Here is a 115343-nt window from a genome sequence, read left to right as displayed (position 1 = left end):
TCGGGTTTGGTCGGTAAGACCCGGCAGTGTCCCGAGTGCGGTGTTCACAGCATTGTGGAATACAAGCCCACCGTGTACCACTGCTTCAAATGTGAGTTTGAAAAAGACCTAAGCCTCTCCCCAGAATCTAAGAGTAATGGCTTAGGTTCAGTGATTTTAGGCATGCTCAGCTTTAGCCTGGGGCTGCTCATCCTGCTGTAGAGCTGGCCAATGGCTTGATAGTGCAAATGCACCACAGTATCATGGGGGGGCCGCCCCCTTAGGCTCCCCTATGGCCATTGTTTCTTCTCACACCTCCGACGATTCGGCCAAGCCCAAGCGGGCTAAGCCCAAACCGGCAGCCCAGCCTACCGCAGATGAGGCCCTACAACCGCTGCTCTCCCTCGTCAAAGGTGGGGAAGTACAGCCCGAAGATCTAGGGGATGAGACCGCGACTCAAACACCCGCTGCGATCGCCCCCGAAGACACCCTGCGGCCCCAGCGACTGCAAGACTACATTGGCCAGTCATCCCTTAAAGAAGTGCTGGGTATTGCCATTCAGGCGGCCCAGTCGCGGCAAGAGCCCCTCGACCATCTGCTGCTGTACGGGCCGCCAGGGCTGGGCAAAACCACCATGGCGCTAATTTTGGCCCAGGAAATGGGGGTGACCTGCAAAATCACTACGGCCCCGGCCCTAGAGCGCCCCCGCGACATTGCCGGACTGCTGATCAATCTCAAGCCCGGCGACGTGCTGTTTATTGACGAAATTCACCGGCTGCCGCGAGTCACCGAAGAAATTCTCTACCCGGCCATGGAAGACTCGCGGCTAGATATCACCATCGGCAAAGGGCAGTCGGCCCGCACTCGCAGCATTCCGCTGTGCCCATTTACGCTAGTGGGGGCAACGACAAGGGTGGGGGCACTGAGTTCTCCGTTGCGCGATCGCTTCGGCCTGATTCAGCGACTGCGCTTCTACGAAATCGATGAACTTAAACCCATCGTGCTGCGCACCGCCGACGTCTTAAAAACCCCCATCGAACCCGCCGGAGCCGAAGAAATTGCCCGCCGCGCCCGAGGCACACCCCGCATCGCCAATCGCCTGCTGCGGCGAGTGCGCGACTATGCTGAGGTTAAGAGGGCAGGCCCCATCACCGCCGCCCTAGCCGCCGAAGCGCTAGAACTATTTAACGTTGACCCCTGCGGTCTCGACTGGACCGATCGCCGCCTGCTGTCAGTAATGATCGAAAACTTTGGCGGTGGCCCCGTTGGTCTCGACACCATGGCCGCCTCCACGGGCGAAGACCCCCAAACCATTGAGGAAGTCTACGAACCTTACCTGCTGCAAATTGGCTACTTACAGCGCACTCCTCGGGGCCGGGTGGTCACCCCTGCTGCCCGCCGCCATCTAGGCTACGACGAGACTCCCGGTAACGGCAGCCAGATGGCCTTGTTGTGAATCGGGCAGGGTCAAGGGCGCACGGCTGCCGATTACGCCTACCCCACGACCTTGCAACCAATCCCCACTCCTAGGCTGGCTGGCTATCAAAAGCAATCTTCCCCGCTAAGTCTCCCGGCGTGTCGATAATCGCCTGCATCAGGTTTGTTTGGTTAAGATTAGCCCCGGTCAAGTCAGTTCCTAGCAGGTTCGCTCCCAGCAGGTTTGCTCCGCTGAGGTTAGCGTTGGCTAGACAAGCCCCCCACAGGTCAGCGTGCATAAGGTTAGCCCCAGCTAGATTAGCTCCGCTTAGGTCTACCCCAGTTAGCCTGGCCCCACTGAGGTCAGCTCCCCACAGAGATGCACCGGGGGCGAGGTGGTGGAGAGTTTCAGTCACCTGAAACCCTCGGGGAAACTGAGTGCTATCGGAGTAGAGGGCACCATCTAAGTTGGCGTGGGCTAGCTGACACCCGCGCAGGTTGGCCCCGATCAGATTGGCCTGGCCCAGGTCACTATGGCGCAGGTCTGACCCGCGCAAGTCGGCTAACATCAGCGTGGCCTGACGCAGGTCAGCGTAGCGCAGGTCACTATCGCCAATCAGAGCGCTGAGCAGGTTGCTACGCCTCAGCACTGCCCCAAACAGCTGACTATTCACCAGTAGCGCTCCGCTGAGGTCGGCGGCAGTCAGATCGGTGCCGCCCAGATCGCGCTCTCGCAAATCTTTAGTGGCGAGGGCAGCCCCCGGTGCCAGGCTCCACATCCGGGCAGGCCCAGGGTTAAACCCTTCGGGAAACTGGGTTTGAGCATTGTAGAGAGCACCTTCCAAACGTGCATCGTCGAGGTCGGCTCCGGTCAGCACAGCCTCCCGTAGATCGGCCCAGCGCAGGTCGGCCCCCACCAGTTTGGCATTGCAGAACTGGGTCTGTTTGAGGTTAGCCCGGCGAAAATCAGCCTGGGTGAGGTTTGCTCCGCTAAAGTCTGCACCCCAGAAATCGACCCTGGCTAAACTCCAGTGGTTGAGGTCGGCTCCAGCCAGATTGATGCCGGTAAAGTCTCGCTCCCCCTCCACAAAGGCCGTCCAAAGATTTTCTAGCGTTTTGAGATTCATGCCTGCGTACTGCTCAACATTGCCTAGGAACATCGTTCGTGATCAACCGACTTTTGCCTAATGGGCTGGCACCCTTAACTAGTGGCTAAACGCCCTACCCAAGGAACAGCCTGCTGCGGTCGTTCGGCATGATGCACCCAAACCACATAGCCTTTGTCATCCCAGGTGGCGAGGGCGCGTTTGCCTTGCTGATGAAGCTGCTGTACCAACGATCGCGCTTTGTCTAAGTTGGGGCGGTTGCGGTAGTAGCGGTAGTATTCGCCCTCAATGGCAAGGGCCAAACTGCGGCACTGATCGGCACCTTGAATGTGGTAAAGCGCATGCTCATCCATGGGGCTAGACATCAGCTCCGCCTTAGTCTGGGTATTAGGTACAGTCGATGGCAAGCTAGTCCAGTCAAGGGTTGTGGCCACCTTAACAGTAGGTGCAGCCTGCACCGGATCGTGGCTTGCAGCGAGATCAGTAGCATGCAATTGGTTTATGGAAGCGGTGGTAGTCAGGCGATCGCCCCCAAAGTCAGCTTGCTCGTCATCCAGTACCTGATCGAGTAAATCTTGGTGTCGCTGCCCTCGGTGCTGCCGAACTCGCATGGTTTCAGCAGTACCGATACCGATCGCAAGGCTCGACAGGACAGTAAAGCCAATGTAGCGAATCGAAGCCTGGTGCTGGTTGGTGATCAGAGCCGAGTCAACCCAGCGGCTGAGGGGTTGGGGTAGCCGCTCCGAGACCTGAGCCGCGCGATCGGCGGCCATCGGCCAAGTAAGCGCCGCAAACCCAGCGCTAGACGCCAGCAGCGCCGGCAAAACAATACGGCGAAAGGGAGAGTCATCCATGATAGAGAACACACTGAGGTGAATAAATCACCCCCCGGAGGGTCTCCTTTAGAATACGCAACAGACCAGCAAGGAACTGCGAATTCACTGATGGAACTCTGTGATGCTTTGATGAAATCTTAGAGCTATAACCGTAAAAATACGGACATCTCAACTGTTTGATAGAAAAGCCGGGATCCTTTACACAGAAGGGTTTGCCCGCTAGCACAACTTAATGCGATCGCGCCTGATTGGTGTTTGCGTCTTTGAGTATTGGAACACCAATACTGAGCAACTCGGCCCAATCTACGCAGTAGAACATCCTTATCAGCCTGCACGTACTTTTAACCGCTGTGACCCCTACCGCGTGACGTGTGGCAAGCGAACAACTCAGCCGTGATCAAACCCTAGATGCGGCTGTGGACACCGGCACAGAGACCTATCTACGGCCCAGGCCATAGGCTCTCCGTGCGATCGCTGCTGTCAGCAGTGCGAGTTAACCGCCGCCAATCGCAGCGGCCAAGACCTCAGCCGCGAGCATTTTCGAGAGGTCAATATGACCAGGGCCCATTTGACCGGCACCCAAAGGACACTACTACGCCGTCAACCCCCTCACGCCAACCACCATCCTCTCCGGCGTCGTGGTTAAGCCAAAGGGAAACTTGTAAGCCTCGTTGGCCCCTTGCCAGAAGCTTTACGTTGCTACCGCCAACGTCTACCGCCAGTACATTCATGGCCACCCTTATGAATGCCATAAACCCGCTCACCAAAACAGCTTGTGGGCCAGTGCCGCCCCTGCACCTATCTAGGGTTCGCGCTGCCGGTGCTCTGGTTTTACCAGGACGACTTTAGATAGGCGCTTGGGTTACTGAAAGTTGACAATGCGGGCAAAGCTTTCGGGCTCTAGGCTCGCACCACCCACCAGGGCACCGTCAATCTCGGGCTGCGCCATCAGCTCATCGACGTTGCTGGGTTTGACCGAACCGCCGTACTGAATAGTGACATTGGGGTTTTTCAACAGTTTGCGAATGCCACCAATCACCTGATTAGCCTCGGTAGCTTCGCAGGTGTCGCCGGTGCCGATCGCCCAGACCGGTTCGTAGGCAATCACCAAATTGTTTTGGTCAATATCCACTAGACCCTGCTCAATCTGGGTGGTAATCACCGACTCGGTTTCGCCAGCATCGCGCTGTTTTTTGGTTTCGCCCACGCACAAAATTGGCATAAGGCCGCACTTTTGCGCCGCCCGCAGGCGCAGGTTGACCGTTTCATCCGTGTCGCCAAAGTACTGGCGGCGCTCGCTGTGGCCCACAATTACATAGCGCACCCCTAGCTCCCGAAGCATATCCCCCGAGATTTCGCCAGTAAAGGCACCCTCCGGCATCCAGTGAATATTTTGCGCACCCACCCTAATTCTGGCTCCGTGCAGGCTTTTAGACAGGGCTCCCAAGGCTGTGAAGGGCGCGCACAGAACTATTTCACGCCCGTCGGGGGTGTCGGCGAGTTGTCCGAGAAAATGACGTAGAAAGTCCAGGGTTTCGCCCTGGGTCTTGTACATTTTCCAGTTGCCAGCGATAACGATTTTGCGCACAGTGTTTTGAGGTTAAAGACTAGATATACGAAATTGCATCCCTGCATCGTACTAAGAAAAGAACCCCCGAATCAATTGTTGCAACGCACAACGTTTGATTCAGGGGTAAGGGGGTGGCGAAGGTGAAGGAGAGTGGGGAGATGAGAGACTTTGCGATCGCCTCATCTCCCCCACCTTTCCACGTTCCTAGCGCAGGGCCGCTGCCTCGCGGGCTGCTGCTGCCTCGTCGGGGTGAATGTTGAGACGGGTTAGGTTGACACGACCACGGCCGTCAATTTCACGCACTTTGATAATCACCTCGTCGCCGACGTTGACTTCGTCTTCGACCTTGGCCACCCGATAGTCAGCCAGCTGCGAAATGTGAACCATGCCCTCCTGGCCGGGCATAAATTCCACAAACGCCCCAATTGGGATAACACGGGTGACTGTGCCCACAAACACATCACCGGCGGCAGGCTTAAAGACAATCGATTCGATTAAGGCTTTGGCCTGAAGAGCTTTTTCACCTTCAATCGCCGATACAGTGACAGTGCCGTCGTCGTTGATGTCGACCTTAGCGCCGGTTTGCTCGGTAATCGCCTTGATTTTCTTACCGCCGGGTCCAATCACCATACCGATCATCTCAGGATCGATCTTGAAGCTGATGAGGCGCGGAGCGTAGGGCGATAGCTCTGCTCTCGGGGCGTCAATGGTGGCCAGCATCTTCTCAAGGATATGCAGGCGAGCGGGCTTGGCCTGGTTGATGGCGTCGGCAATCACCGATAGGGGCAGACCGGTGATTTTCATATCCATTTGCAGGGCGGTGATGCCCGTGTCGGTACCGGCGACTTTGAAGTCCATATCGCCCAAAAAGTCTTCGATACCTTGAATATCGGTGAGAATGCGCACCTCGTCGCCTTCTTTGATCAAGCCCATTGCAGCTCCGCTGACGGGCTTAGTGATAGGCACACCAGCATCCATCAGCGACAGAGTAGAGCCACATACCGACCCCATGGAGGTGGAGCCGTTGGAGGACAACACCTCCGATACCACCCGAATCACGTAGGGAAAGTCTTCCTTTGAGGGCAGTACTGGCACCAGGGCACGCTCGGCGAGAGCACCGTGGCCAATTTCGCGGCGACCGGGCGATCGCATCGGCCGAGTCTCGCCCACCGAGTAGGGAGGGAAGTTGTAGTGGTGCAGGTAGCGCTTCTCTTCGTCGGGGTGAAGGTCGTCCATCATTTGGGCATCGCCAGGGGTGCCCAGGGTAGCCACCGACATCACCTGGGTGAGGCCTCGCTGAAATAGCCCGGTGCCGTGCACCCGCTTGGGCAGCAGCCCCACTCGACAGGAGATGGGCCGCACTTCGTCGAGCTGGCGACCATCCACTCGCACCTTGTCAGCGACGATTTGCTGACGCATCAGCTTTTTGGTCACCGATTTGTAGGTGTTACCCAAGGCTTTACCGTTCTCGGCTACCGCCACCTTGATCGGATTTTCGTCCTCTAAGGCGTCAACGGCAGTGACCAGCTCAGCCTTAATGGCGTCGAGCTTTTCGTCGCGCTCGGGCTTGGTGAGGCTAAACTGCTTCAGCACTTCTTTGATGTCGGCGGCAGTTTTTTCTTCGATGAAGGTGGCCAGGGTGGGATCGGTCTCAGGCTCGTGCTCAGTGACGATCTCGATGCCCAGCTCTTTGATCAGCTCTAGCTGAGCCTTGATCAGATCCTGTACAACTTCATAGCCAAAGTCGATGGCCTCAATCACGTCAGCCTCGGGCAGCTGATTAGCGCCTGCCTCTACCATGATCACCCCGTCAGGGGAACCTGCCACGATCAGGTCTAGATCGCCAGTTTCAACTTCTTTGTAGGTGGGGTTGATAATAAAATCGTCGCCCACTAGACCCACACGCACCGTTGCCATGGGGCCATAGAAGGGGATTTTGGCTAGCAGCACTGCGATCGATGCGCCGGTGGCAGCCAGCACATCGGGGGGGACCTGCTCATCCATGGCCAGAGTAGTGGCGACGATTTGAATGTCGTCGCGCAGCCACTGGGGAAACAGGGGTCGCATGGGACGGTCAATCAGGCGACAAATCAAAGTAGCCCGCTCCGGGGGACGACCCTCCCGCCGCAAAAAACCACCAGGAATGCGCCCGGCAGCATAAAGCCGCTCTTCGTAATCAACCAGCAGAGGCAAAAAGTCGATGCCCTGACGTCCTGCTGAGCGGGTTGCGGTCACCAGAACCGCGGTCTCACCCGACTGCACCAACACTGCGCCCCCCGCCTGGGGAGCCAACAGCCCACCCCTCAGGTGAATATCGCGACCACCGAAGGAGATTGTTTTTTCAAATTCTTGCATGTACGACTACGTCCTTTCTCTCTTACCATTCTTCTTGGTTTCTTTCGCCTGATCCTAGCACCGATGATGGCAATGGCTTGTTGCATGGGCGGCTAGAGGCAAAATTAGGCAAAAGACTTAAGATTTTAGAACGCTTTGGGTACCCTATTGGCGTTAGTTGAGTGCAAATTTCCTGCCCTAGGAGGCTACGGTCATCGCTGTACTGGTTACTGGGGTAGCGGGGTTTGTAGGCTCGTTTGTCGCCCGGCGGCTCTTAGACAGCGGTCAGCAGGTCTACGGCATCGATAACCTCAACGACTACTACGACGTGGGTTTGAAGCGCGATCGCTTAGCCCAGCTCGTCCGCGACGATGGCTTTACCTTTGAGCAGCTCGACTTGTTCGATCGCGCGGGTATGCTGGCCCTGTTTCGCAGCCACCGATTTCAATATGTCATTCACCTAGCGGCCCAGGCAGGGGTGCGCTACTCGCTAGAGAACCCCTTTGCTTACTCCGACAGCAACCTGTCAGGGTTTCTCAACCTGCTGGAGGGCTGCCGCATGATGGGGGTTGAACACTTAGTGTTTGCTTCATCCAGCTCGGTGTATGGGGCCAATCGCAAGGTACCGTTTTCGGTGGACGATCGCGTTGACCATCCGGTGTCGCTCTATGCTGCCACCAAAAAGGCCAACGAGCTGATGGCCCACGCCTACAGCAGCCTGTATCAAATTCCGACCACCGGGCTGCGTTTTTTTACGGTGTATGGCCCCTGGGGACGGCCCGATATGGCCTACTTCAAGTTTGTGGAAGCAATTTTAGGCGATCGCCCCATCCAAGTGTTTAATCAGGGCCAGATGAAGCGCGACTTTACCTATATTGATGACGTGGTAGAAGGGGTCGTGCGAGTGATGACCCACGTACCTACAGCTAGTACAGACCCCAGCAGCGATAGCCAGGCTCCCTACAAAATCTACAACATTGGCAACCACCAGCCAGTAGAGCTACTACGCTTTATCCAAGTAATCGAAGCAGCCTTGGGGAAGACAGCTAAAACCGTTCTATGCGGCATGCAGCCTGGAGATGTGCCTGCCACCTATGCCGATGTCAGCGATTTGATGGCCGATGTAGGATTTGCCCCCAACACTCCCATCGAAGTGGGGATTGAGCAATTTTTGGCTTGGTACAAACAGTACTACAAGGCTTAGTAGGCAAGGGTTTCTAAGGTTTCGCGTAGGTAGCGACGCACGAGTTGATCAAGCGGAGTTGCCTCAGCCTCAGCAGTAGGCAGCTCACCCTTCCAGCTTTTAAAGCCAGAGCTGCTGGCGATTGCAGACTTGAGGCTGAACCAAATGCGGGCATGTTCAGAAAGCTGCATGGGGTTGACGGAGCGAGTGGCCATAGCTGCCTCTAAAAAGTTCGGATAACTGTCAAAACCTCAGGTCTGTCTATCGCTCAGGGCCACTCGATCAATCGGCGAGTCAGCAAAAACTCTGATCACTAGAAGACTAACTACAAGATAGCGCAAACGTCCCGCTGCGATTGTGCCAAAGACCACAGTACCAAGAATTGATAAAAATCTATGGTCAGTGCGCCGTAGACCTAGCGGGCCTTGGGGTAGATATCGGCGATCGCAGACAAAGACTGTGAATAGTCGGCGTCGTCCAGATGGGTTATGTCATAGCTAGACTCATCAACTTCTGGGTGACGCAAAGGCCTGTGAGCACCCGCAGCATCAGTGTCTACAACGGGATCTGCTGTAACGGAGTCTTTGCGGTCTTTGGGGTCTTCGGGGTCAACCGCGACTGCGATCGCCTCTGTAGAGTTCGGCACATCTGACGCATTGACATGAGCCGCCAGGACTTCAGTTGCGCCTGCTACAACCGCGTGCTCTAAGGAAACTTCGGTGTCAACCATCGCCTCAGCAACACTACCTTTAGGCTCCGTATCTAATGCCTCAATGGGCAAAACCTTGTGAGGTTCAGGAATTTCTACCATAGCTGGAGCAGCTATCTCGGGCCTCGGCTGGTTGGCTAGGTCGGGCAACATCTTACTGACCGCCAGCCCAATCCAGGTGAAGTCAGTAGCAATGCCTTCAAGAGGGTAGGGGACGACCCTGGCCATGACCCGATTTGGCGTAGCCAACACCTGAAGTACGGCTATGGGTATCTGCACAAAAAGGTTGGCCATGAGGAAACTGAGGACGGCGATCGCCACACCTCCCAGTCGTCCCCAATCGCTAAAGGGCGTCAGGTCACGGGCCAGAAATGCTAGAGGGTAAAGCTTTAGCAAAACCCACACCAGCGGCACCGGCACTAATAGTGCTCCCAAACGCACCCGCCACCGCCGAAACTGACTCAGCAGACAACGCTGATCATCTTGCAGTTTGCCAGGTTTCAGCGCCAGACCTGGCAAACTGAAAATATAAAAGGGCTGCCGCAGCTGCATTACCAGCACCGGCAGCACACCTAACGCAACAATGACACCCAGCTCTAGCTCTGGCAGGGTTGGGTTACCCACCGCTAGCCCAAGCAGACACAGATCGATCCACAAAGGTACAGTAGCCAATCCGGCCAGGTGTACCCACAGATATGGACGCAGCGCCAGGGTGCCATTGTCAACTCCGTTTCTACACTGCTATCTCGCAGGGTTCCTTTATGAGGAACCCTGTCCTTACCTAGGCCATCGCCAGGGTGCGACGCTTCGTGACCATCTTGAAGGCATTGATGATGTCGCCTTCTTTCCAGTCGCTGAAGTTGTCGATGCCGATGCCGCACTCAAATCCGGAGGCCACATCTTTGGCATCTTCTTTCATGCGCTTGAGGGAATCGAGCTTGCCCGTGTAGACTACCTCGCCACCTCGCACCACTCGGAGGTTGCAGTTGCGGGTAACCTTGCCCGAAAGCACGTAACAGCCAGCAACCGCACCCTTGCGTACGGGGAATACCGCCCGCACTTCCACCTGACCCAGAGGCTCTTCGACCATTTCAGGATCGAGAAGACCTTCCATGGCACCTTGGATGTCATCGAGGAGGTTATAAATCACCTCATAGTCGCGCACATCCACACCCAGGCGATCGGCAGACTGCCGCGCCCCAGGAGCTAGGGTAGTGTTGAAGCCAACGATCACCGCGCCACTGGCAGCTGCCAGGTCGACGTCAGTTTCACTGATTTCACCAGGGGCAGCCAGCAACACCCGAATCTGCACCTCGTTCTGGGGCAGCTGCTGAAGCGCCGCCAGAATGGCTTCGATAGAGCCCTGCACGTCGGCCTTGAGCAGCAGATTGAGATCCTTGAGGTCGCCCTCCTGAACCTGGGCAGAGATGGTGTTGAGGGTGACACGACGGGAGGCCATCGACTGCTGTAGGCGCGACTGGCGCTGCTCAAGCATCCGCTTATCGGCCACGGCTCGGGCGGTCTTCTCATCGGAGTAGACCTCAAACTCGTCACCGGCAGCGGGGACATCGTTGAGCCCTAGCACCTCAACCGCAAAGGAGGGGCCAGCAACTTGAACCCGCTTCAGGCGGTCGTCGAGCATAGCCTTGACTTTGCCCAAGATAGGACCAGCCACCAAGGAGTCGCCCACCCGCAGTGTCCCGTTCTGAATTAGCAGGGTAGCAACTGGGCCACGAGCCTTATCGAGGTTGGCCTCAATCACGGTACCGCGAGCCAGACGGTCAGGGTTGGCCTGGAGATCTTCTATCTCAGAGACCAGCACAATCATCTCCAGCAAGTTGTCGAGATTTTCACCAGAGAGAGCACTCACCGGCACCATGATGGTGTCGCCGCCCCATTCCTCAGGCACCAAACCGTGCTCCATCAGCTCTTGCTTAACGCGATCGGGGTTGGCTGTCTCTTTATCGACCTTGTTGATAGCTACAATCAGCGGCACCTCAGCGGCCTTGGCGTGGCTAATGGCCTCAATAGTTTGGGGCCGTACGCCGTCATCCGCTGCCACCACCAGAATGGCGATGTCGGTCACTCGGGTACCCCGCGCCCGCATGGCAGTAAACGCTTCGTGGCCAGGGGTATCTAGGAACACAATCTGATGGGACGTGCCTGCATGATCGACATCCACATGGTAAGCACCAATGTGCTGGGTGATGCCGCCGGCCTCGCCTTGAGCCACCTTGGTCTTGCGGATAGAGTCGAGCAGCGTGGTTTTACCGTGGTCGACGTGACCCATGATGGTAACCACCGGAGGCCGCCGTTTGAGACTCTCAAAGTCGGCTGCGTCGATCATTTCAGTGACCTTTTTGGCCTCTGACTCGACTTCGCTGGTTTCGACCATGACCTCAAACTCTTCGGCCACCATCTTGGCGGTTTCGATATCGAGGGTTTGGTTGATATTAGCAGCAATGCCTTTGAAGAACAGAGACTTGATCAGCTCTGTCTCGGGCACCATAATCTGCTCGGCCAGCTCATGCACGGTCAGCCCTTCGGAGAGCACGATAAACTCGGGACGCTCCTGGGTGGGCTGAGATTCACCCCGGCGACCACGACGGGAGCGACCACCACCACTACTACTGTCACGATGCTGGGGCTTGTGGCTCTTCATCGTCGGCGACGACGGCTTGCCACTACCAGCACCCTTAGGCTTGGGCGGACGCGCTAGGGAGATGCTCAAATTTTGGGCATCGGTAGCTTGCTCTTCGTCTTCATCAAGCTCATCGACCAGCACGTCGAGATCTTCGTCGTCTTCGCCCAGCACGCCTTGGCCCCGCCGCTTGGTCTTGCCGACCTTGCTGGCTTTTTCGCGCATCTTTTGATCGTCGTCCTCGTCTTCGCGCTCTTCGCGCTTATGGCGAGGCGGTGAAGGGCGACGGGGTTGATCGTCAAGACCACCTCCCCCAAGGACGGAGATTGAGTCATTGCCGGGAGGGGTTTCGTTGCGGGCAGCCGTTTCGGCTCTGGCCGTTTCGGCATCAGAATTGGGCCGCCGCAGCTTAGGCTTGGGCTTCAGACGGGTGACATCTTCGCCCGCATCAATTTCGCGGATGGGAATGGTGGGACGCGGTGCGCCAGGGCCATCAGCCGAACGACCTTCTGGGCTGCGGCTTTCGGGGCTACGGCTCTCGGGGCGGCGAATGACAGGGCGGGGCGGACGAGCGCCCTCTGGCACAATCACCTGGCGATCGTCACTGTCGGCACGTACCCGAGATACAGGCCCAACTAGCTCTGGTCTTGGTTTAACTGGCGGTGGAGAGACATCTAGAGTAGGCTCGACCGCAACAGTCTCGACCTCTTCAACAGGAGCCTCAGCAGGAGCATCGGCCTCAGGGCGGTTAAGAGAGACTGTCGGCTTGGGTTTGACCTCCTGAGCGGGTCTAGAAGCTTCCCCAGGGCGACTGGGGGGCTGAGAGAGGCTATCCGTCGCAGGACGTGCTGGACGACTGGCGTTGGGGGCAGGAGCACTAGGAGAGGCAGTGCTGGGAGTGGGAGCGACTGCTTCGGTGTCGGCCCTAGGGGTAACCCGATGGCGACGAATTTCTAAAATCTGCTGCTTGCGTTCGGGGCGATCGCCATTTTTGACCGGGGCTGCTGGTCGAGGTCGACTGGCAGAGCGGTCGGGCGCATTGGGCCGATTGGCACCGCCACTGGCGCGAGACTGACGAGCCGCTGAGCGAATTTGATCAGCTTCTGACTCTGCGATGGTGCTGCTGTGACTCTTCACGGCAATGTCGAGGCGACTTGCGATCGCCAAGATGTCTTTGTTATCCAAATCCAATTCCTTCGATAACTCGTAAATTCTCACTTTGCCGTTCATCCACATCTCCCTACGCTAGTCAAGCTTGTTACTTACATAAACCAACCTGCTTCGTCCAACAAAACGACATCAAACCATTCTGACGAATACGTTAGCCCTAGCATGGCATTGTAAACCAAGGCTAGGTGGACATGGGACCTCAAGCAAGTTTGCTGACGCCCTAGGGGGGCCAGTCAGATACCCATACTATGAGTGTAATCAGTTGCTTCCCCAATGAACAGAATCTCAGAGGGATCGCGTCTAGAGACGATTCGGTTGCAAAAATTTTTGGTTAAGCCTCCTGACGGCACATTTTTTCCTTGACACTCTCGACTTAAGCCTTGTAGCCAGGCAAAAACAGTTAAATAACGGTAGAATTAGCCGTTTTGCTCTCTAGCTGGCTCCAAAGGCTCTGGTAAATGTCTTCTGGCACGTTGGCCTTTAAAGCCCGCCCCAACCGACTTTTTTTCTGAGCCTGGCGTAGGCAGTCGGCCTGGGGGCAGAGATAAGCTGACCGCCCCATCCCATCGCCGAGATGCACCAAGCGGTTGGGGTAAACCCGCACCACTCGCCAAAACTCGGCCTTGGGGGCGGCCCGCCGACAGCTGACACAGCGTCGATAGTTGGGTTGCATAGGGAGCTTTCTCCAGAACTTATTCCTCCTCTGCGATCGCCACTGGGCTTTCGTCTGCCAAGGGTTCTTCCTCTAAGGCCTCATCTTCAAAGTCGGTGGCTAGTTCAGCCCTCTCAGCCATAGGCTCTTCGAACCCAGGCTCTTCAGCAGCGGGTTCTGAAGAGTCAGCGTCATACTCAGCGTCGGGGAGAGGTGCAGCCTCTAACTCTTCATCTCCAGAGGGTGCTTCATCGACCTCTATGCCCGCTGCTCTAGCCTCAGCAGCCGCTCGTTCTGCCGCCGCCTTTGCCTTCCATTCCGCTGCTTCAGCTTCCTCTGCCGCTAGTTCCGCGGCTTCGCGGGCAGCCTCTTCTCGAGCCGCTACTAGCTCGGCCATCTTACGGTCTTCTTCATCGTAGTCGTACTTACCGGAATCTTTGATGTCGATCTTCCAGCCAGTGAGACGGGCGGCTAAGCGCACGTTTTGCCCCTCTTTGCCGATCGCCAAGCTGAGCTGGTCTTCGGGCACCAACACGTGGGCCTGGCGATCGTCGGGGTTGACCAGGCGCACCTCATCCACACGGGCGGGACTTAGAGCGTTAGAGATGTAGGTGGCCGGGTCAGGCGACCAGCGAATGACGTCAATTTTTTCGCCCCGCAGCTCGTTGACCACCACCTGAATGCGCGATCCCCTGGCACCAATGCAGGCACCAACCGGATCCACATCTCGCTCAAGAGTATCCACAGCGATCTTGGTGCGGGGGCCAACGGAGCGTGACGGAGGATTAGCCTCCCGTGCGACGGCCACAATGCGGACGATTTCGTCCTCAATTTCAGGCACTTCGTTGGTAAATAGCTCGACCACCAGCGCTGCGTCGGCCCGCGACACCAGCAGCTGCGGGCCACGGTGAGAGCCTTCGGAGACTTTTTTGAGCGCCACGCGGAAGGTAGCGTTGGCTCGGTAGTTGTCGTTGGGGAGCTGGTCGCGCTTGAGTAGCTCAGCCTCAACCTCGGGCTGGCCCACGCCGCTGACGACCGCCATAATCACTGACTGGCGCTCAAACCGCAGCACCCGCGCTGAGAGAATGCTGCCTTCGAGGTCTTGGAATTCTTCCTGAACTAGCTTGCGCTGCTGGTCGCGCAGCTTTTGGGCCAGCACCTGCTTGGTTTGAATGGCGGCCATGCGGCCAAAGTCGCGCTGGTCAGGGGTAACATCGAGCACCACGGTGTCACCAGCCTGGGCCTCGGGAGCGACTTCGCGCACTTCTGACAAGGAGATTTCGTGGTCTTGGCTAGTGACTTCGTCAACAATGGTTTTGGTAGCCAACACCCGAAAGCCTTGGTCGTCGTAGTCGTCAACATCTAGCTCAATGTCAAAGTTGTCAAAGTATTCTTCGTCGAAGTGGGTGTCGATTTCGCGGGTGCGGCGGTAGCGCTCGTAGCCCTTGAGCAGAGCCTCTCTTAGGGCATTCTCAACCGCGTGCTTGGGCAGGTTGCGCTCGTGGCTAATGACATCGATCATCTCCTGCAGCTTGGGCAAACTTACTAACGACATAACCACTCACCTCTGGACAATAATTCTTCTAAGCAACAAATCTGTGACGATCGCAACACCTTAATGCAGCGAGTGTGACCTCTAATCAGGGCTTTGGTCACTCAACTCCACCGTCTGCACCAGGTTGCGAGGCAGGGAAATGGATTTTCCTTTTTGGCTAAGCACCACGGCCTCATCATCGCGGCGCACTAGCTGGCCCACCCACTGCTTTTTGCCCTTGTGTGACTCAGTCAGGGCGACTTCGACCATAAACCCCTTAAACACCACAAAGTCGCGATCGGTTTCGAGGGCAGCAGAGACACCTGGGCTGGATACCTCCAGCACGTAGGCATCGGGAATGATATCGCTGGTATCGAGTACGGCTTCGAGGGCCTGGCTCATTTTTTCGCAGTCATCCAGGCCAGTGTCTTCGTTTTCTAGACTGCGCACGTCGATGCGCAGCACTGGAGGAGACTGGTTGGTGTGAAAAACCGCTTCCACCACTTCTAGCCCTAGCTCTTGGGCAACAGGGGCCACCAGCTCAAGCACCTGGGGAATAAGGGGATGTACCATTTAACCCGCAAAAGAATGCCAATAAAAAAGTGGGCCTCGACCCACCTCCCAAAACATTGCTGCTAAAGGAGCCCAAACCTGGGGGCTTGAGCTTCCCCATTCTAGCGGATTGTGGCGGCATTGAGAAAGCGCAGGCCGGGATTGGCCCAGGGAAGGGGTTACGGGGGATTTGCCCAAATGTTTTTGACGGACGCAGGGATCAAGATTGGGGGGATAAATTCTGTCTACTCTGGCAGGCACTGCTCCCCATTACTGGTAAACGCTAGGGGATAGTCTGAGGTCAGCGGATAGCCCTCTGGCCCAGCCCGAAAGCCATAGCCTCGAACCATTTCATAGGTTTGCAGCACCTGGCCAAACCGGCGCACTTCTAAGGTTGCTGGCGGGTCTACGCGATCGAACATAGCCAAATGGGTAGGGCAAATAGGGTGCCAGGTTTCGCCTAGCAGCACAGCGTCGCGCCCCTCTAGATCGGGGGCATCGTACCAAAAGTCAAACTGATCGAGCCGGCCTGAGATGGCCAGCACGTCAGAGTTGTTGAGAGCATAGGCCAGGGCCGAGGCCGAGCGGTAGTCGGTGGTGAGCAGCAGGGGATCGTCGAGATCGTCGGCTTGGGTCGCTACAGCTTGGGCAACCTGGGGCCAGCCAAAGAGCGCAGCACCATCGGGATCCACTGAGCCAAAGAACGTACCAAAGGGAATCACGGTGTAGTAGGCGACTAGGGCCGTGGCAGCAAAAAGGCCCACGCCTTGGGCGAGCGCCAGTTGACCAGCCCGTGCTGGCTTCGACCACTGGGGCCGGTAAAACTGATCGCTCAGCAGCGGGAACAGCAGCGGGTAGGCCAAGATATTCCAATAAAACAGCGCGACTGACACTGTGGACAGGGCTGTAAAAGCCGCAGTGGAAAGACTAAAGATCCACAGAGCCAAAGCTGGGTAGCAGGAGGCGCGGGCCATGGCCGTCTGCCCCCGCTGCCTGAGCAGTCGAATAATGCTCCCGGACTGAATGGGGCCGAGGATGAGACCACACAGGGCCAAAAACACCACAGGCTGAAGCAGGTTGAGACTGAGGCCGCCCCCAGCAGTGCGATCGCGGTAAAACCGAAACGAAAAGAAGTCGTGCTGAACATTCCACAGCAGAATCGGTGAAAGCACGAGCAAGAGTAGCCCCAGGACCAGGTAGAGACGGCGATCGCGCAGCACCGGCCAGCGTCGTCTATCCGCCAAAATCATCGCCAGAAACCCCAGCCCGACAAATACCGCGTTGTACTTACATAGCCCAGCCAAGCCGAGAAAAATAGCGGCACCATAGAGATCCCGCCCGCTGCCCTGGCTGGGATTTTCAACAACGCTATCCACGTAGCGGACGAATAGAAAGCTGCTGATTACTGCCAAGGTCACCAGCCAGTGGTCGTGCCAGGCCAGCCCCAAGTACCAAAAAAATAAGGGCGATGACAGCCCCAGCAGGATGACGAGCCAAGTGCGATCTCTGGCTTGGTCGCCGTAGAGGTAGCGGCAGATGTGGTAGACCGTGAATCCTAGAAGTCCGCTGCTGATTAGGTTAGGTAACCGCAGAACAACAGCAGAGCGCCCTAGCCCGGCGGCGAATACCCCCTGCACCCAAGCGTGAAAAGGCGGGTGGTCATAGTACGAAAAACTCGGTCGTTGCCCCCACAGCCAGTAGTAGGCTTCGTCGGGGTTGGGGAAGGCCGTCAGCCAAAACACCACCCGCAGAGCTAAAAACCCCAGCAAAAACCAGCGTCCCCAAGCCCACATTGGAGACTGAAAGAGAGCCCAATGCTTACTCATCAGGCGATTCTAGGGCGCTGGTGTCGATGTCGTCTAGCTCGGGAATATCGCCAATGTCGAGGGTGCTGGGGTCTTCCCCAATGAGTTCAGCTTCAGCGTCGGAGGAGAGTATTACGGTAGGCAAACCGGCTCCCCGCAGACCTTGGAGAATATGCCCCGGCGTCTCAGGAAACACCACAAATAGGGGAAGGGTCTTGTCGGTGCCGTCGCTAAGCAGGTGCTCGTAGCGCTGGGGCAGCAGCCATTCGTAGCCGCGATCGACCAAAATCTGCGTGTGCCTCCAGCGCATCAGCAGATCTGAAAAGTCTTCTTGGGGACGGTGGATATAGACAAAAATTTCAACTCCAGTCTTGATCTTCCACTCGGGGTCGCACATCAGCAGAGCGACATCGCAGGGCAGCGTCACTACGGATCCAGGTGCAATGCTTTGGCTGTGGGGATTGAGGTGCACTCCGTCACGGACGCGCACGTTCGGCAGCGGCAGCGTAATTACACTCTCATCAGGTCGTCGCATGCTGGGCACGGCCTCGAGGTAGGGACGATGGTGCTTGAGCAACTCCAAGGCCCCCTCGTGGTCGGTACAGACCGAGAGCAGCGTTTCGTACTGAATAGGTTTAATCGCCATGCTGCTGCCTACAGAGAACTACGGGTTAGGGTCAGTATGCCCTGCATTTTATCCAAACTGGGCGGACAAGATGGCATAGTACCCGAACGCTATACTCCGGCAGCCGACCTCAAACAGCCGCAACGAACTTCACGATCAGGATATCGACTCTCTGTTGAATTAATTCTGGCCCATTAGCCTCGGGCCGAGCTGTGTTTAGAGTCTAAGGGGCCACGGGTAACCCCGAGCTTGCTTTGCAGGTGGAGAGTACGCCAGAGCTGGCTACCGCTGATGTCTCCCCTCAAAAGCTGGCGGTATTGAGCGATCGCGCTCTCCACCTGCTCCGGGCTTTCATCCAAAAATTCCAGTCGAAAGTGCCCCGCCCCCGCCTGCATTAGCCGCTGGGCGTACTCGGCTCCGGTTTGAGCGACGCCGTTGAACACCGTATTGCGGCAGCCCGCGTCGGCTAGCAGAAGGTGCTCGGTGCCAACTCTGTCGCGCAGCTTGACCTGCTGACTCTCACAGGGGCGGCCACAGTCGCGAAAGTCTTTGCCCTCGGACAGAAAGGCGCAGAAGACACAGTGCTCCATGTGAAACATGGGCATGTGCTGGTGCAGGGTAATCTCAAACCACTGCGAGGGGGCCGACCCCAGCAACTCTACCAGCTGATCGGCATTCAGGTCGTAGGAGGCCGTTACTCGCTCTAGCCCATAGCGGTTCAGCAGATAGTCTGCTGTTAGAGCGTTGGCCACGTTGAGCGAAAAATCTCCCACACAGCGCTGGTCGGCAAAATAGGCCAGGTGGTCGTAGTTGCGCACCAGATAGCCGTCAGCTTCAGATCGCTTTACCTGGTCGAGAATGTAGGTTTCTAGCGGCTTGGTAATGCGAGGCGGGGCAACCCAAACGGTCTGCTCGGCATGGGCGCGGTTGGCCCGAAACCACTGCACAGCATCGCGGTAGGTGGCAGGGTTCTCGAACTCGCAGTAGATGGTCTCGATGCCGGCCTCGGTGGCGGCAGCAAGCTGAGCACGGGTGCGGACAAGGGTAGAGAGATGTGGGTGAGGTGACAGGGAAGAGCCATCGCCCAGCAGCTTTAGGCCATTCGGGAGCAGATTAGAGAGGGAGGTATTGGAGTTGAGGTGCCAAGGGTTAGGGCGTAAACGCAGCTCCTCCAACCCTTCCACCAGCTCTCGCCGCAGCCGATTTAGCTCGCTGACGGGAATCATCACGTTCCCTTGGAGATGATTGCTCAGGGATTCGAGATAGAAGGGGGTATTGCCCAGCCGACCCAACTGCTGCTCTAGGCGATCGCCCGTCAGCGGCTTTGAGTGAGCTTCTACTAGGGCCATAGTCGAAGCCGCCTGGGCAATGTGGCCTTGGGTGTCGCGGGCGATCGCCACCATCTCTTGCCCCACCGCGCCATGCACCTCAATGGTGATGGGTCGCGTGAATTTGGGGCGATCGCCGCTATAGGTCTGCTGAAGCTCTTTGTCCAGAACTGGATCGCTGGTTTTCCACAGCTTGTCGCCGGGGTGAATGCGGCGCAGATTGAGCGCGTCGCGGCCAAACATTAGCCGGGTTTCTTGACCGACCTTATCAACTTGATAAATGCGGCCGCCCTGCTCTTTTTCAGCGGGGTGGCCGTCGTCAAATACCACGCCATCCCCAGCCTTGATTGGAGCTTGGGCATTCAAAAACACAGCATCTTCGGTGACGCGAGTGATTTCTCCCAGATAGACCCCGCGCTTTTTGCCAAAGCGGGCATGGACGAGAGCCTGGTTGTCGATGCCCTCAAACCAGCCGGTGTGGAGGCCGCGGGAGAAGGCCATTTCGAGCTGGTAGCGATCTTCTGATGATGGGGGGGTGAGGAGATGGGGAGATGGGGAGGAGGGATTAAATGCGGAACCAGCCAGGCGATCGAGGGCTTGGCGGTAGACGCGGGTGACGTTGGCAACGTACTCGGGTGCTTTAAGGCGACCTTCAATTTTGAGGCAGCTGACGCCGGTTTGTACCAGCTCGGGCAAGACATCCAGTCCAGAGAGGTCTTGGGGACTGAGCAGGTAGGCGCGATCGCCCAAGTCCACCCGTTCCCCGTCTGCAATCAACTCGTAGGGCATGCGGCAGGCCTGGGCACATTCGCCCCGGTTAGCCGACCTGCCCCCCAGGGCTTCGCTAGTGAGGCACTGACCCGAGTAAGCGACACATAGCGCCCCGTGGACGAAGACCTCTAGGGGAAGGGCGATGTTGCGATCGCCCATCTGAGCCTGAATTTTGGTCAGGTCTTTAATTGAGCACTCCCGCGCCAGCACCACCAGCTGACAGCCGAGATCGTGGGCAAACTCGACCCCAGCGACACTAGTCACCGTCATCTGCGTCGAGCCGTGGATAGGGAAATCGGGCGACAGGTGACGAATCAGCCGACAAATCCCAACATCCTGCACGATGACCGCATCGACTCCAGCCGCAATCATCGTTTTGAGATATTGCGCTGCCTCTGCTAGCTCTGAGGGGAATACCAGCGTATTGAGCGTGACGTAGCCTTTCACTCCGCGCCGATGAAGAAAGGCCATCAGCTCAGGTAAATCGGCTTCAGTAAAGTTCTCGGCTCGCATGCGGGCGTTGAAGCGATCGAGGCCAAAGTAAATGGCATCGGCCCCGTTTTCAACCGCTGCTTTGGCACAGTCCCAGTTACCGGCTGGAGCCAGCAGCTCAGGCACCCTAAGCGACGTAACTGGGGCATTAAAACTGGCGGCGGGGTCGACGGCAGGCATGGGCTTAGGCTCGCAGAGCTAAATAGTGACCTCCCAAAGGTGGCCAGCGGCACCCTTCTATTCTTAACAAATTCCGGACGTTTGAAAGCTTAGTAAGGCTATGGATTGCCCCAAGGGCGATCGCACAATTGTTTTGAGGCCATTACACAGAGCAATAAATATTTGGTGATGATCCCGCTGGTTCCTACAATGGGGGAACTAACTATTGGTTGCAAAACCCTGGAGAAATCTATGAGTCGTCCGATAATCCTCGGCATTGTGGGTGACAGCGCGGCGGGTAAGACCACTCTGTCGCGGGGCATTGCGCAGATTTTAGGCGAAGACGACGTTACCATCATCTGCACAGACGACTACCACCGCTACGATCGCAAACAGCGCAAGGAAATGGGCATTTCCGCCCTGCATCCCGACTGCAACTACATGGATATCATTCAGCAGCACCTGGGTCTGCTGCGCACTGGGCAGCCCATTCTCAAGCCCATCTACAACCACAGCACTGGCGGGTTTGACGCCCCCGAATATATTGAGCCCAAGCGCTTTGTAATTGCCGAAGGGCTGCTGGGCTACTCGACCCGCGCCTGCCGCGATGCTTATGACGTTAAAGTCTATCTGGCCCCACCCGAAGATCTGCGCGCCAATTGGAAGATCAAGCGCGACACCCGCAAGCGCGGCTATACCCCCGAAGAGGTGATTGAGCAGATTAAAGCCCGTGAAGAGGACTCCGAAGCGTTCATTCGTCCCCAGCGCCAGTGGGCTGATGTGGTGGTTACCTTCTACCCCCCGGAGGGCAGCAACAGCGAAGATGAGCTGCTGCTCAACGTGCGGTTGGTAATGCGGCCCACGATTCCCCACCCCGACTTTACCCACCTGCTGGAAGACAAAAATGGCGGCTCTCTAAGCGACGCGGTGCGCATGGGCCTCGATCGCGACATGGGCAAGCCCGTCGACGCGCTCGAAATTGATGGCCACGCCACCGAAAAACCCGTGCAAGAGCTAGAGCGCACTCTGTGCAGCGAAGTTCCCTACCTGGGCAAGTTTTGCAGCATTGAGGGCAACACTGACATTGGCAAAGTGGTGGGCACCACGGGCGAAACGCTGCAAAGCTATCCCCTGGCGCTGACTCAGCTGCTGATTACCTACCACATGCTCAAGGCCGCCAAAATCCCCGAGTAGGGGCACAGGGCAGTTTGCCCTCCCCCAAGATGCCCCATCGCAGCAGCATGGGCGATCGCCCTAATAAATAGCCGACAGCTCTGCCTCTACGCAGCTGTCGGCTATTTATTGGCCTCTGTAGCCTACTGTTGCGACAGCGACTCGCTCTGTGACAGTTCGCTCAGCATCATTTGAATAAAGTTAGCGGCTACCTCCGCCGACTGGTCGTGGGTGGCAAACACGATCGCCAGGCTGTTGGTGTCTCCAGCCCCATAGCAGAGCACCCGAAAGGAGCCGTCCTCGAAGTAGCCAGTGCGATCGATGCCGCCCTGGTCAGACTCGACCCCCAGGCTGTCGATCAGCTGGTCGGCCCGCGTCAGACAGCCCGCCACATCGGTGTCGAGCAGCTGGTCACCGCTGGCAATTTCAGGGCGAGCATTGGCGGGCTGAATTAGAGCGGCCAAACCCAGGCCGGTCAGGGCGATCGCATATAGATGCCGTTTCATAGGAATTAAAACTAGGGTTAAGTACAACTGCCGCCCCAACTGAGGGTTGCCCCGCCGCCTGCACTGGTGGCAAAGGATGGTTTCACGGCCTGATCAGTTAATACAGGTTGTCCTCCGACTTTCCGGATGCCATCACGCAAAAAAGCGCCGGAGCTACTAGCTCCGGCGCTTGGGGTGTTGAGGAGTGAACGATTAATAATTAATGTAGGGGCCCGATATGTCACCGAGGTAGCCGAGGTATGACAACCCTGTGACATTTTTCGCTCCCCTTTTTTAACGGCATGGTCTAGGCTAATCTTTCCAGAGTCTTCTGGCCTTTGCCTATTTACCCTGTTCTTGCTGCCTCCGTGACCCAGCCCGACGCCCTACGCAATCTACTCAACGCCGTTTCTCAAGGGCAGCTCAGCCCCGATGCCGCCTTTGACCGGCTCAAATACCTCGACTTTGAGCCAGTCGACGACTTTGCCAAGGTCGACCACCACCGCACCCTACGCACCGGCTTTCCAGAAGTTATTTGGGGGCCAGGCAAAACCCCCCACCAGATTGTGCAAATCATGCACAGCCTGCATCAGCACAATCCAGTGGTCATGGCCACCCGCATCGAACCCGAGGTTTTCGCCCAAGTGCAGCAGCAGATTCCGGCGGCGCGGTACTACGACATGGCCCGCATTTGTGCCCTGGTGCCCACAGACTGGGCCGCCCAGCACCCTGGTAGCATTGGCGTGCTGACGGCAGGCACCGCCGACCTACCCGTAGCCGAAGAGGCTGCCGTTACCGCCGAACTGAGCGGGTTTACGGTCAAGCGCCTGTGGGATGTTGGGGTAGCCGGGCTGCACCGCCTGCTGCACCACCGCCACTTGATCCGTGATATGGATGTGCTGATTGTGGTAGCGGGTATGGAGGGCGCACTCCCTAGCGTCGTGGCGGGCCTAGCCGATTGCCCGATCATCGCGGTGCCCACCAGTATTGGCTATGGTGCCAGCTTTAATGGCCTCTCGGCCCTCCTCACCATGCTCAACTCCTGCGCAGCGGGCATTGGCGTTGTCAATATCGACAATGGCTTTGGCAGTGCCGTACTGGCCGGACAAATTTTGCGCACCGGAGCACGGTTAGGGAGCAAGGGGGTGGAGGGATGAGGAAGTTTTGAGTTTTGAATTTTAAGTTTTGAGTTTACACCTTCCATCAACTCAAAATTCAAAACTGAGCATTCAAAACTTTCCCTCGCCTACTACCGCAGATCGGAAGGCATAGCAGCGGGTTTGACGTCAATAGTTTGGTCACGGCCATCCCGGTGAATATCAAGCTTGAGGGTACCGCCAATTGCGGTAGCTTCTACCCGAGCCTGCACATCGGGCGGGCTAGCGACAGGGTCGCCCTCAATCGCGCGGATGACATCCCCTATCTTCAGACCTGCGGATTGGGCCGGACTATCGGGCAGCACCCCAACGATGAGAACGCCGGGCTCATCGTCGTTGTCGATTTTAAGGTTTAGCTGCTCTTCCTCGTTGATGCGATCGACCATCTCGGCGGAGAGTTCGACCATCTGAATGCCGAGGAATGGGTGCTGCACTTCACCGTTGGTAAAGAGCTGATCGGCGATGCGTTTGGCGGTTTCGATGGGAATGGCAAACCCTAAACCCTGGGCGTTGGCGCGAATGGCGGTGTTCATGCCGATCACCTCGCCCCGGTCGTTGAGCAGGGGGCCACCGGAGTTGCCGGGGTTAATAGCGGCGTCAGTCTGAATAAACTGCACTCGCTTGTCGGGAATACCTACCTGGTTGCTGCTGCGCCCCAGGGCGCTGATGATGCCGGCGGTGACGGTGTTGTCGAGACCAAGGGGGTTGCCAATGGCGATCGCCCACTGACCTGGGGCCAGGTCTTGGGTACTGCCAATCTGCACGGTGGGCAAGTCAGCGGCTTCAATTTTGACTACCGCCACGTCGGTCACTGAGTCAACTCCAACCACCTTGCCCTCAAAGTCACGTCCATCGCGTAGGGTGACCTGCACCGTTTTGGCCCCCTCGACCACATGGGCATTGGTCAAAATCTGGCCATTGGCGCTGAGAATGAACCCTGACCCTGTCCCCTGCTCTAGGCGATCGGGCAGGCCAGGGGGGGGCATTTCTTGCTCGTCAAAGAAGCGGCGAAAGAACGGGTTGTTGAAGGCCTCGGGGGAAATTTCAGGCACGGTGCGCTCGGCATCAATGCGCACTACCGCTGGCCCCACCTGCTCTACCGCTAGGGCAATGAAGTTTTGATTTTCCCCCATGGGGTCGATCGTTAGGGGGTTGGGGGCAGCCTGGGCCACGGTCGTCAGCGAAGTTTTAACCGCTGGAGGAGGTTCAGCCGCGGCATCCTCTGCGGGGGCTGAACTCGCCTGGCTAACGTAGTAATGACCAGCCCAACCTGCACCGCCGCCTACGGCCAGAGCTACTGCCACCAACACGAGCTGCTGAGAAAACTGCTTTGGTAACGAGTCCATGCTGAAGCCCTCTGCTACTGTGCCTGGTGTGCCGGATTGGCTTGGCGATCGCGACTGCGAGCCACCCAAAATTACCTAACGCTGCCGATAATTTGACTGGTCTGGCTCTACTCTACCGAATATTCTACGGAGCAAATATTTTCCGGATGGGGTTGTCTGCGGCTAGAAAACCTAGCTGTACCCCTGAGCAATTAGGGTTGTCCTGCCTATTATAGAGGCTGTACCCCTCAAGGATTGTTGGGTTCACCTGTAGAGCAAAAAACAACGTTGACCACCTCGCCACATTTTCTTTTCATGGTGTTTTACGATTTGCTGAAGCCTTGGGCCACCTGCCGTTTAGGCGCTGCCAACCAACTGAGGCAATTCAAAGGATTCGCTGTACTGGTGGGGCTGGCCATTGCCCTGCCGTTCGGAGCACTAACAGCACCGGAGGCGATCGCCCAGACCGGCTCTGCGGCTTGCTCCCAACCCGCTCTATCGCGCTTAACCCGCCACCGCGTGGCCCAGGGCGAAACGCTGGCCGCCATTGCCCAGCGCTATAGTCTTTTGCCGGCCACTATCATGGGGCTTAACCCTGCCGTTCAGGGAGGTGCCGTCAGCCCCGGGCAAGAGCTGCTAATTCCGCCCTTCAACGGCATTCGGGTCAGCGTTGCCCGGGGCCAAACCTGGCAGCAGGTTGCCCAGGCCTATAACAGTCGGCCCGATGTGCTATTTGAGGTAAATGGTTGCGTGAGCACCGTACCGGCCACCATTTTTCTGCCGGGGGTGAACTGGTTTCCAGGGGTTTCGACCACAGCGGCCACTGCTGCCGCCCCAGCTACCCCGCTTCAGGGCTATCCGCTACCCCAGCGATCGCAGGTGATTGTCAACTACGGCTGGCAGCCCGACCCAGCCCAGGGCAAGCTCGTGTTTAACACTGGGGTCGCCCTGGCTAGCTCCGCCAGCACCCCAGCGCTGGCGGTAGGGGCCGGCACCGTAGCCTTTGCCGGCACTGACGCCACTTACGGCAATCTGGTAGTTGTCAACCATGCCCAGGGGCTGCAAACCCGCTACGCCAACCTGGCCGCGCTGAACGTGCGGGTTGGGCAGACGGTGCGCCAGGGCGATCGCTTGGGGGCAATCGCCACCTCAGAGGGCGACGACGCGTTCCTATTCTTTGAGGTGCGGCTCAACTCCACTGCGGGCTGGGTCGCCCAAGACCCCCAAGACTACGTGCCCACCATGGTTCTGCGCTAGAAATTTGTTCCCAAGGGGCAGCCTGAGACTATAGCCTTGTTTCGAGCCCGCCGGTAACTCTAGCGCCCATTGGCAAGAGCACCTACAATTGACCTTGACAGGTGAATCGGCAGTGCTGAGGTATGTTCACCGATGGCTCCAGGTAACCCAATGGCACAGCATTTTTCTGGGCAGCCTTCGCCCCGTCCCCCCCAACCCTTTTCTGAAACCCGTGACCCGGCTGTCACGTCGGGTCTGTTTTGGGCCAGGCTGCTGACCTACCGGCCCTTGTTTTTGCTGGGAGGGCTGTGGTTAACCCTGGTGTGCGTGTCTGCGATCGCCTACCACGGCCTCATGTTTAATGAATCCGTAGAAGAGGTGGCTCCCAAAGCGCCCCTCTCGGTGATGGCAGCAACCGCTGACGATGCCGCCTCTGCCCCAGAGACTGCCCCTGGTGAGGCTTCCTCCCCCCGATCAGGGGTCGCCCTGTGGGGTCTTTTGAGCCTGGTGGGACTATGTGCCTTTGGCTCGTTTGTGCTCACCCAGCAGATTAAGACTTCGTCTCGGGCCACCAAGCGTAAAAAAAACCGTCCGCGCCTGGTTGCCAAAGCGTCTGCACCGGTGCAGCCACCTCATCCCAAGCGTTTGGCTCCCTACTCGCCCCAGCGCGATGGGGTCGTAGCACCCGGTGTCAGATTGGTGGAAACACCCATGGTTGAGCTACCACCTAGCCCAGCACCGGTGCCAGCACGGCCGAGAGCCGGCGCTGTGCCCCAGTTTAGACCTGTGCCACAGCCGGGGCGATTGCCCCAGTCTTCGGCTCCCAGAGTTGCGCCTGTGCCAATCGCCACTCCGACCGCCACTCCTGCTGTGGTGCCCTCCGAAGCAGACCTACCCCTCGATTGGTCTGAGGGCAGCGTGGCCCACGCTTTGGATATGCGGCAGCGGCGATCGCTGTCGTCATTGATGTAGGCATTGTTGGCCTTGGGGCTTTGAGTCAGCTTCCGGTTATCTATCACTCCGATTACGTGGCCCCCCTACCCGACGGGCATCGGTTTCCGATGCCCAAGTTTCGGCTGCTGCGCGATCGCCTGCTGCATGACGGTGTGATCGCCCCAGACCAGATTTACCAGCCTGGCGAGCCGCCCCAGACCTGGCTGGAGCTTGTGCACCAGTCTGCCTACATCAACGCCTACTGCCAGGGCACGCTGGACGCCAAGGCCCAACGACGCATCGGGTTGCCCTGGAGCGCCGCCTTAGTCAAGCGCACCTGCACGGCGGTGGGGGGCACCATTCTCACCGCCAAGCTGGCACTGGAGCACGGGCTGGCCTGCAACACGGCGGGGGGCACCCACCACGCCTTTCCCAACTACGGATCGGGGTTTTGCATTTTTAATGATCTGGCGATCGCCACCCGAGTGCTGCAAGCGCAGGGCCGCGTCAATCGCGTGCTGATTCTCGACTTAGATGTGCACCAGGGCGACGGCACCGCCTGGATCTTCCGCAATGATTCCAGCGTTTTTACCTTTTCCATGCACTGTCAGGAGAACTTTCCGGCCCGCAAACAGAGCAGCGATTTGGATGTGCCCTTAGCCTTGGGCATGGAAGATGATGCCTACCTAGACTGCCTGGCGCGGCACGTTCCAGATTTGCTGGCCCAGGTGAAGCCTGATCTGGTGTTTTACGATGCTGGAGCCGACCCGCACAAAGACGACCTGTTGGGCAAGCTGGCGCTGACCAACACCGGAATTTATCGGCGCGATCGCTTCGTTCTCGACAGCTGCGTGAAAGCGGGCTATCCCGTCGCCTGCGTCATCGGCGGCGGCTACGGCCAATCCATGGCGGATCTGATCTTTCGCCACTCGCTGCTGCACAGAGCTGCCGTCGAGGTGTACCAGGCCCACCGCCTATAATTGAAACTTTGTAGCTTTGTCAGACCATGGATTGGGCGATCGCCACCTTCTATAAATTTGTCACCCTGAGTGAACCAGCGGCGCTGCGCCTAGAGCTTTTGAATCTGTGTCAGAACTGGGGGCTACGGGGCACAATTTTGCTGGCTTCAGAAGGGCTGAATGCTACCGTGGCGGGCGATCGCCAGAGTATTGATACCCTATTGGCCTGGCTGCACAACCACCCCGAAATTGGCCCCTTTCCCCACCAAGAATCCATCACCGCTGCACCCCCCTTTGAGCGGATGAAGGTGAAGCTCAAGCAGGAAATTGTCACCCTCGGGCGGCCCGATGTGAACCCCGCCCAGCAGGAGGTGGGCACCTACATTGAGCCGCAGGCCTGGAATCAGCTCATCACCGACCCTGACGTGGTGCTGATCGATGCTCGCAACAACTTTGAAGTAGAGCTAGGCACCTTTAAGGGCGCGGTGAACCCTCAAACCCACTCTTTTAGGGAATTGCCAAATTACGTGGACACCCACCTCGACCCAGCTCAGCACAAAAAAGTGGCGATGTTCTGCACGGGCGGCATTCGCTGCGAAAAAGCCACTGCCTACCTGCTAGACCAGGGCTTTGAGCAGGTTTACCACCTCCAGGGCGGCATTCTCAACTACCTCAAAACAGTACCGACAGCTGACAGCCTATGGCAGGGCGACTGCTTTGTGTTTGACGAACGGGTGGCCGTTGACCACCGCCTGCAACCCAGCGAGTACGAGCTCTGCTTAGGCTGTGGCCACCCGGTAGGCAAGGCGGAAAAAGCCTCACCCTATTATGAGGCGGGCATCAGCTGCCCCCACTGCTATGCTGCTCTTACCCCCGCAAAACGGGCTCGGCTAGAGGCTCGTCAACGCGATCGCTAGCTTTAAGGAAATCTATGCTGCCCACAGACCAACCGCTTCAGGCCCTGACTTATAGCCCCACCGATGACACCGCCGACTGGTGCCTGGTGGCTCTCCACGGCTGGGGGGCTAATGCCGCCGATCTGCTCGGGCTAGCCCCCTATTTAGAGATAGCCAACTTCTCAATGGTCTTTCCCGATGCGCCCTGGCCCCATCCCTATGCCCCAGGGGGCCGCATGTGGTACGACTTCCCTAACGGGTATGATTTTCGCCGTCCCTACGATTTTGAGACCCAGGCCGACCTACAAACCAGTCGAGAACGGCTCAAAATCTGGCTGTCAATGCTGCCCCAAACAACTAAAATTCCCCTGGAGCGCACCATCTTGGCTGGGTTTTCCCAGGGGGGCGCGATGGCGCTAGATGTAGGGTCGCAGCTACCTCTGGCCGGGCAGATCATTCTCAGTGGCTACCTGCACAGCGCTGCCCAGGCTCCGGTGAGCCCCCGCCCGGTAATGATGGTACATGGCACCTTTGATTCGGTGGTGCCGATCGCCAAGGCTCAGCAGGCCAGCGCGGCCCTCACCGCCCTCGGCCAACCCGTGACCTGGCAGGAAATGGCTATGGGGCATGAGATTCCACCCCAGGTAATGGGGCTAATTGCTGGGTTTTGCGAAGATTTGCGGCAGGCCAGAGGGAATCCCTAACCAAACCTTTATCCTAAAGGGAGAGTGAATCGACCCTGGGCTGCACCCGTGCGGCTCTGAGGCAAACGTCACCAAGGGGGAAAAGACTATGCTGAGCCTACATGTTTCGCAGCAGGCCGTCTCAGATATGACACCGGATACGGTGGCTGAGCTGGCCCGTCGCCTTGAGACCGATGCCTACGACAACGCCTTTGAAGGGCTGCAAGACTGGCACTTGCTCCGGGCGATCGCCTTCCAGCGACCCGAGCTGGTGGAGTCCTATGTCCATTTGCTCGACCTCGAACCCTACGATGAGTCATAGACTGTTGGCGGCTAAATCCTGCTTAGATACCCCCGATCTGTAGGAGCCAACGGTTGTTTGGCCCTTACAGGAATGCCGCTTTTGCATCAAGGTGATGGGCTTCGGGTTTGGTATGAGTAGTTCTATAGCCGGGGATGCTTCCCGTCGAGTGCTGGTAGGCATTAGCGGCGGTATTGCAGCCTACAAGATCTGCTCGGTAATTTCGTCGCTGGCCAAAGCGGGCCTAGCGGTGCGCGTTGTGCTGACCCAGCAGGGGGAGGCCTTCATTCCGCCCCTGACGGTGGCAACCCTAGCTCGGCACCCCGCCTACACTGACGAGAATTTTTGGCAGGCGACCCAGGGACGGCCGCTGCACATCGAGCTGGGCGAATGGGCTGAGCTGCTGGTGATTGCCCCCCTGAGTGCCAACACTTTGGGTAAGCTGGCCCATGGTTTGGCAGATAATTTGCTGACGAATACCGTGCTAGCCTCGACCTGCCCGGTGCTGCTGGCCCCAGCGATGAATACCGACATGTGGCAGCAGCAATCAGTGCAGCGCAACTGGCACCAACTCCTTCAAGATCCGCGTTACCACAGCATTGATCCAGGCAGTGGGGTGCTAGCCTGCGATCGCATCGGCACCGGACGCATGGCTGAGCCAGAAGACATTCTCATCCACATTCACTCGCTGCTACACAGCGGCGGGCGGCGCGACTTGAGCGGCAAACATTTGCTGATCAGCACCGGCAGCACCCGCGAGTTCTTAGATCCTGTGCGCTTTATCGGCAACCCCGCCAGCGGCAAAATGGGGGTAGCTTTAGCCCAGGCGGCAATTCACCGTGGTGCTACAGTCACCCTCGTTCATGGACCGATGGAGGAATCCCTCAAAGCCCGCCTAGATAGCATCCAAACCGTGAGCATTACCACGGCTGAAGAGATGCACCGGGCGATGCTGACCAACCTACCCCAGGCTAACTGGATTGTGATGGCGGCGGCGGTGGCCGATGTGAAACCTGCAACCCAGGCATCCACTAAGTTGGCCAAAGCAGATCTACCCACATCCCTACCCTTGGCTCAAGTGCCCGACATTGTGGCTGATTTATCCCAAAAGCGATCGCCCCATCAGCGTCTGATTGGCTTTGCCGCCCAGACCGGCGACATTATTCCCCCAGCGCTGAATAAGCTAAAGCGCAAGGGGTTAGATGCGATTGTGGCGAACCCCATTGATGTGGCCGGAAGCGGGTTCGGGGGCGATCGCAACCAAGCCATCCTGATCACCAAAACGGGCGATCATCTCCCTATCCCCCCCTGCACCAAGCTTGATCTGGCCCACCAGCTCTGGGCTGCCCTGCTCAAAGCCGGATTCTAGCTGGGCTAGATCCTGTGGATTCAGCTACCCCTCACCTTCTAAAATGGGGGCTGTTCTGACACTGCGGCTGCTATGACTGCTACCTCCGCTCCCAACCTACTTTCTAGCGTTGTCAATCGGGTGCTTGCCATTAAGCCCCTGTGGAACTTTGCCAAGGGCCGCGCCCGCCACATGATGATGACGCGGGCCGAAACCATCGGTGTGCCCTGGCGGGAACGGGTTCAGGCCTTGCAGAGCCGTCGTACAGGGGTTGGTCATACCGAGGCTGAACTATCCACAGCTGGAACCAGAGAGTTGTCACCCCTCTGGCAGTCCGATTTGGAAGCGGTGCAAAATCCTCACCTCATCTATCCTGACTATTACACCACCAGCTTTCACGCTTACGACGAAGGCAACCTAGGCTGGCGACCCGCCATGGAGGTCGAGGTAGCAGCCCAGGCGGTGCATGCCAAAATTTGGCCCGAGGCCGGGGCTGCTGGTGACGATCGCCTCCGCCAGAGCTACCACGATGTCCTCATGGCCCAACTACCGCAAACCCCGGAGGCCATTGTGGATATTGGCTGCGGGGTAGGCATGAGCACCGAGGCGTTTCAGACCACCTTTCCCCAGGCCCGCCTGACGGGGGTAGATTTATCGCCTTACTTCCTCGCCGTGGCCCAGTATCGGCAGCAAGAACGGCAATCAACCGGAAAGGTTTCCTCGACCACAACTCCGATCACCTGGCACCATGCGGTTGGCGAAGCGACTGGACTACCCGCTGCCGCCTATGACCTGGTTTCGATCTGCCTGGTCTTCCACGAGCTACCGCAATCGGCGGCGAAAGCCATTCTGAAGGAGGCACGTCGGTTGCTGCGCCCCGGTGGACACCTGGCGATTATGGATATGAACCCCCGCTCTGAGGCCATTCAAAAACTGCCGCCCTTTGTCTTCACCCTACTCAAAAGCACTGAGCCATATTTAGACGAGTACTTCAGCTTAGATATAGTAGCGGCCTTTGAGGCGGCAGGGTTTGATCGGCCTACCGTGACGTTTAACAGCCCACGGCATCGGACATTTATTGGTAAGGCGATTTAGAGAATAGTGGCTGGGAAGAACTCAGCGATCGCGCTAGCCCATGCCGGCTCAAGCTTTCTCAGCGGACAGATACACGTGTGCTGAGCGCTTAGGGCATAATCTGGACAGCCCCTGCAACAACTTCTCCCTTCTGTCCAGGGCTCAGTACCTATGAAAAAAGCCAGTCCTGCCTCGGGGGAAACCCTTGAGCGCCTAAAATTGAGCCTCTACCTAGTGCCTATTTTCGGGGTCGTGCCCGCCCTCTACAGCCTGTGGCAAAAGCAGGGCAGCCGCCAAGAGCTAGCGGTCAGTCGGCTGGTGATTACTCTGGCCTTCACCTGGGTCATCACCTACGGTGTGCTCAGCGCTGGGAGCCATCTCGCACCAGGGCTGTCACTGCGGCTGCTGATCAGCAATACCCTGGTGACTACCGGCTACACCCTGACCAACCTCATCCTCATGGTGCGTCTATTGCAGGGCAAATCGGTTAACCTGCCGGGGTTTAGCCAATGGAGTAAGCGACTGCCCTAGGAGTATGGATATCGACGCGGTCTCCCTGCTCACCAATACTGGATTATGAGAAAGCGCTATGCCTTGCCCTCAGGGCCATCCATGCGCTGACGAAAATTAACCCAATTTGCTGGGTTAATGCGATATTACGTGGGTCGGCTGACTGAATTGCTGTTAACATGCAGCTAAAAATTTCGCAGAGTCATCCCCCTACGGGGCTGTAATCTCTACACCGTTCATTTTTACTGCCCCGAGGTCCCTGGTGTCTCAACGTCATCCCCAACATCTCAAAGCCCGTTCATCCCAGGGGCATCCACAAAAAATGCCAGTTCAACAGCGACGGCGCATGCCTCGCATACTCAGCGTGGGCATTGCCCTGGCATCAGTGGCGGGTATCTCTGGAGTAGCTGGCGCGCTGCTGGCGGTTTCGCTGTCAGCATCCCCACTTATGCAGCAAGAGCTGAGCGCTGAAGAATCGGGAGTCTTTAGCCAAGATGCGGCCATTGCGTCAAGCGGCAACCTGCGGCTGCCCCGCCTGACTCGCCCGGTCAACATTTTGGTATTGGGCGTTAAGGTGCTGACCACAGATGTCAACGAAGTACCGCCCGAGCTGCAAGACGTGGGCTATCACGCCCTGGTCAACTCCTTTGACGGTCTCTCAGACTCGATGCTGCTGCTGCGGTTTAATCCCCAAACCGAGCAGATGGTAGTGCTTTCGCTGCCCCGCGACACCCGCACCTATGTGCGCGGTCGGCTGACCAAGCTCAATGAGGCCAACCGCGATGGCGGCCCAGCCCTAGCCGCAGAGTCGGTCAGCGACCTATTGGGTGGCGTAGCTGTCGATCGCTACGTGCGTATCAACGTGCAGGGGGTTGAAAAACTCATTGACGCCTTAGGCGGGGTCACAGTCAACGTACCCGTCGACATGAAGTACCAAGACGACAGCCAGCACCTCTACATCAATCTCAAGGCGGGCGAACAAAAACTCAATGGCAATCAGTCGCTCCAGTTCCTGCGCTTTCGCTACGATTCCCAAGGCGATATTGGCCGCATTCAGCGTCAGCAGATGTTTATGCGAGCCCTGGCTGAGCAGACGCTCAATCCAGCAACCATTGCCCGGCTGCCCAAAATTTTGTCGGTGGTTCAGGAGAACGTTGACACCAACCTCTCTGTGGAAGAATTGTTGGCCCTGGTGGGCTACGGCGCACAGATCAACCGCTCTAACGTGCAAATGCTGATGCTGCCAGGCAACTTTAGCCGCCCCCAAGACTTTGCGGCGAGTTACTGGCTGCCCAGCTATAACGACATTGACGGCATGGTTGACCAGTACTTTGGGTTTGGCACTCAGCGGGTAGCCACCACTAGCGACCCTAGCCGAGTGCGGGTCGCCATTCAAGACAGCACCAATGACCCAGTGGCGGTGCAAGCCCTGACCCGAGCGCTGCGCGAAAGCGGCTACTCTAATGTATTTGTCGACAAAACTCTCCACGAACCCCTGCCCATCAGTCGCATTGTGGCCCAGCGAGGCGATGGCGCGACCGCCGAAATGGTGCATCGCTTTTTAGGAATTGGCGAAGTGCGGGTCGAGAGCACCGGTGCCCTCGACTCTGATATCACCATTCAGCTGGGCCAAGACTGGAACCAGGGCCTGGGTGAGTCACTCTAGGCGCTCCTAGGCTGGGAAAACGCCACTGGCGGCGTAGACTGGCGGGGTAGCGATCGCATCGGATGAATACCTATGGCGCAGTGGGTTTGGGGCGCAGCCGCGCTAGCCGGTCTTAGCACAGTGGGCATCACCACCGTGGCTCAAGCACAGACAAGCCTTCAGGTGGTCTATCCTCCCGATGGCCACCAGACCACGGCCGAGCAGATCTTTTTCATTGGCACTGGCGCACCTGACCAGCCGGTGTTGCTGAATGGTGAACCGATAGAAGGGCGCAGCGCAGCGGGCCACTTTGCCCCCTCGCGGCCCCTAACTCCTGGCCCCAACACCTTTACCCTCACCCAGGGCGACCAAACCTTATCAATTACGGTTACGCGGGTGGCCAGCGGGCCAGTGCTGCCAGAGACCCTGGGCTTTGCCGAAGACTCGCTGCTGCCGGGGGCAGATATTGCTCGCCAGCCGGGGGACTGGGTGTGTCTGGGGGCCGTGGCTCCTGCCAATGCCACGGTGACGGCAGCCCTGGGAGGGCAGATCTATACCCTGTTGCCCCAGGGCGATCGCGCCGATTTGCCTCCCAACTCAGCCGTCCTCACCGACCAGGCCAGCCCCATTGCCACCGCTGGCCCCAGCCGCTACGAAAGCTGCTTCATGGCTGAAGAACCGGGCGATCTGGGACAGCCCGTCTACCGCCTCGCTCAGGGTGCATCCGTAGCGATGAATGCTGCCCCCGGTTCTGTGAGTATTTTGAATCCTAGCGCGATCGAGGTTGTCGAAGTTACGGCTGCCGCAGGCGTAGCCCGTACCGGCCCCAGCACTGACTACTCACGCCTTACCCCATTGCCCCAAGGCACCCGCGCCAGGGTCACGAGCCGCGAGGGCGATTGGCTACGCCTCGACTACGGCGGCTGGATTCGCACCGCTGAGACTCAGCCAGTGGCCGGGGGAGCGGTGGTGCGATCGCTGATTCGCGGCGTCACCTCCCGCCAGGTGCCGGGCTGGACAGAAATCTATTTCCCCTTACAAGTACCTGTCCCCGTCAGCGTTGAGCAAGGCACAGACACCTTCACCCTCACCCTGCACAACACCGTGCCCCAAACCGACACCATCTACGTCACCGACAACGGGCTGGTTGAACGCCTAGACTGGAACCCCGTCCTGCCTGACCAGGTAGAGTACCAAATTCATTTCAAAACCGATCAGCAGTGGGGCTACAAGCTGCGCTACGAAGGCACCACCCTCGTGCTATCCCTCAAGCAGCCCCCCGCCCTTCAAACCTCTCGCCCCCTAGAGGGCACCACCATTCTGGTCGACCCCGGCCATGGCGGCGACGAACCGGGCTCGCGCGGCCCCAACGGCACCCCCGAAAAAGACGTCAACCTGGAAGTGTCGCTACTCCTACAAGCCGCCCTAGAAGCCCGAGGAGCGCGGGTAATCATGACCCGCACCGATGACAGCACCATCGGCGTCAACGATCGCCCCGCCCAAATCGCCCAAGTCGAACCTACCCTGGCCCTGAGCATTCACTACAATGCCCTACCCGACAGCGGCGACGCCCAAAACACCGCCGGCATCGGTGCCTTCTGGTTCCACACCCAGGCCCACAGCCTGGCCCAGTTCCTCCACGACTACCTGGTAACCGAACTCGATCGCCCCTCCTACGGCGTCTTCTGGAACAACCTCGCCCTCACCCGCCCCCACGTCACCCCCTCCGTGCTGTTAGAGCTGGGCTTCATGATCAACCCCAACGAATTTGAGTGGGCGACGGATCCGCAGGAGCAAGCGAAATTGGCAGAAACCCTGGCCGAGGGAGTGGAGCTGTGGGTGCAACAGACAGGGGCAGGGGAGTGAGTAGGTGAAGAGAGATGAGGAAGGTGAGGAAGATAGGGGAGATTAGGAAGATGGGGAGATGGGAGAGCATGACGGCAAAAAGCAGATAGGGGCTAAGAACCTTAGGATTGAATGTCGCCTACAGGTTCACTAGCAAAACCGAAGTTTAAACCGATGATCAGCCGATCCTTTCCGTGAGGTCAACGACGACGGAACGTCCTTGTCGACGGGGGTCTGGGGCCAGCGAAATGGCCCCAGCGGTAAATCTGGCTTTCGCCCAAAGTTGTGCGCCGCGCCTCACCCATTGCCGAAATTTAGGATCCCATCCTCAATGCGATCGCCCCACCCCCTAAAATAGGAGACTGTCAAGAAACCTTTGTCGAGAGTGCAGGAAACCCCATGACCGTCCGCGTTCGCCTTGCCCCCAGCCCCACGGGAACTCTGCACATTGGTACTGCCCGCACCGCTGTGTTCAACTGGCTATTTGCCCGCCACGAAGGCGGCCAGTTCATTCTCCGCATCGAAGACACCGACGAAGAGCGATCCAAACCAGAATTCACCGACAACATTCTCGCCGGCCTCAAGTGGCTCGGCATGGAGTGGGACGAAGGACCCTTCTTTCAGTCCCAGCGGCTCGACCTCTACCGCCAGGCTATTCAAACTCTGCTCGACAAGGGCCTCGCCTACCGCGCCTACGACACCCCCGACGAGCTAGACGCCATGCGCGAGACGCAAAAGGCTAGGGGCCATGCCCCCCGCTACGACAACCGCCACCGCGATCTCACTCCCGACCAGCAGGCCGCCTTTGAGGCAGAGGGCCGCTCAGCAGTGATTCGCTTTAAAATTGACGATAGCCGCACCATCACCTGGAACGACATGGTGCGCGGCCCTGTAACCTGGCAGGCCAGCGACCTGGGCGGCGACATGGTCGTCGCTCGCGCCTCCTCAGTCACAACCATTGGCCAGCCCCTCTACAACCTGGCCGTCGTGGTTGACGACATTGACATGGCCATCACCCACGTCATTCGTGGCGAAGACCACATTGCCAACACCGCCAAGCAAATTCTGCTCTACGAAGCCCTCGAAGCCGCCGTGCCCGCCTTTGCCCACGCGCCGCTCATTCTCAACCAGACCGGGCAGAAGCTCTCCAAGCGTGACGGCGTTACCTCCATTTCTGATTTCCAAAAAATGGGCTTTGTGGCTCCGGCCCTGGTCAACTACATGACCCTGCTGGGTTGGTCAGCCCCCGACGCCACCGAACAGTTCACCCTGGCCGAAGCCGCCAAACAGTTCAGCTTCGATCGCGTCAACAAAGCCGGGGCCAAGTTCGACTGGGATAAGCTCGACTGGCTCAACAGTCAGTACCTCCACATCATGGAGCCTGCCACCCTGCTAGAGCTAGCGCTACCCTACCTTCAAGAGGCTGGCTATGCCGTTGACGCTGAGGCCGACCAAAGCTGGCTGCTGCCAATGATGGCGATGCTCGGCCCTAGCCTCACTCGGCTAACAGACGTTGTGGAGCAAAGCCGCTTTTTCTTCACCGAAACCGTCGAGTTCGCTGACGACGCCAAGGCCCAGGTGCAGCTCGATGGCGTATCTGCTGTGCTGGAGGGCATTTTGACGGGGCTCACCGAGAAATCTCCAGCCACGATTGACGAACTCAAAGTTTTGGTGGATGAGGTCACCAAGGCCCAGGGCGTGAAGAAAGGGCTGGTGATGAAATCGATGCGGGCCGCTCTCATGGGTGCCCTTCAAGGGCCAGACCTGATGGAATCGTGGCTAATTCTGCGCCAGCGTGGCTTTGATGTACCGCGTCTAAAGGGGGCGCTGGCGCTGAGCTAGCCTTCGCCAGCGGGCCATTACACCCAAGGTAATGGCTCCCAGCAGCAGCATGAGGCCCCCAGCCAGACCATAGGTAGCGGCTAAACCCAGCTGCTGGCTGAGGGGCTGGCTCACCAGCGGCGATACAAACTGACCAAAGAAAAAGCTGGTGGTGAGACCGCCCAAAATCCGTCCTCGCAGGGCCGCTGGGGTCGACGACGTGAGGCAAACGGTCATATTGGGGGTAAAGAGGCCCAGGCCTAGGCCCGCGATCGCCAGCCCCACCAACACTCCTCCATAGCTCGACGCCTGGCTGATCACCAGGTAGCCCACCCCCATCAGCCCAAAGGCCAGCGCGTAGAGCGCGGTAAAGGTGGAACCGCGCCTTGAGTTTTTGGTAGCTGAGCGAGCTGCTAGCAGCGGCTAGGGTGGCCAGGGCAATCGCGAGTCCGCTCTGCGACCCATTGGCACCACTCAGCTGCTGCAAATAGAACGGCAGCTGCACCGGAATCATGTAAAACACGATTTGCGTCAGCAGGGCGATCGCAAAGGTCGTGAACAGCAACACCCACGGGACGGGTTCAGGGTTGGCCGCAGCCAGTGCCTGTGCCTCAGCGCGGCTGACCCGCACCGGCTCGGGCAGCACCAGCAGCACCAGCGGCAGCATCAGCCAGGCTGTCATATAGATCAAGAACGGAAACCGCCAGCTAATATCGGCCAGGTAGCCACCCAAGGTAAGAAACAGAACGCCGCCCAGTGCCATAAACGCGGCCTGCACCCCCAAAAACTGGGCTCGGGCAGCGCCCAGATAATAGTCGGCAACCAGTGTGGTAGCGGTGGTCATAATGCCCGCCACGCTCAGGCCCAGCACCAGCCGCCCGACCAAAATCCACCCAATATCGTTTAGGAAAAAGCCCGAACTTCCGGCCAGACCGTAGGCAAACACCGACAGCGCCAGCCAGCGCTTGCGCCCAAAGCGATCGATAATCGTGCCTGCGATCGGGGCACCCAGAGCGATAAACAGGGCTGGCACCGTCAGTACCAGCCTCACCCAGTAGTCGGCGTTGGGCACCTCGGCAAAGTGCGATCGCATGGCCGGGAGCGAGGGGGCGATCGTAGCCCCCGCCATAACCGTCAGGGTGCTGACCAGCAGGAGGGTAGCTTTCACCCCCAACGTCTCGGGATGACGGGGTTTCATCGCAGGGCTCCTCGGCCGCTAAACATTTCTCAACCGATAACCAGTTAAAGTAACAATAGAGGAGAAGCCTGGCCGACGCTACGCACCTCAAGGTTAGTGGTCCCGGGACAATCAATTTAATTGAGGATTTGCCCGAGTCCCGTGGCTTACGTTACATTAAGTAAAGATTTATCTCATATTTCTTTTCGCGATTCGAGGTTCCGCCCCGCCAACCCCGGTAACACCCGTTCCCAGGCATGATAAACGTAGGGCCAAACTCGGTCACCATCCGTTAACTGGACATCCGTTAACACTGTGCACGTTAGTCAATAGAGGCCATAGGTATGAAATTTTCGTGGCGAGTAGCCTTACTGTGGACCCTGCCCCTGCTGGTAATAGGGTTTTTCTTGTGGCAAGGAGCATTTTCGTCGGCTCCGGCCGATATGGGTCGCAACACGGCCAACACCCGCCTCACCTACGGTCGCTTTCTCGACTATCTCGATGCCGGGCGGGTGACAGCAGTAGATCTCTACGACGGCGGTAGAACAGCCATTGTTGAAGCCGTTGACCCCGACTTAGACAACCGCGTCATGCGCTGGCGGGTCGACCTGCCGGGCAACTCCCCCGACCTGGTGAGCCGTCTGCGCACGGCCAACATCAGCCTCGACTCTCACCCCCCGCGCAACGACGGCGCTCTGGTGGGTGCCCTGGGCAATTTGCTGTTTCCGCTGCTGCTGATTGGCGGTCTGTTCTTTTTGTTCCGCCGCTCCAACGGTGCCATGGGTGGCCCGGGCCAGGCGATGAGCTTTGGTAAGTCTAAGGCCCGCTTCATGATGGAAGCCAAGACCGGCGTCATGTTCGATGACGTGGCCGGTATCGACGAAGCCAAGGAAGAACTGGAGGAGGTCGTTACCTTCTTGAAGAAGCCCGAGCGCTTTACCGCCATTGGGGCGCGCATTCCTAAGGGTGTGCTGCTGGTGGGCCCTCCCGGTACTGGTAAAACTCTGTTGGCTAAGGCGATCGCAGGCGAAGCCGGCGTGCCCTTCTTCAGCATCTCCGGTTCTGAGTTTGTCGAAATGTTCGTCGGCGTGGGGGCCTCCCGCGTGCGCGACCTGTTTAAGAAGGCCAAAGAAAACGCCCCCTGCATCATCTTTATCGATGAGATTGACGCCGTCGGTCGGCAGCGGGGTGCAGGTATCGGCGGCGGTAACGATGAGCGTGAGCAGACCCTCAACCAGTTGCTCACCGAGATGGATGGTTTCGAGGGCAACACCGGCATCATCATCATCGCCGCCACCAACCGGGCAGACGTGCTCGACTCAGCTCTGCTGCGCCCCGGTCGCTTTGACCGTCAGGTGATGGTCGATCCGCCAGACATCAAAGGCCGCATTGAAATCCTCGAAGTTCACGCCCGCAACAAGAAGCTGGCCGAAGACATTTCTCTGGAGCAGATCGCCCGTCGCACCCCCGGCTTTACCGGGGCTGACCTGGCCAACCTGCTCAACGAGGCCGCCATTCTCACCGCTCGCCGCCGCAAAGAGGGCATGACCATGGCCGAGGTAGACGATGCCGTTGACCGCGTCATCGCCGGCATGGAGGGCACCCCCCTAGTCGACAGCAAGAGCAAGCGGCTGATTGCTTACCACGAGATTGGTCATGCGATCGTTGGCACCCTGGTCAAAGACCACGACCCGGTACAAAAAGTCACCCTGATTCCTCGTGGTCAGGCCCAGGGTCTCACCTGGTTTACCCCCAGTGAAGAGCAGATGCTGATTTCTCGGGCTCAGATTCTGGCTCGAATTACAGGGGCACTGGGCGGTCGCGCCGCTGAGGATGTCATCTTTGGCGATGCCGAAGTCACTACAGGGGCCGGCAACGACCTTCAACAGGTGAGCAACATGGCTCGGCAAATGGTCACTCGATTTGGTATGTCCGACCTGGGGCCGCTGTCCCTCGAAAGCTCTCAGGGCGAGGTGTTCCTCGGTCGCGACTGGCTCTCTCGCTCAGAATATTCTGAGGAAGTGTCGTCTCGCATCGACGGCCAGGTGCGCACCATCGTTGACCACTGCTACACCAATGCCAAGCGCATTATGCAAGACCACCGCGCCCTGATCGATCGCCTAGTCGATCTGCTGGTCGAGCGCGAAACCATCGACGGCGAAGAACTGCGTCAGATTGTCTCTGAGTACACGGTGGTGCCCGACAAACAGCAGTTTGTGCCCCAGCTCTAGGGTCTAAGCTGTTGAGATGATTGAGGCTCGTCCCTAGGGACGAGCCTTTTTAGTTGGAGAGGAATTTGTCTATGCCCCGCCCTGTGATCTACGTGGCGATTACTAATCACGGCTTTGGCCATGCCACCCGTGCTGCCTCTATTGCTGCTGCGGTCAAAGCGCTACAGCCCGAGGTGGATTTGGTGCTGGCCACTACCGCTCCCCAATGGCTGCTCGATGAATACCTGCCAATGCCCTATGAGTATCGTCCGGTAGCCTTTGATATTGGCGTGATTCAGCCCGATAGTCTCACCATGGACCTACCGGCTACGCTGGCCAAGCTTCAGGATATCCAGGCTCATCAGCAAGAAACTGTGGCCGATGAGGTCGCCTACCTCAAGCAGCGCGGGGTGAACCTGGTGGTGGCTGATATTCCACCGCTGGCTACGGCGATCGCCCACGCCGCCGACATTCCCTGCTGGATGGTCAGCAACTTTGGCTGGGATTTTATCTACCGAGGCTTTGGCTCCGAGTTTGAGCAGATCGCTAGCTGGATAGGGGGGTGTTTTGGTGAGTGCGATCGCCTCTTCCGCCTGCCCTTCCACGAACCGATGGCCGCCTTCCCCCTGGTAGAAGACACCGGGCTAACCGGAGGCACCCCACGCTACGGGGCTGACGAATTAAGGGCACAGTGGAACCTGTCTCATCCCAAAGAACGCACAGTTTTACTGACCTTCGGCGGGTTAAGCCTCCAGGCCATTCCCTACGATCGCCTCACCCAGTTCCCCGACTGGCAGTTTCTCACCTTTGAACAAGACGCCCCCGCCTTGCCCAATCTGTTTAAGGTGCCTAGGCAGGGCTACCGCCCAGTGGATGTCATGCCCCTGTGCAGCCGGATAGTCTCCAAGCCAGGGTTCAGCACCTTCTCTGAAGCCTGCCGCCTAGATTTGCCCATTATCACTATCACCCGAGAAGACTTTGCAGAAGGCCCCATTCTCGTCAACGGCCTGCAAGACTATAGTTGGCATCGAGTTCTCACCCCCGCCGATTTTTTTGACGGCGACTGGGCCTTTTTAACCCAGCCCTTCGACCCAGCCCGCACTACCAAATCTCTCGCTAAAGACGGCAACCATCAGATCGCCACAGCTATCGTCAATTACCTCAATAGATAAGTCCGACACCCAGGCATCCAACCGACTCCTACTGGGGTCGCCCTTGCCCAGCCGGCAGCGACGACGGGCTCTGGTAGGGCAGCGGAATGTATTGCACCGTTGGTCGGCCCATCATCGGCTGGGGATAGAGATCCATCAGGCTGTAGATCTCTAGGGGTAAGCCCACGGTCACGGGCAGCCCCATGTCGGTTGCCTCTTCCACCGCAATTGGGTAGTCGTGCGTGACCTGGCCGGTGGTGAGGCGATCGATGATTTTGTCAATGTTGGCCGGGTCAACCTTCTGCCGCGGAGTTGAGTCTTCTAGGAGGGCGCGCACAAATCGCTGCACCTGGTTAATTGCTTTGCGGGCTAGATCTGCCGTCACCAGAGTTTGGTCGTCCATTTTCTCAGGTGGTTTCGCCTCTAGCACCGTAAGAATGCTGGCCGCCGCCACATTGCCCAACTGAGGATCCACTGGCCCCAGCACTGCATTTTCATCCATCACAATTTCGTCGGCGGCCATGGCCAGCATCGTGCCACCACTCATGGCGTAGTGGGGAATAAACACCGTTACCTTAGCCCCGTGGCGAAGCAATGCCCGGGCAATTTGCTCGGTGGCCAGCACTAGCCCACCAGGAGTATGCAAAATCAAGTCAATGGGCACGTTGGCGGGGGTAAGGCGAATGGCCCGCAAAATTTGCTCCGAGTCTTCAATATTAATAAACCGCGAGATGGGAATGCCTAGCAGGCTGATCGACTCCTGGCGGTGAATCAACAAAATCACTCGGCTGCCGCGCTGCTGCTCTAAATTGCGAATGGCATTGACCCGACGCGACTCAACAATCCGCCGCTGAATCGCTGGCTGAAGGGAGGAGAGAATTAAAAAAATGAAAAATAGGCTGATGACGTTCATGAGCGGGCGAATAAATACAGCACCGGAGTCAGCGCCCGCCTAGCTTGTCCCAGGGTGACAGGGCCGACAACCCAACAATCAATGACCTCTGGCATCTTAGAAACTAACCGATGCTGGGGATGATCGCCCGGTGCGATTCTAAAAGCTGGTTCCAAGCCCCAGCCCATAGCTATGATGACGAAGGGAACGCTCAAGGATGTGAAACCGTGATTCAACCTTCTGTGGCCGTATTCACCACCGCAATTGTGGCGTTTGCCATCACAGCAGCGCCAGCGGCAGATTTGTCCTTTGCCACCCCCAACGGGCTGTTTCGTCTGGAGCCCGACAGTGGCGATCGCGAAGCCCTACTACCCGAGGGCGATCGCCCCTTCAACGCCCTAGCCTGGTCTCCCAGCGGCGAACAGCTAGCCATCGTTCAAAACTACGGCGAGGTCTATCGGGTTGAGCCGGGTGCAGCCTCCCCCAAACTAGTATTTTCTAGCGACTGTCAACGACCGCCCACGATTGATTTGACCTGGCAGCTCGATAGCGAAACCCTGGTCATTAAGCAGCGCTGCCCCGCTCCTACGGCCGGTGCGCCCGCTGAGCTAGATCTCTTCCTCAGTCGCCCCACTGGAGAGGTGACAGCCTTTAATTCCTTGCCTGACAGTCCAGAGTCAGACGTTTTCTTAGCGCCAGATGGCAGCCAGATCGCCTATGTGACCGGCCAACATATCTTCGTCGTCGGGCTGGATGGTAGCCGCCCTCGCCGCGTCACCCAAACCCCCGGCATCTACGGAGCTGCCGGGAGCCCTTTGGCCTGGTCCCCGGATGGCACCCAGCTAGCCTTTTACGAGGGCAACTATCCCTTTCAGCGGCTCAATGTGGTGAGGGCTGACGGGGGCGATCGCCGCGTGCTGACGCCCGAAGCCAACTTCCAAATCTACCGCAGTGTTGTGCTGTGGTCCCCTGACGGGCGCTACATCGCCCACTATCGGCCCCACAATCCACCCCTCAGCAATCAAGAAATCATTGCTCTAGTCAACGTCAACACCGGGGAAACCCAAGCCCTCACCCGACCTGGTTTCTACGACGCCCTCAGCTGGGCTCCCAACAGTCAGCAACTTGCCTTCGCATCGGGGGCTCAAGCCGGTCGACAAACCTTGTTTCGCATGGATCTAGTTAGCCAAGAATTTACGGCTTTGACAGATCAGCCCCTGCAAAACATCCTCGACAGCCAGTGGTCCCCTGATGGCAATTGGATTGCGTTTACGGCCACCCCGCCAGACGATCCCCTAGGTACCCAGGTGCTGCATCGCGTTCACCCCGATGGCACAGCACTGTCTCCCCTAACCGCCATTGACGAATACGTTTACCCCTTCGCCTGGGTGCCCACCCCGCTTAAAACCAATACCCAAGGCCTAAACGAAACTCCCTAGCTGAGCCTGAATCTCGCTCTGTCGCTGCACCGCCGTCAAAGCCTGCCGAACAACCTCAACCCCGGCTCCAGGTTTAGACGACTCCTCAGTTAGCGTTTGCTTCCACAGGCGGCTGCCAGGCTGCCCCGCAAACAGCATCAGCATGTGGCGAGTAATTTTGTTGAGCTTCAGCCCCTGGCGCACCCAGTGGTCAATGTAGGGCAGCATCGCTTCGGCCACCTGCTGGCGGCTGAGGGGAGCCCTAGGGTCGGCAAAAAAGCCCTGATCAACCTGGCTAAAGAGGTAGGGATTATCGTAGGCAGCCCGGCCAACCATGACTCCATCGACCTGGGCAAGCTGTTCTGTCACCTGCTCAAGCCTGGTCAAACCGCCATTGATCTCAATCCACAGGTAAGGAAAGTCTCGTTTGAGGCGATGCACGTCGCCGTAGCGCAGGGGTGGTACCGTACGGTTGTCTTTGGGGCTAAGCCCCTGAAGCCAGGCCTTACGAGCGTGGACGGTAAAGTGGCGGCAGCCAGTTTGGGCGACGATATCCACGAAAGTGGCCATGTCTTCATAGCGATCGCGATCGTCTATGCCAATCCGGTGTTTGACGCTGACCGGCAACGGGCTAGCAGACATCATAGCTGCAACGCCCTCGGCAACTCGCTCAGGCTGGGCCATCAGGCAGGCCCCAAAGTTGCCGCTACGGACGCGATCGCTGGGGCAACCCACATTCAAGTTGATGGCGTCGTAACCAAAGTCAGTGGCAGCGTGGGCCGAGATTGCCAGCATCCGTGGGTCATCGCCCCCCACTTGCAGCACTAGCGGCGACTCACTGGGGGTAAAACCCAGTAGATGGTCGCGATCGCCGTGCAAAATTGCCTGGGCTGTCACCATCTCGGTATAGAGCAGAGTGTGCCGAGTGATCTGCCGCATGAAATAGCGATAATGGCGATCGGTGCGATCCATCATTGGCGCAATGCTGAGGGGCACCTCAATGGCTGTCGCCATTCCAGCTTGGTTCATCGATCTCGTCTCTACGGTCATAAACCGCGCATTTCTGTCATTGTTGCTTCCGTAGTCTAGCACTCTGACTCTGGCTACCCAGAGTTTGCTTCAGCTAGAACCAAGAAATTTTGGGGGACGGTTCTCCACCGGTTTAGATCAGTTTTCTACACTAGGTGATCGCCTGTTTTTTTGACACCATTTAAGCATCACGTTCAGGTGAATGGCTCAATGAACAACGCGATTGGCTCCTTTTACAACTGGTATAAAGCAACTCTGCGCAATACCAAATATGGCTGGCTCCTAGGTTTAGGAACCATAATTTACTTGGTTTCTCCCATTGATATTGCCCCCGACTTTTTGCCAATTATTGGCTGGATTGACGACGGTTTGTTGGCCACCCTGCTCGTCACTGAGCTGTCTCAAATTGCGCTGGAGCGCCTCAACAAGCGCAAGCAGTCTGGTACTAGCGCAGCCAACGACGCTACCGTTGAACCTATTACCACCATCGATGCGTAGGCCGAGTCAGATCAGCCCCTGCCAGATTCTTTACCCTCAAACCTATCTCCCCGAGATGCCGCTAGCGACATCTCTTTTTTTGGGCTTCGGCAAGGCGGGTTTTGGGGTCTTGCGATAAATTAAAAGCGAATGACGACCTGCCTACCAGCCCTTTAGGTAAAACTCCCATGACCACCGCTACCAACGTCTTGGGGACTCCCCTCGCCCCCTGCTGCACCTCACCTATGACCGGCTTCTATCGTGACGGCTGCTGCAACACCGGCGCCGGCGACATGGGAGTTCACGTGGTGTGCGCCCAGATGACTCCTGAGTTTTTGGCTTTCACCAAAGCCCAGGGCAACGATCTCTCGACGCCGATGCCCGCTTTTCAATTTTCGGGGCTCAATCCGGGCGATCGCTGGTGCCTGTGCGCCCCTCGCTGGCAAGAAGCCCTAGAAGCTGGGGTCGCACCCCCGGTGATCCTAGACGCCACCCACGCGAGTGCCGTTGAGCACGTTTCTTTGGCTGACCTGAAAGATCACGCCCTCTCATGAACTAATCAGGCATCCAGTCCTCAGTGCCGCTCTAGGCTAAACCTAAGGATTGAGTTAGGGACCAAGTGCTTAGGCTAAGAACGTCTCATCCCAAGCGCACCGCTGTACCACTGGCCGCTACCATCAGCATGTTGCCGCCGTTGTTGATCTCCAACGATTCGTAGTCGATATCTACGGCAATAATGGCGTCGGCTCCTAGCTCTTGGGCAGCCTGCATCATTTCTTTGATGGCAGTGTTGCGGGCCTGGCGCAGGGAATGTTCGTAGGCACCCGATCGCCCGCCTACCACATCGCGAATGCCCGCAAAAAAGTCCTTAAAAATATTGGCTCCCAAAATAGCCTCACCATTTACCAGCCCGCAGTATTCAACTACAGGGCGACCGTCAACGTTAGGACCGGTAGTTAGGATCATGGGTTGCCTCGGGTTAGATCACTTCAGAACTGATCACTTGCATACTAATATCTAGCCACGGAGCCCGGGTAACGGGGGCACTGCTGGAAATGAAATCTACCCCTGTCGCCGCGATCGGCCCTAGGGTCTCTAGGGTTACGTTGCCCGAAGCCTCGATTTTAACGGTCGGCTTTTGCTCGCGAATGCGATCGACGGCGGTCTTCATCAGTTCTGGTGGCATGTTGTCAAGCATGATGATGTCTACAGGGCAGGTGAGCGCTTCATCAACCTGCTCCAGATTGCTCGTTTCCACCTCCACCGTCATTGGGTAAGGAATCGCCGCTCGAATCTGGGTCACTGCCGCCCGAATGCCCCCAGCAGCAGCGATATGGTTGTCTTTAATCATCACCGCATCGTCCAGCCCCATACGGTGGTTAATGGCTCCACCAACTCGGCTGGCGTACTTTTCAAACTGGCGTAGACCGGGGCTGGTCTTGCGGGTATCGACAAACTGGGTGGGGCTGTCGGCCAACTGCTCCACGTACTGATGGGTAGCGGTGGCAATGCCGCTTAGGCGCATCACCAGGTTTAAGGCGACCCGTTCTCCGGTGAGCAGCACTGCCAGAGAACCGCTGATTTTGGCAACGGTGGTGTCTTTAGGACAAAGGTCGCCATCGTTCACCAATGGCTCAAAGTTGACATCAACATCCAGCTGCTGAAAGAGGCGGCGGGCAAAGGGAAGTCCGGCAATCACACCTGGGGCACGGGTGACCCAAATGGCCTGCCCAGGCCGCTGGACGAAAGACCCCAGCCCAGCAGTAGTCCAGTCGCCGCGGCCAACATCTTCTTGCAGCCAAGCTTGTAGGTATTGATCTAAGGCGATATCAGGAATCGGAAAGCGAGGATCTATGGACATAGGTAAGGGTTCTGGAAGGGCGTTGAGGGCCAGCGCTATTAGCTTAGACCTCGGCAAAGCTCGCAATTTGTGCCACAGCCAGAAATTATTGTGTTAACTTACGAGTAATGCCGCTGTTACGGCAGCAACTCTACAGATTTTACCGTTAGGATTCCAGGAGGTGATGCCCATGCAAGAAAGTAGTAAACGTGTGGGTCTTCAGGTTGAGATCAGCCGGCTGCGCGCCGGGGCTGTACTCTAGCTTCAGTGTTGGTTGCTTCGGCAACTAGCTAAGCTCTCGAAGCTGGCTGAATAGGGTTCCTCCCGGCAGTCAGGTTCAACCTAAGATCCAACTAGACCGCCCCTGCTTAGGAAGACTTTCTTCCCCTGGCAGGGGCGGATAGCTTTTAAAGGGGCAACGCCTACAGGGCAACGCGCGATCGCCAGACTCAGCCTCCCTTCGCTGAATGCGATCGCACCACTATCTCCTAGGATGATGGGATAGTTCATCTCCCTACCACCATGGCCACTCTCCTCAGCGCTCGCGACATTCAAGCCAAACTGAGCCAGCTTTCTGACTGGACGCTGGTCGGCAAGACCATCACGTTTACCCGCACGTTTAAAGACTTCGTCGCTGCCGTCGACTTTGTGAACCAGCTAGTCGAGCCTGCCGAAGCCGCTGGTCACCACCCCGACCTGCAAATCTCCTACAACCGGGTCGTCGTTAGCCTCTCCACCCACGACATAGGAGGTCTAACCGAAAAAGATTTTGCCATGGCAGAAACTATCTCTGCTTTGAGTTAAACCGACTTACCTTGAACGGCATAGTCAGAAAGCCATGAGCTCTCGACTTAACGTTAATCAGGTTAACCAAGTTCTTCTCAAACCCTCATTCACGCTTAACCCGTTTTTCATCCTGAGCACGCCGATTTACGGTAATCTCCCCTATGAAACTGAGCTGTAGCTTTCGCTACTGCTACACGCTTGGCTCTCTAGAACGGTGTGAGGAGAAAAATACAAATGTCTAAGCTATTTTGGCAATCTCTGCTGGCTATGCCCGCTGCCCTAGGTGCAGCTGTGGCCGTCTCTGGCTCCGCGATCGCAGCTGAAGCCGCTACCCCCCTGGTCAGCGACTTCGACCAAGATTCCGTTCAACTGGCTCAAATCACCAGCGTCTCAGAACTCACCGACGTGCTGCCCTCCGACTGGGCCTTCCAGGCGCTACAAAGCTTGGTTGAGAACTACGGTTGTATTCAGGGTTACCCCGACCGCACCTTCCGCGGTCAGCGCAGCCTCACTCGCTTCGAGTTCGCCGCCGGTCTCAACTCCTGCTTGGACGTGATCGCTACCCTGATCGCCCAGTCCGGCATCAACCCCGAAGACCTCGCCACCATCCGTCGTCTGCAAGAAGAGTTCCAGGCTGAACTGGCCACCCTGCGCGGCCGCGTCGATGCCCTAGAAGCTGAAGTCACTACCCTGCGCGCTCAACAGTTCTCCACCACCACTAAACTGCGGGGGCAAGCTGACTTCCACCTGATTACCCCGTTTGACGGCATTTCCGGTGAAGCAAACACTAGCGTTGCCAATCGTGCTCGGTTGAACTTCGACTCCAGCTTCACTGGTGACGATCGCTTGCGTATTCGTCTGCAGGCTGGTGAGGGTAACGCCATTTCCCCACGTGTGCTCGGTGGCTTGGCCAACGCTCGGGGCAGCGACTACAACGTAACCGTTGACGACTTCTACTACCGAGTCCCCGTTGGTAGCCGCATCACCCTAACCGCCTCTGCCCGTGGTCTTCAGGGCGATGACTGGGTCACCGACACCATCGTTCCTTTTGATGGCCCCTCCGTCGCCCAATATGGAGAACCAGCTTTTTATACCAGCGGCGGCAGTAGCTCCAACGGTGCCGGTGCTGGTATCAGCATCTCCCTGACTGACAGTATCGTTTTTGATGCTGGTTACACGGCTGGTGGTCCTGGTGCCTTCACTCCTAATGTTGGTATCTTTGCTGCTGCCAACCAGAGCTACATTGCTCAGCTTAGCTTCCTAAGCGATGGTTTCCTGGATGCTGGTATTGTCTATATGCACAACGACCGGTCCATCAACTTTCAAGGTGGTCTACCCGGTGGTACTGACACCTATGCTGGTCTATTGAACCTTGACTTTGGTGGATTCTTCATCGCTGGCCATGGTGCGTATCAGACCTTCAACGGCGGCAACGACTTCAGCTGGACCGCTGGTCTTGGCCTCAACGACTTTGGGGTTGAAGGGTCTCAACTGGGCATTTACGGTGGTCAGCTACCTCAGGTAACTGGTACCACCAACAACCCTCTCCTAATTGAAGGTTACTACGAGGTGCCCTTTAACGAGTTCCTAACTATCACTCCTGCAGTCATCTATGGGGATACTAACCTGGGTGGTGGTACGGATGAAACTGGTTTCTGGGGCGTCCTGCGCGCCACCTTCCGGTTCTAGGGGTTATCCCTCTTAACTGGGGACTCTGACTTGGTTGACCACTAGGTTAGAGTCCCCGATCGCCAGAGCCTATCCATCAGCTTCAGAAATCGGAGTCACCCGTCGTCCACTACATGGCCTTTGCAGAGATTTTTCCTTAGTCCTGCTAACCCAGATAAATTTGGGGAACCTTATGCCTATGGTGCTTGTCTAGCCACTAGATAAGGTGATTTTGTAACTACTTAGTTATTAGGTCAAATCTTATCTAGCCGCCGATGAGCAGATCTGCTACTATCGGTCTTGGATGTACATAAGGTTGAGTTACTGTCCCCTATTATTGGGTCAGGTCTGAACTTTATTCATTAGGCGCGGCTTAGGCCACCCTGCTGGTAGGTACACAATAAGCCTTGTATTAAGGTGTGAGGAGAAATTACATGTCTAAGCTATTTTGGCAATCTCTGCTGGCTGTGCCCGCTGCCCTAGGTGCAGCTGTGGCCGTCTCTGGCTCCGCGATCGCAGCTGAAGCCGCTACCCCCCAGGTCAGCAACTTCGATCAAGACTCTATTCAACTGGCTCAAATCACCAGCGTCTCAGAGCTCACCGACGTGCTGCCCTCCGACTGGGCCTTCCAGGCACTACAAAGCTTGGTTGAGAACTACGGTTGTATTCAGGGTTACCCCGACCGCACCTTCCGCGGTCAGCGCAGCCTCACTCGCTTCGAGTTCGCCGCCGGTCTCAACTCCTGCCTGGACGTGATCGCTACCCTGATCGCCCAGTCCGGCATCAACCCTGAAGACCTCGCCACCATCCGTCGTCTGCAAGAAGAGTTCCAGGCTGAATTGGCTACCCTGCGCGGCCGCGTCGATGCCCTGGAAGCTGAAACCGCTACCCTGCGTGCTCAGCAGTTCTCTACCACCACCAAGCTGGTTGGTCAAGCTGACTTCCACCTAGTTACCCCGATTGACATCGTCACCGCTGAGGCGAGCACCAGCGTTGCTGCCCGTGCCCGCTTGAACTTTGACTCCAGCTTTACCGGCAACGACCGTTTGCGTATTCGCTTGCAGGGTGCCAGAGGTAATGCAATCAGCGGCGACGCTATCAGCTCAGGGCTCCTAGGTGGTCTTGCTAATGCCAGCGGCAGTGACGCTGGTAACCCTGACAATACCGACTACAACGTGCAGGTTGATGACTTCTACTACCAGTTCCCCGTTGGCAGCCGCCTGACCGTAACGGCCTCTGCTCGTGGTCTTCAAGGCGATGACTGGGTAACCAGCACCATCGTGCCCTTCGACGGTCCTTCCGTTGCTGATGCTGGTGGGCCTCAGTTCTACGACGCTGGTGGTAGCACTACCGCTGGCCCTGGTGTTGGTCTGAGCTTTGCTCTCACCGACAGCCTTGTGTTCGATGCAGGTTTCACCAGTGGCACTGGTGGTTTTACTCCCTCCATCGGTATCTTTGCTGCTGCTAGCCAGAGCTACATTGGCCAGCTCAGCTACCTGAGCGATGGCTTCCTGGATGCTGGTATTGCCTACATCCACAGCGACAGGTCTCAGAACTACACTGGTGGCGGTGGTGTGCCCGGTGCTACCGACACCTATGCTGGTTTGTTGAACCTTGACTTCGGTAGGTTCTTCGTTGCTGGTCACGGTGCTTACACCACCTACAACGGCGGCAATGACTTTAGCTGGACTGCTGGTCTTGGCATCAACAACTTCCTAGCTGAGGGTGCTCAGCTGGGTGTCTACGGTGGCCAATTGCCCCAGCTGTTTGGTACTACTAACAACCCCACTCTTATTGAAGGCTATTACGAAATTCCCTTCAACCAGTTCTTGACCATCACACCTGCTATCGTCTACGGTGACATCAATACCAACCTTGCTGGTAATGATGATATTGGTCTCTGGGGTGCTCTTCGCGCCACCTTCCGTTTCTAAGTTGCTATAACTTAGTCACAACTTAGCTAGGTTTAACTAGCATTAAGGCTCTGCCATGTTGGCAGAGCCTTTTTTAATTTGGAAAGTTTATAAAGTCGGCCTCCGTCCAATAGCCATGGGGTAACCAGAGACTTCCAGAACTATTTACCTGCTCTAGGCTCATAGTGTAGACCCAGGCTATTTTCAATGGGTGCTGGTTCAGGTCATAAACCGTTTGCAGGCTCCGCTGATACTCACTGCTCTGGGGGCGATCGGGGTAATACTCTTCAAAAGCGTCTATGGCCGTAAGAGCATCTAAATTGGACAGCGTCAGCAAAAACCCTTGTACCCAACCAGGTTCTGTGGTCATGGCTGGGTAGCCTAGGGGTAAATGGTAGAGCTGTCCTGTCGTCTGTGCTGGTTGGGTTGCGATCGCGAATGGTTCGCAAAGGTTGGCAAACGCTCTTTCTCCAGGTTTGAGGGTGCCATAAACAAACAAATGGCAAAGGGCATCGCCGGACATAGGAGTGCTCAAATGGTGCACAGCCCGCTTAGGGCTAGGTTAAAAACAGCCTTCAACAACAAAAACTTTATGAAGTATTAGCAAACTAATCAAAATTGAAGCAATGGGGTTTTGCTATCCGGATACTTTACCCTAGGAAAAGTAAGGTTAGATGCAAGCTACGCCTCCTAGTTTATAAATCTCTCTGGTTAATTGCCCATGAGAATTCTTGTAACCGGCGGAGCCGGATTTATTGGCTCCCACTTAATTGATCGTTTAATGACCGAGGGTCACGAAGTAATCTGTCTAGATAATTTTTATACAGGTCACCGGCACAATCTGCTGCACTGGTTCGATCATCCCTATTTCGAGGTGATTCGCCACGACGTAACGGAGCCAATTCGGCTTGAGGTTGACCAGATCTATCACCTGGCTTGCCCCGCCTCTCCGGTGCATTATCAGTACAACCCGGTCAAAACCATTAAAACCAACGTCATGGGCACCCTAAATATGTTGGGCTTAGCAAAGCGAGTTAAAGCTCGCTTTCTGCTAGCCTCGACCTCCGAGGTGTATGGCGACCCTGAAGTGCATCCCCAAACCGAAGACTACCGAGGTAACGTCAACCCCATTGGCATTCGCAGTTGCTATGACGAGGGCAAGCGCGTCGCTGAAACCCTGTCCTTTGACTACCACCGCCAAAACAACGTCGATATTCGAGTGGCCCGAATTTTCAATACCTACGGGCCTCGCATGCTTGAAAACGATGGCCGTGTAGTTAGCAATTTCGTTGTCCAGGCCCTACAGGGCATTCCGCTAACCGTGTACGGCAACGGTTCTCAAACGCGGAGTTTTTGCTACGTGTCTGATCTGGTGAACGGCCTGATGCGGCTCATGAATGGCGATTATATTGGCCCAGTCAATTTAGGCAACCCCGATGAGTACACCATTTTACAGCTAGCTCAAACCATCCAGGCTATGGTGAATCCGGATACCGATTTGGTTTACAAACCTCTTCCCCAGGATGACCCCCAACGCCGCAAGCCGGATATCACTCGGGCTCAAACGTTCCTCGACTGGAATCCTACTGTGCCTCTACAGGAGGGACTCAAGCTCACCATCGACGATTTTCGCAATCGTCTGAGCGCATCAGGAACAACTGCGGTTGTATCACCGACACTGCACTCTATGAGCAGCTAGCTTTTGCAGGTAGGTCACAGCTAGACTATGGCCTACCTATGGCCTTGAGTTGGTCAAGGTCAAGGGCTTTAAGCTCCCAGATTAATGGTTATCGATAGTCCATAAAGTAAGGGATATTTTCTATGCGGGTATGTGTGATTGGTACTGGTTATGTAGGCCTGGTTACTGGCGTGTGCTTAGCCAACGTTGGCCACGACGTAGTCTGTATTGATGTCAATGAGGAAAAGGTTAAGCTCATGCAGTCGGGGCAGTCGCCCATTTTTGAGCCTGGGCTGGCTGAGATTATGCAGTCGTCGATGGCGGCAGGCCATCTCCAATTTTCCACTGATTTAAAGGCTGGCGTTGAGCACGGCAACGTTCTATTTATTGCGGTGGGCACCCCAGCCCTGCCCACGGGTGAAAGCGATACTCGCTATGTGGAGGCGGTGGCCCGAGGCATTGGCACTCACCTCAACGGCGGTTACAAGGTAATTGTGAACAAATCTACGGTACCTATTGGTTCGGGCGACTGGGTACGCATGATTGTGTTAGATGGCGTGGCCGAGCGCCAGCAGGTACCCGTACCTGCTGGGGGTATTCCTGAGACAACCCACCCTGAGGTCGCCGCCGACTTCGATGTCGTTAGCAACCCAGAGTTTTTGCGAGAAGGCTCGGCGGTATACGATACCTTTAACCCCGATCGCATCGTGCTGGGCAGCAACAGCCCTCGGGCGATCGCCATGATGAAAGAACTCTACACCCCGATCATAGAACGGCGCTTTGCCGAAGATCCCAATGCTGACCTGGTGCCTGTGCTGGTCACTGACATCAGTTCAGCCGAAATGGTTAAGTATGCCTCCAACGCTTTCCTCGCGACCAAAATTAGCTTTATTAATGAAGTCGCCAATATCTGCGATCGCGTGGGGGCCGACGTGACCCAAGTGGCTCATGGCATTGGTCTAGATTCTCGCATCGGCAAAAAGTTTTTGCAGGCAGGCATTGGCTGGGGCGGGTCATGCTTTCCCAAAGACGTATCGGCCCTGATTCACACTGCCGATGACTATGGCTATGAGGCTCAGCTACTCAAAGCCGCCGTGGAGGTTAACAACCGCCAGCGTCAAATTACCCTTGAAAAACTTCAGCAGGTGCTCAAGATTCTTAAGGGAAAAACCGTTGGCCTGTTAGGGCTCACGTTCAAGCCTGATACCGACGACATGCGCGATGCCCCAGCGTTGATTTTGATTGAGCAACTCAATCGCCTAGGAGCCAAAGTTAAAGCCTATGACCCCATTGTTTCCCAGAGCGGGCTGCGCCACGGGTTGACGGGCGTCATCGTTGAGACTGACGCCTCACATTTGGCCGATAACTGCGACGCCCTGGTCTTAGTTACCGACTGGCAACAGTTTAAACAGCTCGACTACACCGCCATGGCCCAGCGGATGAACAGCCCCATCGTCATTGATGGCCGCAACTTCCTCGATCGCGAAGCCATGGTACGGGCTGGGTTCCAGTACTTTGGCATCGGTCGCTAACGCGTAGCTGTCATGCCTATCGCTCTAAGTTTTTAGGGCGATAGGCATGGCTCTAGAAACTTGGAGCTGTTTCACAAGTCAGTGAACCTTGGGGCACAAGACCTGGTTTTTTTTTAGTTTCCAGCAACGGAAGGTTCCCTAGATCGGCTCACTCACAATGGGTTATTAGGTCAAGTCTGCGAGGCTAGCTCGACTGGCCTTAAGATGAACAGATAACCCATTATGCTGCCCCGTTATGACTGCCTACGCGTCTGCTTCAAGCTCTGCCTACGCCTTAGAAGATGAAGCTTGGTGGGTACAGCGCTGGGTAGAGTTATTGAACACCTACCGCTTTAAGAAGCGCCTAGAGCGGGGACGCATCTACGCGCGCGAAGGCCACATTCTCAGCCTAGAGTACAAGGGGTCTAAGGTCACGGCCCTGGTGCAAGGCACCGCTGAAGAACCTTACAAGCTTTCGATCTGGCTCGACGCGTTTAGTGACGAAGATTGGAACTACGTTATTGATTCACTGTCGGAGCAGGCGATTTATTCTGCTCAGCTGTTGGCGGGGGAAATGCCGGCTGAAATCGAGGCTGTTTTTACCGCCAACGGCCTCAGTCTTTACCCATTTAACCTGTCAGAAGTGCATTCTAAATGCAGTTGCCCTGATCCTAAAAACCCCTGCAAGCACATTGCAGCGGTGTATTACCAGCTCGGAGATTTTTTTCGCGAGGATCCGTTTGTGCTGTTTCAACTGCGGGGTCGCAGTCGTGACAGTATTTTAGACGCGCTGCGGCAGCGACGACAGAGTACCGCTACGTCTACCGAAATTCTTACCACTGATACAGAATTGGGCACTCAGCCGGAGTCTGGGAAGGCCACCAGTCAAATTGAACTCAACCATTTTTGGGCCTATACAGACCCCCTAGATTCGGAACTGGTGGTGATTACCCCTGCCGAAACAACGGTTTTAGATGTGCTAGGTAAAATACCGCTTCCCCCTGAGGATGCGCCCGCAGTGATGGGCTACCTCAAGGAGATTTACCAGACCGTAGCTCAGCAGGCGATGATGCAGGCCTTAGGCTAGGCAGCTCGAGTCAGCGATAGCAAGCGTCGTAGCCCCAGCCAGCCAATGATGGAGTAGCCAGCAGCCAGCAGCAGGCTAATCACTGAGATGCGAATACCAGAGCGCCAGGCCTCAACCCTAACACGCTGCTCGGCTTCCGCCCGACGGGTGCCAATTTCGGTCTCAATTCGCTGCTGGGCCTCGTCGGCACGCTGCTGCAAGAACTGGGTGAGCCCCTCTGGATCGTTGCGGTACTGCTCAATATCGGCAGGCAGCTGGCCGCTTTGGATCGCTTGGGATAAAAGTTCGTCGTTTTCGAACAGTGCCCCTAGCTGAGTCTGTTGCTGGCTGAGTTCGGTAGACACCTGTTGTTGCAGCTGGGTTGCGGCTTCGCCAGCTTCGGTGCTGACCTGGGCTAGGGCCGCCTGACTAGAAAGGCGCACGGCGTTGAGGTGCAGCAGCGTGAGTAGCAGGTAGACCAAACCCAGCACGCTGGCAAGAGCACAGACCCAAAACCGTAGATCGGTAGTCAGAGATTTGCGCTGTCCCCCCTTGCCAATAGAACTGTCTAGCCAAAACCCGGTTAGCAGCAGGGCCATGCCCACGAGGGGAACAATGCCGCGATCGACGAGCTGAGTGGTGGTGGCCAACTGCCACTGCACATTGGTGAGATTGGGTGGAATCAGCAGAATCAGAAAGTCGAGCAGAGCTGACAGAATAGCGATCGCACCGGCTACCTTCAGGGCGATCGCGGCTAGGGGAGATATCACCGGACTGGTAACAGCGGGTTCGGAGGTCATAGGAATGGTCGATGGCTACAGATAACCATTCTGCCCTGGCCCGGTCAGAAAACCACATATTCGCTATAAAAGCTTGAGCTTTGCTGGCTTCAACCCACTCTTAGTTTTATCGCCTGGCAGCCAAAGCATGGTGTCAAGAACCGCGATCGCGACCATTCCTAACCCCCACGTCATAGCAGGATGGAAGAACCCGGCTCAGCGATCGCGCCTGCTCTAGGCTATTGCTCTGGCTGCGCGGGCTTGGGGCTCCAGTCTTTGATCGCCCAGGTGCTGGCATCCCATGGCGTGAATTCGACTCCGGTGAGGCGATCGCTGACCGCATTGGTCATCGCCCGGTGCACTACCGGAATGACGGCGACATCCTGGGCCAGCAGCTCATTCATCTGTTGAAACAGCTCAGCACGGCGCGCGGGGTCGAGTTCCTTGCGAGCTTCATCCCAGAGGCGATCGTACTCCGGGTTGCAGTAGCGGGCGTTGTTGGGCTCCTGCCATTGGTTGGCCTGGGAAGCAATTTTGGCGCAGGTCCACCAACCCATATAGATGCTGGGATCAGGACTCTCATTGCCAATGGAGTACACCTGCATGTCGGCATAGAAATGGTTGAGGCTACCGGTGTCCTCCGGGTTGCCTGAGAAAAATTCGTCCATGCGCACCCGCGCAATCTGCACATCTACCCCCAGTTCTTGCAGACTGTCGCTGACAATGGCCTGGGTCTTTTGGCGCACCGGGTTGACCGCCGCCTGAAACAGCACCTCTAAGGGAACGCCATCTTTTTCACGCAGACCGTCACCGTTGCTGTCAACCCAGCCCGCCTCGTCGAGCAGAGCCTTGGCCTGCGCCAGATTGTAGGTATAGCTGATGTCTGTTGATTGATAGTTGGCAGGGGCTACTAACAGCTGGGCGGTTGGTTTACCTGAAGCACCGTAAAGCTCTTTGGCAATGGTGTTGCGATCGACAGCTAGATTGAGCGCCTGGCGCACCCGCACATCGCTGAAGTAGGGGTGCGGCACCTCTGGACTAGAGCGCTCCCCGTCTTCAGTGCGGGCAAAGGGATTGGAAAAATTAAGCATGATGCGCTCTACCTGGGAGCCAAACAGGTGAGTGATATGGCCGCTAGCATCGGTTTCTAGCTCGCTGAGGGCCTCAGCTTCAACTTGGAGGTTGTGGGCAAAGTCGGCAGTGCCAGCTTGCAATACTTCTCGCGCTGCGGCGTAGGGAGCTAGACCACCCGCCAATTCTATTTGCTTAAAGGCAGGTCGTCCGCCCCAGTAGCTAGGGTTGGGCTCGTACACCACAGTACCCGCTTCGAACCCTACTACCTGGTAGGGGCCAGTGCCCACGGGCTGGAGGTTGGCCAGCGCATCTCGGGCGGTAGGGCCGTTAAATTTTTCAAAGATATGGCGGGGCAAAATCAGCCCGGTTTGACCAGTAAACGGAACCGACCAGGCAGGGGTGGGGGTGGCAAAGGTGACTTTTACGGTGTAGTCGTCGATCGCCTCAACGCTTTTCACACCCTCATAATATTGAGCGGTAGCTGCCGCCACCACAGGATTGCGAATGAATTCGAAGGTAAACACCACATCGGCGGCGGTGAAGGGTTCGCCGTCGGCCCAGGTGATATCAGGGCGCAGCGTCCAGGTGACCGAGGTACCATCGGCTGCCACGCCACCATTCTCTGAAGACGGAATTTCGTCAGCCAGGAAGGGCACCAGCTCGCCCGCCTCGTTGTAGCTGGCTAGGGGTTCGTAAACGATGCGGGCCGCCTCAAAGTCTTGGTAGCCAGTGGCTAGGTGAGGGTTAAGGGTAAGCACCGATCGACTGTAGAGCAGGCGCAGAGCTTCTGGGTCACGATCTGGCGCGGCGTCATCCGCCTCGATCGCAGCAGGCGGAGCGGTGGCCAGGTCGGTAGATGGGCTACAGGCGACGGTGGCGGCTAGGGTTATGCCAGCGGCGGCCACCAAAAGTGCAGTGCGAAACCCTGATCTGCTCATTATTTACGTTATAGAACCCCAAAACGACAGTGTTGCCCATTCACCCCGCTCTTCATAGTAGACAATTTGTGTGGTCAAGCTGGGGGCGATCGCAGCAGTAGAAGGCAATTTTTTGCCTCTATCTCTATGTCTATCAAGGGCGGGGGCAGAGTTCCCGGAAACTTTGGCTCGATCTTAAGCAGGGAGTCAAACGGGGAAATCCAGAGCGGAATTGGAGAGCAAATTCGGCTCGTCAGGGCGAGGGGTAGGGGGTTCGCTGCTGTAGCGTTGAAGGTGGTAGTGGTAGCGATCGGGAGCAATCCGTGCCTTGGCCGAAATCATCACGGCAATGTGGTGGGGCTGCATAGCGGCAAAGAACTCGGCCAGCTGATGGTCATCTAGGGGGCAGGGTCGCCAGTATTCGTGACACAGGGGAGACCAGTCGTAGACGTGACCAGCCGCATCGCCCAGCACCTGATCGACAAACACCCCGTAGAGAATGTACTCTGACAGCGTTTTAGCTCGAGCCAAGGTCTCTAGCCAGGGGCGACCTCCCACTTGCTCTAGGCGATCGCACAGGGCGACCACATTAGCCTGCCGCCAGCTAATCAAGTTGCCAATGTAGTTGGGGCGCGTGACCCCGTAGCGATAACCCTCTAACCCCAGCAGCCGGTAGGCCACTTCGTACAGCGGTTCGAAGTCAGGGCTGTAGAACTCAGGCACTCGAAACAGCCGCGTTTGATCTGGCTGAGCAAAGTTTGTCAAATCAAAGGGGCGCACAAACACCACATCAGAGTCAACAAAAACTGTGACGGCCTCAGGGGCGCTGCGGGCAAAAGCCAGCTTGACCAACTGCTGTAACATCCAGTTACGAATCGGCGGGGTTTTCAAGCTCAACCAGGCGCGGCTGAACAGGGGAAAGCGACGAATCCAGCGGGGCAGTAGCGACTCAACCGTTAAAATTTCGGTGTTGGCATTGGCCAACGATTTAAACATTGGATAATCCCGTTGATCGACAATGACGTAGTGGCGCATTGAGATCCGACTGAGCTGGCTAACACTGTCGACTAGCAGCTGGCAACGGCAAAAGTCAGGGCCGTAGCTAAGGGTAGCTAGGGCTAGAGATGGAGACGCAGAGGTCGGCATTAGCAGGTGCTCAAAAGGGCGACGCTAAGAGAGGGGACACAGCCTGAGCGGGGCACCCAGATCGAGCAAAGCAGTATTTTTAACTCAGCTCTCACTATAGGGAGCAAAGAAAAAGCGGAGGTTAAGGATAAACTGAAATCATAAATAAAGATGTGTTGTAATCAAATAGCCAATAAAAAAGTGAATAAATTGGCAGAATTAGCTACTCTTAGGGGTCAACAGCCCCCTTAGTGGTTGAGTGTTGAATGTGAGACGACGCGACCAGGATCAGGCAACCTTATGACTGACACTACGGCTTCAAGCGCTTCCCCAGAGCCCCAGGGTTATCCTCTGCTCTACAACGCCGAGGAGGCTCTAGACCAGCCCTTCCCCCCGGCTGGCAATGAGTGGGAAGCGGTCACCTTTCCTGGTCAACAGCCCTTAGACCATGCCGTTGAGCTGGCTGAGGTCTATGGTTTGTCTTCGCCAACCGCAGCCGATGGCTCGGCGGAGGCCGCTCCACCCGCCGAACCCGCCCCAGAAGATCTGGTTCAGCTGATTCAAGATCTCAACCAGTGCAACGATGCTCTCCTGCTGCGCGTCACTGAACTAGAGGAAGCTCTGGAGCGATCGCAGGTGGCCCTCCAGGCTGAGATCGAGCGTACCCATCTACCGGGCAGTCTGCCGGTAGGGGCCACGCCCGGCCCGGTGCAGCAGCAAATTGCCCAGCTCCTCAGTGAGCTTGACATCGCTAACGATGGCCTGCGCCGCACCACAATTCACAACGAAACCCTTCAGACTGAGCTGGAGTCCAACCAGCAGCGGGTCGCCCAGCTCGAGCGAGAGTGCACCCTTTTGCAACAGCGCTTTGGTGAAAAAAATACCGCCCTGCACCAAGCTGAAGAAACCTGCCGCGATCTCAAGGCACGCCTGCATCGACAGCAGCGCTACACCCTCCAGTTTAAAGCGGCTCTAGAAAAGTGTTTGAATATGGCTCCGGCCGCTGGCTCGGTCACCCCTAACTCGACCGTGATGCAGGGGCAGCTGCTAAGCCCTACCGCCCCTGAAGAAACCAGCCAGCCAGTGGCCATGCCGCGATCGCAGCAGATTCAGCCCTGGTCAGCCAGTCAGGGCAGCGTTACCGATAATCCTAGCCTCACCCACCTGCTGCGGGGGCTGCGCAGCGCTGGACCCAGCTCAGTACCAGCTCCCACCGCAGTCCAACCCGAGCGTTTGCCGTTGCCCGAGCTGCGTGCAGCAATCCCCCCCGAGCCCCTACCGACGGTTTCTGCGGCCCCATCACCTCTAGCTGAGCCTAAACCCGCACCTGTGGCCCTTGACCCCTGGCTGGAGGCGGCTGACCCACCCGCAACAACCTCTGCGCCAGAGGCACCGTCTCTATTTACCGAGCCATCGCCTTGGGGAGAGCCCCTGACCCCGGCACCGCAGCCCACCGTGCCTAGCCCCGCTGCGACCTCTGTATCTACAGAGCCAGTGCGGACGCCGCCGGCCGCACCAGCACCCGCACCAAGTTCTAGCCAGCCAGCCGCTCCCAGCCTGCCTAGCTACAGCTATGCAGTGACCGCCCCCAAGGCCTCACCGTCGCCCTTGGTCTATCCGCTGCGATCGCAGAAAAAGATAACCTCTATTGCCGCCGTCGAGCTACCTAGCTTTGGCCGTGCGGTCCGGCGACGTACGGTATAACCAATGACACCAGCTACAAAGCGACCTAGTTCTAAGGACTAGGTCGCTTTGTGTTTACACCTTGTGTTTAGAGGCCTTGCGATCGCCGAGCAGCCTACTTAATGTGGTGGCCAATTACCATTTGCAAGAGAGTAGGTTCGCCGCCCGGCTGGTGATATTTGTCAGCCCAGGTGCGAATCACTTCGTCTAGTTCTTGGAGCGCGGTATCGCGAGCGGCGGCAGGAATATCTAGCTCTTCTAAAACCCGCATCGTGCCAGGAATGCAGTTGGCCCACTCGCGCATCATGCGAAAATACTGGGCTGTGTCTTCGACCATGGCGTACATGCGCTCTTGGTCATCGACCGGGGCGTAGGAAGAGCGAGCTAGCCCATAGTACGAGGCTCCCCAAGAGGCATCAATGCGCGCCACAGTACCCGAGTAGATCAGCCGCCGCCGAATGTGCTCGGCCAGCGCCTCGCTCAGGGGTACACGATGCTCTACGGGCAGGTCATCCTGCGACTTTTCGTGGAGAATTTCAATCAGCTCTAAAAACTGAAACGAGTTGATAATCCGGGCCTCGGGGCAGGGATTGGGCAGTCGGCTCTCCAACAGCGCTTTTTCGTCGCTGGTTAGAGAGGTGCCCGCAACCCGCGACTGCCCTGGCTGCCAGGGATAGCGCCGCAGCCACATGTAGGGAAACTGAATTAGATACCGGGGTTCTTGGGAACCCAGCATTTTAAGCAGCTTGCCCTCAGTGAGGGCCTGGCGCATTTCTTCGACAATGGCCTTGACTCGTTTAGGCTCAATGTGGTGCAGGTGGCCTGTCATGCGCAGGTTTTCGCCCTGCTCTAGATAGGTCATATAGATAGCGCATTTAGCCGCCGTGGCCGCCGCATCTAAAAAGGCTCCGTGGCGGTGCCCACCGGTGCGCATGGCACTAAAAGCGATGTATAGCAATATCTGATCGATGGCGCTGGGGCTGAGGCGGCGAATCAGGGCTTCGTCTTCTACCGCTAGGGCAGACAGAGACATTGAGACAAGAGGTTCGGCCATCGGACTTGGGGAAACTCAAAACGACAGGCGGTATCACGACCCACGCTGCTAAGGGGGCAAAACCGCTAAAAATTGTCAGAAATAGCAGATACAGCTTAAGTTAAATGCTCTGCAAGACGATGCACCATGGAGAAGGCAATATAAATACGTTTATTTTTTAAATCTTTGACGAGGGTCGACAGCTCAGCCGTCAGCCAGAAAAATTACACCTGATTACGTTTAAGTGTGACTCAAAATCTGCCAAATTGACCCTTATTGCAGGTTAAATTCATTTAGTCAATGGAGCAGGGTCAACAGAAACCCAGCCCATCACCTAGCCGCCCCCAGGCCGGCAAAAGTCGGGGGAAGCTAGGTAGTGCGAGGCGTAGTGCGAGTCTTAGTAATTCGGCCGCTGCCGCGATAGGCAACGGGGCTATCTAAGCCAAAGGAAGGTGGGGGAGGGGTTGGGTCAACCCGACCACTGCCACGAAAGCTGAGCCTGCCTGCGATCGCAGGTACCCGGCTGAGGCGACCGCTGCCGCGATCGTCCTCAGCCCGAGCTGCTGTGCGCAGGGTGGCTCCGGAGCTAGCTTCGAGCACAGTAGATAGGACCAGGGGAGCGGCAGTAGCCATAACCAGGCCCAGGCTAGCGGCGCAGGCCAGACGAGTCATCAGAGAACAGGGGGAGGAAGGGTGCATAGGACGTGGCCTTGTTAGCGCTTCTAGTCCTAGTTACAAACCTGTCCCTCCTCAGTCAGGAAAATCTTTATACGTAAATCTGCGGATTTCGCAAATTTAGTAGTTTCCAGCACGACTTTGTTCTAAAGCAAGCGGCCTGTCGTCCAGCTATAGCCCTTCTAGCGGCGGGTTTGAGGCTCCAGGTGGGCCTGAAAGCCTCTAAAGCAGGTGACAAGAGGTTTACCGAGGCTGATTTTGAGGGAAGGGAGCAGCGGCGATCACCATCTCACCATTTAATAGCGATCGCCCCAGCGGAAAAACCCTGGACGGCAATGGCCAGAACCGACCAAACGATCTACTCTATGGGGAATGTAATCATGTCCCGGTTAGAGGCCCAACGAACCACCGTTCTGGGGAAGCCGATAGCCAACGTTCGTTGAGGTCTGGCCGTGCCCCGATTAGCCCTGGCAAACCGCGTAACTTGCGTCACCCCGTCGATGACTCTGGCCATTTCAGCCCGAGCCAAGGCCATGAAGGCCGAGGGCCTGCCGGTGTGCAGCTTTAGTGCTGGCGAACCTGACTTTGACACCCCTGACCATATCAAGGCGGCCGCCAAAGCCGCCCTCGATGCGGGCAAAACTCGCTACGGCCCGGCGGCGGGCGAACCGGCTTTGCGCCAGGCGATCGCCCACAAACTTCAGCAGGATAACGGCCTCTGCTACGGCCCCGAGAACGTTATCGTTACCAACGGCGGCAAGCATTCGCTCTACGGCCTGATGATGGCCCTGATCGAACCCGGCGACGAGGTGATTATTCCAGCCCCTTACTGGCTAAGCTACCCCGAGATGGTGCAATTAGCCGGGGGCACGCCGGTGATTGTGCCGACTACCGCCGAGCAAAACTACCGCATTACCCCCGAGCAGCTGCGCCAGGCGATTACCCCCCAGACCAAACTGTTTATTCTCAACTCCCCCTCTAACCCCACGGGGATGGTCTACTCCCCCGCCGAAATTGCGGCTTTGGCGGCGGTGGTGGTCGAGGCCGATATCTGGGTGGTGTCAGACGAAATCTACGAAAAAATTCTCTACGACGGGGCGACTCACCTCAGTATTGGCGCCGTGTCGCCCGAGGCCTTTGAGCACACTATTATTAGCAACGGTTTTGCCAAGGCCTACTCTATGACCGGCTGGCGGGTGGGCTACCTGGCTGGGCCAGCGGAGCTGATCAAGGCGGTGGCCACTATACAGAGCCACAGCACGTCGAACGTGTGCACCTTTGCTCAGTACGGCGCGATCGCCGCCCTCGAAGGCCCCCAAGACTGCATTGCCACGATGGGCCGCGCCTTTGCCGAGCGGCGGCAGGCCATCATTGAGCAATGCCGCACCATCAATGGCCTGCGCTGTGGCGAGCCCGAGGGAGCTTTCTACCTCTATATCGACATCAGTGCCCTGGGCATTCCTTCCCTCGATTTTTGCACCGCGCTGCTCGACGAAAAATATGTAGCGGCCATTCCGGGGATCGCCTTTGGAGCGGAGAGCACCATTCGGGTTTCCTATGCTACCGACATGGAGACCATTCTAGAGGGTATGGATCGGCTAGAAGCCTTTGTGGCAGGGCGTTTGGGCTAGGGGCATGGCCCTCAAGCTCGCCAATTCGTAGATTGTGATGTCGATCGCTACTTTTGCCCCCCAACAGGAATACTAATAGGACTGTTGGTAACACATGCTACATGGGGCGTCGTTTTCCCACATTGCCAGATCGAGGCACGTTTAACCGCCTACCGCTACGACTGCTGATTGTTGTCCCCTTTGTGCTGCAAGTTTCTGTGGCGGTGGGGCTGACGGGTTGGTTATCGCTGCGTCACGGGCAGCGGGCAGTAAACGAGGTGGCCAGTCAACTGCGCTCTACGGTTTCCCATCACATTCAGCATGAGATGGAGACGCTGCTGGCCGCCTCCCACTTGGTCAACCAGCTTAACTACGACGCTATTGCCCTCGGCCAGGTTGACCCCACCGACTCAGAGGCACTATTTCGTCACTTTATGGAGCAGGCCAATACCTTTACCCACATCGATTCGATTCTGTTTGGCAACATGGGCCATACCAACCTGGGCCAGCTGGCCCACCAGCATAGGCAGGCAGGCCCTTCCCTCGGCAACCACATCCATTTTGCGGAGGTCGATCCGGCGACCGGGCAGGTTGCCCGCGTCATTTCGTCTACGCCCGATTGGAATACCCAAACCCAGCCCTGGTATCGGGCAGCTATGCAAGCCAAAGGCCCAGTCTGGGGAGAGATTTTTCCTTACCATGCTTACCCGGTGCTGGCCATATCGGCCTCTCGGCCTGTGTACGGCGACGACGGCAAGTTGGTTGGGGTGCTGGGCAACAACTTTTTTCTCACCCAAATCAGCCGCTTTCTACAGGAAATATCGATCAGTGAGCACGGTCAAGCCTTCATTATGGAGCGCTCTGGCCTGCTAATCGCCACTTCTAACGACGCCAAGTCTTACACCGTAGTAGACGGTCGACCCCAGCGAGTCTACTCAGTCACTAGCCCAGACCCACGCATTCGCGCCAGCGCTCAGCTGCTGCTAAACCAATCGGGGGGTGACTGGCAGAGTATTCAACCCCAGCAGACGGAGTTTTGGCTCGATCGCGAGCGGCAGTTTATGCAGGTCGCCACCCTTCGGGACGATTACGGCCTGGACTGGCTGATCGTGGTGGTTATGCCTGAAAGCGACTTTATGGGGGAAATCGAGACCAGCCGCCGCAACACCACTGCTCTTTGCGCACTGGCGCTGGCTGGGGCGATCGCCTCTGGCCTCTACACCAGTCGCTGGATCACTCGCCCCCTAGCGGCTTTTAGCTCGGCCTCCCAAGCCATTGCCGACGGCAACATGAACCAGACTATTAGCCATACCGGGCTGCAAGAGCTAGAGGGGTTGGCCCTGTCATTTAACCGCATGGCAGTAAGGCTGGAGTCATCCTTTGGTGATTTACAGCGATCTAAGACCGAGGTCGAGCGCACTAACGCTGAAATTCAGCAGCAGGCAGCACTATTTCGCCTGATTGCTGAGAATATGAGCGATTTAGTCTGTTTACATGCGGTCGATGGCACCTACCGCTACATTAGTCCGTCGGTAGAGGGGCTGCTGGGCTACACCCCTGAGGATCTAATTGGGTTCCAGCCCTGTAGCCTGGTACACGCCGACGATCTAAATCAGTGCCAGATGCACCTGCAAGCATCCATTACGGGTCAGACTCAAGGGCGGGGGCCGATGGTTTACCGCATGCGCCATCGTCGGGGCCACTACATCTGGCTAGAGACCTTTATACGCCCGATCGTCGGTGATGCCGGTGCGGTGGTGCAGTTGCAGACTGCCTCCCGCGATGTCACCGACCAAGTGAGACTACGCCGCCAGCTTGAGCACGACGCCTGTCACGACAGCCTCACCGGCTTGCCCAACCGCAAGCAGCTGCAAGAGCGTTTAGAGATGGCTCTGAAGCGGGCACACCAGCAGAGTCAGTACCGCTTCGCTCTACTGTTTTTAGATATCGACCACTTCAAGGTGGTCAACGATAGCCTGGGCCACCTGATTGGGGACGAGCTGCTGATGGAGGTGGCCAGCCGCCTCAAGGCGGTGCTGCGCCTCAGCGATCTGGCGGTACGTTTGGGGGGCGATGAGTTTGTTGTGCTGTTGGAAGATATTAGCCATGTTGAGATGGCCCAGGCCATAGCCAATCAGCTGTTAGAAACGCTGCGCCAGCCTTTTCAGCTCAGCAGCCACCAGATGTTTCCCACCGTTAGCCTGGGGCTGGTCATGGGCGATGCCCGCTATCAGACCGCCTTAGAGCTGCTTCGCGATGCCGACACGGCCATGTATCGGGCCAAGGCCGGGGGGCGCGACTGCTGCCAAACCTTTGACAGCGGCATGCACGATCGCGCGATCGCCCGCCTCACCCTCGAAAGTGAGCTGCGCCGGGCTCTGAGCAGCCACCCCGAAGAATTTGTGCTCTACTACCAGCCCATTGTCGATCTGCAAACCGCAGCCGTAACCGGGTTTGAGGCTCTGGTGCGGTGGCAACACCCTCAGCGGGGTCTGATCATGCCGGGAGAATTCATTTCAGTCGCCGAAGAGACCGGCTTAATTGCGCCCCTGAGTTACTGGCTGCTAGAGCTAGCCTGCCGACAGATGGCCACCTGGCAGAGCACCCACTACCAGGCCAAGGCCCTGACGGTCAGCGTCAATCTATCGGCGCTGCAGCTGCACAACACCGGCCTGCTCAATCGAGTCGATGAGATCTTAAATAGAACGGGGCTTTTGGCGCACAGCCTGGTGCTAGAGATTACCGAAAGCATGCTGATCGACAATATCGACGACACCATTCGCGTGCTCAACGGCCTGCGGCAGCGGGGCATTGCCCTCAGCATTGACGACTTTGGTACCGGTTATTCTTCCTTGAGCTACCTGTATCGCTTTCCCATCAGTAGCCTGAAGATCGATCGCTCCTTCGTCGGCCAGATGAACAGCAGCCCGAGCCACGAAACCATCGTGCACACCATCATTAATCTGGGGCGACAGCTGGGCTTTCGGGCGATCGCCGAAGGTATCGAAACCCCCGAGCAGGTTAACACCCTCAAGCGTCTGGGCTGTGACTACGGTCAGGGTTACTGGTTTGGCAAACCCCAGACTGCCACTGACTTGGAGGCTTGGCTAACCCAGTCTACCGCCCACTACCGCCCTTACCCGGTGAGCTAAGCCGCCGATCGACCCACTGTCTCGCCTTATAGATGGCCTCAGAGCGGCTGACTACCCCTGGCACTGCCACCGCACAGCCTGTGTCGTAGGTGGCCCATACCGCGTAGAGTGGCACGCCATCCTCGGTGCTTTGGTCAAGCTCAAGGCGAAAGCCCCGATAGTCAAAGGCCAGCACCACGTGGGGATAGTCTGGATCGGCGAACAGCATAGGGGAGCGGGTGTAGGGTTCATGGGGCAAGGTTCAAGGGGCCGACCTTAGACCTTCGGCCTTGTACCTTAAACAAAAGAGGCGGGCCGTAACCCGCCTCCCACAAGTCGCGGAGCGCGACTGTGGTGTTGCCTCCCGCCTAGGCAGCGGTTAAGTTGCTGGTGGCAAAATCCCAGTTGACTACGTTCTTTAAGAAGCTATCGATATAGTCAGGGCGCTTGTTTTGGTAGTCGAGGTAGTAGGCATGTTCCCACACATCCATGGTGAGCAGGGGCACCTGCCCAGCGGTGAGGGGGTTGTCGGCATTGAGGGTTTTGGTCACCTTGAGGGTGCCGTTGTCGAGTACCAGCCAGGCCCAGCCACTGCCAAACTGGGTGGCCCCAGCATTCTTAAATTCTTCGACAAACTTATCGAAGCTGCCGAAGTCAGCGTCAATTTTGCTGGCCAGCTCCCCAGCGGGGGTGCCGCCGCCACCGGGCTTCATAGAGTTCCAGTAAAAAGTATGGTTCCAGGCCTGAGCACCGTTGTTAAACAACCCCTGCTGAGAACTGTCGCCTGCGATCGCCTTAATCACATCCTCAATCGGCTTGCTGTCATGGTCGGTGCCTTTGACCGCGTCGTTGTACTTGCTGACGTAGGCCGCGTGGTGCTTATCGTGGTGAAATTCGAGGGTGCTCTTAGAGACGTAGGGCTCTAGGGCATCGTAGGCATAGGGGAGAGGAGGCAATTCGTAGGCCATGGGGGATCCTGGGTTAAAGGCCAGTGGCATGATAAATCAGCCCTTCGATAAAAACTATCCCCCTAGGGTGGAGGGGGATAGCTACAGTAAAGCCCTTGGTCTCAGCCTCAGGGTAGAAATTTGTCCCTAATTCAGCTTTGAATCGCCACCAGCTCGATGTCAAAAATTAGGGTTTCTCCGGCTAAGGGATGATTGGCGTCGAGGGTGACATCGGCCTCAGACAGGTCAGTCACAATGACCGGCACCATCTGACCCTCAGGCCCTTGCAGCTGAAGCTGCTGACCCACATCCAAAGGAATCTCGGCAGGAATGTGGTGGCGCTCGACCACCATCACCATCTCGGGCTGGTGGGGGCCATACGCACTGTCAGCCGGAATCACTTCAGTTTTGGCATCGCCAGGGGCCATGCCCACCACCGCCGCCTCAAAACCAGGAATCACCTCGCCGTTGCCAATGGAAAACTCTAGGGGGTCGCGATCGCGCGATGAATCAAACACAGTGCCGTCTTCGAGCCTGCCGGTATAGTGAATCGAGACGCTGTCGCCGGGTTTAGCCTGGGTCATAAAACCATCCTTGCATGAGAGCTTTGTCTGTGGACTGTTCTCCTCACGCTAGCGGGCATTTTGTAGAACCCCAGCAATACTAGAGATTTTCCTAAGGTTTCGAGTAGAAACCTGGGGAAACAGCCCTGATCTCAGCCCTTTTGAATCGCCAAACTCTTACTATGCAGTGAATGGGTCTGATCCACCTAGTTTGTATTAGAGACAATCCGCGATGGTCGAGTCTGTAGACGACGCTATAGATCACACAACGCCTCTGCCCTCTGCCAACATCTGGCTCATAGAATTGCAGGCCATTCTCCAGGGGGCAGTGGGGGGCTTTTTGTTCGGCATTCCGCTGCTGTACACAGTGGAGGTATGGGTGATCGGGGCCGCCACCGACCCCCGCTGGCTGCTGACGGTGCTCGCCACTACCTTAGTTGGCGTCGGGCTGCTCACCCAGGTCGAAGGGTTTCGCCAGACCCTCCACCTGCACCCCCTAGAAGCCTTGCTAGAAAGCATTGAGGCCGTCGCCATCGGGGTTGTCTGTGCTGCCCTGGCCCTGGTGCTGCTGCGCCGCATTACCCTCGATATTCCCCTGTCGGAAGTGTTGGGCAAGGTGGTGTTTGAGACGGTGCCGTTTGCGCTGGGAGTGGCCTTAGCGCGCTCAACCTTGCAGGGCAAGCAAAGGCGCGATTCAGGTGTGGATCGCGTGCGCCGCACAACTGCCCCCCTATCTCGCCGGCTGACCTCGCCTACCCTAGCTAACTTACGCGATGCCCTAGTCGATTTTGACGCCGCCCTGATTGGCGCTGTGCTCATTGCCTTTAGCATTGCCCCCACCGAAGAAGTGCCGCTGCTGGCCGCATCTCTGCCCCCTCTGTGGCTGTTGCTGATCATGGGTGCGTCGCTGGGCCTTTCCTACGCCATTGTGTTTGCCTCGGGCTTTACCGATCGCGCCGAGCGGCGGCAGCGGGGCTTGCTGTTTAGCCCCGTTACCGAAACCCTGGTAGCCTATCTTGTCGCCCTACTGGCATCGGTGGTGATGCTAGTGCTGTTTCAGCAACTCAACCCCAGTGACCCCTGGTCAGAATGGTTGAGCAATACTCTGGTTTTGGGCCTGCCGGCCTCCATTGGCGGAGCCGCAGGGCGTATCCTTATCTAATGGATTTGCCCAACTTCCCCGACGACTCACCGCATCCAGATGCGCCAAGGCGCTTTACCCAACGGTCTGCGGCCGAGTGGGTGACGTTTATCGCGGCTTCCCTCATTTTGCTGGGGCTGGTAGGGCTAATTTTCTTTGACTGGCAGACCAACCAAAATCGCCCGCCCGCCTTTTCGGTAGCAGTGTCAGAAGCGGTGCGCGTCACCGATGGCCGTTACTACGTTCCCTTTGCCATTACCAATACCGGCGGCCGCATTGCCCGCATGGTGCAGGTGACCGCCGAGCTACAGATCACCGGTGTTGACGACGAAACCGGTGAGCAGCAGATCGACTTTCTCTCAGGTCACGAGACCAAAGCGGGTAGTTTTGTCTTTACCCACGATCCCCAGGGGGGGGATTTGATGGTGCGGGTGGCCAGCTATCGGCTACCGTAGAATGCGTGGTTAAGGGCGCTGGCATTGGGTCATCCCTCAAGCGTGATCGGGGGGATGCATGCTCGGCTATGTCTTAATTTTGCTGGCGACAATTTGCTTTGGGGCCCAAAACCTGATCACTCGGGTTTTGTTTACTCCGTCTAACCTGTTTGGGGTGCTGGAGACCGGGGGCTTTGTGGAGCCCACTCTGCCCAACTCATTTCTGCTGATGTTTATGCGCATGGTGGTGGGGGTGCCGTTAATGGCCCTGCTACTACCGCCGGTATATCCGCCGATGTGGAGCGATCTGCGGCGCTTGGGGTCTGCAGACTACCGCCGCGAACTCTACCTGGCCCTGGTGGGCGGGGTGCTGATGTTTTCGTACCTGGCGCTGCTCTATGTGTCGGTGGGGCGGATTGCAGCGGGCATTGCGCTAACGCTGTTTTTCACTTTTCCGGTCTATACAGCCGTGCTGGATTGGTACTGGTTTGGCCACCGCCCCAGCATGGGCCGCTGGGCAATTTTGGCGCTGATTTTGCTGGGTAGTGCGCTGACCATTCCCATGACGGGGGCAGCGATCGAGAGCTGGGTAGGCGTCGCTTTTGGCCTGGCCTCGGGCATTGTGTATGCCTTTTACACCGTGGCGGCCCAAAAAGCGTTTGAAACCTTTCACCCGGTGCCGTTTACGGGCATTAGCTTTGCGGTGACGCTGGTGCTGTCGGCGGTTAGCCTGCTGCTGTGGCCGGTGGAGTTGGCGGGTCTGCTGTGGCCCGCGCTGTGGGTAGGGGGATTGCTGTCGGCGATCGCCACCCTCACCGGCCACGTGCTCAACAACCTTGGCATTCGCAGCGTGGGGGCCACCGCTGCCTCTATGCTCGGGGCCGCCAACCCAGCCCTCACCGCCGTGCTGGCTTGGGGCATGCTGCAAGAGCAGCTTTCTCTGGTGCAAGGGCTAGGAGTGCTGCTAGTTACCATCAGCGTGGGCCTACTCAGCTTGACGAAGATGTCCTAGGGCAAACAAAAACTGAGTTTCGATAGTGAGGCTTTGAGTATTAGCTACTTCACAGAAACCCAGCCAGTTTTGATGGCGGTCACCCCTAAGACTGAACGGCTTCGGGTACAAGACTCACCACTGGCAGCACCGCTGCCTCGGACACAGGAACCACTGGCAGCACCTTTGCAGAGGGGCAGAGATCGGCCAGCTCACACAGACCGCATTTAGGGTTACGGGCATTGCAAACGGCCCGCCCGTGGTACACCAGCCGAATTGACCAGTTCTCCCAGTCGGGCTGGGGCAGCAGCTTCATCAGGTCGCGCTCAATCTTGACCGGGTCAGCGTGCTTGGTCAGCCCCAGGAGATTCGTGATGCGCTTCACGTGGGTGTCTACCGTCACCCCGCCATTGATACCAAAACCGTGGGCCAGCACGACATTGGCAGTTTTGCGGGCTACACCCGGCAGGGTAACTAAATCCTCCATGCGGGGAGGGACTTCGCCGTTGTACTCGGTGATGATTCGTTGGCAGGCGGCGCGAATATTTTTGGCTTTGTTGCGGTAAAAGCCGGTAGATTTCACCAGCTGCTCCAAATCGGCGATATCGGCCTCGGCAAAGGCATAGACATCGGGATAAGCGGCAAACAGGGCTGGGGTGACCAGGTTAACCCGCTCGTCAGTGCATTGAGCCGCCAGCATAGTGGCGATCATCAGCTGCAAGGGGTTGGCAAAATCCAGGGAGCAAGGGGCTTCGGGGTACAGCCGTTTAAGGCGGAGAAGAATCTCCAGCGATCGCTGTTTTTTGGAGGCTCGCCGCTGGTTGGGCATGGCGGGGGTAGGGAGTGGATGGGTAGATGGGTGATGAAGTTTTAAGTTTTGGGTGCGGGTTGTAACTCAAAACTCAAAACTTTCTAACGCAGGTTTTGGAAGATTTCGAGCTGGGTGGTGTCGCGGACAATGAGAAATACACCCAAGCCCAGCAGCAGCACTAGGCCGGTTTGCATGACGCTGTCTTGAATGCGATCGGGCAGGGGCTTGCCGCCGCGCAGGGCTTCGATCAGCAAAAACGCCAGCTGACCGCCATCTAACGCAGGCAGGGGCAGAATATTGATAATCGCCAGGTTGATGCTGATGATGGCAGTGAAGGGGAACAGCATGGCGGCGCTGTTCTTGGCCAACCCTGCCCCCTGCTCGACGATTTTAACGGGCCCAGCCACCTGGCTGGCCATTTCGCCAAAGTTAGTTACCAGCTGCACGAAGCCTTTTACAGTGCGCACTAGGGTGTCTTGAAACTGCTGCGCCGCCAGACTAAACACTTCAAGAGGGTTTTTGGGGCGGCGATAGCCAAAGTCACCATTGGGCTGAAGCTGCACGCCGATTACGGCCGTGCCATCGGGACCAATTTCGGGAGTGACCGAGACATCTAGCTCGCGGGCACCGCGCTGCACTGTAAGCTGCACAGGCTGGTTGGGGCTATCTTTGATCAGCTGAATGAAGAAGGGAATGCTTTCTTCGCCAGAGGCTAGAGGTTCACCGTTGGCCGCCACCAAAATATCTCCGGAGCGAATGCCTGCCTGACCGGCAGGAGAGCTTTCGGCAATCACCTGGGGCACCAGAATGCCGGGCTGGGGATTGAAGGTTTCGGGAATGCCCACAGCGCTAAACTGAGCCACAAACACCAGGTAAGCAAATACCAGGTTAGCGATTACCCCGGCGCTGATCACAATGGCGCGATCGAGAATCGGACGATTTTTCAGCAGGTCGGGGTCGTTGGTGGGGATATCACTCTCAGGGTCGTCGTCGGGAAAGCCGACAAAGCCACCCAGGGGAATGGCCCGCAGGGAGTATTCGGTTTCAGCACCCTGGTACTTCCAAAGGATGGGGCCAAAGCCAATGGCAAAGCGGTTGACGTGAATGCCCTGTAGCCGAGCGGCTGAGAAGTGCCCCGCTTCGTGAACGGCTACCAGTAGGGCAATGACCGCGATCGCAGCTAAAACCGACATAGACAAACCCGATAGGTTAAGAACAGTCTCCCTATTCTAGCGTTGCTTCTCCCCGCTCACGGTGGGCACCACCTCCGCAGACCCAGTCTCTGCCTTTTGGCTAGCTAACGAGCTGCACCCCACTGGGCACAAACTGAGCGGTCCAAATGCCTAGATCGGGGTCTGGTAGAGCCGCCCGCAGCTTGGTCGCCAGCTCATCTGCCTGGGCCTCAGACCCAGCCAGGGTAAACACTGAGGGACCAGACCCCGACATCAGGGTGCCGAGCCCCCCGAGGTCGGCCATGGTGGCTTTGAGGGCAGCGCTTTTGGGGTGGGCATCCAGCACTATTTTCTCAAAGTCGTTACAGAGGTGCTGACCTACAGCGATCGCATCTCGACGGGCCACCGCCCTTACCATCTCACCCGATCGCACCTGGGCTTGGCGCTCTTGCCAGCCTTGGGCATTGGTTAGATAAGTGTCACCATACTCGGCCCGGTAGGTTTTGTAGGCCCAGGGGGTCGAGACAAATTCAGACTCGTACTTGGCAATGACCAAGTGCAAATTGTCGATGCCGGGGAGTGCATCGAGCCGTTCGCCCCGGCCCGTGGCGATCGCCGTCCCCCCCGACACGCAAAAGGGAATGTCGGACCCTAGCTCAGCCCCCAGCTCTTGCAGCTCGCTCTGGGTGAGGCCGAGGTTCCACAGCAGATCTAGCCCTACCAGCACAGCCGCCGCGTTGGACGAGCCACCGGCCAGCCCAGCCCCCACCGGGATCTGCTTTTCAATCGTGATTTCGACACCGCCCAGCTTGGCCATCGCGTCGGGGAATTGCGCCATGACCAAGGCCGCGGCCTTGTAGGCCAGGTTAGTTTCATCCGCAGGCACTAGGGGGTGGTCGCAGCGCACGCGAATTTCATCGACACCAATGCTGCGCACGGTGATGCGATCGCACAGACTGACGCTCTGCATTACCATAATCAGCTCGTGGAAGCCGTCGGGACGGCTGCCCACAATTTCGAGATAGAGGTTAATTTTGGCAGCGGCTAGCAGAGTGTAAGAGCGCATATAGAATCAGCGGGGGTGCTTCAGGATTGTATTACTCAGCGCCACCCACTGCTCAACGCTGAGGTCTTCGGCGCGGGCGGTGGGCTCAATGCCCAAGGTCGTCATCATTGCTTCCAGGTCATCCCGCTCGACCACACCCTTGAGGTTGTTGCGCAACATTTTACGCTTGCTGCCAAACCCCAGCTTTACCAGCCGGTCAAACCCCGCTAGATCATCCGACGGGCATACGGGCGGGCGAGGGGTGAGCTTAACCACCGCCGAATCGACCTGGGGCGGCGGCTGAAAGGCGCGGGCGGGCACCGGGCAGACCAGTTCACAATCCGCCAAGTACTGCACCCGCACCGACAGCGCCCCAAAGGCTTTGCGGCCTGGGCGAGCGTAGAGGCGCTCGGCCACTTCCTTCTGCACCAGCAGCACGATCGCGTCGTAGGGTGCCGGGTTCGGCGCAGCCAGGGTGCCCAGCAGCTTTTCTAAAATTGGCCCGGTGATGTAGTAAGGGATGTTGGCGACAACTTTGTTGGGCAAACCAAAGTCAAAGTTTTTGTCCCGCGAGACAGCAGCGATGTCGAGTTCGAGAATATCGCTCGGCACCAGGCGAAAGTTATCGTGCTTGGCGAACTGATTGTTGAGCTTGCGGACAAGGTCGCGATCGATTTCCACCGCCACCACGGCGTTGGCCAAAGGCAACAGCCAACGGGTCAGCACTCCGGTGCCGGGGCCAATTTCGAGTACGGTGTCTTGGCGGGTAACGGCGGCGGCCTCCAGCATGCGGTGGAGCACCTTCTCGTCGGTGAGCCAGTGCTGGCCAAAGCGCTTGCGAGTCGGTTGAGAAAACATTATCTGATTAGCAACCCGTGGTAGGCTCTCGCCCAAGATGTCATACCCAGAGTGTCATACAAGGAGAGAGAATGGCGTTCTTTTCAGCTTGGTTAACGGTGTTTGCTGTCAGTTTAGTAGCAGTTGTCACCCCTGGTCCTGATTTTGCCCTGACCTTGCGAAATAGCTTGGCTTACTCTCGGCGAGCAGGAATATTTACCGCGATCGGCGTTGGAGCTGGCAACTTGGTGCATGCCACCTATTCCCTGATTGGCGTTGGCGCTGTGATTTCGCAATCCATCCTGTTGTTCAATGTTTTGAAGTGGATTGGTGCTGCCTACTTGATCTACATCGGTATTAAATCTTTGAACGCTAAGAAAATAGCGATCGCATCAGACTTTGTTGAGCAGCAGCGAGATATCGGGCGTTGGACAGCGTTTCACATCGGCTTTCTAGGAAATTTGCTAAATCCTAAAGCAACGCTCTTTTTCCTGGCGCTATTTACCCAAATTGTGCAGCCTACAACGCCACTGGTAGCGCAAGCGGTTTATGGGGCAACCGTCGCAGCTGTCGCACTGGTTTGGTTTGCAGTAGTAGCCATAGTGATTTCCCAACAGATTTTCAAGCGACATATTCTAGCCATTGCCCATTGGCTGGAACGTTTAACTGGGGTAGCGCTCATAGCATTGGGGGTGCGTTTAGCTGTGGCAGAGGCCAACGAGTAGTCCGCCTAAGGGCAACAAAGCACCGAAGTCAGACGAGAGTCGTGATCTGCGGTTGAGCATCAACCCAGATTTTCATGCGATCAGTCTAGGGAAGTCGGTGCGCCGAGCAGCAAAGAGTAGGCAAGCTTGAATATCCGCTGGTTCTAAATCAGGAAAGCCTTCCAGGATCTCACTGGCACTAACATTCTCAGCGAGCATTTCTAGGATGTCGGCTACTCGAATGCGCATTCCTCGAATACAGGGACGACCACCGCATTGGCTAGGCGTTTGGGTTATGCGAGTTAGCAAGTTGGCCGTAGAGTTCATAGCGGTGCCTTTGAGTTAGCTTGCTCGCTCCTACTGGATTTTAGTCAGGCTACCGACCTACTACCGACCCAGGTAGTTCAAAATGCCTCGGGCGATGCCATCGGCAATCCGATTCACCGCAGCGGGGTCACGGAATCGGGCGGCGTCGGTGGCCCCGGTGACAAATCCGGTTTCGACTAGCACTGAGGGCATGGTGGTATAGCGCAGCACGTAGAAGCGGGCCTGGCGCACGCCGCGATCGCGCATATCCGTATTCCCTAAAACGCTGGCGTGAATGCTGCGGGCCAGCCGTTCACCGCTGGAAAAGTAGTAGGTCTCTAGACCATTGACCTCAGGGCGGCTCATGCTGATGGCGTTGGCGTGGATGCTGACGAAGACGTTGGCCCCAGCCCGGTTGGCATACTGAGCGCGGGCGTCGAGATCGACAAAGACATCGCTGCTGCGGGTCATCAGCACCGTAAGGCCCGCCGCCTGGAGTTGCTGCTGCACCCGGTTGGAAATAGCAGTGTTGATCTGCTTTTCTTGCAGGCCGCCGATGCCCACAGCACCGGGGTCGCGCCCACCGTGACCGGGGTCAATGACGACCACCACCGACCCCTGGGGAATCGGTGGCAGGGTGGGTGTGGAGGCTACTGCTGGGGCTGAGGCCCCCAAAATTTTGGCGGGCAGGCTGGCGGCGACTAGGGTGTTATAGACTTCGTCAGCCCGCTGGCGATCGCGAAACACCCCCACCTGCACCACCTCTTGGCCCTCAGCGGTAGTGCGAAAGGCTTCGGGTTCAACAGCCCGCACCTGTTGTAGAGTATTGGGTCCAGTAATCGGCACCACCACGCGAAAATAGTTGCCGGTAGCCACGGTGCTGCTGGGCGGCGGCGGTGGCGATGTCATTGGCGGCGTAGTGGGACGGCCGGCTGGGGGCGTATTGGGGGTTTGGCTCAGGGGTGGGGCGGCCCCGGCAGCCAGGCGCACATCTAGCGGTGCGTCGTGGGTGAGGTAGATGTGGCCGACGGGCTGACCGTTGTAGGTGCGGCGGGTCATCTGCCAGCCGGGGTTGAGCTGAATTTTGAGAAAGCCGTTGGTGCGGCCGTTGGTGCGGCCAATTTCGATGGGCGGGGCCGCGCGATCGCGCGTGGGTCGAGCAAACAGCACCAGGTCATTTTGCCGGGCCGAAACCTCTAGGCGGTAGTGCACCCCTAGGTCTTGGCCGTTGATGCGCACTGAGTATCCATTGCCGTCGGTGCTGCGATCGCAAGCCCCGGTAAAGTCAAAGTTCAGCAGCAGCGGGTCAACGGTGACGGGTCCGCCCGCCTGCCCCTGCTCTTGCCAGCACTGCCGCTGGTTGGGCACCTGGGTCAAAATCATCAGGCTATAGAAGGCCCCGTTGCGCACCGGGCTGGCGATCGCAACCGCCAGGTTGGGGTCGATGGGCTGCTGGTCAAACTGCTGCGCTCGTGCCATCGGGGCCGCAGCCAGCCCTGTGAGCACCACAGCGGCAGTGGTCAAAAACGTTTTCAGCGGTCGAGACAGCAGGGCCATAGCAGTTGGTGCAGCGGTGTGGGGAGTAGAGTTGGAGTCAAGCGTTGACAAGACTCCTAATGCTACCCACGATTGTCGCGATCGCAAGCACCTCCTGCGCGTTTAAGGTGTCGCAGTTTACCAATTGGCCCTGCCCAAAATAAAACCGGCCCAGGAATGCTGAGCCGGTGAGGTAGGGCTAAATCGCCCCCATAGACCTGAGTTTTACCAATTCTCTAGTGCTCCAGCTCCCGAAAGGTTTCGTAGGCCCGCTCGGGGTGATAGATATGACAGCGGCTAATGATCGTCCGCATCAATTCCCAGGAAAACTTGGTTTCCTTCATGATAGGTGCCCAGTTTTCCTTCAGCGCCGCGTAGGCAGGCCGCAGGTTGTAGGACGGAATCCCTACTGAAACATGGTGGGGAACATGAACGTTGATGTCGTGGCACAGCACTTCAATCCACTTGGGATAGTCGCAGTGCAGCGTTCCCGAGAGCTGCGACTCCACCTCATTCCAGGTGTCGCCGTAGTGAAACTGAATCTCAGGAATAGTGTGGTGCACCAGCGTAAAGGTGCTCATCCAGAAGTGGTAGCCCAGCCAGGGCATGAGCCAAAATTTCACGACGCCCCAAGGGCCGGTGAAGTAAAACAGCGTGGGAAAAAACACCAGCGCAAAGACCATCACCGCTGCGATCGAGCGCTTGACCTTGCCATGGTCGCGGGGTTCAAAATTGCGCAAGTCAAAGTGCAGCGCCCCCCAGTGGGCCACCGACGCCAGCCACCACACCCAGGTCCGCATGGTCTGATACACCACCTGCAAAAAGCCACCCGCACCAGAGTATTCTTCCTTGCTCCACGGTGCCCAGGCGTTATCGATCTCCATGTTGTTGGTGTGGCGGTGGTGAATGTCGTGCAGCAACCGCCAGCTGTGGAAGGGGTAAATGAGCGGCAGAAACATGATGTGCCCCAGCCAATTGTTGACCCAGCGCCGGTTTGCGAAAGAGCGGTGGCCGCAGTCGTGGCCGATCACAAAAAAGCCGGTCAGGGCGGTGCCTGTCAAAAACCAGGCGAACGGCAGCAAAAACCAGGGGGAAAAGGCGATCGCCACATAACTTAGGGTTACGGCCCCCACGCTGAGCGCTACGGCAGCCCAGGCTTTGCGCGGGTCTTTTTGAAAATAAACTTTAGGAATAGTTTGAATGACCTGCTTTAGGGTCAGGTCACTGTAGGGGTTCACATCCGCAGCTCTGGCGGAAGTCTCAAAAATTGCAGTCAAGGAATAGTCTCCACAGAAGTTAAGGTGCGCACATCAGAGCTGGACTTTACTTGCCCAAAAAAAATCTGTTCACCCCGTAGGGAACTGAACAGAGCCTAAGCTTGATTGCAAACTCGAGATATTAACAAGCCGGAACTGCAATAGCTCTGATAACCGCCGCAAACAGCTTAATGGGGGCAAAGATTGGCCCTTGAGAATGCTTATAATTCCTTAACATTTATAACACACCTCGCTTCGCTTACTGATCCCGGCTTGCTTACCGATTGAACCTAGGGTGCGTTGGCGAGACTTCTAGCCAAGGGCGTTGCATTCTATGAACCAACCCGTTGAAGGCATGGGCCTTAAGCGACAATAAAACTAACCTTAACGACAAGCGGCATCTGAGCTGGCGGCATCTTTAGTGGTGTGAGATTGCAGAGCGCGATCGCCGTTGGTCGATTCCGAGACTTGCCCAAGCTTGCCCCATAGGAGTGCCCTAGGATGAGCGGGGATACCGAACCCATCCTGAGACCGACAATGGTAGCAAGCTGCTCCACGCATCACCCCAACAACGTAGGCCGTTAAGGCTGCTGTAGCCCTTTGTGGAGGCTGTGTTCTATGGATATTCAACAGTTTTTGCACGAATACAACCGAGGCGATCGCAACTTTTCAGGTGTTCGTCTCCATGAAGTTGACCTGCGCGGTGCCACCCTTAGCGGCATCGACCTCAGCGGGGCCGACTTATCCCAGGCTGACCTCAGTGGGGCCGACCTCTCGCGGGCCAACCTGGAGCGGGCCAACTTGACCGATGCCGACCTAGTCGGGGTCGACCTCAGCGGGGCCAATCTCAAGCACATCAATTTAATCGGTGCTGACCTCTCGCGGGCCAGCCTAGTTGGGGCCGACCTCAGCTACGGCGACCTGCGCACCGCTGACCTAGAACAAGCCGATCTACAGGGGGCAGTTTTGTGTGAGGTAGCCCTCAGCGGTGCCAACCTCACCTACGCCAACCTAGCCAATGCCTGGGTTGAAAACACCGATCTCACCCCAGCCGAATTGGATGATACCAATAGCAATTGGGTTAGATCATACGATGCTGGCGATGCCTCTGCTACCGGCTCTCGATGGATCTCTTGGGGCCTCCACTAGCGCCTGCTTCAACCCAGTTGCCGCTTGCTGAACGGGGATAGTTGAAAAAGAAACCGGGTTTCTGCGGAGGGGATCGGCCCTGGCACAGAAACCCGGTTTTTTGCCGATCGCCATTTAGCCAGCAGCGATTCTCAGCAGTCTACCAAGGTAGTTATGACAGGCTGGGTGCGGGGTGTGCATTAGCCGAAAAGACCCACACCAAAAACCCCGGCATCCCTAACGTTGAGGGATACCGAAGGTCGATTGTCTCTGCGTGTTTAAGGAAATTGTCTAGCGACGGCGGCGAGTAAACCCCAGCCAAGCCAGCGCTCCACCAATCGAAATCACCAGCGGCATAAACGCAGCGGCGGCACGGTAGTGCACATCTTCGGTCGAGTCGAGGCTGATGCCGTCGTAGACGATGCCCTTGTCGCCTACGGGCACGGTCCAATAGTCAGCGTGGCTTTGGGTGTCGTCTTCAATCGAGACTTCCCAATCGCCCGCAATTGACTCATCGGGCAAAAAGGAGAATCGGCCCTCGCGATCGGTGGTGGTCGTCATCCACGGCTCGTCGGGGTTGTTGGGGGCATAGATGTTGACCATTGCGCCCACAAAGGGTTCGCCCGAGCTGAACTTCGACTGAAACTCTAGCTGATTGTCTAGGGTATAAAAGGTTTCAACCTGGTGTGCACTTGCTTGGGCCGGAAACCCCACCAGAGCCAAACACATGACCAAAGCAACAAGCAACCGTTTCATAGAGCAAGCGATCCGTAATTCTGTGTGACTTTTATTGTAGCGAGAGTTGCCGAGAGCTGAGCCAGGGCCAACGATTCAGCTATAGCGTTACGACGATACAGCTGAATCGTCTAGTTACGGACCAAAGCCTGGCAATGCCACCGTCGCTTGAGTAGATTGCTATAGAACGGTAGCGGGGTGCAGGTATGGGCTGGAACACGGTAATGCTGGGGCTAAATGGGTTGCTGGCTATTGCGCTGGTGGCGATCGCGGCCTTTACCTGGAAACTCACCCAGTCGCTGAAAGCGGCCCCTCGGCTACAGCCAGCCGAGGCTGCACCGCCGGAGGCGTCTATCGACGTAATTATTCCAGCCTATAACGAGGCTGAAAATATTTGCGCCTGTGTGGAAGCGGTGCTGACGACCGCCTTGTCAGGGGCTAAGCGCTTTGAGATTTGGATTGCCGATGACCAATCGAGCGATGCCACCGGGCAACTGGCCGCCGCACTGGCTGCCCAGCACGCCAACGTTCATCATCTAACAGTGCCGCCGCGCCCGACCGGGGAAGTCTGGCACGGCAAAAACTGGGCCTGTGCCCACGCAACGCAGTTTGCTGAGGGCGACTACCTGCTGTTTATCGATGCCGATGTGCGGCTGTCGTCGGGGGCGATCGCCGCTGCCCTGGCCGAAGCTCAGGCCCACCAGGCCGATCTGTTAAGCTGCGCGCCCAACATTATCTGCGGCTGCTTTGCTGAGTGGTTGGTGCAGCCAATTATGATGAGCGCGATCGCGATCGCCTACGACTTTCAAGCTATCAACGACTCCACGGCGGCCGACGATGCCTTTGCCGCTGGGCCGTTTATGCTGTTTCGGCGCGCCGCCTACGACACCATCGGCGGCCATGCCGCTATCCCCGACGTGATTGTGGAAGATGTGGAGCTGGCCCGCCAGATTCGGCGGCATGGCCTAACGCTGCGCTACGTCTTGGGCATTGACCTGCTGGGCGTGCGCATGTATTCATCGTTTGGCACCCTGTGGGAGGGGTGGACGAAAAACTACTACCTGGGCACCGAAGAGAACTTGCCGCTAACGCTGCTGTCGGCCTTTACCATTGCCATGGTGTTTGTCATGCCCTGGGTGGGGCTGCTGGCGAGCCTTGCCGTGACCCTGCTCAATCCTGAATTTTCCTGGCCTAGAGCGATCCTGTACGGGTTGACGGCGTTAACTCTGGGGGGCTATGGGCTGCTGCGATGGCTGAGCCACCGCCAGGTGGGGGTGCCGCTGCGCTACTGGTGGTTGAGCAGCGTGGGCGGCGCAATTGTGGTGGCGATCGCCCTCACCTCCATTGTCAAAACCAAAACCGGCTGGGGCTGGACCTGGCGGGGGCGATCGCTGAAACCCCAGGGTTAACTGTGCTGAAGGGCTAGTTATCAGCGAGCGCTAGTTTTTTTAAGCCGTCCTGAGCATTCCAGCGACGATGGCTGCAACAGTAAATCCTTATACAGTTGTTCAAGGATGCACTAAGCGGTTGACTGGTGAATGTAGTGCCACTCTCCCGTAGGAATGCCGTAGATGGTTAAACGAGTGAGGCCATCAGCTAGATATCGCCGACGATTGCTGCGCTGGTTGGTTGAGTCCGATCAGTCGGGGAAGAGCAGCCACGCCGTCAAACACCCCTGGTGGCAAGTCATGTGCCTAACTGGGGTTGATTACTTCTCCACGCTGGGCTATCAGCCCGGCATTGCGGCCCTGGCGGCTGGGGCGCTATCGCCCATTGCGACGTTGATTCTTGTTTTATTAACTCTATTTGGGGCACTGCCGATCTACCGTCGGGTAGCCTCCATGAGCCCCTATGGCGAGGGGTCGATTGCCATGCTCGAACATTTGTTGCCGTGGTGGCAGGGCAAGTTTTTTGTGCTGTGCCTACTGGGGTTTGTGGCGACTGACTTTATCATCACCATTACCCTCTCCGCTGCCGACGCCACGGCCCACATCGTTGAAAATCCCTTTGTCCACGATTTTTTGCATGGGTACGAAGTGCCGCTGACCATTTGCCTAATTACCTTCTTAGCAGCCGTCTTCTTAAAAGGGTTTCGGGAAGCTATTGGGATAGCGGTTTTTCTAGTCGCGATCTATCTGCTGCTCAACCTGGTGACTATTGGTGTGGGGGGCTACCAAATTCTCACCCATCCCACAGCGATTGCTGATTGGTGGAGCCTGTTGTTTTCTACTCACGGCAATCCGGTAGTGCTCCTGGCCTTGTCAGCGCTGGTATTTCCTAAGTTGGCGCTCGGCCTGTCTGGGTTTGAAACGGGGGTAGCGGTGATGCCCTTGGTTGAAGGCGATCGCAGTGATATCGAAACCGCTCCGACTGGCCGCATCCGCAACACCCACAAGCTGTTGACCACCGCAGCGGTGATCATGAGTTTTTTCCTAATTACCAGCAGCTTGGTCACGACGCTGCTGATTCCACCGCCAGAATTTCAGGCGGGAGGAGCCGCTAACGGACGAGCGCTGGCCTATCTAGCCCACGAATACCTGGGGGATGGGTTTGGCACCCTATATGACCTGAGCACAATTTCAATTTTGTGGTTTGCCGGGGCCTCGGCCATGGCTGGGTTGCTCAGCATTGTGCCCCGCTATCTGCCCCGCTATGGCATGGCCCCTAGCTGGACCTTGGCCGCCCGCCCGCTAGTGCTGATTTTTACGGCGATCGCCTTTGCCGTCACCATTATTTTTCGCGCCAACGTTGAGGCTCAGGGTGGAGCCTACGCCACGGGGGTGCTGGTGCTGATGAGTTCAGCATCGTTGGCGGTGACGTTGGCAGCTCGACAGGCGCGATCGCGGCGGGGCATGGTCATGTTTGGCACTATCACCCTGGTGTTTTTCTACACCACCATCGTCAATATTTTTGAGCGACCTGACGGGGTCAAAATTGCTGCCTTTTTCATTGGCGCCATTGTTTTTACCTCCCTAATTTCACGCGTTTTGCGCTCTACAGAGCTGCGGGTTGAGCAGCTTGAAATAGACCCTACTGCTCGGCGTTTCATCTTAGAAGAAAGCGAACATACCATCCGCATCATTGCTAACCGCAAGCAAGCCGGGGATGAACAGGAATATTCCTTAAAAGAAACCGAGGTGCGAGAAGACAACCACATTCCTCTGACCGAGCCAGTTCTGTTTTTAGAAATCGAGGTTTCAGATGCCTCAGACTTTATGGAGACGGTGCAAGTAGAAGGGGTGCAGGTGGGCAATTACCGCATTTTGAGGGCAAAGGGGTCAGCGGTGCCCAATACAATTGCCGCTATCTTGCTCCACATCCGCAATGAAACCGGCCATTTGCCCCATGCCTACTTCGGCTGGATTGAGGGCAACCCAATTCAATATCTGCTGCGCTTCATTTTGTTTGGAGAAGGCGATATTGCTGTGGTCACTCGGGAGGTGCTGCGCAAAGCTGAAAAAGTACCCAGACGACGTCCGATCATCCACGTGGGGGGGTAGGGATCGCTAGATTGCAGACAGGATCTCTGCTAGCTGCGAGGGGCATACATGATGACTAAAACGCCCAGCAGCACTACCCAGCCGCCCAGCAAATCAAAGCGATCGGGTTTAACCTGGTCAACCATCCAGCCCCATGCGATGGAAAGCACGATAAATATGCCCCCATAGGCAGCGTAGGCCTGACCAAAATGGGTGGGCTGTAGGGTGGGCACTGCGCCATAGATTCCCAGGATGGCCACTCCAAGCACCGCTAACCAGGGGCTCTTGCCCTCGCGCAGCGCCAGCCACACCAAATAGCCCCCGCCGATTTCGCAAAGGCCCGCGAGGATAAAAAACAATAGAGATTTCGCCATCATGGTTGCCGCTGCCCAGGTTGGTTAGTGGCAGTCTGCGTTGGAGCGAGGGCGCATTTCTTGAAAACGACCTTCAGCCCCGATCGCGGCCTCAGCGTAGGAATCGGCGTCATCTCTAGATTCTGATCGGGTACGAGCTCCCAGGTGTAGTAGCGCAGCAGATGGGCCGCCACTAGCTTGATCTCGAGCTGGGCGAAGGCCAGCCCCAGGCAAATGCGGGGGCCGCCGCCAAAGCCCACCAAGCTAAAGTCGGCGCGCTTGTGCTCAGCGCGAGCGGGACTAAAGCGATCGGGGTCAAAGCGGTCGGGGTCGGTGTAGATGGTGCGATCGCGGTGGGCCGCATCGATTCTATACAACGCCATCCATCCGGCGGGCACGCGGTAGCCGTTAAACTCAAAGTCTTTGACCACGCCGCGAAAGCCCCCACCTACGGGCGGGTACAGCCGCTCAACCTCTTTGACAATCTGGTCGAGGTAGGGCATCTGCCGAATCTGTTCTAGGGTGACGCGATGGTGAAAGACCAGCCCGTTAGGGCCATCGCTCGTCTCGATCAATCGCGCCTGCTCCTGCCGCGCCTGCTCCCATACTTCCGGGTGCTGCGCCAGAGACATCACTAGCGAGGTCAACATCGAGGTGGTAGTTTCGTGCCCCGCGAACAGCATCAGCAACGCCTGGGCCTTGAGTTCTTCCAGGCTGAGGCAGTTGCCCTCCTCGTCTTCGCTCTGCACTAGCAAGCCCAGGGCATCTTGAGTGGGACGGGCTTGGCGCTCTTTCACCACCTGTTCAATGTGGTGCAGCAGGCGATCGCGCGCTTTGACAGCTTTGCCAAAGGGTGTCCACCCCCAGCGAATCGGCGGGGCAAAGAGGCCATTGGTTAAATCGGCAAACCATTCCGCCATCTGCGTAGTCTGGCCGCCTAGCTCACTGCCCAGCAGCAGCGTGCTGGCAATATCGAAGGTGAGCTGCTTTATGTCGTCAAACCAAGTGAGCTGGCCTTGGGCGGCCCATTTTTGGGCGTAGCGCTCCGTGAGGCTCTGCATGGTTTCTACGTATCCAGCCAGGGCCGGGCCATGGAAGGCGGGCATGAGCAGCTTGCGGTTGCGGCGGTGCTCTTCACCCTCCTGCAAAAACAGCGACTCGCCCAAGAGTTCTTTAAATGTGCCGGGCCAGCCTTCCCGCCAGGAAAAGCTGTCTATGTTGGTCGAGAGCACAAACTGGTTGGCCTCTGCCCCCATTAGCACTACCGTAGGGCGTCCCAGCAGGCGCGTCTTAAAGATAGCTCCGTACCTGGCCTGGCGCTTTTTGGCAAACTCGCGGTCAAACAAAAAATCGAGGGTCTCGCCGACAACCGGCAGACCAAAACTTCCAGGGGGTAGCGGCAGCGGATTGGGGCTAGGAGCAACCATAGGCAACGGTGGAATGCAGTGGTCGAAGACCGATCGCAAAGACTGTAGTCAAAGACCAGTCCCCAGAACCAGTGCATTCTAGAGTAGCGCGGAGCCGCGATCGCCGAGCAGCGCTGAGACATGGATGGTGATTATGACTAAAACCGTGCTGCTAGAGTAGCCAACAGCCTTAGACCCCAGGGTTCTAGCAGAGTCTGCGGCCAAGCCAGCAAAACTTACGCTAAAGCCCTGGGATCGCTCCTGACATTATGGTTGCCGCCATTCCTTGCCCTATGGCAGGCTAACCCATCACATCACGCAATGGACAGCCCTACTTCGGGATCATCAACCAAGGTGACGCTATGGCCAGATGCCGTAATCAGCTGCTTAAACGTTTCTGCTGAAGCCTCAGAGTCAATGGTGACAGTTTTTGCCTGAGTGTTGATGTCAATGTTGGCCTCAGGTTCAGTGGTCAAAATCAAATCTTTTAGCTCTTGCGCCGATTCCTGGTCGCCCAATGTTGGGACTTGCAATACTAATATCATGCCAATTTTCCTCGTTTTCTTGGGTTTCTATCCCTATACTCTAGGCAGCTTCCGATATCGCTGCCGTCTGTAGAAAGGCTTAATCTTAGGGAGTAAACGCGAGGTTAATGTCTTAAAAGCGATCGCCCAACCTAACTCAGTACCGGCGGTAACTCTTCACCCTTGTAGTCGCGAGTCGGCACTCGAAAGCCGCAGGAAGTGCCGTCCTGGTGAACAACCTCATCCTCCCAGGGCAGGCGATAGCACTCTTTCACCATATCTTTCATGTAAGTGTAGGGGCAATCTTGGGCACCACCTTTGACCGCCACATAGCCGCGATGGCCAAACTGGTAGATGTTATTCTCCACGCCCCAGTGAATGCGGGCCTCGCGCACCAGGTCGGGGCGCACCTCGGCGGTAATAATTTCGTCGGGGCGGTGGCTGCCCATAACGATGGGCGTGCCGTCAAAGTTGACAATCATGCCCTCACCCATGGAGTCAAAGCTGCCGTCGCTGCCACACATGCACACCGACGCTGTCACCATCAGGTTGCAAAAGGCGTTGGCCTGGTTGGTGATCTGCCACGAGTGACGAATAGGGGCCGTGTAGCCCGCTGTGCGAATCATGATCTCGGCCCCCTTATAGGCGCATTCGCGAGCCATTTCGGGGAACATGCCGTCGTGACAGATGATCAGCGCCAATTTGCTGCCGTTGGGGCCGTCACAGACGGGAATACCCACGTTTCCAGGTTCCCACGGCTCTACGGGTATCCAGGGGTGTAGCTTACGGTAGTAGAGCTTGAGTTCACCCTGGTTGTTGATAATCAAGCCGCTGTTGTAGGGGTAGCCCTCGGGGTTGTACTCCATGATTGAGAAGCAGCCCCAGATGTCATTGTCGATGCAGGCCTGGCGAAAGGCGGCGACCTCAGGGCCATCCAGGCTGCACATGATGGCCGAGTTAGTATCCATCGACAGACCGTGGAGCGAGTATTCGGGAAACACTACCAGATCCATCGAGGGCATGTTGCGACGGGCTTTGGCAACCATCTCGCAAATGCGCTGAGTCTGGGCAGCCAGGTCATCGGGGGTGACGACGTTGGGCAGCTGAAGCTGCACCATTCCCAGCACCACGCCGTTAGGAGATTTATTTAAGCCACCAAGTCCACTCATCTGCGATCTCCTTAGAACAACCTGACTCGATCGAGTAGCACTATAGGGCGATCGGGATGTAGTGACGGTGTTGAAAATTACCCAATTGCAAGCTGGTCTTGCGTTCAGGGGGAGACATTAACCTGGCTATAAACAACTGCTTAGCCACTACCAGAACGGAGCGGCCCTTACTTCAATGCAACACATGTTGCATAGGTAGTTTACTTCTGTTACTTTAGGGGCTGAAAGGGGGTTGCCTTGAGCTGGATTGTCTTTACCTACTCGTTGCCGTCCAAGTCTTCTAGCCCACGGGTGACGCTGTGGCGGCGATTGCGACGCATTGGTGCGATCGCCCTTAGCGGAGTGCAGATTTTGCCCGATCGAGACGCCTGCTTAGAAGCGTTTCAGTGGCTGGCTCAGGAGGTGCGGCAGGCCAAAGGAGAGGCGCTGATCATGCGGGTAGAGCAGTTCGAAGGCGTGAGTTCACAAAGCATGATCAACAGATTTCATGAGGTGCGACGCGAAGACTATACCGAGCTGGAGGCCAAGGTGACGGAATTAGAGATGGCGTTAACAGCTTTGGATGAGGCGAGCGATGGCCCTTCTGGGCCGGTCTTTGACCATCGCGCCCCAATTCGCGAAGCCCTAGAAAAGCTCTACAAGCACCATGCCGACATTCGCCAGATCGACTTTTTTGATTGCCCTGAACAAAAAACCGTCGCGGCTCGCCTCAAACAACTGACCCACGCACTCTTGCCTCCCAGCCCCACTGTCACCATTGCTCCCCAGGCGATCGCAAATTATCGCCAGGCCCACTGGGTGACCCGTCCCCGCCCCCATGTCGATCGACTGGCTTGCATCTGGCTGATTCGACGATTTATTCATCCCGAAGCCATAATTCGCTACGACAAAACTGCCAAGGCTGATGAAATTCCCTTTGATATGCACCAAGGTGATTTTCAGCATCAGGGCAACTTGTGTACCTTCGAGGTCATGGCTAAAACCTTCAATTTAGACGATGCCAGAGTGCAAACGATTGGAGAAATCGTCCACGAAATTGATCTGCGGGATGGGATATATTTACATCCTCAAATTGTGGGTGTTGAGGCGTTGCTGCGCGGGTGGCGGGTGGCAGGCTTTTCAGATTCTGCTCTCGAAACCCATGGGATCGCTTTGTTTGAGGGGCTCTATGCCGCCTTGGTATAGAGAGGGCTAAAACAGACCCTTAACCTACCCATTTTTTGTCAATAAATTTTCTGGCAATTTCACTCTGCTCAAAACCAACAAGCAACAACTCCTAATGTCCCTAGATCTTGATAAACCATCGTATTCGTTAACCCAGCTGACGCAGTACTTTCTAAAACTGGGGGCCCTCGGTTTTGGCGGGCCGATCGCCCTGGTCGGATATATGCACCGAGATCTAGTCGAAGAGCGTCAGTGGATTTCTGAAGCCGGCTATCAGGAGGGGTTGACGCTGGCTCAGGTCGCGCCTGGCCCCTTGGCCGCACAATTAGGGTTTTACATGGGCTATATTCACTACGGCATTTTAGGGTCAGCACTAGCTGGCATAGCTTTTGTGCTGCCCTCGTTTTTGATAGTGGTAGCCCTGGGCTGGGCCTACACCCTATACGGTGGCCTGAGCTGGATGCAGGCGGTGTTTTATGGCGTTGGTGCAGCGGTGATCGGCATTATTGCCATTAGCGCCTACAAATTAACGCGCAAAACTGTGGGTCGCGACTGGCTGTTGTGGGGCATCTATTTAGTCAATGCAGCGGCAACTATCATCACCCAGTCAGAGCGGGTGGAGCTGATTTTGGGCGCAGGTTTTTTGGTCTGGTGGCTGAAATCACCGCCCAAAAATTGGGTGAAGAGCAATCGAGTTAATAGTATTCTAGGGCTACCTTTAGTGTCTCTGCTAGCCACCATTCCAGTCGCTACTCCAGCGCTGCTGGGGCAGATATTCCTATTTTTTGCTATGGCAGGTTCGTTTGTCTTTGGCAGCGGCTTAGCTATCATTCCATTTTTGTATGGTGGGGTAGTCAAAGACTTTCAATGGCTAGATGCACAACAGTTTCTTGATGCGGTGGCGGTAGCGATGATTACGCCGGGGCCGGTCGTAATTACTACAGGATTCATCGGATTTTTGGTAGCTGGATTTCCAGGGGCTTGTGTGGCTGCGATCGCCATGTTTATTCCCTGCTACCTACTGACGATTATTCCGGCTCCCTATTTCAAGAAGCATGGTAAACACCCGGCCATTGCTGCCTTTGTCAATGGGGTAACGGTGGCGGCAACGGGTGCGATCGCAGGGGCTGTTGTGGTGTTAGGGCGACAAACGCTCCACGATATCCCCACGATTGCGATCGCCGTGGTCACGCTAGTAGCGCTGTTGAAATTTGGGAAAAAACTGCCCGAACCGCTGATTGTGGCGATCGCGGCACTCCTTGGCCTTTTGATTTATCCCCTGACCGTTCTACCTGGGTGAGGCGACAGCACCTGATAGTTAGGTTCAAGGCTTTGCCCGTTTAGCCCACTAACCACTGCCAGCCCCAGAAAACAGCCATGCCGCCCGCAATGGTGAGCAGCAAGTTTTTGCGCCACAGGGCGAGGACAACGCAGGCGATCGCCCCCACCAGCCGAGCATTCTGCCAGCCTAGCCAGAGCGTCTCGCTATCGGGCAGCACCACCGCAGGCACCACGATTGCTGTCAGCACCACCGGGGGCACATAGCCCAACGCCCGCACCAGGGTCGGCGACAGTTGAATGCGCCCGCTAAAGGCCAGCAGCACGTAGCGAATTGCAAATGTTACCAGGGTCATGGCGGCGACGAGTAGCCAGTCATTCATAGGAAGATTTGAACTTTCAACTTTGAATTTTGAATTGGTGGGCTTTACCCATTGCCCTTCGCCCGTTGGGGTCGGGTTTCGAGCCAGTAGCCTGCGGCGACACCTGCGATCGCCGCCACCATCAATCCCAATTTGTGGGGCAGCCCGTTAGCTAAGACAGCCACAATTCCTGCAATCAAGATGGCTCCTATCATCGGTTGGGTCGTCGCGTAGGGCACGATCATGCCGATAAACGTCGCCACCATGGCAAAATCTAGCCCCCAGGCCGCCGCATTGGGGATTAATTGGCCCACCGTCAGCCCCAGCCAGGTACAGAGAATCCAGTTGCCGTACATGGTGACCGCTGCACCCAGGTAATACCAGTGCTTGTAGGGGCTAGGGTCGGGCTGTAGGTAGCGACGAATGGCGATCGCAAAGGCTTCATCGGTCAAAAAGAAGCCAATTACCGCTTTCCATCGATGGGAGGAGCCCTGCACATAGGGCAGCAAGCTGGCCGCATAGAGCATGTGGCGCAGGTTGACGACCACCGTAGTCAGCACAATCAAGGGCAGGGTGCTGCCCGCCGCTAGCAAACCCAGAGCAATAAACTGCGACGACCCAGCAAACACAAACGCCGACATGCCAATCGTCGCCCCAAAAGATAGGCCACTGCCCTGGGCCAGGGTGCCAAAAATAATGCCGAAGGGAACTGCCCCCACCACCAGGGGAATAATGTCTCGCGCCCCGGCCAGCAACTCTTGGCGGGGAGAGCGCACCCCAAAGTCTGACGCTATAGCCAAAAGAAATCTCCGCAAAGCAGGATGACTCTTTCCATTTTGAGTTAGAAGGTAGAAGAGATATCACGGCTTTTCACTATGGCAGACGCTCCCCAGCAAATTTGTATTCTCGGTGGTGGCTTTGGCGGCCTCTACACAGCCCTGCGCCTCAGCCAGCTGCCGTGGGAGGGCACCCCACCAACGATTACGCTGGTTGACCACCGCGATCGCTTCCTCTTCCTGCCCCTGCTTTATGAACTGGTCACCGACGAACTGCAAACCTGGGAAGTGGCCCCACCCTACGCCGAGCTGCTGGCCGGGACTGCCGTGCAGTTTCGCCAGGCAGAAGTCACTGGCATCGACCTCGACCAGCACCGCGTCAGCCTCAGCGACAACATGGTGCTCACCTACGATCGCCTGGTTCTGGCCCTGGGCGGCACCACCCCGATGCACATGGCTCCCGGCGTGGCCGAGCACGCCCATGCCTTCCGCACCCTAGAAGATGCTTACCATTTGAAGGAACGCCTGCGCCTGCTCGAAGCCACCAACGCCGAGAAAATTCGCGTGGCGGTGGTGGGCGGCGGCTACAGCGGTGTCGAGCTAGCCTGCAAAGTAGCAGAACATTTAGGGGAACGGGGCCGGGTGCGCCTAGTCGAAAGCACCGATATGATTCTGCGCACCTCGCCTGAGTACAACCGTGAGGTGGCCCAAAAGGTGCTCTCTGATCTGGGCGTTTGGATCGATCTCGAAACCACCGTAGACAACGTCACCGCCGACACCATCAGTCTCACCTTTCGGGAGCAAACCGATATTTTGCCGGTAGATCTGGTGCTGTGGACCGTGGGCACTCAGGTCAATTCCGTCATTGCTGACCTGCCCCTCAAGCACAACGAGCGGCGGCAGGTGGTGGTGCAGCCCACCCTAGAGGCGACCGATGCCCCTGGCGTCTATGCCTTGGGCGATGTGGCCGACTGCCGCGATGCCGACGGTCAGCAAGTGCCCACCACCGCCCAGGTCGCCCTGCAACAGGCCGACTTTGTCGGGTGGAATATCTGGGCTGGAATTAGCGATCGCCCCCAGCTCCCCTTCCGCTACCGTCACATGGGCGAAATGCTCACTTTGGGCACCAGCCGCGCCACCCTCACCGGGTTGGGCATTCAGCTCAATGGCGAGCTGGCCCACGTCGCTCGCCGGTTGGCCTACCTCTACCGCATGCCCACCTTTTCACACCAAGTGCGCGTCGGGCTGAACTGGATGAGCAAACCCCTGCGCGATGCGCTGGCAGCCAAATAAACGGCAAAGTGGCTACACCACATTTGCCCTGGGGACACGAGCCCGATCTAAACGTTCAAACATTGGAATGTTTAGATCGGGGCAATGGCTCAATTGAACTAGCGACGGCTATATCGGGGGCGATCACGTATTGATTCCGCCCGGCTTGTTTGGCGGCATAGAGCGCCTGATCGGCGAGGGCGAGGGCGGTAGTTGCCTTGGTAGACGGCTGGGGCACTATCGCATAGATGCCGAAGCTCAGGGTGAGCTGGTGCGTGGGGGCGTCGGCGATCGCCACCTTAGCGATCGCCCCCTGCATCTGCTCAACCACCTCAATGGCACCCGCCAACTCAGTATTGGGCAAGAGCACCACAAACTCCTCGCCCCCATAGCGCGCCACCAGATCGGCGGGACGTTTTAGGCAGCGCTTGAGGGCTTGGGCTACCGCCACTAAGCAGGTGTCGCCGCTAGGATGGCCATAGGTATCGTTAAACAGCTTAAAGTAGTCGATATCGCACAAAATCAGCGCCAGAGGTTGCTTTTCCCGCTGTAGGCGTCGCCATTCTCGCGTTAGCTGCCGATCAAAGCAGCGTCGATTGGCAATTTGCGTTAGCCCATCGGTATTTGAGATGCGCTCTAGTTCCTGGTTAGCCGCGCTCAAGCGCTGGTGCAGCTCGGCATGTTGAATCGAAATTTCGAGCTGCTGCACAATTAGGGTCAGGGTTTCGACCTCTCGCTGAACCCAAGGGCGGGCGCAGGGGTCATTTTGCACCACCAGGCCACCCCACAACTGGCCCTGTTGGTGAATCGGCAGACACAGCTCTTGGGGCACATTAGTCCGGCAGGATGCGGCCCCGCCGTGGGGGGTCAGCGGAGCCGCGTCGATCAGGCAAATCTGCTGCTTGGTGAGCGTGCCCCCCCCACCCGCACAGTGCTCTAAATAGGGGCGGCCTAACCCCTGGACGCAAAGCTCTAAGGCCAGACTATCGCCCGAGAGCGCTAGCAGTTTGCAGCCCTGGGGATTGCAGGAGCGATAGACCATCACCCGACGCGCCGTCAGCAGCTGCTGAATGGCTTTGACCGTATTGTTGAGAATGTCTTGCAGATGAATAGAGGCATGAATGTCCTGCACGATCTGCCGAGAAATTGCCTCCCACTGGGCCTGAAACTGAGCCTGTTTGCGCAGCTGGCTCAGCTCCAAATGGGTGCGAATGCGGGCCAGCAGCTCGACAGCGTTAAAGGGTTTGGTGACGTAGTCAACTGCCCCGTACTCAAAGGCCTGGGCCAAATGCTCAATTTCGTGGCTGGCCGTCAAAAAAATAATCGGGATGTGGGCCGTCGCCGGATTCTGCTGGAGTCGATCGCACACATCGATGCCGCTCATTTCTGGCATCATCAGATCGAGCAAAATCAGGTCGGGTTTGATATCTTCCAGCCGGTCTAACACCTGCTGCCCACGGGTGGCAAAGGTGGTGCGATAGCCCACTGCGTTGAGCACCTGCTGCAAAATCTTGAGATTGGCAGGCACGTCGTCGACGGCCATAATCAAACACTGCTCGGGCTCAAACGCTGGGGGCTTAATCATGAGGGGTCTCACCAAAAGCCGTAACCTGCTGAGTCAACGTCTCTAGCAGGGGCGCAAACGCATTCACGGTATGGGGCAAATGTTCCCAGTCAAACTGTTCTAGCTGCATGGTCAAGATGGTCAAGTAGTCAGACAACGGTGGGTAGGGGTAAACCGCGATCGCCCCTCGCAGCTCTTCAACAAAGGTTTCAAGCGATCGCGTTTCTAGGGTTTGCCGCAGCGGTTGCCAGCAGTCAACGGCGATCGCCTGAAGCTGGGTGAGCAACGCCAACAGCCGCTCTGGGGTCGGGGTCGTCAGAGTCGCTGCACCGGGGTTAACGGCGCTCGGGCTGGATGCGATCGCCGCTGCACCAGCGCTAGAGCGAGTTTCTACCGCTGGGAGCACTCCAGCGCCAACCACGCGCTGCATCAGCTCAAAGAGCTGCTGGCGCTTAACGGGCTTGTGCAGCAGCCCGTCATACAGGTCGCTGGCAAGCATGGTTTCACCCTCATAGCTGAGCGAAGCCGTGATCAAAATAATCGGAATAGAGCGGGTCGGCTCATGCTGCTTGAGGGCCAGGGCCGCCGCCTGACCATCCATCAGCGGCATCCGCAGATCGAGCAAAATCAGGTTGGGCAGGTGGGTCTGCGCCATCTGCACCCCCTCTAGTCCGTTCTCGGCAAACAGCAGGCGATGGTGGGTGTTGCGAAAGTAGCCCGCGATCAAATCTTGGTTTGACCGAGCATCGTCTACTACCAAAATTTTGAGCGGTGTCCACTGGTTTAAGTCGGTTTCGGCCTCGATCGCCGTCGGCTGAGAGCTACCCTCAGGGGCGATCGCCACCCGACTAAACTCACAGATAAACGTGCTGCCCCGACCCAGCTGACTCTCGACCTCGATGGTGCCGCCCATCAGCTGGGTGAGCCGATAGGTGATCGCCAGCCCCAGACCCGTGCCGCCAAACTTGCGATCGCTCTGGCCGTAGCTCTGGGTAAAGGCATTAAAAATGCGCTGCTGATCGGCTTCGGCAATGCCAATGCCCGTGTCGGCCACAGAAATCTTGAGATTGACCGCAGGTTCGCCCTGCACCGTGGGCAGCCCCGTACAGGCCACCTCAATATCGACATGGCCCTGCTCGGTAAATTTCAGCGCATTGCCGACCAAGTTAAACAAAATTTGCCGCAGCCGCACCTCGTCAAGCCACAGCGCTTTGGGCAACCCCGTGCCCAAAATCATCCGCAGCCGAATGCCTTTTTGCGCCGCCTTTTGCTGAAAAATGTGTTGAATATCTTGGATCAACAGCGCAATATCCGTCGGCTCCAGCTTGATATCCATCTGACCCGCCTCGATTTTAGACAGGTCAAGAATGTCGTTGATCAGTGACATTAGGGTCTTGCCGCTGGACGAAATTGCCTCCAGGTAGTCCAGCGCCACCGGGTTTTGAATGATGGTTTGCAGCAAATCGGTAAACCCCAGCACGGCATTCATCGGTGTGCGAATCTCATGGCTCATGTTGGCCAAAAATTCGCTCTTGGCCCGGTTGGCCACCTCGGCCCGCTCTGCCGCCTTCTCTAGGGCCACATTCGAAAAATTCAGCACAGCCAGCATCAGGGTGCTGCGCAAATCGGCTGCCGCTTCGAGCTGTCGGGTTGACCAGGCCACCGATCGCCCCCGCACCAGCTCCTTCCACAGGTCAAACGAATGGCGGGGGCAGAGCTTCGGTTCCCCAGCCTCATCGAGGGTGACGCTGGCGCTCAGCTCGCCCGCCCAGTACACCGTTTCGATCTGCTCAGAGCGAAACAGCAAAATGTGGTACGACACGGGCCGGGGCTGTTTTAAAAAGATCGAGATCGCCAGTGCGCCCGCCGATTTCACCGCCCACTGCTGGCTGGGGGGGTACGCCTGCGCCAGCGTCTGGGTGGCAAACACCTGGTCTTCGCCCCGCTCGGCCAGCCAGTCAATCAAGGCTTTGACCTCGGCTTTGGCTGGTGTAGCCCCTACCAGGGCATAGTCTTGGTCTAAAACCAGAGCAGCCCCCTCGGCCTCAAACATGTCTAACAGCAGGTTGGCGTTGGTGGTGAGGGTTTTGAGCACCGCGTCTTCGGTTTCGTTGATGGCGATGCCGAGCTGCCCCAGCAGAGTTTTGTTTTGAATCTGGTAATAGCTGCGCTCTCGCTCTTGGTGACGCATCAGCTCTAGGCTGGCCACCTTGACCAGCATCGTAAACGCCATCCGGGTAATTTTGGGCACCGCCTTGGGTTGGTAGTGATGGCAGGCCACCAATCCCCACAGCCGTTGATCGTCGGTGAGCGAAAAGGTCATGGAGGTGCTGACGCCCATGCGGTGCAAATAGTCGATGTGGGGTGGCGATACTCCCCGCAGCTCGGCGGCACCCAGATCGAGCGGGCTTTGGGTGAGGGGGTTTTCTTCCGGCACCAGCGGCACAGGCACGTAGTCAAGAGCAGGAATAAACCGAAGCGGGTTGGTGTAGAACAGCGATCGCGCCTCGCGGGGAATATCGGTGGCCGGGTAGTGCAGCCCCAGATAGTTTTCGTGGTGGCTGCGGTTGACTTCGGCCACCACCACCCCGCTCTGATCGGGCTGAAAGCGATACACCATCACCCGATCAAACCCCGTCAACCGCTGAATTTCGCGGGCAAAAAGATCGACTAGCGACTGCAAGTCTGAGGCGGTGCCAAAGGCGGCGATCGCCGTATTGATCTGGCAGCACAGGTCCTCTGAGGTGGGTTCATCGGCGGTCTGCGGCTCTAGCTCCATCAGCAGCGTCTCTTGCTGCCAGTGCAGGCTAGCCGCAAACGACTGGCCAGTGGTCGGGTGGGCGAGGGTGAGGTAGGCCGCCGCCTGATTTTGGTCGAGACAGTGGCGCAGCAGCTCTACATCGGCGGCCGCAAAGGCCACAGTTAAGGGCTGCCCAAGCAGCTCGGCAGGGGATTGGTGCAGCAGATCCTCAACATTGGCGCTCACCTGCAAGATCGTCAGGTCTGGGTACCTCAGAGAGATCAACAGTCCGTGGGGCTGAATATTCTGAATGAAGCGAATCGGATAGGGATTGTAGAGCTCTAAGGCAAGCAAGTCGTCATTGTTGAGCGATCGCGAGGTTTGACGGTCAAGAGTTTCAGCCATACCAATCTAGCCGAGGGAGTGCTTACAGCCAAAGGCCGTTAGCGTTTACATCGAGTCCAGCTGAGGGCTGCTAAGCCTACCAACAGCTACTCGTCATATCGTTCATAATGCCCGTAACTCAGGTGCCTAGGCCCTAAATTACCCCGCTCGAAGTAATTCGAATTGTTCGATCGCAGCGTTGACAATTGCGGCTTTGTCGTACCCAATAGGCTACCCATCATCCACAGCAAAGCCACCCCAGCAGAATGCCTAGGGTAGCTTTGACCTAAATAACTGAGTTTCTAAAAGAGAGCCTAAACGACCGGCAGTTCACCGTTGGCCAGCCAGTAGGCACAATCGTCGCCGAGCTGGGCCTGGGACACATCCTCATACCAATCAATATCTTCAGCTGTGAGAATGTCGCGCCAGCGGCCATTAGTGCCCTTATTGATAAAGGTTTTGGCCCCACCCGCAAAGATCTGGCCGCCCAGGGGCGCGATCTGCTCAGCGTTGCGCTTCATATAGTCAAAGGTGCAGTGCTCCACAATGCCGTCCCACTGGGCCTCGTCAATGGAAATTTCAAGGAATTCGGCAATGCGGCGCATTTGACCCGGCAGGTCTGCTTTGAGCTGGGCGTAGTGCACCAGCAGCACGTTGGGCAGGTGGCGCACCTCCCACCACGATCGCATGTTGTCCCACAGCGACCAGAAAGGGTAGCCGTCACCCTGCAACCAATCCTGAAAGTACTGCCGAATCGAGCTAGTCGGCGGCTCAAGGGGTGGCCCCACCAGTCCAGGGGTGTTGTTCACCAGGTCGTAGAACAGGTCATTGGCGTTGGCGTGGTGGTTGTAGAGGCTCCAGAGCACGTCGCGGCCATCGCGGCCAATGTAGATGTATTTCGCCTGAGGTGAGAAAACCAGCGCATCCACCGGCAAATGGGTCTTGAGAAAGCGGCGGTGGGTTTGGGCCTCCACGGCGGCCATTTTCTCCGGCGCAGGCGGCACCCGCAGATCCATCCAGGGCGACATCTCGCCCACGCTCAGCCCCTCTTGGCCATCAAAAATCAGCTGGGCGACAATCTGCTGCATCCAGGTGGTGCCAGATTTGCCGTAGGTGGCAATCACAATGTCGTCGTCGCGAAACTGAAAGTCATTCCAAATGGTGGAGTCAAAGTGGTGGCTGTGCAGCTCGCGGGTCTTAACGGGCCAGTTGTTTGCCCGGGTTCTATTGAGGTCGGCAACCGAGGTCTGAGCGGGTCTGCTGATGGCTTGGGTCATCATGGGTCTCCTTAAGAAAGCAATGAAATGTAGTAGGTGTTACACAGCTCAAATAGCTACACGGGGCTGGGCAGGCTTTCCAGACAGACGGCCATCTCATGGCATGAACGCCCGTAGCATTCTCAAACGAATGTTCTGGGCCTAAGGCCGCCAAAAATCGGTCAGCGCCACGGTATAGGTCTGGGTGGCTTCGTTGTAGGTGATGCGGTAGCGGGTGGGGTAAAGCCCTGGTTTAGCGTAGCTCTGGGGGAGCGCAAAGGCTCCTTCAAAGTCCTGCTGGCTGGAGAGAAAGTTGAAGGACACCATGGGTTCGATAAAGGCGATCGCCCCTTCATAAAAGCCGTAGATCAGCGTGTGGTCAAAGCCGTGGGGGTGGCCCTGAAACTCTGCCGCCGTGGGGTCAGCCCAGTGGGCACCCATGCGAGGTTCAGCACTGTCGGGGGCCATCACATAGCCCGCTGGAATGTACTCGGGGGCGGGAGTTTTATAGGCTTTTTCCAGGTCGGCCCCCTGGGCAGTAATGGCCTCGCGCTCGGCAGGGGTCAGGGTGTAGGCATGAATATCGAAGTGGGCATCGCCGTAGATAGGCTCGGGGGGGTGACCGTGAGGCCGCCAGTCAATGGCAATGTGGTCGATCGCCGTAGATTCGGCCTGAAAGGGCAGGGGCAAGAGGAGTTCAATGCCCTCCTGGGGCAGCCCGGCCAGGGCCGCCGCAGCGATCGCACCATTCGCCTGTGGGATGTCGCGACCTGGCAGTGCCAGCGGGTAATCGATGGCCACACTGCCGTCGTTACCGCCGTTATCTTTTTGCCTACCCTTACCCCCGGCAGCCGATACCCCATCCTGGCCAGCAGTAGCCTCGACGAAACCATTCGCCTGTGGAATGTGGAAACTGGGGAATGCCTCGACGTCCTGCGCCCCGATCGCCTCTACGAAGCGATGAACATTACTGGCGTCACTGGCCTTTCGCCCAACGAGATTGCCATTCTTAAAAGCCTGGGAGCCGTGTGATTAATGCCGCCAATTCTTTGGATGGTATTGGTGTCGCTTCTCTCGCATCGAAAGCTACGCTTGTGGAAGTAGAAGCGGTCGCCAGAGCTGATTGCAATCCTTTTGGACTTGGGTGAGTTGCGTACCTCGTATTTTTTGAGGGTCGTGTTCTAGACCTGTGGATCGGTCAGTTTAATCGAACGCGAACTGCCCCTCAAAATCCAGACAATCAAAATTGCAGTCACAATGCTATAAATCAATATGATTATCGGCGGGTTGAGAATCATCAGGTTCGGCTGATTCAAAACGAGCAGGATTTGCACTACTCCAGCAATCAGCCAAACAATCGACCTGGCCGAAAATCGCCGCAGCAAAAACCACTGGGCGATCGCGGTTCCTGCCCACGTTGCTGCTGATGGGAGGTCTAGACTAAAGTCACCAGATAATCCGACTCCGCCAGTAATAACGGCCCCAATTGCCCCACCTGCCAACGTCGCGCCAAACCAGTGGGCAATCGGCAAATATTGCTTTAGCAGCCAGCCCTGAGCAGCTCCAACCGCTGCCGTAAGCAGCAGCGACATCAGGGCTAAAAAGACAACAGAACCCACCGGGCCCTCATTGGTGCCTTCGATCGCTATGCCCAGTTGACCAGCAGCAAACCAGCTGATACATAGCGCCACAAATCCACCGACAAAAATGGCGCCCATGCTCACTAGCCACCACAGCAAACCAAATATCCAATTAATCCTGTGACTCGACATAGACTCTGCCTGTTCACAACTGCCTCATCCTATATCGCAGCAACAGCAGATGAAGACTAGACGCGATCGCCTGTGAAATGTGGAAACTGGGGAATGCCTCGCCGTGCTGCGCCCCGATCGCCTCTACCAAGCGATGAATATCACTGGTATCACGGGTCTCTCTCCCAGCGAAATTGACATTCTCAAAAGCTTGGGGGCGGTAGACCTGTAATTTGAGTTGCGGGGTTGGTCAGCCTAGGGGCAGACAACGATAAAACCAGCCCGATCCTCCGTTAGCGGCGGCAGTGCCACTTTGCAGTGCCACTTTGAACGAGCGTCTATTTCAACTCATTACCCTGTATGGCTTAGGGCAAGATTGCGGTGTGGAATGCTGCGGCTTTTTGCCGTTTGCTGACCTCGGCCAGCGACCCTGCTGCGCGCAGAGTTTAGTCAGTGCTCGGGCAGCGTCAGCTCTGCGCAAATGGCCATTCACCGAGCAGCGTTTGCTGCTAGCCGGGTGCGCTTTACCCTAAATGCCGACGATGGCACGCGGGAGGTGCTGGCCTCTGAGGTTTCTGTAGAACGCCTCTAAATCCTTTAGCGAGCAGTTGAACAGACCTAGCGATCGCTCACTCTTCTCTATTAACCCAATCATTCTCTTGCCACCATGATTCGCTCTATTCAGTCGGTTTTGTTGTTGAGTGTGCTAGCGATCGCTCCCCTAGAAAACGCCATTAACCCCGTTTATGTGGCGCGGGCGCAGGCGGCGGCTCCTGCGGTTTGCAACCCCGATGCCGCCCTGCAAAATCGGCTGGGCGTAGCGGGGGAGCAGGCTCGGGCTGCCCTGGAAAACGCTCAAACCGACCAGGCTCTGCAATCGCTACAGGAGACTTTGGCGATCGGTGGGCAGCTTCGGAATGGACGGCTTCAGGCAGATCTGCTAGAGCAGTGGCTGTTGGATCATCGCGAGGGCTACCTGGCTACGCGATGGCAGCGCTTGACCCAGGGGGATCAGCAGGTGCGCCGGCCCCAGCTCCAGGCCATCCTAGGGCAGTTTATGGCGCTGGCCAATCAGGTGCCTTCGGGCCACAGCTATGCTAAAACGCGATCGCTCACGGCGATCGCCCGCTACTACACCGTGCTAGAGCAGCGTGAAACCCCACTTGCTAGGGAAGCCCTGGAACAGGCGCGGCAGGCAGCAACCTTGATTCAGGGCAGCGATTTTACCGCCAGTGCGCTGATCGACATTGCCGAAACCTACGCGCTGATGGGTGACACGACCTCGGCACTGGTGTTGCTGAGCCAGGTGGGTGGAGCGGCGACGGAAATTCCGCCCGGCACCTCGCAGTGGCTGAAGTTGTCTATTTTGCAGCGCATGGCGACCACCTATGCCCACATTGGCCACTTCGGACCGGCCAAAGCCATGGCCGCCGATTTGCCCGATGAGTATGAGCTGCAGTCGATCGCGCTGCGGGGGGTAGTGGAAGGGTCAATTACCTTTCAAAGTTGGAGCGCGGCAGAGACGGAAGCGCAAGCCATCCCCGCTATCACCCAGCGCATTTGGGCCCTGACGAAGGTGGCGATCGCCTACCACAACGCCAACCAGCCCGCCCAGGCCGCTGAGATGATGGCCAAGGCCAGGGCCGAAGCTGAATCAGCTACGGGCTTCCCAGATCCAGAGTTTGTCTTTAGAACCTTGGTTGACGCCTATCTGGAGCTTGGGCAGCGCGACGAAGCCCTTGAGCTGGCCCAAACCCAGCTCAAGGGCTCTCAACAGGAGTCGATTAAATTGGTGATGGTGGCCTACAGCCAGGCTGGGCAGCAGGATGTGGTCGAGGCGTGGCTGTCAGACCGGTTGAGTTTTCTGCAAACGGTTGCCGACCCCTGGGAACAAAGCCTTTACTTGGGAGACCTGCTGCAACTGGCGATCGACACCCAACAGTTTGACTGGATTAGCCAATCCTGGGATCAGATTGTGGCCCTCAACTATGACCCCCAGGATGAGCTAATGGTCAAGGCCGCCACCGCCTACGCGGCCACCGGGCAATACGACCAAGCGGCGGCCTGGGCCCAGCAGCTGCCCCTCGCCAGTCGGCCCGTCTTACGGGTTCGACTGTTAGCGGCGATCGCCCTGACCGCCCATCAGGCCGGTCAAACCACCTGGGCCAACAATTTGCTCCAGCAAACGTTGGGAAGCGTAGACGATCTGGTCGCCACCTATCAGCGCCAATTCCCCGACGATATGACGCAAAGCCCTCTGATCGAGCCCGGTGCCCTCACCGCCATTGCCGTTGTCTATGCCCAAACAGGGCAAGCCGACCCCACCCGCGAACTCTTGCAGCGGGTCAGCGGGTTGGATAGCTCGATCACCGATCCCTCTTTTGGGGGGCCAACTGACCAACCCTTTGAGGTATTCATGGCGGCAAGGCAGTACGTCGGTGCCCTACAGCTGGCCCAGGCTACGCCTCCTTCAGAGGTGCGCACAGCACGCTTGCAGCGCAGTGCAACGGCTCTGTTGCAGCAAAACCGTCTTGACCTGGCCCTGCCCATGGTCAATGAACTCACAGAACCCAGCAGCCGAGCTCAGCTCCTGCTGGCGATCGCTCAACGCTATGGCGATTTGCAGCAGGTCGAGGCTGCGCTTCCCGTCCTGGCGCAAGCCTTCCAAGTGGCGCAGACCATTCCTGGGGAAGAATCTCAGGTTGATCGCTTAGGGGTTGGGGGCTACACGGTCATCGATAGAGAGGACGATCGGGGCAGTTTGCTAGAAGCGATCGCACTGCAATACGCCCAGATGGGGCAGGGCGATCGGGCCCAGCAGGTAGCCAGTCAACTTCAGGCAGTTCCTTTGCGCCAGCAAGTCATGGCATCCATTCGCTGCGTTCTATAGCAGTAACCCGTCTGGTGCGGTCCTCTCCTGAGTGAACGTTGAAGCGTTTGAACGTTTTGGCGTTGCTAAACAAAACATACAGCGGCGCTTGAGGCTGCCGCTGTATGTTTTGACAAGGGTTTGTACCATTAGCCAGGGTAGTTGTGTTGTGGCTGTTGTAAACCGCAGCCATGACCCTACAATTTGGCAGCGGTCAACTACGGACCTGATCCCTGGTCGATAAGGATATAACCTGACAACGCAGGCATCTGCGAACCAGCAGTAGAGCGAGGGTGCGTGAGTAGTCAGAGCAAACTGATTGTGGCCAAGCTACAGCGAAAGAATCGGCGGCTGGGCCTATTTCTGTCGTTGGGGACGCTCGGCGTATTGGGACTGCTGTATTTGATTTCGGCGGCCTTCGTCACCCAGAGCCTGCATCGGTTGGAGACCGTTACCGTCCGGCAGGATGTGCGTCGGGCCATTGAAGGGGTTGACCGCGAACTTCGGGGGCTGTTGGTCAACACCTGTGACTATGCTCGCTGGGACGAGTTTTATGCCTACATGACGACCAACGATCGCACCTTTGAGCGCGAAAACTTTGCTGCCAAAAGTCACTTCACCGACCTGTTGAATGTCGATGTGCTGGCCGTTGTCCTGCCTGACGGGCAGATGCGCTATGGGCAACAGCTCTCTCGACAGGGTGCTCCGGCGACCCCGCTACCGATATCGGTGAGCGCTTACCTGCGAAACTGGTCTCAGCAGCAGAGCATTGCTCAGACCCGAGATACCCAGACCGGTTGGCTTGCCAGTGAGTCAGGCCCCATGCTGCTGGCCATTTGTTCCGTCACCAATAGCACCGAGACAGCCCCGCCCCAAGGGGGATTTGCGATGGGCAGAGTGCTCAGCCCTTCTCAGATTCAACGTCTGGAGCAGCGCTTGCAGGTGCAGATGAAACTAGTGGATCTAAACGGCTCCCTCAGCCTCAGCGAGGTCGAGATCCGCGATCGCCTGAACCGCCAACCCAGAATTGGTGATAGCGCCCTGCCCGACGATGCGATCGCAGTTGTCCCCATAACGGGCGATCGCATTGCTGGCTACGCCCGCATAGACGACATCAACGGCAGCCCCCTAGCGTTGTTGCGGGTAGAGCTGAACCGCGACCTGCACCAACAGAGCCTGCTAGCCAGCCAGCTGATGGGCGGGGTGTTGCTGGTGGCCGGGGTGGGGTTTGGCCTACTGGGCCGGTGGCTACTCAAACAACTAATGCAAGAAAGCCAGCGTCTGGCGCGGGCTGAGCAAGCTCTAGCCCACGAGAGCGTCCTGCGCCTGGCCAACGCTCGCTACCAGCAAAAGGCAGTGGAGCTGGAAATCGCGCTGAAAGAGCTGAACAAAGAGAAAGAGCGCTCCGAGCAACTGTTGATCAACATCCTGCCCGAGTCGATTGTGCAGCGGCTGAAGGAGAACGGCACCTCAATTGCTGAGCACTTTGACGAGGTCACGATTCTGTTTGCCGACATCGTCAACTTCACCCCCATTGCTGCCCGCTTGCAGCCTGTCGAGGTTGTGGAGCTGCTCAACGGCATCTTTTCTGAGTTCGACGACTTGGTAGAAGAATTTGGTCTGGAGAAGATCAAAACCATCGGTGATGCCTACATGGTGGCAGCGGGGTTGCCTATACCTCGCACCGACCACGCGGAGGCGATCGCCAATATGGCCCTGGCTATGCAGCAGCGGGTTACCGATTTTCGCTCAAAGACAGGCGAGGCGTTTCAAATTCGTGTTGGCATCAACACTGGCACCGTGGTGGGCGGGGTAATTGGCACCAAGAAATTCATCTACGACCTCTGGGGCGACACCGTCAACGTGGCCTCGCGGATGGAATCAACCGGGCTGGCGGGCGGCATTCAGGTAACAGCAGCGACCTATAACCGGTTAAAAGACCGCTATGAATTTGAGGTGCGCGGCACAGTGCAGGTGAAGGGGAAAGGGGCAATGGAGACCTACTGGCTGCGGAGCAAAAAGTCCATTGAGGAATGAAGCCCAACATGCATTGATCTGGGCGGTCTGTCATAATACAGCTGGGAATATCGGACGCTAGGACGCACCTATGAAAATTAACGGCGAGCCGACCAGAACCATTCGTCTACACCCAGATAATCCTCGCGTTGTGCAGGTGATTGACCAGCGTCAGCTGCCCCACCAGCTCACCTGGATGGATCTGAGTTCGGTGGATGAGGCAGCCTACGCCATCAAAGACATGGTGGTACGCGGTGCCCCGCTGATTGGGGCCACCGCCGCCATGGGCATGTACTTGGCGGCCCTGGACGCGTCTGAGCCAGACTTTCGCGACGTTTTGACCCAGGCTGCCCACGCCCTGGGCCAAACTCGCCCCACGGCGGTCAATCTGCACTGGGCATTAACCTCCCAGATGGAAACCCTGGGGCAGGTGGCAACGGCCTCAGAAGCGATCGCTCGACTGCGGCAAAACGCTGAGGCTATCCTCGATGCCGACGAAGAACAGTGCCGCCAGATCGGATTGCACGGGGTGCAGCTGATCGAAGACATCTACGCTCGCACCGGTCAGCCCGTCAACATTTTGACCCACTGCAACGCTGGCTGGCTGGCCTGTGTAGACTGGGGCACCGCCACCTCGCCCATCTACCACGCCCACGATCGCGGCCTGCCCGTTCACGTTTGGGTCGATGAAACCCGCCCCCGCAACCAGGGGGCCAAGCTCACCGCCTGGGAACTGGGGCAGCATGGGGTGCCTCACACCGTCATTCCTGACAATGCTGGGGGCCACCTGATGCAGCACGGCCTAGTCAATCTGGCGATCGTGGGCACCGATCGCACCACCCGCCAGGGCGACGTCGCCAATAAAATTGGCACTTACCTCAAGGCCCTGGCCGCCCACGACAACGGCGTGCCCTTCTATGTGGCCCTGCCCTCTTCTACCATTGACTGGACCCTGGGAGACGGGGTGAAAGAGATCCCCATTGAGCAGCGCAGCCAGGACGAAGTGAAGTACATCGATGGGCTGTCTCCCCATGGGGTCACCTCGGTGCTGATCTGCCCCGAATCTTCTCCCGCTGCCAACTATGGCTTTGATGTCACCCCCGCCCGCCTAGTGACGGGTTTGATTACCGAACGGGGCATTTGCCCAGCCTCTGAGGCCGGGCTGCTGAGCCTGTTTCCAGAGGCGGCCTAAGGGCTATGACCATGGCTTTCGACGAAGGGGTAATTAAGTACGTCGGCCAGTGGACGCCTGGTGCGCCGCTGGCGGCGGCTGAGCTGGCAGAGCTGATGGCGTGGCGCGATCGCATGTGGCAGGCGCAGCAAATTGGGCTCTACCCCAACGGCATTGGCTACGGCAATATCAGCCTCCGGCGATCGGCCCGCAGCTTTGCTGTTTCGGGCACCCAAACCGGGCACCTGGCCCACACCACGGCCCACCATTACACTCTGGTCGACGCCTGGGATATCGATCGCAACACCCTACACTGCACTGGGCCGATCCAGGCCTCATCTGAGTCGCTTACCCATGCGGCCCTCTACGACTACAGCAGCGCCATTCAGGCAATTATTCATGTGCACAATCGGCCGCTGTGGCAGCGGGGCCAGGGAGTGCTGCCCACTACTGCCGCCAGCGTTCCCTACGGCACCCCGGCGATGGCCTACGAAATGAGGCGGCTGTTGAACAACGACAACTTGATGCAAACGCGCATTTTGATCATGGCAGGGCATGAGGAGGGGGTGCTGGTGTTTGGCCCCACCCTAGAGGCTGCGGCTCAGGTGCTGCACCAGCACATAGACAATTAGCGGCCTATAGTTCTCGCTACTCAGGTTTAAACTACGCGGCCACCGCTGCCAGCGCCTGTCGTCCCTGGGCAATGATCTCGTCATAAACGGCTTCTAGGGCTGGGTTGCAGCCTCGGCATCCGGCCACGACCCGATCGGCCCAATCTAAATATTCGCGCTTTCGTTCTAGCGACCAGCCGTCGGGGGGCGAGGTGGTAATGTTTTGCACATTGGCGGCTTTGTCGGCAATTTTGAGCTGCTTGGCTTGGGGTGACAGGTGAGGGGCGTGCTCCACCTGCTGCTGTTTGCGCTCCGCCTTAGGCAAGTCTTTATCGTCGGTGACTTCTTCCACTACTCGCCGCACCTCAGGACCAAAGTGGCGCTCTATCTCCTCGGGGGTGGTGTCGGTATCTTCTACCGTATCGTGGAGAATGGCGGCCTGTAGGGTCACCAGATCGGTCACGCCGCCTTCGGTGGCCAGCAACTGCGCGACCCGAATGGGATGGTTGATATAGGGCGAGGCTTCTTTATCTTTGCGGCGCTGGTCGCTGTGTTTGGTCGCTGAAAAGTGCAGGGCCTCTAGTAAAGCAGTGGTAGCAGGGGCGGGAGCCAAAGCAGATGGAGTCATGGTTGTGCAGAGAATCGCTTTTATCCAGCATGACCGATCGCAGTGGGCAACGACATCGATTTTTAGCCACCAGCTAGTAGCCAAGCTCAAATTAAATTTAATCAAATTGTCATTTTGCTGACTAAATCACCGCTAAGTTGAACACTAATCTCATGGCCCGTAGGTATACGTTTTTAGCTGCATAAAGCACCTGTGACTCAACAACTCGACCTTCAACTCAGTTTTACAATTAATGGAGAGCCTGTCTCTGTTAAAGACACTTCTCCCGCGATGACGTTGCTGGAGTATCTGCACCTAAGCGGCCGAGCCGGCACCAAAGAAGGCTGCGGCGACGGCGACTGCGGTGCCTGCACCGTAGCCCTGATTGGCGAAGGGGCAAACGGCCAACCCCACTACCAAGCGGTGAATAGCTGCTTGATTCCCCTGGGGGCGGTGGCGGGGCGGCAGGTCTTGACCGCCGACGGCATTACCCAATGCCAAATTCCTAAAAATGCCTTTGTCAAAGAACCCGTCACCGCTGACCAGCTTCACCCTGTACAGGCCGCCATGGTCGAAACGGGCGGCTCTCAGTGCGGCTACTGCACCCCCGGCTTCGTCATGAGCTTGTTTGCCGCCTACTATGACGGCACCCCCAACGACCTCTCGGTGGAGGGCAACCTCTGCCGCTGCACGGGCTACATCCCCATTCGCCGCGCCGCCCAAATGGTGGCGAATGCAACGTCACAGGATCAGTTTTCAGAGCAGCTCGCCTCTGCTTCCACGGGGCTTTTGCCCCTGGCCTACACTACTCAAAACAACGGTCACAGCGAACAGTTTCATCGGCCTACCCATCTGTCAGAGGTATTGGACTTGTTGCAGCAGCACCCCGACGCCACCCTAGTCGCTGGGGCCACAGACCTGGGTCTGGAGATGAGCTGGCACCGGCAGCATTACCCCATGTTGATCTCTCTGGAAGCGATCGCCGAACTCAAGCAGATCGATCAAACCGAGGACCACGTTGAAATCGGCGCGGCGGTGCCCCTTAGCCACATTGAGGCCAACCTGCACGGCATCTTCCCCAGCCTAGACGAAATGATTCACTGGTTTGCTGCTCGCCAGGTGCGCAACCGGGCCACCCTCGGCGGCAACATCGGCACCGCTTCCCCAATTGGCGACCTGCCCCCAGTTCTCCTGTCGCTGGATGCGATGTTGAAGCTGGCTGGCCCTGGGGGCGAAAGAACGCTGCCTTTAGCAAACTTCTTTACCGGCTACCGCCAGACTGAGCTACAGCCGGGCGAGGTGATTGTCTCCGTCCAAATTCCCAAAGCCCTTACTCCTGGCACCGATCGCCGTCTCAGTCAGTCCTACAAAATCGGCAAGCGCGGCACCGACGACATCAGCATCGTGGCGGCAGCTTTTGTGGTGGATGTGGATGGCAGCAATCAGATTCTCCATGCCCGGCTGGGCTATGGCGGGGTGGCGGCGACTCCGGCCAGGGCGATCGCAGCGGAGGAATTTTTGCTGGATAAGCCTTGGACGGCTGACACCATTCAGGCGGTGAAGCCCATCCTGCAAGAGGCGTTTACACCGTTGACTGACCTGCGAGGCAGCGCCGAGTACCGCAAACGCTTGATAGTGAATTTGTTCGAGAAATTCTTTGTGGAATTTCCGTAGCGTAGAGCTAGCTACCCTCTCCCCAACCCCTGTCCCCGAAGGCGAGGGGAGCCAGTAGGGTGGGCACTGCCCACTGCCCCTAACACAAGCGATAGTCCATTCCCCATCCCACGCTGCCCCATCAGCTTTGTGATTCTGCCCCATGATTGTGGTGGGCAGTGCCCACCCTACCTCTCAAACTTGCCCCTGCTACTCCCAGGCGGGCAACCCAAAATCGCCAATCCGAAATCCCCAGAGGTACCCCATGAGTCCAGTCGGCAAGTACAAAAGTCATGAAAGCGCCGTGGCCCATGTTAGCGGCACCGCCGTCTACACCGACGACCAGCGCGAACCAGCGGGCATGCTATCGCTGTATCCAGTGCTCTCACCCCACGCGAGGGCGAGAATCACCAAGCTAGATGTGGCTCCGGCAATGGCAGTGGCGGGCTGCGTCACGGTGCTCACCGCCGCTGACGTGCCGGGAGAAAACAACACTGGCGTCATCGTCCACGACGAAGTGCTGTTGCCAACTGACGAAATCAGCTACTACGGCCAAGTCGTAGCCTGGGCCGTGGGTGAAGACGAAGCGGCCGCCAGGGAAGGGGCGGCCAAGATTGTGGTGGAGTATGAGTCGCTGCCAGCAATTAAGACGGTGAAGGAGGCGATCGCAGCCCATAGCTACCATGACGTTCCCCAATTTATTCGCCGGGGTGACCCCGACGCGGCGATCGCTCAGGCTCAACACACCTTCTCTGGAGAAATCGAAATCGGCGGCCAAGACCACTTTTATCTGGAGACCCAGGTCAGCTGGGCCATTCCCGATGGCGAAGGCAACCTCCAGCTCTACAGCTCCACCCAACACCCGACTGAAACTCAGGAGATCGTCGCCCGCATTCTCGGCCTGCCCAAAAACCGCGTGGTTTGCACCTGCCTGCGCATGGGCGGCGGCTTTGGCGGCAAAGAATCCCAGTCGAACCCCTTTGCTTCGGCGGCCGCCCTGGCTACCTACAAAACTGGCCGACCCGCCCGCTGCCGGTTGCGCCGCCACCACGACATGCTGATCACCGGCAAGCGCCACGGCTTTTTGGGTCAGTATGAAGCCGGCTTTAACGACGACGGCACCATCACAGCCATGAACGTCACCCTGGTAGCGGACGGCGGCTGGAGCCTCGATCTGTCGCCTCCGGTGTTGGGGCGGGCGATGCTCCACGTCGATAACGCCTACTATATTCCTAACCTGGTGATCGAAGGGCGGATTGCCAAAACTAACCGCGTGTCAAACACCGCCTATCGGGGCTTCGGTGGTCCCCAGGGCATGATCGTGATTGAGGAAGTGATCGATCGCATTGCCCGCACCCTCAACCTGCCCCCCGATGTGGTGCGCGAGCGCAACTTTTACCACGGCGAGGGCGACACCAATCGCACCCACTACGACCAAGACATCGTTGACAACCGCATCGCCCGCGTCTGGCAAGAGGCCAAAGCAGGGGCCAACTATATGGCGCGGCGGGCGGCGATCGCCGCCTTCAACGAAACCAGCCCCTACAAAAAGCGCGGGCTGGCCATCACCCCAGTCAAATTCGGCATTTCCTTCAACAATGTGCGGTACAACCAGGCGGGGGCGTTAGTGCTGATCTACACCGATGGCAGCATTCAGCTCAACCACGGCGGCACCGAAATGGGCCAGGGGCTGCACACCAAAATGATTCAGGTTGCCGCTAAAGCTTTGGGGGTAAAGAGCGATCGCCTGCGCATGATGCACACCAGCACCGACAAGGTACCCAACACCTCGGCCACCGCCGCCTCTAGCGGATCAGACCTGAATGGCCAGGCCGTGAAGAATGCCTGTGAGACCCTGCGCGATCGCCTCGCCGCCGTCGCTGTGCATATGCTGAATCTCGACGCTCCCGAAGACATGGTCTTTGAAGACGACTGGATCTACTGCCGCACCTACCCCAGCGCCCGCATCACTTTCGACGAAGTGGTGCAGCAGGCCTACAACGAACGCATCAGCCTTTCGGCCACTGGCTTCTACCGCACTCCCAACATTTTTTGGGATTCAAAATTGGGCAAGGGTCGTCCCTTTTACTACTTCGCCTACGGCACAGCGGTCTGTGAAGTAGAGGTCGATGGCTTTACCGGCACCTTCAAACTGCGCCAGGTCGACATCGTTCACGACGTGGGCGAATCCCTCAATCCTTTAGTAGATAAGGGCCAGATCGAAGGGGCCTTTGTGCAGGGCATGGGCTGGCTCACCATGGAAGAACTGGTGTGGGACGACGAAGGTCGCCTGCGCACCTTTGCCCCCAGCACCTACAAAATCCCTACCATCAGCGAAGTGCCCGAGCAGTTCACCGTGCACCTGCTGGAACGCGCCGCCCAGGATGGCGTGATCTATGGCAGTAAAGCTGTGGGCGAACCGCCGTTTATGCTAGCGATGGCCGTGCGGGAGGCAATTCGCGCCGCAGTGGCAGCATTTGGGAATGCGGACTATGTGCCCCTGGCGCTGCCGGCGACCCCGGAGGCGACGTTGTGGGCGATTGAGGCGGTGAAAGCAGCAGTGAGACAGGAGCAACCTGTGGAAGTTAGGTCGTAATCCGTTGAATGGAAACGGGGTTTCTGGGCGATCGCCTGCTCAAACAGCAACTCAGTTCCTGCCATCCAAAATTTGTCTAACTCATGGTGAACTGCTTTCAACAACTGGCACAGGCTCTTGCCTATGGCCCTACGGTTCTTGCCACCGTTACCAGCGTGAGAGGTTCCGTTCCCCGCGAAGCGGGAGCCAAATTGGTCATTGATGCTAACGGCCAAGCCTTTAACACTATTGGCGGCGGTGCCGGAGAAGCTAAGGTGTTGCGCCAGGCCAAGGAGGTGATGCAAACCGGCGAAAAGCAGTTTGTCGAGATTGACCTCTCTGGCGCTGCTCAGCAACAAACCCAAGGAATTTGTGGGGGCCACATGCGGGTGTGGCTTGAGCGATGGCAAGGGAAAGCGGCGAAATCCTTAGTTCAAACAATTTTGCACCAGCTCCATCAGGGGCAGCTGGTAACGCTGGTAACGCCCTTTGATGGAGTTCACGCTCCTTACCTAGCAGACCAGGCTGTTGCTATAGATGCGGCGATCGCCTTTGTAGAAACCCTCGAACCGCCACCCACGCTGCTGATTGTTGGGGCAGGCCATGTTGGCATTCAACTCGCTAAAGTCGCGAATCTGATCGGCTTCCAAATAGTTGTGCAGGACGATCGCCCCGAGTGGGCCAACCCAGAGCACTATCCCCAAGCCAACCAGATTTTGACGGGGGAGTTTGAGGGCGCGATCGTCGCTCTCGCTACCCACCAAAACCTATACGCTGCCCTAGTTACTCGCGGCTACACCTACGATCTCGACGCCCTTCAGCAGTTGCTTCAGCGTCCTATCCCCTGTCGCTATATCGGCATGATCGGCAGCGAAAAACGGGTGCGCCAAGTTTATGGGGCGATCGCACAGGCAGGTATTGCTAAAGAAAAGTTAGCCAATATCTATGGCCCCATTGGGCTAGATATTGGGGCACTCACTCCAGAAGAAATTGCGGTTAGCATCAGCGCTGAGCTAATTTTGGTGCAGCGGGGAGGCACGGGGCGATCGCTTTCTGAACGGCTACGTCAAAGCCTGTATCAGTAGAGCATATATCTAAGAAGGTAGCTCTTTTTAGATCAGAAATAATAAGTATAAATTTGATATTAGCTATGGCAAGTAAAATGTGGATTAGGATAGCCCAAACTGTCAGTATTCAAGCCTGCCGGGCGTATTTTCATTCTTCGTTTTTCACGGAAAATGGGCATTGCTACGACTTTAGATTTAGCCGAAGCAATGCCCACTTTATATCCAAAAGTCCAGCTAGAAGCCGGTTTGAGCGGCACTCATGTCACAATTCGTGCTTAACGCTAACTCTCAAACGAGCTTAGTTGCCAGGCATTGTACCGGTGCTGCTTCCAGAGTCATGGTCGTCAGCTTTGAAGTGCCACTCGCCACTGCTATCTTGGGCAAAGGTGTTTTTCACCGAGCTCCAAGCCACATCGCGGGCACCATCTTCGCTAAAACCGTCGCTCGAAGCAGCATTAAAAGCCGCCATGAAAATTTGCTTAGCCTCTTGGGGCAGCGACTGAGTATCTTGGGGCAAAGCTTCTACATTTTCGTAAGGCATGGGATTGTCTCCTGAGTCATGCGGTAGTTGTTGCATAGACCTTAAAGCACTCA

Annotated in this window: 102 protein-coding genes and 1 pseudogene (1 of these 103 only partly in view); 50 read left to right on the top strand and 53 right to left on the bottom strand. The window is 57.3% G+C overall.

Annotation, left to right across the window (positions count from 1 at the left end):
- Positions 1 to 48, bottom strand: partial view of a hypothetical protein gene (locus H6F57_RS22345; protein WP_199289605.1) — the start only. It extends 726 nt beyond the left edge of the window; 48 of the gene's 774 nt are visible here — the first part of the coding sequence; its start codon is at positions 46 to 48; its stop codon lies off the left edge, out of view.
- 6 nt (positions 49 to 54) lie between these two features.
- On the opposite strand from H6F57_RS22345, the gene H6F57_RS27295 reads away from it, so the two are divergent.
- Together H6F57_RS27295 and ruvB are read left to right on the top strand one after the other, a co-directional pair.
- Positions 55 to 201, top strand: coding sequence for a hypothetical protein (locus tag H6F57_RS27295; protein WP_206753723.1), 147 nt, complete (start codon positions 55 to 57; stop codon positions 199 to 201).
- A gap of 70 nt (positions 202 to 271) precedes the next feature.
- Positions 272 to 1435: a Holliday junction branch migration DNA helicase RuvB gene (gene ruvB, locus H6F57_RS22340; RefSeq protein ID WP_190625868.1), complete on the top strand. Its 1164-nt coding sequence runs from the start codon at positions 272 to 274 to the stop codon at positions 1433 to 1435.
- Positions 1436 to 1505: 70 nt separating this feature from the next.
- Here the strand turns inward: ruvB and H6F57_RS22335 are convergent, their stop codons facing one another.
- The 4 genes from H6F57_RS22335 to H6F57_RS22320 form a co-directional block, all read right to left on the bottom strand.
- Positions 1506 to 2522 carry a pentapeptide repeat-containing protein gene (locus H6F57_RS22335; protein ID WP_190625869.1) on the bottom strand — a complete coding sequence of 339 codons (1017 nt, stop codon included), beginning with the start codon at positions 2520 to 2522 and terminating at the stop codon, positions 1506 to 1508.
- A 74-nt stretch (positions 2523 to 2596) separates the two neighbouring features.
- On the bottom strand, positions 2597 to 3355 hold the full coding sequence (locus tag H6F57_RS22330) for a hypothetical protein (protein WP_190625870.1): 759 nt from the start codon (positions 3353 to 3355) through the stop codon (positions 2597 to 2599).
- Between the two features lie 844 nt (positions 3356 to 4199).
- Positions 4200 to 4925, bottom strand: coding sequence for a triose-phosphate isomerase (tpiA, locus tag H6F57_RS22325; protein WP_190625871.1), 726 nt, complete (start codon positions 4923 to 4925; stop codon positions 4200 to 4202).
- Positions 4926 to 5111: 186 nt separating this feature from the next.
- Positions 5112 to 7262, bottom strand: a complete 2151-nt coding sequence (locus H6F57_RS22320) for a polyribonucleotide nucleotidyltransferase (RefSeq protein WP_190625872.1) — start codon at positions 7260 to 7262, stop codon at positions 5112 to 5114.
- 193 nt (positions 7263 to 7455) lie between these two features.
- Between H6F57_RS22320 and H6F57_RS22315 the strand changes: the two genes are divergently transcribed.
- Positions 7456 to 8445: an NAD-dependent epimerase gene (locus H6F57_RS22315; RefSeq protein ID WP_190626049.1), complete on the top strand. Its 990-nt coding sequence runs from the start codon at positions 7456 to 7458 to the stop codon at positions 8443 to 8445.
- Here the strand turns inward: H6F57_RS22315 and H6F57_RS22310 are convergent.
- From H6F57_RS22310 to H6F57_RS22270, 9 genes are all read right to left on the bottom strand, one after another.
- On the bottom strand, positions 8442 to 8639 hold the full coding sequence (locus tag H6F57_RS22310; protein WP_190625873.1) for a hypothetical protein: 198 nt from the start codon (positions 8637 to 8639) through the stop codon (positions 8442 to 8444). The two genes, H6F57_RS22315 and H6F57_RS22310, sit on opposite strands and share 4 nt — an antisense overlap.
- 200 nt (positions 8640 to 8839) lie before the next feature.
- Positions 8840 to 9826: a low-complexity tail membrane protein gene (locus H6F57_RS22305; RefSeq protein ID WP_277873701.1), complete on the bottom strand. Its 987-nt coding sequence runs from the start codon at positions 9824 to 9826 to the stop codon at positions 8840 to 8842.
- 88 nt (positions 9827 to 9914) lie between these two features.
- Positions 9915 to 13004: a translation initiation factor IF-2 gene (infB, locus tag H6F57_RS22300; protein WP_190625875.1), complete on the bottom strand. Its 3090-nt coding sequence runs from the start codon at positions 13002 to 13004 to the stop codon at positions 9915 to 9917.
- Positions 13005 to 13344: 340 nt separating this feature from the next.
- Complete coding sequence (locus H6F57_RS22295) at positions 13345 to 13617, bottom strand: YlxR family protein (protein ID WP_190625876.1); 273 nt, start codon at positions 13615 to 13617, stop codon at positions 13345 to 13347.
- A 19-nt stretch (positions 13618 to 13636) separates the two neighbouring features.
- Positions 13637 to 15151, bottom strand: coding sequence for a transcription termination factor NusA (gene nusA / locus H6F57_RS22290; RefSeq protein ID WP_190625877.1), 1515 nt, complete (start codon positions 15149 to 15151; stop codon positions 13637 to 13639).
- Positions 15152 to 15232: 81 nt separating this feature from the next.
- Positions 15233 to 15703, bottom strand: a complete 471-nt coding sequence (gene rimP, locus H6F57_RS22285; RefSeq protein ID WP_190625878.1) for a ribosome maturation factor RimP — start codon at positions 15701 to 15703, stop codon at positions 15233 to 15235.
- Between the two features lie 224 nt (positions 15704 to 15927).
- Positions 15928 to 17508, bottom strand: a complete 1581-nt coding sequence (locus H6F57_RS22280) for a glycosyltransferase family 39 protein (protein ID WP_190625879.1) — start codon at positions 17506 to 17508, stop codon at positions 15928 to 15930.
- The gene (locus tag H6F57_RS22275; protein WP_190625880.1) at positions 17501 to 18133 is read right to left on the bottom strand and encodes a hypothetical protein; all 633 of its coding nucleotides are present in this window, start codon (positions 18131 to 18133) and stop codon (positions 17501 to 17503) included. The genes H6F57_RS22280 and H6F57_RS22275 overlap by 8 nt, the downstream gene beginning before the upstream one ends.
- 173 nt (positions 18134 to 18306) lie before the next feature.
- The gene (locus tag H6F57_RS22270) at positions 18307 to 20883 is read right to left on the bottom strand and encodes a U32 family peptidase (protein WP_190625881.1); all 2577 of its coding nucleotides are present in this window, start codon (positions 20881 to 20883) and stop codon (positions 18307 to 18309) included.
- Between the two features lie 231 nt (positions 20884 to 21114).
- Between H6F57_RS22270 and H6F57_RS22265 the strand changes: the two genes are divergently transcribed.
- A complete protein-coding gene (locus H6F57_RS22265) occupies positions 21115 to 22056 on the top strand; it encodes a phosphoribulokinase (protein ID WP_190625882.1) in 942 nt (313 codons plus the stop codon).
- A gap of 122 nt (positions 22057 to 22178) precedes the next feature.
- Here H6F57_RS22265 and H6F57_RS22260 read toward each other — a convergent pair whose 3' ends face one another.
- Entirely contained in the window at positions 22179 to 22541 is a 363-nt protein-coding gene (locus H6F57_RS22260; protein ID WP_190625883.1) for a hypothetical protein, read from the bottom strand.
- A 347-nt stretch (positions 22542 to 22888) separates the two neighbouring features.
- Between H6F57_RS22260 and larB the strand changes: the two genes are divergently transcribed.
- Complete coding sequence (gene larB, locus H6F57_RS22255; protein ID WP_190625884.1) at positions 22889 to 23677, top strand: nickel pincer cofactor biosynthesis protein LarB; 789 nt, start codon at positions 22889 to 22891, stop codon at positions 23675 to 23677.
- A gap of 92 nt (positions 23678 to 23769) precedes the next feature.
- On the opposite strand, the gene H6F57_RS22250 is transcribed toward larB, so the two are convergent.
- On the bottom strand, positions 23770 to 25023 hold the full coding sequence (locus tag H6F57_RS22250) for an HhoA/HhoB/HtrA family serine endopeptidase (RefSeq protein ID WP_190625885.1): 1254 nt from the start codon (positions 25021 to 25023) through the stop codon (positions 23770 to 23772).
- Between the two features lie 294 nt (positions 25024 to 25317).
- Here H6F57_RS22250 and H6F57_RS22245 point away from each other — a divergent pair, with 294 nt between their 5' ends.
- The 12 genes from H6F57_RS22245 to gltX all read left to right on the top strand — a co-directional run bounded on the left by H6F57_RS22245 (position 25318) and on the right by gltX (position 38274).
- Positions 25318 to 26259, top strand: a complete 942-nt coding sequence (locus tag H6F57_RS22245) for a M23 family metallopeptidase (RefSeq protein ID WP_190625886.1) — start codon at positions 25318 to 25320, stop codon at positions 26257 to 26259.
- A gap of 150 nt (positions 26260 to 26409) precedes the next feature.
- Positions 26410 to 27210 (top strand): hypothetical protein, encoded by an 801-nt coding sequence (locus H6F57_RS22240; RefSeq protein WP_190625887.1) that lies wholly within the window; start codon positions 26410 to 26412, stop codon positions 27208 to 27210.
- Between the two features lie 89 nt (positions 27211 to 27299).
- Positions 27300 to 28151 (top strand): histone deacetylase, encoded by an 852-nt coding sequence (locus tag H6F57_RS22235; protein WP_190626050.1) that lies wholly within the window; start codon positions 27300 to 27302, stop codon positions 28149 to 28151.
- Positions 28152 to 28177: 26 nt separating this feature from the next.
- Positions 28178 to 29047: a rhodanese-related sulfurtransferase gene (locus H6F57_RS22230; RefSeq protein ID WP_190625888.1), complete on the top strand. Its 870-nt coding sequence runs from the start codon at positions 28178 to 28180 to the stop codon at positions 29045 to 29047.
- Positions 29048 to 29061: 14 nt separating this feature from the next.
- Positions 29062 to 29730, top strand: a complete 669-nt coding sequence (locus tag H6F57_RS22225; RefSeq protein WP_190625889.1) for an esterase — start codon at positions 29062 to 29064, stop codon at positions 29728 to 29730.
- Positions 29731 to 29818: 88 nt separating this feature from the next.
- Positions 29819 to 30031 (top strand): DUF2555 domain-containing protein, encoded by a 213-nt coding sequence (locus tag H6F57_RS22220; protein WP_190625890.1) that lies wholly within the window; start codon positions 29819 to 29821, stop codon positions 30029 to 30031.
- Positions 30032 to 30143: 112 nt separating this feature from the next.
- Positions 30144 to 31379, top strand: a complete 1236-nt coding sequence (coaBC, locus tag H6F57_RS22215; protein WP_190625891.1) for a bifunctional phosphopantothenoylcysteine decarboxylase/phosphopantothenate--cysteine ligase CoaBC — start codon at positions 30144 to 30146, stop codon at positions 31377 to 31379.
- Positions 31380 to 31451: 72 nt separating this feature from the next.
- On the top strand, positions 31452 to 32453 hold the full coding sequence (locus H6F57_RS22210; protein WP_190625892.1) for a class I SAM-dependent methyltransferase: 1002 nt from the start codon (positions 31452 to 31454) through the stop codon (positions 32451 to 32453).
- A gap of 150 nt (positions 32454 to 32603) precedes the next feature.
- A complete protein-coding gene (locus tag H6F57_RS22205; protein ID WP_190625893.1) occupies positions 32604 to 32963 on the top strand; it encodes a hypothetical protein in 360 nt (119 codons plus the stop codon).
- Between the two features lie 301 nt (positions 32964 to 33264).
- Complete coding sequence (locus tag H6F57_RS22200; protein ID WP_190626051.1) at positions 33265 to 34608, top strand: LCP family protein; 1344 nt, start codon at positions 33265 to 33267, stop codon at positions 34606 to 34608.
- A gap of 72 nt (positions 34609 to 34680) precedes the next feature.
- A complete protein-coding gene (locus tag H6F57_RS22195; protein ID WP_190625894.1) occupies positions 34681 to 36453 on the top strand; it encodes an N-acetylmuramoyl-L-alanine amidase in 1773 nt (590 codons plus the stop codon).
- Between the two features lie 378 nt (positions 36454 to 36831).
- Positions 36832 to 38274: a glutamate--tRNA ligase gene (gene gltX, locus H6F57_RS22190; protein WP_190625895.1), complete on the top strand. Its 1443-nt coding sequence runs from the start codon at positions 36832 to 36834 to the stop codon at positions 38272 to 38274.
- Here the strand turns inward: gltX and H6F57_RS28450 are convergent.
- Entirely contained in the window at positions 38248 to 38592 is a 345-nt protein-coding gene (locus tag H6F57_RS28450; RefSeq protein WP_347279981.1) for an MFS transporter, read from the bottom strand. The genes gltX and H6F57_RS28450 overlap by 27 nt on opposite strands.
- Positions 38593 to 38668: 76 nt before the next feature.
- Positions 38669 to 39382, bottom strand: a pseudogene (locus H6F57_RS28445) (MFS transporter); the annotation flags it as partial.
- Between the two features lie 392 nt (positions 39383 to 39774).
- Here H6F57_RS28445 and ftsH2 point away from each other — a divergent pair.
- Both ftsH2 and H6F57_RS22175 read left to right on the top strand, forming a co-directional pair.
- Positions 39775 to 41661, top strand: a complete 1887-nt coding sequence (gene ftsH2, locus H6F57_RS22180) for an ATP-dependent zinc metalloprotease FtsH2 (RefSeq protein ID WP_190625896.1) — start codon at positions 39775 to 39777, stop codon at positions 41659 to 41661.
- Between the two features lie 71 nt (positions 41662 to 41732).
- The gene (locus H6F57_RS22175) at positions 41733 to 42812 is read left to right on the top strand and encodes a glycosyl transferase (protein ID WP_190625897.1); all 1080 of its coding nucleotides are present in this window, start codon (positions 41733 to 41735) and stop codon (positions 42810 to 42812) included.
- A gap of 28 nt (positions 42813 to 42840) precedes the next feature.
- On the opposite strand, the gene H6F57_RS22170 is transcribed toward H6F57_RS22175, so the two are convergent.
- Complete coding sequence (locus tag H6F57_RS22170; RefSeq protein WP_190625898.1) at positions 42841 to 43704, bottom strand: hypothetical protein; 864 nt, start codon at positions 43702 to 43704, stop codon at positions 42841 to 42843.
- A gap of 206 nt (positions 43705 to 43910) precedes the next feature.
- Here H6F57_RS22170 and H6F57_RS22165 point away from each other — a divergent pair, with 206 nt between their 5' ends.
- Complete coding sequence (locus H6F57_RS22165; protein WP_190625899.1) at positions 43911 to 45122, top strand: PD40 domain-containing protein; 1212 nt, start codon at positions 43911 to 43913, stop codon at positions 45120 to 45122.
- On the opposite strand, the gene dusA is transcribed toward H6F57_RS22165, so the two are convergent.
- Entirely contained in the window at positions 45105 to 46130 is a 1026-nt protein-coding gene (gene dusA, locus H6F57_RS22160) for a tRNA dihydrouridine(20/20a) synthase DusA (RefSeq protein ID WP_190625900.1), read from the bottom strand. The two genes, H6F57_RS22165 and dusA, sit on opposite strands and share 18 nt — an antisense overlap.
- A gap of 210 nt (positions 46131 to 46340) precedes the next feature.
- On the opposite strand from dusA, the gene H6F57_RS22155 reads away from it, so the two are divergent.
- Both H6F57_RS22155 and H6F57_RS22150 read left to right on the top strand, forming a co-directional pair.
- On the top strand, positions 46341 to 46628 hold the full coding sequence (locus H6F57_RS22155) for a YkvA family protein (RefSeq protein WP_190625901.1): 288 nt from the start codon (positions 46341 to 46343) through the stop codon (positions 46626 to 46628).
- A gap of 167 nt (positions 46629 to 46795) precedes the next feature.
- Entirely contained in the window at positions 46796 to 47161 is a 366-nt protein-coding gene (locus H6F57_RS22150; protein ID WP_190625902.1) for a DUF2237 domain-containing protein, read from the top strand.
- A gap of 85 nt (positions 47162 to 47246) precedes the next feature.
- Here the strand turns inward: H6F57_RS22150 and H6F57_RS22145 are convergent, their stop codons facing one another.
- Entirely contained in the window at positions 47247 to 47573 is a 327-nt protein-coding gene (locus H6F57_RS22145) for a heavy metal-binding domain-containing protein (protein ID WP_190625903.1), read from the bottom strand.
- 13 nt (positions 47574 to 47586) lie between these two features.
- Entirely contained in the window at positions 47587 to 48468 is an 882-nt protein-coding gene (nadC, locus tag H6F57_RS22140) for a carboxylating nicotinate-nucleotide diphosphorylase (RefSeq protein ID WP_190625904.1), read from the bottom strand.
- Between the two features lie 501 nt (positions 48469 to 48969).
- Here nadC and H6F57_RS22135 point away from each other — a divergent pair.
- From H6F57_RS22135 to H6F57_RS22125, 3 genes are all read left to right on the top strand, one after another.
- Positions 48970 to 49251 (top strand): 4a-hydroxytetrahydrobiopterin dehydratase, encoded by a 282-nt coding sequence (locus tag H6F57_RS22135; RefSeq protein WP_190625905.1) that lies wholly within the window; start codon positions 48970 to 48972, stop codon positions 49249 to 49251.
- A gap of 216 nt (positions 49252 to 49467) precedes the next feature.
- Positions 49468 to 50922: an iron uptake porin gene (locus H6F57_RS22130; RefSeq protein WP_190625906.1), complete on the top strand. Its 1455-nt coding sequence runs from the start codon at positions 49468 to 49470 to the stop codon at positions 50920 to 50922.
- A gap of 413 nt (positions 50923 to 51335) precedes the next feature.
- Positions 51336 to 52835: an iron uptake porin gene (locus H6F57_RS22125; protein ID WP_190625907.1), complete on the top strand. Its 1500-nt coding sequence runs from the start codon at positions 51336 to 51338 to the stop codon at positions 52833 to 52835.
- A 73-nt stretch (positions 52836 to 52908) separates the two neighbouring features.
- On the opposite strand, the gene H6F57_RS22120 is transcribed toward H6F57_RS22125, so the two are convergent.
- Positions 52909 to 53337, bottom strand: a complete 429-nt coding sequence (locus H6F57_RS22120) for a gamma-glutamylcyclotransferase family protein (RefSeq protein ID WP_190625908.1) — start codon at positions 53335 to 53337, stop codon at positions 52909 to 52911.
- A gap of 198 nt (positions 53338 to 53535) precedes the next feature.
- On the opposite strand from H6F57_RS22120, the gene H6F57_RS22115 reads away from it, so the two are divergent.
- The 3 genes from H6F57_RS22115 (at position 53536) to H6F57_RS22105 (ending at position 57090) form a co-directional block, all read left to right on the top strand.
- Positions 53536 to 54513 (top strand): UDP-glucuronic acid decarboxylase family protein, encoded by a 978-nt coding sequence (locus H6F57_RS22115; RefSeq protein WP_190625909.1) that lies wholly within the window; start codon positions 53536 to 53538, stop codon positions 54511 to 54513.
- Positions 54514 to 54635: 122 nt separating this feature from the next.
- Positions 54636 to 56024: a UDP-glucose/GDP-mannose dehydrogenase family protein gene (locus tag H6F57_RS22110; RefSeq protein ID WP_190625910.1), complete on the top strand. Its 1389-nt coding sequence runs from the start codon at positions 54636 to 54638 to the stop codon at positions 56022 to 56024.
- 235 nt (positions 56025 to 56259) lie between these two features.
- Positions 56260 to 57090 (top strand): SWIM zinc finger family protein, encoded by an 831-nt coding sequence (locus H6F57_RS22105; protein WP_190625911.1) that lies wholly within the window; start codon positions 56260 to 56262, stop codon positions 57088 to 57090.
- Here H6F57_RS22105 and H6F57_RS22100 read toward each other — a convergent pair.
- From H6F57_RS22100 to H6F57_RS22090, 3 genes are all read right to left on the bottom strand, one after another.
- Entirely contained in the window at positions 57087 to 57869 is a 783-nt protein-coding gene (locus H6F57_RS22100) for an HpsJ family protein (RefSeq protein WP_190625912.1), read from the bottom strand. The genes H6F57_RS22105 and H6F57_RS22100 overlap by 4 nt on opposite strands.
- Before the next feature lie 218 nt (positions 57870 to 58087).
- A complete protein-coding gene (locus H6F57_RS22095; RefSeq protein WP_190625913.1) occupies positions 58088 to 59860 on the bottom strand; it encodes a peptide ABC transporter substrate-binding protein in 1773 nt (590 codons plus the stop codon).
- A 186-nt stretch (positions 59861 to 60046) separates the two neighbouring features.
- Positions 60047 to 60985 carry a DUF6492 family protein gene (locus tag H6F57_RS22090; protein WP_190625914.1) on the bottom strand — a complete coding sequence of 313 codons (939 nt, stop codon included), beginning with the start codon at positions 60983 to 60985 and terminating at the stop codon, positions 60047 to 60049.
- A 279-nt stretch (positions 60986 to 61264) separates the two neighbouring features.
- On the opposite strand from H6F57_RS22090, the gene H6F57_RS22085 reads away from it, so the two are divergent.
- The gene (locus tag H6F57_RS22085; protein WP_190625915.1) at positions 61265 to 62668 is read left to right on the top strand and encodes a hypothetical protein; all 1404 of its coding nucleotides are present in this window, start codon (positions 61265 to 61267) and stop codon (positions 62666 to 62668) included.
- Between the two features lie 94 nt (positions 62669 to 62762).
- On the opposite strand, the gene hetR is transcribed toward H6F57_RS22085, so the two are convergent.
- Complete coding sequence (hetR, locus tag H6F57_RS22080; protein WP_190626052.1) at positions 62763 to 63680, bottom strand: heterocyst differentiation master regulator HetR; 918 nt, start codon at positions 63678 to 63680, stop codon at positions 62763 to 62765.
- 369 nt (positions 63681 to 64049) lie between these two features.
- Entirely contained in the window at positions 64050 to 64379 is a 330-nt protein-coding gene (locus H6F57_RS22075) for a hypothetical protein (protein WP_190625916.1), read from the bottom strand.
- Between the two features lie 476 nt (positions 64380 to 64855).
- Here H6F57_RS22075 and H6F57_RS22070 point away from each other — a divergent pair, with 476 nt between their 5' ends.
- The gene (locus H6F57_RS22070) at positions 64856 to 65986 is read left to right on the top strand and encodes a pyridoxal phosphate-dependent aminotransferase (protein WP_190626053.1); all 1131 of its coding nucleotides are present in this window, start codon (positions 64856 to 64858) and stop codon (positions 65984 to 65986) included.
- A gap of 101 nt (positions 65987 to 66087) precedes the next feature.
- Positions 66088 to 69117, top strand: coding sequence for an EAL domain-containing protein (locus H6F57_RS22065; protein ID WP_190625917.1), 3030 nt, complete (start codon positions 66088 to 66090; stop codon positions 69115 to 69117).
- Here the strand turns inward: H6F57_RS22065 and H6F57_RS22060 are convergent.
- From H6F57_RS22060 to H6F57_RS22050, 3 genes are all read right to left on the bottom strand, one after another.
- A complete protein-coding gene (locus H6F57_RS22060; RefSeq protein ID WP_190625918.1) occupies positions 69083 to 69325 on the bottom strand; it encodes a hypothetical protein in 243 nt (80 codons plus the stop codon). The genes H6F57_RS22065 and H6F57_RS22060 overlap by 35 nt on opposite strands.
- Positions 69326 to 69464: 139 nt before the next feature.
- Complete coding sequence (locus tag H6F57_RS22055; protein ID WP_190625919.1) at positions 69465 to 70064, bottom strand: superoxide dismutase; 600 nt, start codon at positions 70062 to 70064, stop codon at positions 69465 to 69467.
- Positions 70065 to 70195: 131 nt separating this feature from the next.
- The gene (locus H6F57_RS22050) at positions 70196 to 70627 is read right to left on the bottom strand and encodes a peptidylprolyl isomerase (protein WP_190625920.1); all 432 of its coding nucleotides are present in this window, start codon (positions 70625 to 70627) and stop codon (positions 70196 to 70198) included.
- Between the two features lie 211 nt (positions 70628 to 70838).
- On the opposite strand from H6F57_RS22050, the gene H6F57_RS22045 reads away from it, so the two are divergent.
- The 3 genes from H6F57_RS22045 to H6F57_RS22035 are packed head-to-tail and all read left to right on the top strand — an operon-like array spanning position 70839 to position 73193.
- Positions 70839 to 71768: a TIGR02587 family membrane protein gene (locus tag H6F57_RS22045; RefSeq protein ID WP_190625921.1), complete on the top strand. Its 930-nt coding sequence runs from the start codon at positions 70839 to 70841 to the stop codon at positions 71766 to 71768.
- A complete protein-coding gene (locus H6F57_RS22040) occupies positions 71768 to 72202 on the top strand; it encodes a TIGR02588 family protein (protein WP_190625922.1) in 435 nt (144 codons plus the stop codon). Before H6F57_RS22045 ends, H6F57_RS22040 begins: the two co-directional genes overlap by 1 nt.
- Positions 72203 to 72260: 58 nt before the next feature.
- Positions 72261 to 73193 carry a DMT family transporter gene (locus tag H6F57_RS22035; protein WP_190625923.1) on the top strand — a complete coding sequence of 311 codons (933 nt, stop codon included), beginning with the start codon at positions 72261 to 72263 and terminating at the stop codon, positions 73191 to 73193.
- Between the two features lie 85 nt (positions 73194 to 73278).
- On the opposite strand, the gene nth is transcribed toward H6F57_RS22035, so the two are convergent.
- From nth to rsmA, 4 genes are all read right to left on the bottom strand, one after another.
- Positions 73279 to 74001 carry an endonuclease III gene (gene nth, locus H6F57_RS22030; protein ID WP_190625924.1) on the bottom strand — a complete coding sequence of 241 codons (723 nt, stop codon included), beginning with the start codon at positions 73999 to 74001 and terminating at the stop codon, positions 73279 to 73281.
- Between the two features lie 83 nt (positions 74002 to 74084).
- On the bottom strand, positions 74085 to 75176 hold the full coding sequence (gene rseP / locus H6F57_RS22025) for an RIP metalloprotease RseP (RefSeq protein WP_190625925.1): 1092 nt from the start codon (positions 75174 to 75176) through the stop codon (positions 74085 to 74087).
- A 100-nt stretch (positions 75177 to 75276) separates the two neighbouring features.
- Entirely contained in the window at positions 75277 to 76221 is a 945-nt protein-coding gene (gene ispE, locus H6F57_RS22020) for a 4-(cytidine 5'-diphospho)-2-C-methyl-D-erythritol kinase (protein ID WP_190625926.1), read from the bottom strand.
- A gap of 6 nt (positions 76222 to 76227) precedes the next feature.
- A complete protein-coding gene (gene rsmA / locus H6F57_RS22015) occupies positions 76228 to 77058 on the bottom strand; it encodes a 16S rRNA (adenine(1518)-N(6)/adenine(1519)-N(6))-dimethyltransferase RsmA (protein WP_190625927.1) in 831 nt (276 codons plus the stop codon).
- A 71-nt stretch (positions 77059 to 77129) separates the two neighbouring features.
- Here rsmA and H6F57_RS22010 point away from each other — a divergent pair, with 71 nt between their 5' ends.
- Positions 77130 to 77762, top strand: a complete 633-nt coding sequence (locus H6F57_RS22010) for a LysE family transporter (protein WP_190625928.1) — start codon at positions 77130 to 77132, stop codon at positions 77760 to 77762.
- A 72-nt stretch (positions 77763 to 77834) separates the two neighbouring features.
- On the opposite strand, the gene H6F57_RS22005 is transcribed toward H6F57_RS22010, so the two are convergent.
- The 3 genes from H6F57_RS22005 to H6F57_RS21995 form a co-directional block, all read right to left on the bottom strand.
- Positions 77835 to 78068 carry a DUF433 domain-containing protein gene (locus H6F57_RS22005; RefSeq protein WP_190625929.1) on the bottom strand — a complete coding sequence of 78 codons (234 nt, stop codon included), beginning with the start codon at positions 78066 to 78068 and terminating at the stop codon, positions 77835 to 77837.
- Positions 78069 to 78128: 60 nt separating this feature from the next.
- Positions 78129 to 79655 carry a DUF3747 domain-containing protein gene (locus tag H6F57_RS22000; RefSeq protein WP_242024817.1) on the bottom strand — a complete coding sequence of 509 codons (1527 nt, stop codon included), beginning with the start codon at positions 79653 to 79655 and terminating at the stop codon, positions 78129 to 78131.
- Between the two features lie 164 nt (positions 79656 to 79819).
- A complete protein-coding gene (locus H6F57_RS21995) occupies positions 79820 to 80860 on the bottom strand; it encodes a fatty acid desaturase (RefSeq protein WP_190625930.1) in 1041 nt (346 codons plus the stop codon).
- 597 nt (positions 80861 to 81457) lie between these two features.
- Between H6F57_RS21995 and H6F57_RS21990 the strand changes: the two genes are divergently transcribed.
- Positions 81458 to 81988 (top strand): pentapeptide repeat-containing protein, encoded by a 531-nt coding sequence (locus H6F57_RS21990; RefSeq protein WP_190625931.1) that lies wholly within the window; start codon positions 81458 to 81460, stop codon positions 81986 to 81988.
- Between the two features lie 270 nt (positions 81989 to 82258).
- Here H6F57_RS21990 and H6F57_RS21985 read toward each other — a convergent pair whose 3' ends face one another.
- Positions 82259 to 82723, bottom strand: a complete 465-nt coding sequence (locus H6F57_RS21985; RefSeq protein WP_190625932.1) for a carboxypeptidase-like regulatory domain-containing protein — start codon at positions 82721 to 82723, stop codon at positions 82259 to 82261.
- Positions 82724 to 82908: 185 nt separating this feature from the next.
- Between H6F57_RS21985 and H6F57_RS21980 the strand changes: the two genes are divergently transcribed.
- Both H6F57_RS21980 and H6F57_RS21975 read left to right on the top strand, forming a co-directional pair.
- A complete protein-coding gene (locus H6F57_RS21980; RefSeq protein WP_199289609.1) occupies positions 82909 to 84111 on the top strand; it encodes a glycosyltransferase in 1203 nt (400 codons plus the stop codon).
- A gap of 162 nt (positions 84112 to 84273) precedes the next feature.
- Positions 84274 to 86202, top strand: a complete 1929-nt coding sequence (locus tag H6F57_RS21975; RefSeq protein ID WP_190625933.1) for an amino acid transporter — start codon at positions 84274 to 84276, stop codon at positions 86200 to 86202.
- Positions 86203 to 86231: 29 nt separating this feature from the next.
- Here H6F57_RS21975 and H6F57_RS21970 read toward each other — a convergent pair whose 3' ends face one another.
- From H6F57_RS21970 to H6F57_RS21955, 5 genes are all read right to left on the bottom strand, one after another.
- A complete protein-coding gene (locus H6F57_RS21970) occupies positions 86232 to 86555 on the bottom strand; it encodes a YnfA family protein (protein WP_190626056.1) in 324 nt (107 codons plus the stop codon).
- Complete coding sequence (locus H6F57_RS21965) at positions 86555 to 87961, bottom strand: cytochrome P450 (RefSeq protein WP_190625934.1); 1407 nt, start codon at positions 87959 to 87961, stop codon at positions 86555 to 86557. The genes H6F57_RS21970 and H6F57_RS21965 overlap by 1 nt, the downstream gene beginning before the upstream one ends.
- A 78-nt stretch (positions 87962 to 88039) precedes the next feature.
- Entirely contained in the window at positions 88040 to 88165 is a 126-nt protein-coding gene (locus H6F57_RS28125) for a hypothetical protein (RefSeq protein ID WP_277873700.1), read from the bottom strand.
- Between the two features lie 89 nt (positions 88166 to 88254).
- Complete coding sequence (locus H6F57_RS21960; RefSeq protein ID WP_190625935.1) at positions 88255 to 88485, bottom strand: heavy metal transport/detoxification protein; 231 nt, start codon at positions 88483 to 88485, stop codon at positions 88255 to 88257.
- A 131-nt stretch (positions 88486 to 88616) separates the two neighbouring features.
- The gene (locus H6F57_RS21955) at positions 88617 to 89633 is read right to left on the bottom strand and encodes a formamidase (protein WP_190625936.1); all 1017 of its coding nucleotides are present in this window, start codon (positions 89631 to 89633) and stop codon (positions 88617 to 88619) included.
- 237 nt (positions 89634 to 89870) lie between these two features.
- Here H6F57_RS21955 and H6F57_RS21950 point away from each other — a divergent pair, with 237 nt between their 5' ends.
- Together H6F57_RS21950 and H6F57_RS21945 are read left to right on the top strand one after the other, a co-directional pair.
- Positions 89871 to 90818, top strand: coding sequence for a chromate resistance protein ChrB domain-containing protein (locus H6F57_RS21950; protein WP_199289610.1), 948 nt, complete (start codon positions 89871 to 89873; stop codon positions 90816 to 90818).
- Between the two features lie 94 nt (positions 90819 to 90912).
- Positions 90913 to 92097 carry a chromate transporter gene (locus H6F57_RS21945; protein ID WP_190625937.1) on the top strand — a complete coding sequence of 395 codons (1185 nt, stop codon included), beginning with the start codon at positions 90913 to 90915 and terminating at the stop codon, positions 92095 to 92097.
- A gap of 40 nt (positions 92098 to 92137) precedes the next feature.
- Here H6F57_RS21945 and H6F57_RS21940 read toward each other — a convergent pair whose 3' ends face one another.
- On the bottom strand, positions 92138 to 92458 hold the full coding sequence (locus H6F57_RS21940) for an AzlD domain-containing protein (RefSeq protein WP_190625938.1): 321 nt from the start codon (positions 92456 to 92458) through the stop codon (positions 92138 to 92140).
- A gap of 44 nt (positions 92459 to 92502) precedes the next feature.
- Positions 92503 to 93237: an AzlC family ABC transporter permease gene (locus tag H6F57_RS21935; RefSeq protein ID WP_199289611.1), complete on the bottom strand. Its 735-nt coding sequence runs from the start codon at positions 93235 to 93237 to the stop codon at positions 92503 to 92505.
- A 75-nt stretch (positions 93238 to 93312) separates the two neighbouring features.
- Between H6F57_RS21935 and H6F57_RS21930 the strand changes: the two genes are divergently transcribed.
- Positions 93313 to 94506: an NAD(P)/FAD-dependent oxidoreductase gene (locus tag H6F57_RS21930; protein WP_190625939.1), complete on the top strand. Its 1194-nt coding sequence runs from the start codon at positions 93313 to 93315 to the stop codon at positions 94504 to 94506.
- Positions 94507 to 94561: 55 nt separating this feature from the next.
- Here H6F57_RS21930 and H6F57_RS21925 read toward each other — a convergent pair whose 3' ends face one another.
- The 4 genes from H6F57_RS21925 to H6F57_RS21910 form a co-directional block, all read right to left on the bottom strand.
- Complete coding sequence (locus H6F57_RS21925; RefSeq protein ID WP_190625940.1) at positions 94562 to 96070, bottom strand: diguanylate cyclase; 1509 nt, start codon at positions 96068 to 96070, stop codon at positions 94562 to 94564.
- Complete coding sequence (locus H6F57_RS21920; protein WP_190625941.1) at positions 96063 to 99194, bottom strand: ATP-binding protein; 3132 nt, start codon at positions 99192 to 99194, stop codon at positions 96063 to 96065. The genes H6F57_RS21925 and H6F57_RS21920 overlap by 8 nt, the downstream gene beginning before the upstream one ends.
- A gap of 293 nt (positions 99195 to 99487) precedes the next feature.
- A complete protein-coding gene (locus H6F57_RS21915) occupies positions 99488 to 100450 on the bottom strand; it encodes a sulfotransferase domain-containing protein (RefSeq protein ID WP_190625942.1) in 963 nt (320 codons plus the stop codon).
- Between the two features lie 141 nt (positions 100451 to 100591).
- The gene (locus tag H6F57_RS21910) at positions 100592 to 101119 is read right to left on the bottom strand and encodes a hypothetical protein (RefSeq protein ID WP_190626071.1); all 528 of its coding nucleotides are present in this window, start codon (positions 101117 to 101119) and stop codon (positions 100592 to 100594) included.
- Here H6F57_RS21910 and H6F57_RS21905 point away from each other — a divergent pair.
- Positions 101078 to 101461 carry a hypothetical protein gene (locus H6F57_RS21905; protein ID WP_199289612.1) on the top strand — a complete coding sequence of 128 codons (384 nt, stop codon included), beginning with the start codon at positions 101078 to 101080 and terminating at the stop codon, positions 101459 to 101461. The genes H6F57_RS21910 and H6F57_RS21905 overlap by 42 nt on opposite strands.
- A 149-nt stretch (positions 101462 to 101610) precedes the next feature.
- On the opposite strand, the gene H6F57_RS21900 is transcribed toward H6F57_RS21905, so the two are convergent.
- On the bottom strand, positions 101611 to 102147 hold the full coding sequence (locus H6F57_RS21900) for a hypothetical protein (RefSeq protein WP_190625944.1): 537 nt from the start codon (positions 102145 to 102147) through the stop codon (positions 101611 to 101613).
- 133 nt (positions 102148 to 102280) lie between these two features.
- Here H6F57_RS21900 and H6F57_RS28120 point away from each other — a divergent pair, with 133 nt between their 5' ends.
- The 5 genes from H6F57_RS28120 (at position 102281) to H6F57_RS21880 (ending at position 108868) form a co-directional block, all read left to right on the top strand.
- A complete protein-coding gene (locus tag H6F57_RS28120; RefSeq protein ID WP_277873699.1) occupies positions 102281 to 102412 on the top strand; it encodes a hypothetical protein in 132 nt (43 codons plus the stop codon).
- 435 nt (positions 102413 to 102847) lie between these two features.
- Entirely contained in the window at positions 102848 to 105070 is a 2223-nt protein-coding gene (locus H6F57_RS21895) for a hypothetical protein (RefSeq protein ID WP_190625945.1), read from the top strand.
- 276 nt (positions 105071 to 105346) lie between these two features.
- A complete protein-coding gene (locus H6F57_RS21890; protein WP_190625946.1) occupies positions 105347 to 107086 on the top strand; it encodes an adenylate/guanylate cyclase domain-containing protein in 1740 nt (579 codons plus the stop codon).
- Between the two features lie 70 nt (positions 107087 to 107156).
- Complete coding sequence (gene mtnA / locus H6F57_RS21885) at positions 107157 to 108257, top strand: S-methyl-5-thioribose-1-phosphate isomerase (protein ID WP_190625947.1); 1101 nt, start codon at positions 107157 to 107159, stop codon at positions 108255 to 108257.
- A gap of 11 nt (positions 108258 to 108268) precedes the next feature.
- Positions 108269 to 108868 (top strand): class II aldolase/adducin family protein, encoded by a 600-nt coding sequence (locus H6F57_RS21880; RefSeq protein ID WP_199294860.1) that lies wholly within the window; start codon positions 108269 to 108271, stop codon positions 108866 to 108868.
- 31 nt (positions 108869 to 108899) lie between these two features.
- Here H6F57_RS21880 and H6F57_RS21875 read toward each other — a convergent pair whose 3' ends face one another.
- Positions 108900 to 109475, bottom strand: coding sequence for an HD domain-containing protein (locus H6F57_RS21875; protein WP_190625949.1), 576 nt, complete (start codon positions 109473 to 109475; stop codon positions 108900 to 108902).
- Positions 109476 to 109667: 192 nt separating this feature from the next.
- On the opposite strand from H6F57_RS21875, the gene xdhA reads away from it, so the two are divergent.
- From xdhA to H6F57_RS21860, 3 genes are all read left to right on the top strand, one after another.
- Positions 109668 to 111128 carry a xanthine dehydrogenase small subunit gene (gene xdhA, locus H6F57_RS21870; RefSeq protein WP_190625950.1) on the top strand — a complete coding sequence of 487 codons (1461 nt, stop codon included), beginning with the start codon at positions 109668 to 109670 and terminating at the stop codon, positions 111126 to 111128.
- A gap of 244 nt (positions 111129 to 111372) precedes the next feature.
- Positions 111373 to 113703, top strand: a complete 2331-nt coding sequence (gene xdhB, locus H6F57_RS21865) for a xanthine dehydrogenase molybdopterin binding subunit (RefSeq protein WP_190625951.1) — start codon at positions 111373 to 111375, stop codon at positions 113701 to 113703.
- A gap of 83 nt (positions 113704 to 113786) precedes the next feature.
- Positions 113787 to 114767, top strand: a complete 981-nt coding sequence (locus H6F57_RS21860) for an XdhC/CoxI family protein (RefSeq protein WP_190625952.1) — start codon at positions 113787 to 113789, stop codon at positions 114765 to 114767.
- Positions 114768 to 115047: 280 nt separating this feature from the next.
- Here the strand turns inward: H6F57_RS21860 and H6F57_RS21855 are convergent, their stop codons facing one another.
- Positions 115048 to 115290: a ChaB family protein gene (locus H6F57_RS21855; RefSeq protein WP_190625953.1), complete on the bottom strand. Its 243-nt coding sequence runs from the start codon at positions 115288 to 115290 to the stop codon at positions 115048 to 115050.
- Between the last annotated feature and the right edge of the window lie 53 nt (positions 115291 to 115343).

The organism is Leptolyngbya sp. FACHB-60 (genome assembly GCF_014695775.1).
Lineage (GTDB): Bacteria > Cyanobacteriota > Cyanobacteriia > Phormidesmidales > Phormidesmidaceae > Nodosilinea.
The sequence above is the reverse complement of the archived record's forward strand: the minus strand, read 5'-3'. Positions and strand labels throughout refer to the sequence as shown.

Bases quoted from the DNA above. Each gene is read 5' to 3' on its own strand.
- dusA (WP_190625900.1), bottom strand. From the start codon at position 46,130: ATGAACCAAGCTGGAATGGCGACAGCCATTGAGGTGCCCCTCAGCATT.
- H6F57_RS22115 (WP_190625909.1), top strand. From the start codon at position 53,536: ATGAGAATTCTTGTAACCGGCGGAGCCGGATTTATTGGCTCCCACTTA.
- H6F57_RS21915 (WP_190625942.1), bottom strand. From the start codon at position 100,450: ATGACCCAAGCCATCAGCAGACCCGCTCAGACCTCGGTTGCCGACCTC.
- infB (WP_190625875.1), bottom strand. From the start codon at position 13,004: ATGAACGGCAAAGTGAGAATTTACGAGTTATCGAAGGAATTGGATTTG.
- H6F57_RS22035 (WP_190625923.1), top strand. From the start codon at position 72,261: ATGCTCGGCTATGTCTTAATTTTGCTGGCGACAATTTGCTTTGGGGCC.
- H6F57_RS21960 (WP_190625935.1), bottom strand. From the start codon at position 88,485: ATGATATTAGTATTGCAAGTCCCAACATTGGGCGACCAGGAATCGGCG.
- H6F57_RS21855 (WP_190625953.1), bottom strand. From the start codon at position 115,290: ATGCCTTACGAAAATGTAGAAGCTTTGCCCCAAGATACTCAGTCGCTG.
- coaBC (WP_190625891.1), top strand. From the start codon at position 30,144: ATGAGTAGTTCTATAGCCGGGGATGCTTCCCGTCGAGTGCTGGTAGGC.
- H6F57_RS22225 (WP_190625889.1), top strand. From the start codon at position 29,062: ATGCTGCCCACAGACCAACCGCTTCAGGCCCTGACTTATAGCCCCACC.
- H6F57_RS22010 (WP_190625928.1), top strand. From the start codon at position 77,130: ATGGCGTTCTTTTCAGCTTGGTTAACGGTGTTTGCTGTCAGTTTAGTA.
- H6F57_RS22280 (WP_190625879.1), bottom strand. From the start codon at position 17,508: ATGAGTAAGCATTGGGCTCTCTTTCAGTCTCCAATGTGGGCTTGGGGA.
- H6F57_RS22275 (WP_190625880.1), bottom strand. From the start codon at position 18,133: ATGGCGATTAAACCTATTCAGTACGAAACGCTGCTCTCGGTCTGTACC.
- H6F57_RS22170 (WP_190625898.1), bottom strand. From the start codon at position 43,704: ATGAACGTCATCAGCCTATTTTTCATTTTTTTAATTCTCTCCTCCCTT.
- H6F57_RS21965 (WP_190625934.1), bottom strand. From the start codon at position 87,961: ATGGTTGCTCCTAGCCCCAATCCGCTGCCGCTACCCCCTGGAAGTTTT.
- rimP (WP_190625878.1), bottom strand. From the start codon at position 15,703: ATGGTACATCCCCTTATTCCCCAGGTGCTTGAGCTGGTGGCCCCTGTT.
- H6F57_RS21900 (WP_190625944.1), bottom strand. From the start codon at position 102,147: ATGGGCGCCATTTTTGTCGGTGGATTTGTGGCGCTATGTATCAGCTGG.
- H6F57_RS22055 (WP_190625919.1), bottom strand. From the start codon at position 70,064: ATGGCCTACGAATTGCCTCCTCTCCCCTATGCCTACGATGCCCTAGAG.
- H6F57_RS22145 (WP_190625903.1), bottom strand. From the start codon at position 47,573: ATGATCCTAACTACCGGTCCTAACGTTGACGGTCGCCCTGTAGTTGAA.
- H6F57_RS21945 (WP_190625937.1), top strand. From the start codon at position 90,913: ATGTCCCTAGATCTTGATAAACCATCGTATTCGTTAACCCAGCTGACG.
- H6F57_RS28450 (WP_347279981.1), bottom strand. From the start codon at position 38,592: ATGGGGGTGGGCTACCTGGTGATCAGCCAGGCGTCGAGCTATGGAGGA.
- H6F57_RS22065 (WP_190625917.1), top strand. From the start codon at position 66,088: ATGGGGCGTCGTTTTCCCACATTGCCAGATCGAGGCACGTTTAACCGC.
- H6F57_RS22295 (WP_190625876.1), bottom strand. From the start codon at position 13,617: ATGCAACCCAACTATCGACGCTGTGTCAGCTGTCGGCGGGCCGCCCCC.
- ispE (WP_190625926.1), bottom strand. From the start codon at position 76,221: ATGCGCTCTTACACTCTGCTAGCCGCTGCCAAAATTAACCTCTATCTC.
- nusA (WP_190625877.1), bottom strand. From the start codon at position 15,151: ATGTCGTTAGTAAGTTTGCCCAAGCTGCAGGAGATGATCGATGTCATT.
- H6F57_RS22240 (WP_190625887.1), top strand. From the start codon at position 26,410: ATGGCACAGCATTTTTCTGGGCAGCCTTCGCCCCGTCCCCCCCAACCC.
- H6F57_RS22175 (WP_190625897.1), top strand. From the start codon at position 41,733: ATGCCCCGCCCTGTGATCTACGTGGCGATTACTAATCACGGCTTTGGC.
- H6F57_RS21875 (WP_190625949.1), bottom strand. From the start codon at position 109,475: ATGACTCCATCTGCTTTGGCTCCCGCCCCTGCTACCACTGCTTTACTA.
- H6F57_RS22265 (WP_190625882.1), top strand. From the start codon at position 21,115: ATGAGTCGTCCGATAATCCTCGGCATTGTGGGTGACAGCGCGGCGGGT.
- mtnA (WP_190625947.1), top strand. From the start codon at position 107,157: ATGAAAATTAACGGCGAGCCGACCAGAACCATTCGTCTACACCCAGAT.
- H6F57_RS22310 (WP_190625873.1), bottom strand. From the start codon at position 8,639: ATGGCCACTCGCTCCGTCAACCCCATGCAGCTTTCTGAACATGCCCGC.
- ruvB (WP_190625868.1), top strand. From the start codon at position 272: ATGGCCATTGTTTCTTCTCACACCTCCGACGATTCGGCCAAGCCCAAG.
- H6F57_RS22135 (WP_190625905.1), top strand. From the start codon at position 48,970: ATGGCCACTCTCCTCAGCGCTCGCGACATTCAAGCCAAACTGAGCCAG.
- H6F57_RS22040 (WP_190625922.1), top strand. From the start codon at position 71,768: ATGGATTTGCCCAACTTCCCCGACGACTCACCGCATCCAGATGCGCCA.
- H6F57_RS22005 (WP_190625929.1), bottom strand. From the start codon at position 78,068: ATGAACTCTACGGCCAACTTGCTAACTCGCATAACCCAAACGCCTAGC.
- H6F57_RS22050 (WP_190625920.1), bottom strand. From the start codon at position 70,627: ATGACCCAGGCTAAACCCGGCGACAGCGTCTCGATTCACTATACCGGC.
- H6F57_RS22100 (WP_190625912.1), bottom strand. From the start codon at position 57,869: ATGACCTCCGAACCCGCTGTTACCAGTCCGGTGATATCTCCCCTAGCC.
- H6F57_RS22155 (WP_190625901.1), top strand. From the start codon at position 46,341: ATGAACAACGCGATTGGCTCCTTTTACAACTGGTATAAAGCAACTCTG.
- H6F57_RS21985 (WP_190625932.1), bottom strand. From the start codon at position 82,723: ATGAAACGGTTGCTTGTTGCTTTGGTCATGTGTTTGGCTCTGGTGGGG.
- H6F57_RS22260 (WP_190625883.1), bottom strand. From the start codon at position 22,541: ATGAAACGGCATCTATATGCGATCGCCCTGACCGGCCTGGGTTTGGCC.
- H6F57_RS22075 (WP_190625916.1), bottom strand. From the start codon at position 64,379: ATGCACCCTTCCTCCCCCTGTTCTCTGATGACTCGTCTGGCCTGCGCC.
- H6F57_RS22085 (WP_190625915.1), top strand. From the start codon at position 61,265: ATGACTGACACTACGGCTTCAAGCGCTTCCCCAGAGCCCCAGGGTTAT.
- H6F57_RS21975 (WP_190625933.1), top strand. From the start codon at position 84,274: ATGGTTAAACGAGTGAGGCCATCAGCTAGATATCGCCGACGATTGCTG.
- H6F57_RS22320 (WP_190625872.1), bottom strand. From the start codon at position 7,262: ATGCAAGAATTTGAAAAAACAATCTCCTTCGGTGGTCGCGATATTCAC.
- H6F57_RS21980 (WP_199289609.1), top strand. From the start codon at position 82,909: ATGGGCTGGAACACGGTAATGCTGGGGCTAAATGGGTTGCTGGCTATT.
- H6F57_RS22230 (WP_190625888.1), top strand. From the start codon at position 28,178: ATGGATTGGGCGATCGCCACCTTCTATAAATTTGTCACCCTGAGTGAA.
- H6F57_RS22125 (WP_190625907.1), top strand. From the start codon at position 51,336: ATGTCTAAGCTATTTTGGCAATCTCTGCTGGCTGTGCCCGCTGCCCTA.
- H6F57_RS22270 (WP_190625881.1), bottom strand. From the start codon at position 20,883: ATGCCTGCCGTCGACCCCGCCGCCAGTTTTAATGCCCCAGTTACGTCG.
- hetR (WP_190626052.1), bottom strand. From the start codon at position 63,680: ATGTCTCTGTCTGCCCTAGCGGTAGAAGACGAAGCCCTGATTCGCCGC.
- H6F57_RS21990 (WP_190625931.1), top strand. From the start codon at position 81,458: ATGGATATTCAACAGTTTTTGCACGAATACAACCGAGGCGATCGCAAC.
- H6F57_RS22210 (WP_190625892.1), top strand. From the start codon at position 31,452: ATGACTGCTACCTCCGCTCCCAACCTACTTTCTAGCGTTGTCAATCGG.
- H6F57_RS21860 (WP_190625952.1), top strand. From the start codon at position 113,787: ATGGTGAACTGCTTTCAACAACTGGCACAGGCTCTTGCCTATGGCCCT.
- H6F57_RS22130 (WP_190625906.1), top strand. From the start codon at position 49,468: ATGTCTAAGCTATTTTGGCAATCTCTGCTGGCTATGCCCGCTGCCCTA.
- H6F57_RS21940 (WP_190625938.1), bottom strand. From the start codon at position 92,458: ATGAATGACTGGCTACTCGTCGCCGCCATGACCCTGGTAACATTTGCA.
- H6F57_RS21880 (WP_199294860.1), top strand. From the start codon at position 108,269: ATGGCTTTCGACGAAGGGGTAATTAAGTACGTCGGCCAGTGGACGCCT.
- H6F57_RS22200 (WP_190626051.1), top strand. From the start codon at position 33,265: ATGCCAGTTCAACAGCGACGGCGCATGCCTCGCATACTCAGCGTGGGC.
- H6F57_RS22060 (WP_190625918.1), bottom strand. From the start codon at position 69,325: ATGCTGTTCGCCGATCCAGACTATCCCCACGTGGTGCTGGCCTTTGAC.
- H6F57_RS22220 (WP_190625890.1), top strand. From the start codon at position 29,819: ATGCTGAGCCTACATGTTTCGCAGCAGGCCGTCTCAGATATGACACCG.
- H6F57_RS22335 (WP_190625869.1), bottom strand. From the start codon at position 2,522: ATGAATCTCAAAACGCTAGAAAATCTTTGGACGGCCTTTGTGGAGGGG.
- H6F57_RS22120 (WP_190625908.1), bottom strand. From the start codon at position 53,337: ATGTCCGGCGATGCCCTTTGCCATTTGTTTGTTTATGGCACCCTCAAA.
- rseP (WP_190625925.1), bottom strand. From the start codon at position 75,176: ATGTCGGTTTTAGCTGCGATCGCGGTCATTGCCCTACTGGTAGCCGTT.
- nadC (WP_190625904.1), bottom strand. From the start codon at position 48,468: ATGTCCATAGATCCTCGCTTTCCGATTCCTGATATCGCCTTAGATCAA.
- H6F57_RS22245 (WP_190625886.1), top strand. From the start codon at position 25,318: ATGGTGTTTTACGATTTGCTGAAGCCTTGGGCCACCTGCCGTTTAGGC.
- H6F57_RS22095 (WP_190625913.1), bottom strand. From the start codon at position 59,860: ATGAGCAGATCAGGGTTTCGCACTGCACTTTTGGTGGCCGCCGCTGGC.
- xdhB (WP_190625951.1), top strand. From the start codon at position 111,373: ATGAGTCCAGTCGGCAAGTACAAAAGTCATGAAAGCGCCGTGGCCCAT.
- H6F57_RS21920 (WP_190625941.1), bottom strand. From the start codon at position 99,194: ATGGCTGAAACTCTTGACCGTCAAACCTCGCGATCGCTCAACAATGAC.
- H6F57_RS22070 (WP_190626053.1), top strand. From the start codon at position 64,856: ATGACTCTGGCCATTTCAGCCCGAGCCAAGGCCATGAAGGCCGAGGGC.
- H6F57_RS22330 (WP_190625870.1), bottom strand. From the start codon at position 3,355: ATGGATGACTCTCCCTTTCGCCGTATTGTTTTGCCGGCGCTGCTGGCG.
- H6F57_RS22105 (WP_190625911.1), top strand. From the start codon at position 56,260: ATGACTGCCTACGCGTCTGCTTCAAGCTCTGCCTACGCCTTAGAAGAT.
- H6F57_RS22205 (WP_190625893.1), top strand. From the start codon at position 32,604: ATGAAAAAAGCCAGTCCTGCCTCGGGGGAAACCCTTGAGCGCCTAAAA.
- gltX (WP_190625895.1), top strand. From the start codon at position 36,832: ATGACCGTCCGCGTTCGCCTTGCCCCCAGCCCCACGGGAACTCTGCAC.
- H6F57_RS21955 (WP_190625936.1), bottom strand. From the start codon at position 89,633: ATGAGTGGACTTGGTGGCTTAAATAAATCTCCTAACGGCGTGGTGCTG.
- H6F57_RS21930 (WP_190625939.1), top strand. From the start codon at position 93,313: ATGGCAGACGCTCCCCAGCAAATTTGTATTCTCGGTGGTGGCTTTGGC.
- ftsH2 (WP_190625896.1), top strand. From the start codon at position 39,775: ATGAAATTTTCGTGGCGAGTAGCCTTACTGTGGACCCTGCCCCTGCTG.
- H6F57_RS22045 (WP_190625921.1), top strand. From the start codon at position 70,839: ATGGTCGAGTCTGTAGACGACGCTATAGATCACACAACGCCTCTGCCC.
- rsmA (WP_190625927.1), bottom strand. From the start codon at position 77,058: ATGTTTTCTCAACCGACTCGCAAGCGCTTTGGCCAGCACTGGCTCACC.
- H6F57_RS22110 (WP_190625910.1), top strand. From the start codon at position 54,636: ATGCGGGTATGTGTGATTGGTACTGGTTATGTAGGCCTGGTTACTGGC.
- H6F57_RS22195 (WP_190625894.1), top strand. From the start codon at position 34,681: ATGGCGCAGTGGGTTTGGGGCGCAGCCGCGCTAGCCGGTCTTAGCACA.
- H6F57_RS22250 (WP_190625885.1), bottom strand. From the start codon at position 25,023: ATGGACTCGTTACCAAAGCAGTTTTCTCAGCAGCTCGTGTTGGTGGCA.
- H6F57_RS22150 (WP_190625902.1), top strand. From the start codon at position 46,796: ATGACCACCGCTACCAACGTCTTGGGGACTCCCCTCGCCCCCTGCTGC.
- nth (WP_190625924.1), bottom strand. From the start codon at position 74,001: ATGCCCAACCAGCGGCGAGCCTCCAAAAAACAGCGATCGCTGGAGATT.
- H6F57_RS21970 (WP_190626056.1), bottom strand. From the start codon at position 86,555: ATGGCGAAATCTCTATTGTTTTTTATCCTCGCGGGCCTTTGCGAAATC.
- H6F57_RS22090 (WP_190625914.1), bottom strand. From the start codon at position 60,985: ATGCCGACCTCTGCGTCTCCATCTCTAGCCCTAGCTACCCTTAGCTAC.
- H6F57_RS22235 (WP_190626050.1), top strand. From the start codon at position 27,300: ATGCCCAAGTTTCGGCTGCTGCGCGATCGCCTGCTGCATGACGGTGTG.
- H6F57_RS21925 (WP_190625940.1), bottom strand. From the start codon at position 96,070: ATGATTAAGCCCCCAGCGTTTGAGCCCGAGCAGTGTTTGATTATGGCC.
- H6F57_RS21895 (WP_190625945.1), top strand. From the start codon at position 102,848: ATGATTCGCTCTATTCAGTCGGTTTTGTTGTTGAGTGTGCTAGCGATC.